This is a genomic window from Rhizobium sp. FG96 (assembly GCF_057808655.1).
Map to the genome: position 1 here is coordinate 504,860 of NZ_JBMDIL010000002.1, position 110,929 is coordinate 615,788.

93 protein-coding genes and 2 riboswitches (1 of these 95 only partly in view) are annotated in these 110,929 nt (G+C 62.3%); of the genes, 62 read left to right on the plus strand and 31 right to left on the minus strand.

Features of this window, described 5'->3' with window-relative positions; translation table 11 throughout:
* From ACODR6_RS05730 to ACODR6_RS05745, 4 genes are all read left to right on the plus strand, one after another.
* On the plus strand, positions 1-1,555 hold the 3' portion of the coding sequence (locus ACODR6_RS05730; protein ID WP_489021393.1) for a cisplatin damage response ATP-dependent DNA ligase. 74 nt of this gene lie to the left of the window's left edge; the window shows 1,555 of its 1,629 coding nt (coding positions 75-1,629); the start codon falls outside the window, past its left edge; the stop codon is at positions 1,553-1,555.
* A gap of 107 nt (positions 1,556-1,662) precedes the next feature.
* Positions 1,663-2,583, plus strand: coding sequence for an alpha/beta hydrolase family protein (locus ACODR6_RS05735; protein ID WP_130278808.1), 921 nt, complete (start codon positions 1,663-1,665; stop codon positions 2,581-2,583).
* 90 nt (positions 2,584-2,673) lie between these two features.
* Positions 2,674-3,555, plus strand: coding sequence for a L,D-transpeptidase (locus ACODR6_RS05740; protein ID WP_489021395.1), 882 nt, complete (start codon positions 2,674-2,676; stop codon positions 3,553-3,555).
* A 180-nt stretch (positions 3,556-3,735) separates the two neighbouring features.
* Positions 3,736-4,452, plus strand: a complete 717-nt coding sequence (locus ACODR6_RS05745; protein WP_112719234.1) for a L,D-transpeptidase — start codon at positions 3,736-3,738, stop codon at positions 4,450-4,452.
* 63 nt (positions 4,453-4,515) lie between these two features.
* Here the strand turns inward: ACODR6_RS05745 and uxuA are convergent, their stop codons facing one another.
* Together uxuA and ACODR6_RS05755 are read right to left on the minus strand one after the other, a co-directional pair.
* Positions 4,516-5,703 carry a mannonate dehydratase gene (uxuA, locus tag ACODR6_RS05750; protein WP_489021397.1) on the minus strand — a complete coding sequence of 396 codons (1,188 nt, stop codon included), beginning with the start codon at positions 5,701-5,703 and terminating at the stop codon, positions 4,516-4,518.
* A gap of 51 nt (positions 5,704-5,754) precedes the next feature.
* Positions 5,755-6,477 carry a GntR family transcriptional regulator gene (locus tag ACODR6_RS05755; protein WP_112715051.1) on the minus strand — a complete coding sequence of 241 codons (723 nt, stop codon included), beginning with the start codon at positions 6,475-6,477 and terminating at the stop codon, positions 5,755-5,757.
* Between the two features lie 211 nt (positions 6,478-6,688).
* Between ACODR6_RS05755 and ACODR6_RS05760 the strand changes: the two genes are divergently transcribed.
* From ACODR6_RS05760 to ACODR6_RS05775, 4 genes are read left to right on the plus strand one after another with little or no spacing between them, the layout of a single operon-like run.
* The gene (locus tag ACODR6_RS05760; RefSeq protein ID WP_112715053.1) at positions 6,689-7,864 is read left to right on the plus strand and encodes an extracellular solute-binding protein; all 1,176 of its coding nucleotides are present in this window, start codon (positions 6,689-6,691) and stop codon (positions 7,862-7,864) included.
* Positions 7,865-7,917: 53 nt separating this feature from the next.
* Positions 7,918-9,024: an ABC transporter ATP-binding protein gene (locus tag ACODR6_RS05765; protein WP_489021400.1), complete on the plus strand. Its 1,107-nt coding sequence runs from the start codon at positions 7,918-7,920 to the stop codon at positions 9,022-9,024.
* A complete protein-coding gene (locus ACODR6_RS05770) occupies positions 9,021-9,902 on the plus strand; it encodes an ABC transporter permease (protein ID WP_203430410.1) in 882 nt (293 codons plus the stop codon). Before ACODR6_RS05765 ends, ACODR6_RS05770 begins: the two co-directional genes overlap by 4 nt.
* Positions 9,903-9,905: 3 nt before the next feature.
* On the plus strand, positions 9,906-10,748 hold the full coding sequence (locus ACODR6_RS05775) for an ABC transporter permease (protein WP_489021403.1): 843 nt from the start codon (positions 9,906-9,908) through the stop codon (positions 10,746-10,748).
* Here the strand turns inward: ACODR6_RS05775 and ACODR6_RS05780 are convergent.
* Positions 10,745-12,106 carry an APC family permease gene (locus ACODR6_RS05780; RefSeq protein WP_489021405.1) on the minus strand — a complete coding sequence of 454 codons (1,362 nt, stop codon included), beginning with the start codon at positions 12,104-12,106 and terminating at the stop codon, positions 10,745-10,747. The two genes, ACODR6_RS05775 and ACODR6_RS05780, sit on opposite strands and share 4 nt — an antisense overlap.
* A 100-nt stretch (positions 12,107-12,206) precedes the next feature.
* Positions 12,207-12,920, minus strand: a complete 714-nt coding sequence (locus ACODR6_RS05785; RefSeq protein ID WP_489021407.1) for a GntR family transcriptional regulator — start codon at positions 12,918-12,920, stop codon at positions 12,207-12,209.
* A 268-nt stretch (positions 12,921-13,188) separates the two neighbouring features.
* Between ACODR6_RS05785 and ACODR6_RS05790 the strand changes: the two genes are divergently transcribed.
* The 7 genes from ACODR6_RS05790 to ACODR6_RS05820 all read left to right on the plus strand — a co-directional run bounded on the left by ACODR6_RS05790 (position 13,189) and on the right by ACODR6_RS05820 (position 21,511).
* Positions 13,189-14,271 carry an ABC transporter ATP-binding protein gene (locus ACODR6_RS05790; RefSeq protein ID WP_489021543.1) on the plus strand — a complete coding sequence of 361 codons (1,083 nt, stop codon included), beginning with the start codon at positions 13,189-13,191 and terminating at the stop codon, positions 14,269-14,271.
* A gap of 29 nt (positions 14,272-14,300) precedes the next feature.
* Positions 14,301-15,599 carry an ABC transporter substrate-binding protein gene (locus ACODR6_RS05795; protein WP_489021409.1) on the plus strand — a complete coding sequence of 433 codons (1,299 nt, stop codon included), beginning with the start codon at positions 14,301-14,303 and terminating at the stop codon, positions 15,597-15,599.
* A gap of 155 nt (positions 15,600-15,754) precedes the next feature.
* On the plus strand, positions 15,755-16,669 hold the full coding sequence (locus tag ACODR6_RS05800; protein ID WP_203430415.1) for an ABC transporter permease: 915 nt from the start codon (positions 15,755-15,757) through the stop codon (positions 16,667-16,669).
* Position 16,670: 1 nt separating this feature from the next.
* Entirely contained in the window at positions 16,671-17,492 is an 822-nt protein-coding gene (locus tag ACODR6_RS05805) for an ABC transporter permease (RefSeq protein ID WP_489021412.1), read from the plus strand.
* 1 nt (position 17,493) lies between these two features.
* The gene (locus ACODR6_RS05810) at positions 17,494-18,228 is read left to right on the plus strand and encodes an aspartate/glutamate racemase family protein (RefSeq protein WP_489021414.1); all 735 of its coding nucleotides are present in this window, start codon (positions 17,494-17,496) and stop codon (positions 18,226-18,228) included.
* 137 nt (positions 18,229-18,365) lie between these two features.
* Positions 18,366-20,762, plus strand: coding sequence for a glucan 1,4-alpha-glucosidase (locus tag ACODR6_RS05815; protein ID WP_489021416.1), 2,397 nt, complete (start codon positions 18,366-18,368; stop codon positions 20,760-20,762).
* Between the two features lie 50 nt (positions 20,763-20,812).
* Positions 20,813-21,511, plus strand: coding sequence for an ROK family protein (locus tag ACODR6_RS05820; RefSeq protein WP_130280802.1), 699 nt, complete (start codon positions 20,813-20,815; stop codon positions 21,509-21,511).
* A gap of 18 nt (positions 21,512-21,529) precedes the next feature.
* Here ACODR6_RS05820 and ACODR6_RS05825 read toward each other — a convergent pair whose 3' ends face one another.
* On the minus strand, positions 21,530-24,361 hold the full coding sequence (locus tag ACODR6_RS05825) for a M16 family metallopeptidase (RefSeq protein ID WP_489021418.1): 2,832 nt from the start codon (positions 24,359-24,361) through the stop codon (positions 21,530-21,532).
* 307 nt (positions 24,362-24,668) lie between these two features.
* Here ACODR6_RS05825 and arfA point away from each other — a divergent pair, with 307 nt between their 5' ends.
* From arfA to ACODR6_RS05880, 11 genes are all read left to right on the plus strand, one after another.
* Positions 24,669-26,189, plus strand: a complete 1,521-nt coding sequence (gene arfA / locus ACODR6_RS05830) for an arabinosylfuranosidase ArfA (RefSeq protein WP_489021420.1) — start codon at positions 24,669-24,671, stop codon at positions 26,187-26,189.
* Positions 26,190-26,251: 62 nt separating this feature from the next.
* Positions 26,252-27,337, plus strand: coding sequence for an ABC transporter ATP-binding protein (locus ACODR6_RS05835; protein ID WP_489021422.1), 1,086 nt, complete (start codon positions 26,252-26,254; stop codon positions 27,335-27,337).
* 137 nt (positions 27,338-27,474) lie between these two features.
* Complete coding sequence (locus ACODR6_RS05840) at positions 27,475-28,743, plus strand: ABC transporter substrate-binding protein (RefSeq protein WP_489021424.1); 1,269 nt, start codon at positions 27,475-27,477, stop codon at positions 28,741-28,743.
* Between the two features lie 100 nt (positions 28,744-28,843).
* A complete protein-coding gene (locus tag ACODR6_RS05845; RefSeq protein WP_112718656.1) occupies positions 28,844-29,677 on the plus strand; it encodes a carbohydrate ABC transporter permease in 834 nt (277 codons plus the stop codon).
* A 1-nt stretch (position 29,678) separates the two neighbouring features.
* Positions 29,679-30,503 (plus strand): carbohydrate ABC transporter permease, encoded by an 825-nt coding sequence (locus tag ACODR6_RS05850; protein WP_112718630.1) that lies wholly within the window; start codon positions 29,679-29,681, stop codon positions 30,501-30,503.
* A gap of 169 nt (positions 30,504-30,672) precedes the next feature.
* Entirely contained in the window at positions 30,673-31,596 is a 924-nt protein-coding gene (locus ACODR6_RS05855; protein WP_130280809.1) for an ArsR/SmtB family transcription factor, read from the plus strand.
* Positions 31,597-31,839: 243 nt separating this feature from the next.
* Positions 31,840-32,520, plus strand: coding sequence for a TetR/AcrR family transcriptional regulator (locus ACODR6_RS05860; RefSeq protein WP_162708730.1), 681 nt, complete (start codon positions 31,840-31,842; stop codon positions 32,518-32,520).
* A gap of 83 nt (positions 32,521-32,603) precedes the next feature.
* On the plus strand, positions 32,604-33,740 hold the full coding sequence (locus ACODR6_RS05865; protein ID WP_489021428.1) for a M14 family metallopeptidase: 1,137 nt from the start codon (positions 32,604-32,606) through the stop codon (positions 33,738-33,740).
* A gap of 145 nt (positions 33,741-33,885) precedes the next feature.
* The gene (locus tag ACODR6_RS05870; protein WP_489021430.1) at positions 33,886-35,481 is read left to right on the plus strand and encodes an ABC transporter substrate-binding protein; all 1,596 of its coding nucleotides are present in this window, start codon (positions 33,886-33,888) and stop codon (positions 35,479-35,481) included.
* Positions 35,482-35,643: 162 nt separating this feature from the next.
* The gene (locus ACODR6_RS05875; RefSeq protein ID WP_489021432.1) at positions 35,644-36,414 is read left to right on the plus strand and encodes a 2-keto-4-pentenoate hydratase; all 771 of its coding nucleotides are present in this window, start codon (positions 35,644-35,646) and stop codon (positions 36,412-36,414) included.
* A 37-nt stretch (positions 36,415-36,451) separates the two neighbouring features.
* The gene (locus tag ACODR6_RS05880) at positions 36,452-37,186 is read left to right on the plus strand and encodes an SDR family oxidoreductase (RefSeq protein ID WP_203430423.1); all 735 of its coding nucleotides are present in this window, start codon (positions 36,452-36,454) and stop codon (positions 37,184-37,186) included.
* A 37-nt stretch (positions 37,187-37,223) separates the two neighbouring features.
* Here ACODR6_RS05880 and ACODR6_RS05885 read toward each other — a convergent pair whose 3' ends face one another.
* On the minus strand, positions 37,224-38,099 hold the full coding sequence (locus tag ACODR6_RS05885) for an AraC family transcriptional regulator (protein ID WP_413712212.1): 876 nt from the start codon (positions 38,097-38,099) through the stop codon (positions 37,224-37,226).
* A gap of 213 nt (positions 38,100-38,312) precedes the next feature.
* Between ACODR6_RS05885 and ACODR6_RS05890 the strand changes: the two genes are divergently transcribed.
* From ACODR6_RS05890 to ACODR6_RS05935, 10 genes are all read left to right on the plus strand, one after another.
* Complete coding sequence (locus ACODR6_RS05890; RefSeq protein ID WP_489021435.1) at positions 38,313-39,779, plus strand: alpha-glucosidase/alpha-galactosidase; 1,467 nt, start codon at positions 38,313-38,315, stop codon at positions 39,777-39,779.
* A 124-nt stretch (positions 39,780-39,903) separates the two neighbouring features.
* The gene (locus ACODR6_RS05895; protein WP_199625829.1) at positions 39,904-41,991 is read left to right on the plus strand and encodes an ABC transporter substrate-binding protein; all 2,088 of its coding nucleotides are present in this window, start codon (positions 39,904-39,906) and stop codon (positions 41,989-41,991) included.
* Between the two features lie 116 nt (positions 41,992-42,107).
* A complete protein-coding gene (locus ACODR6_RS05900; RefSeq protein ID WP_112718612.1) occupies positions 42,108-43,115 on the plus strand; it encodes an ABC transporter permease in 1,008 nt (335 codons plus the stop codon).
* A gap of 1 nt (position 43,116) precedes the next feature.
* Positions 43,117-44,247: an ABC transporter permease gene (locus ACODR6_RS05905; protein WP_489021438.1), complete on the plus strand. Its 1,131-nt coding sequence runs from the start codon at positions 43,117-43,119 to the stop codon at positions 44,245-44,247.
* Between the two features lie 10 nt (positions 44,248-44,257).
* On the plus strand, positions 44,258-45,925 hold the full coding sequence (locus tag ACODR6_RS05910) for an ABC transporter ATP-binding protein (protein WP_489021440.1): 1,668 nt from the start codon (positions 44,258-44,260) through the stop codon (positions 45,923-45,925).
* 22 nt (positions 45,926-45,947) lie between these two features.
* Positions 45,948-47,315 carry an alpha-glucosidase/alpha-galactosidase gene (locus ACODR6_RS05915; protein WP_199625832.1) on the plus strand — a complete coding sequence of 456 codons (1,368 nt, stop codon included), beginning with the start codon at positions 45,948-45,950 and terminating at the stop codon, positions 47,313-47,315.
* 121 nt (positions 47,316-47,436) lie between these two features.
* Entirely contained in the window at positions 47,437-48,381 is a 945-nt protein-coding gene (locus tag ACODR6_RS05920) for a lytic transglycosylase domain-containing protein (RefSeq protein ID WP_489021442.1), read from the plus strand.
* Positions 48,382-48,572: 191 nt separating this feature from the next.
* Complete coding sequence (gene msrB, locus ACODR6_RS05925) at positions 48,573-49,022, plus strand: peptide-methionine (R)-S-oxide reductase MsrB (RefSeq protein ID WP_489021444.1); 450 nt, start codon at positions 48,573-48,575, stop codon at positions 49,020-49,022.
* Positions 49,019-49,525 carry a peptide-methionine (S)-S-oxide reductase MsrA gene (gene msrA / locus ACODR6_RS05930; protein ID WP_203430430.1) on the plus strand — a complete coding sequence of 169 codons (507 nt, stop codon included), beginning with the start codon at positions 49,019-49,021 and terminating at the stop codon, positions 49,523-49,525. Before msrB ends, msrA begins: the two co-directional genes overlap by 4 nt.
* Before the next feature lie 136 nt (positions 49,526-49,661).
* Entirely contained in the window at positions 49,662-49,958 is a 297-nt protein-coding gene (locus tag ACODR6_RS05935) for a hypothetical protein (RefSeq protein WP_203430431.1), read from the plus strand.
* A 10-nt stretch (positions 49,959-49,968) separates the two neighbouring features.
* Here the strand turns inward: ACODR6_RS05935 and ACODR6_RS05940 are convergent, their stop codons facing one another.
* Positions 49,969-51,210, minus strand: a complete 1,242-nt coding sequence (locus ACODR6_RS05940; protein ID WP_199625835.1) for a sensor domain-containing phosphodiesterase — start codon at positions 51,208-51,210, stop codon at positions 49,969-49,971.
* 129 nt (positions 51,211-51,339) lie between these two features.
* Between ACODR6_RS05940 and ACODR6_RS05945 the strand changes: the two genes are divergently transcribed.
* Positions 51,340-53,136 (plus strand): diguanylate cyclase, encoded by a 1,797-nt coding sequence (locus ACODR6_RS05945; protein ID WP_489021448.1) that lies wholly within the window; start codon positions 51,340-51,342, stop codon positions 53,134-53,136.
* A 2-nt stretch (positions 53,137-53,138) separates the two neighbouring features.
* Here the strand turns inward: ACODR6_RS05945 and ACODR6_RS05950 are convergent, their stop codons facing one another.
* A complete protein-coding gene (locus ACODR6_RS05950) occupies positions 53,139-54,545 on the minus strand; it encodes a vWA domain-containing protein (protein ID WP_489021450.1) in 1,407 nt (468 codons plus the stop codon).
* Here ACODR6_RS05950 and ACODR6_RS05955 point away from each other — a divergent pair.
* Positions 54,520-55,296: a DUF1194 domain-containing protein gene (locus ACODR6_RS05955; RefSeq protein WP_489021452.1), complete on the plus strand. Its 777-nt coding sequence runs from the start codon at positions 54,520-54,522 to the stop codon at positions 55,294-55,296. The genes ACODR6_RS05950 and ACODR6_RS05955 overlap by 26 nt on opposite strands.
* Here the strand turns inward: ACODR6_RS05955 and ACODR6_RS05960 are convergent.
* The 5 genes from ACODR6_RS05960 to ACODR6_RS05980 form a co-directional block, all read right to left on the minus strand.
* Positions 55,293-55,559: a hypothetical protein gene (locus tag ACODR6_RS05960; RefSeq protein WP_489021454.1), complete on the minus strand. Its 267-nt coding sequence runs from the start codon at positions 55,557-55,559 to the stop codon at positions 55,293-55,295. The genes ACODR6_RS05955 and ACODR6_RS05960 overlap by 4 nt on opposite strands.
* Before the next feature lie 157 nt (positions 55,560-55,716).
* Positions 55,717-57,003 carry an HlyD family type I secretion periplasmic adaptor subunit gene (locus ACODR6_RS05965; RefSeq protein ID WP_489021456.1) on the minus strand — a complete coding sequence of 429 codons (1,287 nt, stop codon included), beginning with the start codon at positions 57,001-57,003 and terminating at the stop codon, positions 55,717-55,719.
* Positions 57,004-57,033: 30 nt separating this feature from the next.
* The gene (locus ACODR6_RS05970; RefSeq protein WP_489021458.1) at positions 57,034-59,637 is read right to left on the minus strand and encodes a cadherin-like domain-containing protein; all 2,604 of its coding nucleotides are present in this window, start codon (positions 59,635-59,637) and stop codon (positions 57,034-57,036) included.
* 10 nt (positions 59,638-59,647) lie between these two features.
* The gene (locus ACODR6_RS05975) at positions 59,648-61,381 is read right to left on the minus strand and encodes a type I secretion system permease/ATPase (RefSeq protein WP_489021460.1); all 1,734 of its coding nucleotides are present in this window, start codon (positions 61,379-61,381) and stop codon (positions 59,648-59,650) included.
* Positions 61,382-61,450: 69 nt separating this feature from the next.
* Entirely contained in the window at positions 61,451-68,521 is a 7,071-nt protein-coding gene (locus ACODR6_RS05980) for a peroxidase family protein (protein WP_489021462.1), read from the minus strand.
* Positions 68,522-68,931: 410 nt separating this feature from the next.
* Between ACODR6_RS05980 and ACODR6_RS05985 the strand changes: the two genes are divergently transcribed.
* The 6 genes from ACODR6_RS05985 (at position 68,932) to nrdF (ending at position 75,810) form a co-directional block, all read left to right on the plus strand.
* The gene (locus ACODR6_RS05985) at positions 68,932-70,374 is read left to right on the plus strand and encodes a sensor histidine kinase (RefSeq protein ID WP_489021464.1); all 1,443 of its coding nucleotides are present in this window, start codon (positions 68,932-68,934) and stop codon (positions 70,372-70,374) included.
* A 154-nt stretch (positions 70,375-70,528) separates the two neighbouring features.
* A complete protein-coding gene (locus tag ACODR6_RS05990) occupies positions 70,529-71,197 on the plus strand; it encodes a response regulator (RefSeq protein WP_489021466.1) in 669 nt (222 codons plus the stop codon).
* A 182-nt stretch (positions 71,198-71,379) separates the two neighbouring features.
* Positions 71,380-71,603, plus strand: a riboswitch (cobalamin riboswitch).
* A 253-nt stretch (positions 71,604-71,856) separates the two neighbouring features.
* On the plus strand, positions 71,857-72,078 hold the full coding sequence (gene nrdH / locus ACODR6_RS05995; RefSeq protein WP_489021468.1) for a glutaredoxin-like protein NrdH: 222 nt from the start codon (positions 71,857-71,859) through the stop codon (positions 72,076-72,078).
* Positions 72,079-72,090: 12 nt separating this feature from the next.
* Complete coding sequence (gene nrdI, locus ACODR6_RS06000; protein ID WP_112718572.1) at positions 72,091-72,501, plus strand: class Ib ribonucleoside-diphosphate reductase assembly flavoprotein NrdI; 411 nt, start codon at positions 72,091-72,093, stop codon at positions 72,499-72,501.
* The gene (nrdE, locus tag ACODR6_RS06005; protein ID WP_489021471.1) at positions 72,471-74,630 is read left to right on the plus strand and encodes a class 1b ribonucleoside-diphosphate reductase subunit alpha; all 2,160 of its coding nucleotides are present in this window, start codon (positions 72,471-72,473) and stop codon (positions 74,628-74,630) included. The genes nrdI and nrdE overlap by 31 nt, the downstream gene beginning before the upstream one ends.
* A 205-nt stretch (positions 74,631-74,835) precedes the next feature.
* A complete protein-coding gene (gene nrdF / locus ACODR6_RS06010) occupies positions 74,836-75,810 on the plus strand; it encodes a class 1b ribonucleoside-diphosphate reductase subunit beta (protein ID WP_489021473.1) in 975 nt (324 codons plus the stop codon).
* A gap of 6 nt (positions 75,811-75,816) precedes the next feature.
* On the opposite strand, the gene ACODR6_RS06015 is transcribed toward nrdF, so the two are convergent.
* The 6 genes from ACODR6_RS06015 to ACODR6_RS06040 all read right to left on the minus strand — a co-directional run bounded on the left by ACODR6_RS06015 (position 75,817) and on the right by ACODR6_RS06040 (position 81,257).
* Positions 75,817-76,704, minus strand: coding sequence for an efflux RND transporter periplasmic adaptor subunit (locus ACODR6_RS06015; protein ID WP_489021475.1), 888 nt, complete (start codon positions 76,702-76,704; stop codon positions 75,817-75,819).
* Complete coding sequence (locus ACODR6_RS06020) at positions 76,701-76,910, minus strand: DUF1656 domain-containing protein (protein ID WP_112388635.1); 210 nt, start codon at positions 76,908-76,910, stop codon at positions 76,701-76,703. Before ACODR6_RS06020 ends, ACODR6_RS06015 begins: the two co-directional genes overlap by 4 nt.
* Before the next feature lie 6 nt (positions 76,911-76,916).
* The gene (locus tag ACODR6_RS06025) at positions 76,917-78,929 is read right to left on the minus strand and encodes an FUSC family protein (protein ID WP_489021545.1); all 2,013 of its coding nucleotides are present in this window, start codon (positions 78,927-78,929) and stop codon (positions 76,917-76,919) included.
* Between the two features lie 50 nt (positions 78,930-78,979).
* A complete protein-coding gene (locus ACODR6_RS06030) occupies positions 78,980-79,456 on the minus strand; it encodes a MarR family winged helix-turn-helix transcriptional regulator (protein WP_112718646.1) in 477 nt (158 codons plus the stop codon).
* Between the two features lie 96 nt (positions 79,457-79,552).
* Entirely contained in the window at positions 79,553-80,320 is a 768-nt protein-coding gene (locus ACODR6_RS06035; protein ID WP_489021478.1) for an SDR family NAD(P)-dependent oxidoreductase, read from the minus strand.
* 31 nt (positions 80,321-80,351) lie between these two features.
* Positions 80,352-81,257: a helix-turn-helix domain-containing protein gene (locus ACODR6_RS06040; protein WP_489021480.1), complete on the minus strand. Its 906-nt coding sequence runs from the start codon at positions 81,255-81,257 to the stop codon at positions 80,352-80,354.
* Between the two features lie 86 nt (positions 81,258-81,343).
* Between ACODR6_RS06040 and ACODR6_RS06045 the strand changes: the two genes are divergently transcribed.
* The 5 genes from ACODR6_RS06045 (at position 81,344) to ACODR6_RS06065 (ending at position 87,530) form a co-directional block, all read left to right on the plus strand.
* Positions 81,344-82,618: an ABC transporter substrate-binding protein gene (locus tag ACODR6_RS06045; protein WP_112718558.1), complete on the plus strand. Its 1,275-nt coding sequence runs from the start codon at positions 81,344-81,346 to the stop codon at positions 82,616-82,618.
* A gap of 76 nt (positions 82,619-82,694) precedes the next feature.
* Positions 82,695-83,555 (plus strand): carbohydrate ABC transporter permease, encoded by an 861-nt coding sequence (locus tag ACODR6_RS06050; protein ID WP_489021482.1) that lies wholly within the window; start codon positions 82,695-82,697, stop codon positions 83,553-83,555.
* Positions 83,552-84,388 carry a carbohydrate ABC transporter permease gene (locus tag ACODR6_RS06055; RefSeq protein ID WP_112718554.1) on the plus strand — a complete coding sequence of 279 codons (837 nt, stop codon included), beginning with the start codon at positions 83,552-83,554 and terminating at the stop codon, positions 84,386-84,388. The genes ACODR6_RS06050 and ACODR6_RS06055 overlap by 4 nt, the downstream gene beginning before the upstream one ends.
* A 12-nt stretch (positions 84,389-84,400) precedes the next feature.
* Positions 84,401-85,483 (plus strand): ABC transporter ATP-binding protein, encoded by a 1,083-nt coding sequence (locus ACODR6_RS06060; protein WP_489021485.1) that lies wholly within the window; start codon positions 84,401-84,403, stop codon positions 85,481-85,483.
* A 43-nt stretch (positions 85,484-85,526) separates the two neighbouring features.
* Positions 85,527-87,530 carry an aldo/keto reductase gene (locus ACODR6_RS06065; protein ID WP_489021487.1) on the plus strand — a complete coding sequence of 668 codons (2,004 nt, stop codon included), beginning with the start codon at positions 85,527-85,529 and terminating at the stop codon, positions 87,528-87,530.
* 48 nt (positions 87,531-87,578) lie between these two features.
* Here the strand turns inward: ACODR6_RS06065 and ACODR6_RS06070 are convergent, their stop codons facing one another.
* On the minus strand, positions 87,579-88,190 hold the full coding sequence (locus tag ACODR6_RS06070) for an exopolysaccharide biosynthesis protein (protein WP_489021489.1): 612 nt from the start codon (positions 88,188-88,190) through the stop codon (positions 87,579-87,581).
* Between the two features lie 3 nt (positions 88,191-88,193).
* The gene (locus ACODR6_RS06075; RefSeq protein WP_449099523.1) at positions 88,194-88,502 is read right to left on the minus strand and encodes a hypothetical protein; all 309 of its coding nucleotides are present in this window, start codon (positions 88,500-88,502) and stop codon (positions 88,194-88,196) included.
* 390 nt (positions 88,503-88,892) lie between these two features.
* Here ACODR6_RS06075 and ACODR6_RS06080 point away from each other — a divergent pair, with 390 nt between their 5' ends.
* The 3 genes from ACODR6_RS06080 (at position 88,893) to ACODR6_RS06090 (ending at position 93,086) form a co-directional block, all read left to right on the plus strand.
* Positions 88,893-90,998 carry a TonB-dependent siderophore receptor gene (locus tag ACODR6_RS06080; protein WP_489021547.1) on the plus strand — a complete coding sequence of 702 codons (2,106 nt, stop codon included), beginning with the start codon at positions 88,893-88,895 and terminating at the stop codon, positions 90,996-90,998.
* Entirely contained in the window at positions 90,998-92,221 is a 1,224-nt protein-coding gene (locus ACODR6_RS06085) for an MFS transporter (protein WP_489021491.1), read from the plus strand. Before ACODR6_RS06080 ends, ACODR6_RS06085 begins: the two co-directional genes overlap by 1 nt.
* A gap of 76 nt (positions 92,222-92,297) precedes the next feature.
* Positions 92,298-93,086 carry a PIG-L deacetylase family protein gene (locus ACODR6_RS06090; protein WP_489021493.1) on the plus strand — a complete coding sequence of 263 codons (789 nt, stop codon included), beginning with the start codon at positions 92,298-92,300 and terminating at the stop codon, positions 93,084-93,086.
* On the opposite strand, the gene ACODR6_RS06095 is transcribed toward ACODR6_RS06090, so the two are convergent.
* From ACODR6_RS06095 to ACODR6_RS06120, 6 genes are all read right to left on the minus strand, one after another.
* A complete protein-coding gene (locus tag ACODR6_RS06095) occupies positions 93,076-93,483 on the minus strand; it encodes a response regulator (RefSeq protein WP_112718538.1) in 408 nt (135 codons plus the stop codon). The two genes, ACODR6_RS06090 and ACODR6_RS06095, sit on opposite strands and share 11 nt — an antisense overlap.
* Positions 93,484-93,584: 101 nt before the next feature.
* Positions 93,585-94,355, minus strand: coding sequence for an SDR family NAD(P)-dependent oxidoreductase (locus tag ACODR6_RS06100; protein WP_489021495.1), 771 nt, complete (start codon positions 94,353-94,355; stop codon positions 93,585-93,587).
* Complete coding sequence (locus ACODR6_RS06105) at positions 94,352-95,347, minus strand: ABC transporter permease (RefSeq protein ID WP_112718644.1); 996 nt, start codon at positions 95,345-95,347, stop codon at positions 94,352-94,354. The genes ACODR6_RS06100 and ACODR6_RS06105 overlap by 4 nt, the downstream gene beginning before the upstream one ends.
* A gap of 62 nt (positions 95,348-95,409) precedes the next feature.
* The gene (locus ACODR6_RS06110; protein ID WP_489021498.1) at positions 95,410-96,450 is read right to left on the minus strand and encodes a sugar ABC transporter substrate-binding protein; all 1,041 of its coding nucleotides are present in this window, start codon (positions 96,448-96,450) and stop codon (positions 95,410-95,412) included.
* 34 nt (positions 96,451-96,484) lie between these two features.
* A complete protein-coding gene (locus tag ACODR6_RS06115) occupies positions 96,485-97,252 on the minus strand; it encodes an ATP-binding cassette domain-containing protein (RefSeq protein ID WP_413712242.1) in 768 nt (255 codons plus the stop codon).
* Positions 97,249-98,388: an ROK family transcriptional regulator gene (locus ACODR6_RS06120; RefSeq protein WP_489021500.1), complete on the minus strand. Its 1,140-nt coding sequence runs from the start codon at positions 98,386-98,388 to the stop codon at positions 97,249-97,251. The genes ACODR6_RS06115 and ACODR6_RS06120 overlap by 4 nt, the downstream gene beginning before the upstream one ends.
* Before the next feature lie 207 nt (positions 98,389-98,595).
* Between ACODR6_RS06120 and ACODR6_RS06125 the strand changes: the two genes are divergently transcribed.
* The 3 genes from ACODR6_RS06125 to ACODR6_RS06135 are packed head-to-tail and all read left to right on the plus strand — an operon-like array spanning position 98,596 to position 101,177.
* Positions 98,596-98,910, plus strand: a complete 315-nt coding sequence (locus tag ACODR6_RS06125) for a MocE family 2Fe-2S type ferredoxin (protein WP_130280899.1) — start codon at positions 98,596-98,598, stop codon at positions 98,908-98,910.
* Positions 98,911-98,915: 5 nt separating this feature from the next.
* On the plus strand, positions 98,916-100,139 hold the full coding sequence (locus tag ACODR6_RS06130; protein WP_489021503.1) for an NAD(P)/FAD-dependent oxidoreductase: 1,224 nt from the start codon (positions 98,916-98,918) through the stop codon (positions 100,137-100,139).
* Between the two features lie 33 nt (positions 100,140-100,172).
* Entirely contained in the window at positions 100,173-101,177 is a 1,005-nt protein-coding gene (locus tag ACODR6_RS06135) for a Gfo/Idh/MocA family oxidoreductase (RefSeq protein ID WP_489021505.1), read from the plus strand.
* Positions 101,178-101,189: 12 nt separating this feature from the next.
* On the opposite strand, the gene ACODR6_RS06140 is transcribed toward ACODR6_RS06135, so the two are convergent.
* Positions 101,190-102,017 carry a sugar phosphate isomerase/epimerase family protein gene (locus ACODR6_RS06140; protein ID WP_489021507.1) on the minus strand — a complete coding sequence of 276 codons (828 nt, stop codon included), beginning with the start codon at positions 102,015-102,017 and terminating at the stop codon, positions 101,190-101,192.
* Between the two features lie 23 nt (positions 102,018-102,040).
* On the minus strand, positions 102,041-103,051 hold the full coding sequence (locus tag ACODR6_RS06145; protein ID WP_489021509.1) for a LacI family DNA-binding transcriptional regulator: 1,011 nt from the start codon (positions 103,049-103,051) through the stop codon (positions 102,041-102,043).
* 146 nt (positions 103,052-103,197) lie between these two features.
* Between ACODR6_RS06145 and ACODR6_RS06150 the strand changes: the two genes are divergently transcribed.
* Both ACODR6_RS06150 and ACODR6_RS06155 read left to right on the plus strand, forming a co-directional pair.
* Positions 103,198-104,232, plus strand: coding sequence for a sterol desaturase family protein (locus tag ACODR6_RS06150; RefSeq protein WP_413712248.1), 1,035 nt, complete (start codon positions 103,198-103,200; stop codon positions 104,230-104,232).
* 175 nt (positions 104,233-104,407) lie between these two features.
* Positions 104,408-105,337 (plus strand): sugar ABC transporter substrate-binding protein, encoded by a 930-nt coding sequence (locus tag ACODR6_RS06155; RefSeq protein WP_489021512.1) that lies wholly within the window; start codon positions 104,408-104,410, stop codon positions 105,335-105,337.
* A gap of 70 nt (positions 105,338-105,407) precedes the next feature.
* Here ACODR6_RS06155 and ACODR6_RS06160 read toward each other — a convergent pair whose 3' ends face one another.
* Both ACODR6_RS06160 and ACODR6_RS06165 read right to left on the minus strand, forming a co-directional pair.
* Positions 105,408-105,653, minus strand: coding sequence for a hypothetical protein (locus ACODR6_RS06160; RefSeq protein ID WP_112718516.1), 246 nt, complete (start codon positions 105,651-105,653; stop codon positions 105,408-105,410).
* Positions 105,654-105,812: 159 nt separating this feature from the next.
* Positions 105,813-106,442 (minus strand): outer membrane protein, encoded by a 630-nt coding sequence (locus tag ACODR6_RS06165; protein ID WP_112718514.1) that lies wholly within the window; start codon positions 106,440-106,442, stop codon positions 105,813-105,815.
* A 149-nt stretch (positions 106,443-106,591) separates the two neighbouring features.
* Positions 106,592-106,694, plus strand: a riboswitch (TPP riboswitch).
* Between the two features lie 109 nt (positions 106,695-106,803).
* On the opposite strand from ACODR6_RS06165, the gene ACODR6_RS06170 reads away from it, so the two are divergent.
* From ACODR6_RS06170 to minE, 5 genes are all read left to right on the plus strand, one after another.
* Complete coding sequence (locus ACODR6_RS06170) at positions 106,804-107,544, plus strand: ABC transporter permease (protein ID WP_489021515.1); 741 nt, start codon at positions 106,804-106,806, stop codon at positions 107,542-107,544.
* 31 nt (positions 107,545-107,575) lie between these two features.
* Positions 107,576-108,514: an ABC transporter substrate-binding protein gene (locus ACODR6_RS06175; protein WP_489021517.1), complete on the plus strand. Its 939-nt coding sequence runs from the start codon at positions 107,576-107,578 to the stop codon at positions 108,512-108,514.
* Positions 108,515-108,644: 130 nt separating this feature from the next.
* The gene (minC, locus tag ACODR6_RS06180; RefSeq protein ID WP_489021549.1) at positions 108,645-109,397 is read left to right on the plus strand and encodes a septum site-determining protein MinC; all 753 of its coding nucleotides are present in this window, start codon (positions 108,645-108,647) and stop codon (positions 109,395-109,397) included.
* Positions 109,398-109,430: 33 nt separating this feature from the next.
* Positions 109,431-110,246 (plus strand): septum site-determining protein MinD, encoded by an 816-nt coding sequence (gene minD, locus ACODR6_RS06185; protein ID WP_112718510.1) that lies wholly within the window; start codon positions 109,431-109,433, stop codon positions 110,244-110,246.
* On the plus strand, positions 110,243-110,500 hold the full coding sequence (minE, locus tag ACODR6_RS06190) for a cell division topological specificity factor MinE (RefSeq protein ID WP_112718508.1): 258 nt from the start codon (positions 110,243-110,245) through the stop codon (positions 110,498-110,500). The genes minD and minE overlap by 4 nt, the downstream gene beginning before the upstream one ends.
* The last annotated feature ends 429 nt before the right edge of the window (positions 110,501-110,929 follow it).

The following is a 110,929-nucleotide window of genomic DNA, read 5'->3' on the forward strand; positions in this document are numbered from 1 at the left end:
CGACTATTTCCGCGACACGCCGGACCCGGATCGCGGTTATGGCCTTGCCGCCATCGCCGGCACGCTCGAGGTCCGCAACGTCAAGCCCGCCATGCTGCGCGAACTGGTGCTGGAGCGCATGGACGAGGTGCTGTTCCGCTATTCCTACGATTATGTCGGCGATCTCGCCGAGACCATTTCGCTGGTCTGGGACAACGAGAAGGACATCGAGCGCTCCGCCCTCGCGCAGCCGCGCCTCGGCGAAGTCGTCACCCGCATGAATGCCCTCGGGCGCACCGAAGTCCGCAGCTATGTCCGCGATCTCCTCGACCGGCTCGATGCCTCCGGCCGCTTCGCCTTCATCAAGCTCGCCACCGGGGCGCTGCGCATCGGCGTCTCGGCGCGCCTCGCCAAGCAGGCGCTCGCCGATCTCGGGGCGAAGGATGTCACCGAGATCGAGACCCTCTGGCACGGTCTCGAACCGCCCTACGAATCGCTGTTCGCATGGCTGGAAGGCAAGGGCGGCAAGCCGGTTCTGGCGACGCCGGCGATCTTCCACTCCGTCATGCTCGCCAATCCCGTCGAGGAGGGCGACCTCACCAATCTAGACCCAAAGGACTATGCCGCCGAGTGGAAATGGGATGGCATCCGCGTCCAGCTCTCGCGCTCCGGCGACACCCGAAAAATCTACTCCCGCTCCGGCGACGACATCTCCGGCGCCTTCCCCGATGTCCTCGATGCCATCAGCTTCAACGGCGTCGTCGACGGCGAGCTGCTGGTCGGCGGCACGGCGCGCTCCAACAGCCCGACCCGCACCTTCTCCGATCTGCAGCAGCGCCTGAACCGCAAGACGGTGACCGGCAAGATGCTCGAGGAATACCCCGCCTTCATCCGCGCCTACGACCTGCTCTTCGACGGTGAGGAGGATGTGCGTGGCACTGTCTACACCGAGCGCCGCGACCGCCTCTCGGAGATCATCGAACAGGCGCCGCACGACCGCTTCGACCTCTCGCCGCTCGTCGATTTCTCCACCTGGGAGGAGCTCGACGGGCTGCGCTCCACGCCCCCCGATCCGGTCATCGAAGGCGTGATGATCAAGCGGAAAGACAGCGTCTACCAGGCGGGCCGCATGAAGGGGCCGTGGTTCAAGTGGAAGCGTAACCCCTATAATGTCGATGCCGTGCTGATGTATGCGCAGCGCGGCCACGGCAAGCGCTCCAGCTATTATTCCGATTTCACCTTCGGCGTCTGGGCCGAGATGCCGGATGGAGAACAGCTGGTGCCCGTCGGCAAGGCCTATTTCGGCTTCACCGATGAGGAGCTCGAAGTGCTCGACAAGTTCGTGCGCAACAACACGACCGAGCGTTTCGGCCCGGTCCGCGCCGTGCGCGCCGACAAGGAGTTCGGCTTCGTCGTCGAGGTCGCCTTCGAGGGAATCAACCGCTCGACCCGGCACAAATCCGGGGTGGCGATGCGCTTCCCGCGCATCTCGCGTCTCAGGCCCGACAAGCCGAGCTACGAGGCCGACCGGCTGGAAACGCTGGTCGCCATGATCGACGCCAGGGCGGCGGAATGACGCGCCTGCGCAAAATGCCGCAGGGTCACATTTTCAACACAATGTGTATTGGTTGTCATTGCATTTGCAGGCACATTTTAGCGGCCGGGTACATAGAGTGCTGAACAATGACCGATGACCAGAATGCCTTCTTCCGTCAGCGCCGCTCGGTTCTTGCGGGCATTGCCGGAAGCCTGCTGCTGCCGGGCATGGCCCGCGCTTTCGACGTTCCCGCAAAGCCCAAGCTGATCTCCCACGATTACGCCAAGGTCCGCAGCCATTTCCGTACCAAGCTGCTGCAGAAAGGCCCGGCGCCGGACAAGTACGAAACCCTCGTGGCACCCGCCGATGGCGACCAGATCTTCTACCGCTCGGGGGCGGGGAGCGAGCTGGAACTGCGCGCCTGGGTCAGCAAATATACCCGCACCCGCCAACCCAAACCCGCCGTCCTCTTCCTGCATGGCGGCAATGCCATGGGCATGGGCCATTGGGTGCTGATGAAGCCCTATATGGATGCCGGTTTCGTGGTGATGATGCCGTCGCTGCGCGGCGAAAACGGCCAGATGGGCAATTTCTCCGGCTTCTACGACGAAGTCGACGACGTGCTCTCCGCCGCCGACCGCATGGCGCACCTGCCTGGTGTCGACCAGAATCGCCTGTTCATCGCCGGCCACAGCATCGGCGGCACGCTGACCATGCTGGCGGCGATGTCGACCCACAAGTTCCGCGCCGCAGCCCCGATCTCCGGCAATCCGGACGCATTCCGCTTCTTCAACCGCTACCCGCAGGATATCCGCTTCGACGACAGCAACGAGCGGGAATTCGAGGTCCGTACCGCGCTCTGCTACGCCGAAAGCTTCAAATGCCCGGTCCGAGTCGTCCACGGCACCGAAGAGGAGCATTTCAACGACCGCGCCGACCTGCTCGCGCGCCGCGCCCGCCGCGCCAACATTCGCATCGAAACCGATACGGTCGCCGGCAACCACACCTCGGCACTCCCCGCCGAGATCGCCCAGAGCATCCACTTCTTCCAGGGCGTGGCGGCGTAAAAACCGCCCCCGACACCAGCTTCACGCCAGCCGCAAATGCCATCCTTCCGGCAGATATGTTTCTCTGCCGATTTCGATAAGGGTGGATCTATGAATTTCTTGCGCCGGGTGCTGCCTCTTGCCGGGCTTGCTGTTGCTGCCTTGTCTCTTGCCGGCTGCAACGTGCTGATCCCCGATACCGGCGCCACCGATCCCGCCCGTTTCGTGCAGGAGACTGCGCCGGTCTTCTATCAGCCGGGCACCAATCCCAATCGCGTGCGCCCGATCGATGCGCCCGTACCGCAGAGACCCGGCGTTCCGGCGACGATCTACAATCAGAGCTACGGCATTCCCGGCCGGACCTTGGGCGCCACCGACCCGGGCGTCACCTACGGCATCCCGAGTGCAGCATCCAGCCGGACCTATGGCCTGCCGGTCAGCAATCCCGTCAGTGTCGCCATGTATGCCGAAAAGCAGGATGGCGATTTCCGGCTGCCGGCCATTCCCGTCAGCCGCGTCAGTTCCGAGTACCTGCGCCAGGAAGTCGATTATCCGAGCAACGAAAAGCCTGGCACGATCGTTGTGGATACCCGGACCAAACACCTCTATCTCATCGAGCCCAATGGCAAGGCGATGCGCTACGGCGTCGGTCTCGGCCGCGAGGGCTATGCCTGGTCGGGCCGTGGCGTGATCCAGTGGAAGCAGAAATGGCCGCGCTGGACGCCGCCCGACGAAATGGTCCAGCGCCAGCCCGACGTGCGCTCCTTCTCCGCCGAGAACGGCGGCATGAATCCTGGCCTCGGCAATCCGCTCGGCGCCCGCGCCATGTATATTTTCCATGACGGCAAGGACACGCTCTACCGCATCCACGGCACGCCCGAATGGCAGTCGATCGGCAAGGCGACCTCGTCCGGCTGTGTACGCATGCTGAACCAGGATGTCGTCGATCTCTACGACCGGGTTTCCGCCAAGGCTGAGATCGTGGTGATGTAGCAGCGCAACAGCGCCACCGATATCGTGCGCTCACTGCTGGACAAGACTTCGTGAAGCTATGGTTTATTTAGCTGGGGCCGATAGATTTCAAAGAGACGTTCATTGCGTCGAATGAATCAAACGGGGACCGGCCTGCCGTTACGGGCCGGTTCCGCGTCAGAAGGAAGTCCCTCCCAGGCCATGAGCTTCGAAAAACCTCTTTCCCGCCGCAGCTTTCTGTCTTTCTCGGCATTGACCGCGGCCTCCGCGCTCGCCGGCTGCGCTTCCACATCCAGTGCCCCGGGCGTCCAGCCCGTAGCCTTCCGCGTTCCGCGGCTCTTCCAGACGACGCCGGCCCCCACCGATGCCGAACTGGAAGTCATGTATGGCCCGATCGAAGACGGCGGCTTCCTGATCCCCGCCGTTCCCTACCAGCAGATCGATCCGCGCTTCTATCGCCAGCAGGTCATCGACCCCACCGGCCAGGCGCCGGGGACGATCGTCGTCGATACGCCTTCGCGCTTCCTTTATCTCGTCCAGCCGGGCGGCACGGCGATGCGCTACGGCGTCGGCATCGGCCGCGAAGGCTTTGCCTGGTCCGGCAATGGCGTGATCCAGTGGAAGCAGAAATGGCCGCGCTGGAAGCCACCGAATGAGATGGTCGCCCGCCAGCCGGAGCTCACCAAATACTCGATCGCCAATGGCGGCATGGAGCCGGGCCTGAAAAACCCCCTGGGCGCACGCGCGCTCTACATCTTCTCCAACGGCGAAGACACGCTCTACCGCCTGCACGGCAATCCGGAATGGCGCTCGATCGGCAAGGCCGTCTCGTCCGGCTGCGTCCGCCTGCTGAACCAGGACATCATCGACCTCTACGACCGCGTACCGCAGAAGACCCCGATCGTCGTCTGGCAGTAAGCCTGCCGCAAATAAGCAATAGCGAATAAGTGAAGGCGGCATCCGGAATGCCGCCTTTTCTGTTTAGGACGGGATTGAGCCGAGGGCGTAGAGAATGCCCCTGAGCTCTGCGAGACCGCGCATGCGGCCGATTGCCGGATAGCCCGGTGTCACCGTCTTGTTGAGGTCGTCAAGCATGCGGTGGCCGTGGTCGGAGCGGAAGACGATCTGGTCGTTGGCGCTGCGCTTGTTGTCCTCGGCGACGAGTTCCTTGAGCACGGCGACCATGTCGACATCGCCCTCGAGATGGGCGCTCTCGTGGAAGGAGCGGCCGTCGCCTTCGCGCTTGGTGGCGCGCAGATGTGCGAAATAGATGCGCGAGGCGAAGCGGCGGGCGATTTCCGGCATGTCGTTTTCGGCGCGCACGCCGAGGCTGCCGGTGCAGTAGCACATGCCGTTTGCGGGTGAGGGCACCGCGTCGAAGAGGGCGGCGTAGTCCTCGGCGCTTGAGGCGATGCGCGGCAGGCCGAAGAGCGAGCGCGGCGGATCATCGGGATGCAGCGTCAGCTTGACGCCGCGGGCTTCGGCGGCCGGCGTCACCGCCTGCAGGAACTCGATCAAGTGCTGGCGCAGCTTCGGGGCATCGATGCCGGCATATGCAGACAGGACCTCGCGGAAACCGGGGATCGTCAGCGGCTCGGTGGTCGAGCCCGGCAGGGCCGAGGTGATGATGCGGGTAATCTCGGCGACCTCCTCTTCGCTCATCTCGTCGAAGACTTCGCGGGCGCGCTTCTGGTCCTCTTCGGAATAATCGTTGCCGGCGCTCTGGCGCTGCAGCACGAAGAGATCGAAGGCGGCGAAGCGCTCGTGATCGAAGCGCATCGCGGTCGCGCCCGTCGGGGTGATGTAGTCGAGTTCCGTGCGCGTCCAGTCGACAACAGGCATGAAATTGTAGCAGATGATCGGGATATCGCAGGCTGCGACTGCTTCCATGCTGGCGATCCAGGCTTCGATTTCGGCCTTGGCCTTGCCGCCCTTGCGCTTGACCGCATCGGGGATCGGGATGCTCTCGACCACCGACCAGATGAGCGGCGAGCGCCCGGCTGGTGTGGTCTCGATCATCGACTTGCGCTCGGCGACTTCCTTTTCGGTCCAGGCCCGGCCGATCGGCACCTGATGCAGCGAGGAGACGATATTCGTCGCGCCGGTCTGGCGTACCTCGTCCAGTGTCACCGGGGCTTCAGGCCCAAACCATCTCCATCCTTGCCGCATCGGTTTCCTCCTCGTCTGTCTTCTGTTTCTTGTTTCGCTGTTCTGCCGGGATCAGCAGAAATAATCGGGATAGCGGGTGCGCAGCTCCGCCACGTCAGGGATGACGGCGCTGAGGTGATGCAGCATCGCCTCGCGGGCGGCCTCCACGTCATGACCGGCAATCGCGTCGCGGATCACGATATGCTCGCGCACCACATTGTCCATGCGCCCGAGCGCCGGCAACGTCAGGCGGCGGGCGCGGTCGATCTGCACCTTTACCGTCTTCAGGATCGTCCAGATGCCGGGGTAACCGGCAATCCGGGTGATCGCCTCATGGAAGGCCTCGTCTTCCTCGTGGAAACCCGAGGTGTCGCCGAGCGAGGCCAGCGATTTCTGCCGGCTGATGATCATGTCGAGCCGCTGGATATCGGCTGGTGTCGCGCCTCGGGTTGCAGCCTCGACGGTTGTCGTCTCCAGCGCCTTGCGCACCACAACCGCTTCAGGGATGGCGGAAACCGGCACGCGGGAAACGACGGTCGCCGATTGGGGGTAGATATCGACGAGGCCGCCTTCGGCGAGCCGCAGCAGGGCTTCTCGCACCGGGGTGCGGCTGACGCCGAATTCCTCGGCGATCTTCTTCTCCTGCAGCGGCATTCCCGGCGGCATGCGCAGCGAGACGATATCCGCATAGAGCTGGTTGAAAATGGCATCGGCAGTCGTCACGCGGCGCAGCTTCGCCGGTCTTTCCGTCATAGGCGGAAAGTCGATCGCTTCGGAACCGGATGCCTGCCGCATGCTATTTCCTGCACGTTGACTCTGTTGTGCATACTAGTATATCAATCCTCATCCATTGCCAAGGCTTGCCGAAGAGGAGCGGTCGCTTTGCAAGGCTTTCAACCGCTTTTCGGTGGTTGAGCCGGCGCTTTGATCTCGCCTGGCAGATCACGGGAGAGCTGGCTGTCCGGGTTCATTCGCCGACAGCTGCACAAGAGGAGGAGAGACCGTCATGAACATCACACGCAGAACATTCGTCAGCACCGCGGCGGGCGTTGCCGTCGCCGGCATGCTGCCGAACCGGCTTTTCGCGCAGGCAAAGAAGCCTGCCAGCCCGGTGACCATCACCATCGCCGACGTTGCCGGTAACCTGGCGCTGACCCAGGGCATGTTCGAAGCCTATGCTGCCGAGAAGGCCGATTGGGTATCGAGCTTTGCCTTCACCAAGGCGCCGGCACCGGAACTGCCGGGCAAGATCAAGGCGCAGCAGGCCGCAGGCAAGGTCGATATCGATCTGGTGCTGACCGGCACCGACGCGCTGTCTGCCGGTGTCGACCAGGGCCTCTGGATCGATCTCGGCGCCCACAAGTCTGAACTGCCGAACCTCGAAAGCATCCTGCAGCCGCAGGCCTTCAAGATGCAGGGCCTCGCCAAGGATCAGGGCGTCGTCGTCACCTATTATCCGTCCGGCCCGCTGATCGAATACATGCCGGACAAGGTCGCGACCCCGCCGAAGACGGCGCAGGAACTGCTCGACTGGACAAAGCAGAACAAGAACAAGTTCCTCTATGCCCGTCCGGCCAATTCCGGCCCCGGCCGCACGCTGCTCATGGGCCTTCCCTATCTGCTCGGCGACAGCGATCCGCGCGATCCGGCAAAGGGCTGGTCGAAGACCTGGGAATATCTGGCCGCTCTCGGCGAGAATATCGAATATTACCCGACCGGCACCGCCGTCGTCTTCAAGGAGCTCGGCGAAGGCACGCGCGACATCGTCGCGACGACCACCGGCTGGGATATCAACCCGCGTGCGCTCGGCATCGTTCCGGCCGAGGCCAAGGTGCAGAAGCTCGATGGCTTCCACTGGGTCACCGATGCCCATTACGCTGTCATTCCGAAGGGCGTTTCCGACGAGAAGGTCGCGGTGCTGATGGATGTCCTGAACTACATCCTGCAGCCGAAGCAGCAGGCGATCGCCTATGACGCCGGCTATTTCTATCCGGGTCCGGCCGTCAAGGACGTGACGATCGACATGGCGCCGCAGGAAAGTCAGGACGTGATCAAGGAATTCGGCCGTCCCGAATATGCCGACTGGATCGCCAACAACCCGCTGGAAACGCCGCTCGAGCCGAAGCAGCTCGTCGAAGCCTTCCGCATCTGGGACGAAAAGATCGGCGCCAAGAAGGGCTGATCTCAAAAACGGCGTCGGCCAGCTGAGCCGGCGCCCCTCATTGCTTTTGACATATGGAGCTTGGATTGAACGCGCCAGTCCAGAACGCTGCGCCGTCTTCGCGCAACAATGCCCGCCTCGAACTCGACGGCATCCGCCGCTCGTTCGGCGCCTATAACGCGCTCGACGGTATCGATCTCGCTATCGAGCCCGGTGAGTTCATCGCGCTGCTCGGCCCGTCCGGCTGCGGCAAGTCGACGGCACTGAACTGTATTGCCGGACTGCTCGGCCTCTCGGGCGGCGAAATCCGTCTCGGCGGCAACCGCATCGATCAGCTGGAGCCTGAAAAGCGCGGCTTCGGCATGGTGTTTCAGAGCTACGCCCTCTTCCCGCATATGAGCGTGCGCAAGAATGTCGGCTTCGGCCTTGCGATGCAGGGCATCAAGGGACCGGAGGCGGACAAGCGGATCAATGACGCGCTGGCGCTGGTGCGGCTGGAAAGCCAGGCGGAAAAACTGCCTGGTCAGCTCTCCGGCGGCCAGCAGCAGCGCGTGGCGATTGCGCGTGCCGTCGTCATCCGCCCGCCGATCGTCCTCATGGACGAGCCGCTGTCGAACCTCGATGCCAAGCTGCGTCTGGAGATGCGCGCCGAAATCCGCGGCATCCACGACCAGATCGGCTCGACCACGATTTACGTCACCCACGACCAGGACGAGGCGCTGTCGCTTGCCGACCGCATCGTCGTCATGAGCCAGGGCCATATCGAGCAGATCGGCACGCCGCAGGATCTCTATCAGCGCCCGGTCAATCTGAATGTCGCAGACTTCATGGGCTTCCGAACCCGCATTCCCGGCAAGGTCGTTTCGCTCTCCGGTGACGAAGCAACGATCGAGGCTGCCGGTGCGCGGTTGACGGGCACGATGCGCACGCCGCTGCAGGTCGGCGACAGTGCCGTCCTCTCTGTTCGCCCGGAAGATCTGGTCGCGACGGGCGCCGCAGATGGCATCCCGGCGACGGTTGCGAGCATGGAATATCGCGGCCGCGCCTTTTTCGGCATGGCCAAGGCCAAGGACGGATCCGACCTCTATTTCCGCGCCGATGACCCGCTGGCGCGCGGCGCCGAGACGCGGCTGCAGCCGGTCGCCGGACGGGCGCTGCTCTTCAAGGGAACTCCCGCATGAGCGGGCCGTCGCTCCGCACCCGGCTTGCCGCCCGCGGCCTCGACGGCACGACCTTGCTGGTCCTGCCGGGCCTGATCTTCATGATCGCGCTGTTCGTCTATCCCTTCCTCTACGGCGTCGTGGATTCGCTGACGCCGAAGGATGGCGGGGCGTGGTATGCGAATTACGTCAAGTTCTTCAGCGATCCGTTCCAGTACAACACCATCGGCGCGACCATGTGGCTGGCGCTGCCTGTCACCATCGTCAACCTGGCGCTCGCCGTGCCGATTGCGTTTCGTGTCCGCCTCATGCGGCGCCAGCGGTTGCTGACGACCATCCTTGTGCTGCCGATCACGCTCGGTACCGTCTTCGTCGCTGATGGTCTCCTGACGTTCCTCGGTCCGCGCGGCTGGTTCAATCACACGCTGCTGGCGCTCGGCATCTTCAGCGATCCCGTCAAGCTCACCAACAATTACTGGGGCGTCTTCGCCTCGCTGCTGATCACCGGCTTTCCCTTCGCCTTCCTGCTGACGCTCTCCTATATCACCGGCATCGATCCGGCGATCGAGCAGGCAGCGGCGACGCTCGGCGCCAGCCCGCGCCAGCGCTTCTTCCGGGTCTTCCTGCCGCTTCTGGTGCCGGGGCTGGCAGTGACCTTCTGCCTCGCCTTCGTACAGGCCTTCGCGGTCTTTCCATCCGCGGTGCTGCTCGGCGCGCCAGCGGGGCCGACGCGCGTTATCTCGATCGCGGCCTATCAGGCGGCCTTCGAGCAATATGATCATTCGCTGGGTTCGGCGATCGCGCTCATCATGGGAGCCGTCGAACTCGTCGTCGTGGTGGCGATCCTCGGCTGCCGTTCCTTCTTCTATCGCGGCCCTGCCGGCGGCACGAAAGGCTGAGCCATGATCCGTGATCAGGGACTGACATCGAAAATCTGGCGCTTTGCCGTCTGGGCCGTTGCCGCGCTCTTCATCCTCAACCTGCTTGCCGTCATCACCGTCGTCATCATCAATTCCTTCTCGACGCGCTGGCTCGGCACCTGGCTGCCGGCCGGCTGGACGATGCGCTGGTATTTCAGCGCCTGGAAGGAGTTCCAGCTGTCGAGCGTTGTGCTCGTCACCTTCGAGATCGTGTTCACCGTGACGCTGATCTCGGGGATCCTCGGCGTGATGACTGCTTACGCGCTGGCGCGGCGGGATTTTGCGGGCAAGAAGCTGATCGTGCTGCTTTTCCTGCTGCCGCTCCTCATTCCGCCACTGACTTACGGCATTCCGCTTGCCACCGTGCTCTATCAGCTTGGTCTCGGCGGTACGTTCTGGGGCGTGGTGCTGATCAATCTCGTGCCGTCCTTCCCCTTCGTCGTGCTGGTCATGATTCCGTTCATCGAGCAGATCGATCCGCGTATCGAGGCGGCGGCCCGCGTCTTCGGGGCGGGAACGACGAGCCTCTTTATCCGCATCCTGCTGCCGCTACTTCTGCCCGGCATGCTGGCCGCACTGCTGCTCGTGCTGGTGCGCACCATCGCCATGTTCGAGCTGACCTTCCTGATCGCCGGGCCGACGACGCAAACGCTTGTCGTCTCGCTCTATTACGCGGTCTTCGCCTCGGGTGTGCGCGCCGCGCAGTCGATCGATGCCATGGCGGTGATCTATATGATCACGACGCTCTTCTGGCTCATCATCGCGCTGCAGTTCGTCAACCCGACGCAGATCGTTGCCCGCGCCAAGCAGCAGTCTTCGCACTAGGCGCTTTGGTTCGCGCTTCGCATGAAGCCGATTGTCGCGAACCAGAGGACGACGCCGATGCCGATCAGGACAGCAGCGATGGCATACTGAACGGGGTCGCGCCCGGTCCACGGGCCGACGAGGAACAGGCAGGTCGCGGCCCCGAGGATCGGCACTATGGTCGGCGTGCGGAAATGCGGGTGATCGACCTTGTCCTTCCGCAGCACGAGGACGGCGATGTTGACGACGGCGAAAACGCCGAGCAGGAGCAGCGCCGTCGTGCCGCCGAGCGCGGGTACGCCACCGGCAAACAGGATCAGCCCGACGGCAAGCAGCGAGGTGAAGCCGATCGCTATGTAGGGCGTCTTGCGGCCGGCATGCACCTTGCCGAGCACTTCGGGCAGCACCTGCTCGCGGCTCATGCCGTAGATCAGCCGGCTCGCCATCATCATGTTGATCAGCGCCGAATTGGCGACCGCAAACATGGTGATGATGCCGAAGATGCCGATCGGGAAATTCGGTGCTCCCGCCTGCACGACCTTCAGGAGCGGCGTCTCGCCTTCGCCGAGTTCCGCGGCCGGCACCAGCGTGATCGCCGAAATGGCGACCAGCACATAGATGACGCCGGTGATGAAGAGGCCACCCAATAGCACCTTAGGAAAGATCCGGCTTGGCTGCTTGCACTCCTCGGCCATGTTGACCGAATCCTCGAAGCCGACCATCGCAAAGAAGGCGAGCGTCGTTGCCGCGATCACCGACCAGAACACGCCGTGCTCGCTGCTCGGCTGGAAGGTCCAGGCGCGCGACACATCGCCTTCGCCGCCCGCGATCGCCCAGAAGCCGATGCCGATGATGATCAGCAGTCCCGTCAGTTCGACGACGGTCAGGAGCACGTTAAGCTTCACGCTCTCGCCGACCCCGCGGAAATTGACGGCGGCGACCAGGGCGATGAAGGCAACGGCGATGAAGGTCACGCCGTAATCGCCGAAATCGAAACCGAAGGCTTCCGAGAAATTGGCGGCGAAAGCGCGCGATGCCGTCGAGGCCGAGGTGATGCCCGAGGACATGACGGCAAAGGCGATCAGGAAAGTCAGGAAGTGGATGCCGAAAGCCTTGTGGGTATAGAGCGCAGCTCCCGCCGCACGCGGATATTTGGTGACCAGCTCGAGATAGCTGAGCGCCGTCAGCAGCGCGACGACGAAGGCGATCAGGAAGGGCAGCCAGACGACGCCGCCGACTTCGGCCGCGACCTGTCCGGTCAGCGCGTAGATGCCGGTGCCGAGGATGTCGCCGACGATGAACAGGAGCAGCAGTCCCGGCCCCATCACCCGCTTCAGCTCCGGCTGCTCCGGCAAGGTTTCCAACGGCACACCGCTCATCAACGCCTCCTTGAATGTCAGCCGCTCAGGCTCCCTTTTTGGAACTAGAGCGGGAATTCTGGAAGAAAAGCAGAGATTTGCCCGTCAGGCGTGCCGCGTCTCAGATCGAGAAGGCTTCCTTGAGGCCGAAGCCTTTGCGCTCGCGAAGGTCGAGATCGGCCTCGATATGGGAGATGTGATGCACCATCAGGTGGCAGGCGCGGTCGAGATCGTTGGTCTCGATGGCGGTGACGATATCGCCATGTTCGGAATGGCCGCAGCTCGAAACGGCGGACTGGCCGTAGAGGGCAATGACCAGCGAGGAGCGGGCGACGAGCTCCTCCATGAAGCGCAGCATGATGGCATTGCCGGAGATCGTTGCCAGCGTCAGATGAAAGTCACCGGATGCCTTGATTTCGGCGCGCCGTGCTGTCTGCCCGCGTTCGCCGATCAGCCGGCCCTCCTCCTGCAATAGCTGCTTCAGATGCTGGATCTGCGACGGCGTGATCCTGGTGGCCGCCTCGCGCAGGATGCCGGGTTCTACGAGCCGCCTCGCGGCAAAGATCTGGCGTGCTTCATCCGGGGAGGGGTAGGCGACGAAGGCGCCGCGGTTCTTCTCGACATTGACCAGCCCTTCATAGGAGAGTGCCTGGAGGGCGGCGCGTGCCAGTGTGCGGCTGACGCTGAAGAGGTTGCCGACATCGGCTTCCGAAAGCTTCGTGCCCGGCGCAAGCCGCCGCTCGACGATTGCTTCGCGGATGGCGTCGCGGATCTGCTGCGTGCTGCTATCGGCTGAATCGTCCGCCTGCGAAAGCGCGGTGGCTGATGGGGTCATGGAAAAGGCACCTGATTGCAACCGTGATGATAGCCAGCTTCGGGTCAAAAGTTAAACAAATTTTGCGCGCAAAATGACGCTCAAATTGTATACGATCCTTTGCGTAAATTGCAGACGAAAGCCTATTTCCTGTGCAGAATTTTCGCCGCCTCTAAATTGGGCTTTTGCCGGTCTGGCACCGATTCCCATTGAATTCTAGGGCTTTGACGCAGTGCAATAGAAACTGGCACGGCAGATGCATTGTCTTACTCGAACAGGGGAAGACATGATGTCGAAAGCGGCAGAGATCGATATTGCATCCGTTTCCAAGGTCTATGGCTCCACGACAGCGGTGCATGCCATCAGCCTCAAGATCCCGGCAGGGTCATACTGCTGCTTCCTGGGCCCGTCGGGCTGCGGCAAGACCTCGACACTGCGGATGATCGCCGGTCACGAGACCATTTCTTCGGGCGACGTGCGTCTCGGCAACACTGTCGTTACCGACTTTCCGCCGGCCAAGCGCGGCACGGCGATGATGTTCCAGTCCTATGCGCTCTTCCCGCATCTCGACCTCGTCGACAATGTCGCCTTCTCCTTGAAGATGAAGGGCGTCGAGAAGGAAGAGCGCCGCGCCAAGGCGCTCGAGATGCTGAAGCTGATGCAAATGGACGTCTATGCATCCCGCCGTCCGGCGCAGCTTTCCGGCGGTCAGCAGCAACGCGTGGCGCTGGCGCGCGCGTTGATCACCGATCCGGAAGCACTGCTGCTCGACGAGCCGCTGTCGGCGCTTGATCCGTTCCTGAAGATCCGCATGCGCGCCGAGCTCAAGAAGCTGCAGAAGTCGCTCGGCATCACCTTCGTGCATGTGACGCACAGCCAGGAAGAGGCGATGGCGCTCGCCGATCTGATCGTCATCATGAACGATGGCAAGATCGAGCAGGCGGCTTCGCCGCGCCAGGTCTTCGAGCGCCCGGCGACCGCTTTCGTCGCCCGTTTCATGGGCGATCACAACGTGCTCTCCGGCCGCGTCGTTTCGGTCAAGGACGACATGCTCGTGCTGGAAGCGCCGGAGGGGCAGACCTTCTCGGTGCGTGGCGGCGGCAGGCTCGCGGGCGAAGCTGTCGATATCGGCATCCGCACCGATCGCGTCCGCCTCGAGGCGGCAAGCGACAAGACGCTCGGCTTCGGCGGCGTCGTTTCCAACATCGAATATCGCGGCGCGACGGTGAAGCTCACCGTCATCGGCGCGGGCAGCGACGACTTCACGGTCATCGCGAGCGACGGCGATTACTTCGCCAAACCCGTATCGGTCGGCGATGCGGTGTCTCTGAGTTGGGCCCTGGAGGACGCGGTCCTCCTCGGCCGTGCATGAACCTCACCACCATAAGAAGGGGAACTGACATGACGACTGAAAAGACGACCACCAAGCCGGCGACGGGGATTTCCCGCCGCTCGCTGCTCAAGACCGGCGCTGCCGCAATCGGTGCTGCTGCCGGCTCCGGCCTGATCACTGGCTTCCCGACGATCTGGGCGCAGTCCAACATCACGCTGCGCCAGTTCGGTACCGGCGTTTCGAACATCAATGCGATCGCCGAACAGTGCAAGAAGGATCTCGGCATCACGCTCGAAATGACGGCGACCGATTCCGACGCGGCTGCCCAGCGCGCCGTCACCCAGCCTGACAGCTACGACATCGCCGACATCGAATACTGGATCCTGAAGAAGGTCTATCCGACCGGCGTCATCCAGCCGATGGACGTCAAGAAGCTGAAATATTACGACAAGGTCGTTCCGCTCTTCAAGAACGGCAAGCTGAAGGCCGACAGCGTCATCGCCCAGGGCACCGCGCCGCACACCGTCGGCTATGTCGAGAGCGCCGATGCCAAGACCTTCGCCAAGGGCGAGACCGAACTCTTCACCATGATGCCGACCATCTACAATGCCGATACGCTCGGCATCCGTCCCGATCTCGTCGGCCGCGATATCACCAGCTGGGCCGATATCATGGATCCGAAGTTCAAGGGCAAGACCTCGATCCTCAACATCCCGTCGATCGGCATCATGGATGCCGCGATGATCATGGAATCGCTCGGCAACATTAAATATGCCGACAAGGGCAACATGACCAAGGAAGAGATCGACAAGACGATCGAATTCCTGATCAAGGCCAAGGGCGACGGCCAGTTCCGCGCCTTCTGGAAGAGCTTCGACGAGTCGGTCAACCTGATGGCCTCGGGCGAAGTCATCATCCAGTCCATGTGGTCGCCGGCCGTTGCCGCCGTCCGCTCCAAGGGCATCGCCTGCAAATATCAGCCGCTCAAGGAAGGCTACCGCTCGTGGGGCGGCGGCCTCGGCCTCGCCTCGCACCTCAAGGGCGCAGAGCTCGATGCGGCCTATGAATATATCAACTGGTACACGTCCGGCTGGGTCGGTGGCTATCTCAACCGCCAGGGCTACTACTCGGCCTGCATGGACACCGCCAAGAACTTCATGACGGCCGACGAGTGGGGCTACTGGATCGAAGGCAAGGCGGCGCAGGGCGATATCCTGTCTCCGGAAGGCAAGGTCATGGAAAAGGCCGGCGCAGTCCGCGACGGCGGCTCCTTCGAAGAGCGCATGGGCCATGTCGCCTGCTGGAACTCCGTCATGGACGAGGACCGCTACATGGTCCGCCGCTGGAACGAGTTCATCGCGGCTTGAGGTGATTGCGGCTTTCCCCTCCCTAACCCTCCCCACAAGGGGAGGGAGTTAGCAGAGGCCGCGACAGAACTTCTCCCTCCCCCTTGTGGGGAGGGCTGGGGAGGGGTCTTTGGATCCCTCTCGCTCTCCGTTTCAAAAGTCCGAGAGGATGGCAGATGGCAACGATCGCTTCCGCACAGCCGGCTGAAAAACTCGACCGCGTCCGACGCCGCCGCGCCCGTCTGCCGTCGGTGGCGATTTCCTATCTGCAGGCGCTGCCGCTCTTCGTCATTCTCGGCGCCTTCTTCCTGTTGCCGATCGCAATGATCGCCGTCGTCAGTTTCTGGGACTACGATTTCGCCGGTCTCTATCCGGCCTTCCTGACCATGAACTACACCGATACGCTCGGTTCGTGGGTCACCTGGAAGACCTATCTCAACACGCTGAAATTCACCGTCATCGTCTGGGGGCTGACGCTGGCCATCGGCTTCTGGGTCGCCTATTTCCTGGCCTTCCATATCCGCAAGACCTCGACGCAGATGATCCTGTTCCTCGTCTGCACCGTCCCCTTCATGACCTCGAACATCATCCGCATGATTTCCTGGATCCCGGTGCTCGGCCGCAACGGCCTCATCAATCAGGCGCTGGTCTCCGCAGGCATCGTGCCGCAGCCCATCGAGTGGCTGCTCTATTCCGATTTCGCCGTGGTGCTCGCCATGGTCCATCTCTACACGCTGTTCATGGTGACGCCGATCTTCAACACGCTGATGCGCATCGACCGCTCGCTGTTCGAGGCGGCGCGCGATGCTGGCGCCAGCGGCTGGCAGGTGCTGTGGAATGTCGTGCTGCCGCTCGCAAAGCCCGGCATGGCGATCGGTTCGATCTTCGTCGTTACACTCGTCATGGCCGACTTTTCGACCGTTCAGGTCATGTCCGGCGGGCAGAGCGCCTCTGTGGCGCTGATGATGAAGAACCAGATGTCGCTGCTGCAATATCCGGCCGCCGCCGCCAATGCCGTCGTCCTTCTCGCCGTTGTGCTCCTGATGGTCGCCGCCATCCTGCGCGTCGTCGATATCCGCAAGGAGCTTTGAGATGAACCGCGAAACGCGCAGCCTTGAATTCTATGTGCTCGCCCTGTTCTTCGTCGTCTTCGTGCTGTTCCTCTACGGCCCGCTCTCGGCGATCCTGATCCTCTCTTTCCAGGGGCCGGATGGCGGCCTGACCTTCCCGCTGAATGGCGTCTCGGTACACTGGTTCTTCAATCTCTTCGAGAAGCAGGCGGTCGGCGATTTCGGCGCCTCCTTCACTCGCTCTTTCACGCTCGGCCTGATGGTCATGGTGGTGACGGTCGTGGTCTCGCTGCTCGCCGGTCTCGCTTTCCGCCGGAAGTTCCGGGGATCCACCGCGCTCTTCTATGCAACGGTTGCGAGCCTCGTCGTGCCCTCGATCATCATCTCGCTCGGCATCGGCGTCGTCTTCCAGCAGAGCGGCCTGAAGCCCGCCTGGTATTCTTCGGCTTTCGGCGCCCATCTCACCTGGACGCTGCCCTTCGGCGTGCTGATCATGTTTGCCGTGTTCAACCGCTTTTCGCCGGCTTACGAAGAGGCAGCGCGCGATCTCGGCGCCAGCTCCTGGCAGACCTTCCGCCATGTGGTTCTGCCGATGATCCTGCCGAGCCTGATCGGCGTCGGCCTGTTCGGCTTCACGCTTTCCTATGATGAGTTTGCCCGGACGCTGATGACGTCAGGCAGCTACAACACGCTGCCGCTGGAAATCTACGGCATGACCACCAACGTCACGACGCCGGTGCTCTATGCGCTTGGCACGGTCACGACGGTCTTCTCCTTCACCATCATCCTCGGCACGCTCGGCATCATGACAATGCTCGGCCGCCGTCAGGCAAAGATCAAATAAGATGCACATATTGCTGGTTAATCCGAATACCACGGCCTCGATGACCGAAAAGGCTGCGGTTGCCGCCCGCGTGGTCGCCGCATCCGGAACAGAGATCATCGCGGCCACCTCCCGCATGGGGCCGGTGTCAATCGAAGGGCATTATGACGGCGCGCTGGCTATCCCCGGCCTGCTGGCAGAGTTGAAGGAGCGGCAGACGGACGGCTACGATGCGGCCATCATCGCCTGTTTCGACGATACCGGCCTCGAGGCAGCACGCAGCTTCTGCGATGTGCCCGTGCTCGGCCTCTGCGAATCCGCCGTGGCGACCGCCGGGTTTCTGGCGCAGCGCTTCACAGTGGTAACGACGCTGGAGCGCTCGCGCGTGCTGATCGACAATCTCGTGCGCCGCTACGGCATGGGCAACCGGGCCAAGGTTCGCGCCTCGGATATCCCGGTTCTCGAGCTGGAGAACGAAGCCTCTGGCGCGATCGGCAAGCTGCGCGCTGAAATCGAGCGCGCACTTGCCGAAGATGGCGCCGAGGCCATCGTCCTCGGCTGCGCCGGCATGACCGATCTCGCCCGGGAACTCCAGGCGCATTACGGTGTGCCCGTCGTCGATGGCGTCGCGGCCGCCGTAAAGCAGGCGGAAGCGCTGGTTTCACTCGGTCTTTCGACGAGCAAGCGCGGCTCCTACGCCTCGCCGCTGGCGAAGCCCTTCACCGGCGCGATGAGCCAGTTCGCTCCAGCCGGATGATGCCGGCCGCGTCACCTTGACGCCTTGGCCGCATCCCCGATCACTCTCTCCTCGACAGCTTCCGCGTCAGGTGCTTTCCTGATGCCTCGCGCGCACTATCTTCACTGCGCCGAAGCCCAAGACGGAGGATCAGGTCAGTGTCGCAGCCATCCACCCCTCCGGGCGCGCCGGGCATAGAGCCGCGCTGGACCTCAAGCGACAAGACCGCCGTCGGGCGCGCTGCCGGGGAGGCGGGCAATCTCTGGTTCACCGCCAGCCACGGCATCCTGAACGAGGTCTACGCGCCGCGTCTTGACCAGGCGAGCATCCGCGATTTCGGCTTCGTGGTGACAGCCAAGGACTATTTCTCCGAAGAGAAGCGCGATGCCGATCATCTGGTCGAGACGCTTGAAGACGGCGTTCCCGCCTTTCGCCTGACCAATACATCCAGAGACGGCCGTTACCGGATCACCAAGGTGATCCTCGCCGATCCCGATCGTGAAGTCCTGCTGCAGGACATCCATTTCGAAGCGCTGGTCGGTGATCTCCAGGATTATCAGCTGCACGCGATCGTCTCGCCGCATCTCGTCAATGGCGGCGCCAACAACACCGGCTGGTACGACGATTTCAAGGGGCATCCGATGCTCTTTGCTTACGGTACCGGCCGCTCGCTGGCGGTTGCCTCGTCGGTGCCGTGGCTTGCGCGCTCCGTCGGTTTCGTCGGATTTTCCGATGCGTGGCAGACTTTGTCGCGAGGCCAAGGTCTGCGCGAGGACTATCAGCGCGCCGAGGACGGCAATGTCGCGCTCGGGGGTACGATCGACCTGTCGGCGACGGGTGGGCGCGCCCTGCTTGCGCTCGGTTTCGGAACGCAGCCCGAGGAGGCTGCCTTCCGCGTGCTGCTCAGCCTGCAGCAGGGCATCGAACCGGCGCTGAAGACATTCAAGTCAGGCTGGCGCGAATGGCAGGGCAAGCTTCTGCCGCTCGACGAGCCGCATGATCCGCGTGAGCTCAACCGCTACCGTGTCAGCACCGCTGTCCTCGCCACCCATCGCGACGATGCCTCTGGCGCGATCATAGCCAGCCTGTCGATCCCCTGGGGTTCGGCGAAGGGTGACGATGATCTCGGTGGCTACCATCTGGTCTGGACGCGCGATCTCGTGGAGACGGCAGGCGGACTGCTGGCCGCCGGTGCCAAGAAGGATGCGCTTGCTGTCCTCGATTATCTTGTGGCGACGCAGGAGGCCGATGGCCACTGGGTCCAGAATTCCTGGCTGGACGGGCGTCCCTACTGGAAGGGCATCCAGATGGACGAGACCGCCTTCCCGATCCTGCTTTACGATATGCTGCTGCGGGCAAAGGTGATCGGCCCCGCCGATGCAGACCGCTATACTGCGATGATACGGGCGGCTGCCCGCTATATCGTCCGGAACGGTCCCTGCACCCAGCAGGACCGGTGGGAAGAGGACGGCGGCTATTCGCCTTTCACGCTTGCCGTCGAGGTCGCCGGGCTGCTTGCGGCCGCCGATGCCATGGATGCTTCCGGCAAGGCGGATGTGGGGCGCTACCTGCGTGAAGTCGCCGATAGCTGGAACGAGCAGATCGAAAGCTGGACCTACGCGACCGGGACGGAGCTGTCGAAAAGCCTCGGCATCCACGGCTACTACATGCGGATCGGCAGCTTCACCGGCGAAGGGCACAAGCGCTCCCCGGCGCTGGTGCCGATCAAGAACCGCACCAATGCGGACATGACGCTGGAATCCGGTCTGCTCGTCAGCCCGGATGCACTGGCGCTCGTCCGTTTCGGCCTGCGGGCGGCGGACGATCCGCGGATCGTCAATACGGTGAAGGCGATCGACGCGCTGCTGAAGCGCGATCTTCCGGCCGGTCCCTACTGGTATCGCTACAATGAGGATGGCTACGGCGAGAAGGAGGACGGCTCGCCCTTCGACGGCGCCGGCATCGGCCGTCTCTGGCCGCTGCTGACCGGCGAGCGGGCGCATTTCGAGATAGCTGCCGGGCGGACCGCAGAAGCCACCAGGCTGCTGGCGACGCTGGAAGCATCCGCGAGCCCCGGCGGGCTGCTGCCGGAGCAGATCTGGGACGAGGCCGACATTGCCGACAAGGAGCTGTTCCTCGGCCGCCCCTCGGGCAGTGCGATGCCGCTCGTCTGGGCGCATGCCGAGCATATCAAGCTGTTGCGCTCGCTGAAGGACGGCGCCGTCTTCGACATGCCGCCTCAGACATTGGCGCGCTACGTCAAGGGCAAGCCCGCGCCGGCGCCGTGGATCTGGCGCACCAACTCGACCTACGACACCATTTCGGTCGGGCGCCTGCTACGCTTCGAGCTGTTCGAGCCCGCTTATGTCCACTGGTCGGCGGATGGCTGGAAGACGGTACATGATGTGACGGCGCGAGACACATCGATGGGTACCTGGATCGCCGACCTCCCGACGGATGGTATCGCCGTTGGATCGGTCATCTCCTTCACGATCTTCTGGACCGGCCGAAACGACTGGGAGGGCAGGGATTTCCAGATCGCTGTCACCACCTAATTCCTCCCTCACCGGCCTATCAACGCGAAATTTCAAAGCAGGATTTTCCCATGGACGCCCCCGCCGATAGCTCCAACACACAGAAGACGGTCCTCGCCATCGATCTCGGTGGTTCGCATGTGAAAGTGCTCCTCAGCACCGGTGGCGAAAAGCGGGCGATGGTCTCGGGTCCGGACATGTCGCCGGACAAGATGGTCAAGGCCGTCAAGGAAATGGCGAAGGGGCTGGAATTCGACGTGATCGGCATGGGCTATCCCGGCCCGATCGAAAATAACCGGCCGTCGCTCGATCCGCATAACCTGGCGCCCGGCTGGAAGGACTATGATTTCGAAAAAGCCTTCGGCAAGCCGCTGAAGCTCGTCAATGACGCGCTGATGCAGGCGATCGGCAGCTATGAGGGCGGGCGCATGCTGTTTCTCGGCCTCGGCACCGGCCTGGGTGCCGCCATGGTCGTCGACAAGGTCTGCCTGCCGATGGAGCTAGCGCATCTGCCCTACAAGAAGAAGCAGACCTTCGAGGACTATGTCGGCCTGCGCGGCCTCGAAGCGCATGGCAAGACGAAATGGCGCAAGTCCGTTGGCGATGTCGCCGCCCGGCTGAAGGCGGCGCTGCAGCCCGACTACATCGTCATCGGCGGCGGCAATGTGGACAAGATCAAGGACCTGCCGGAAGACTGCCGCCGCGGCGACAACGAAAACGCCTTCAAGGGCGGCTTCCGCATCTGGCAGGATCCCGAGCTGAAGCTGTAACGCCGCCGGTCCGGCCGGCTATTGGCCGGCCGCTGGCAGCACCTCGAACTTCCAGAATTTCTCCGGCTTGAGATAGTCGTTGGCGAAGGCGCGGACGTCCTTGGCCGTGATCGTGTCGTAGCCGGTAAGATTGGCGCGCACGCGATCGAGACCACGCGGATCTGTCTGCGCGTTCTGCAGATACTCGATCCAGTATTCGTTGCTCTGCTGGCGATGCTTCAGGGTTTCGATGATCGGCGCCCGGGCCCGGGCGAGCTCGTCATCCGAAATGTCCTTTGCCTTCAGGTCGGCCGAGACCTGATCGACGAGCTCGAAGAAGCGGGGCAGCTTCGCCGGCGTGGTATCGACATAGATGTAGGCATAGCCGTAGCCCGGAATGTCCTTGGAGAGGTCGACATCCGCCTGGACGCTGTAGCTCGCGCCCTCGGCGATGCGGAACTGGTCGATCAGCCGGTTCTGGATGACCTGCGAGGTCAGATTGGCGGTGAAGGACCGCGGCAGATCGGAGAGCATGTCGCCGACAGGCGCAGCGACGATCGCCGCGGCATTATCCGGCCGTCCCGTATGTGTGCCGATCGCAGTTGCCGCCTGGGCCGCCGGGAAGCTCGCCGTCTCGTCATGCGGAGCGCTGTCGGCGCGGGCGGGTAGGGCACCGAATGTCCGCGCTGTCAGGGCGATTGCTTCATCGGCCGTGATGTCGCCGACGACGGTCAGGCTGATCGGCCCCGTCGTGACTGCCGGCTTGAAGAGTTTTTCGAATTCGCTCGGCTGCGAGGAGGCCAGCTCGGCTCGTTCCGGAAAGGTCCAGCGTGGATCGCCGCCGTGCACCAATCCTGCAAAGTCGCGGCTGATGACGCCGCCGGGCGTTGCGGCATATTGGTTGAGCCCGTTCAGATAGGCCTGCTTGACGCGGTCGAAGACCTCCGGGCGGTATGCCGGGTCAGACGTATAGGCGGTCATCAGCTGCAACTGGATCAGGAGATCCGTGGTCCGCGTCTGACCGTTGAACCGGAACGCACCGTCCTCCACCGAGAAGTCGATGTTGAACATGTTGGCAGCCAGTACCCGCTGAATATCGGGGTAATCCATGGCTTTCACGCCCGACAGGACGACGGCGGGCGACGCCCAGAGCACGGATGCCTGATCCTTCGGCAGGCTGTTGCGGCCATAGCCGATATCCTCGCGCACCAGAACCTCGTCGGCTCTCAGCTTGGTGGGCTTGACGGTCAGGCGCACGCCATTGGCAAAGCGCACCATCGTCAGGCCGAGATCGCTGACCTCACGGCGCTCGGCAACCGTGCCGGGCGTGCCGAAATCGGTATAGGGCCAGACGAGGTTTGCAGCGGTTTCGGGGGCGGCGACCGTCACCGCACGGGAGGCCTCGTAGGCTTTCTTGATCTCATCGGTACCGCCCTTCGGCGGCTCCGCCGTCATCAGCACGACCTGTGGGCCGTTGCCGGAAAAGGTGGTGGGCAGGGCGTCGTTGACTTCCTTGGCGCTGATATCCTTCGTCATCTTTTCGAAGAGCGCGAGATCGTCGGCCGGAGAAGTAAAGACCTGGTCGCTATCGACAGTGTAGGCGAGCGAAGAGGCGAGATCGGTGCTCGTACGCGTCGCCGCACCCGAGGCCGCTGATTGCAGGTAGGCGCGATATTCGGTGACCTCGCGGTCGAGCTCCTGCTGCGATACGCCGAATTGCAGGAGACGGCGCTGCTCCTGTTCGATGCTGCTTAGGGCAACCTGCCACTTTTCCGGATCGCTGTTTGCGGTGATCATCACCGCGTGGGCAGATTCCAGAATGTCCTGCGAGCCGGCATTGGCGCCGGTAAAGGGCGCGTTGGGCTTGCTGGCGATCGTCGAGAAGCGCCGCCGCAGCACCGAAAGACCAAGGTCTTCCACCATCTGCTGGCGCCGTTTGGCATAGGTGTCCGGGGCGGCATCAAAGGGACGCGTCCAGACGATCTGGGCGCTCGTCATGCCACTCGGGATGGTCAGGAGATCGACGCTTTCCGTCTTCGGCTTCAGGGCGCCGAGATCAGGTGCAGGTGCTGGCGCACCATGAGCCTGCCAGTCGCCGAACCGCTTGCGGATATCGGCCTCCAGCGCGGCCGGATCGACGTCGCCGACGACCATCAAGGCTGCCCGGTCCGGACGGTAATTGGCATTATAGTAGTCGCGGACGCGATCGACCGGTGCCGTCTTGATGATATCGACCTTGCCGATCGGCGAGCGCGAAGCGGCGCGCTGTCCTTCAAGCAGGATGTTGGTGATGCCGATCGCCGCCCGGTATTGCGGGGTGTCGCGTAACCTTTCTTCCGACAGGATCACGCCGCGCTCGCGATCGAAGGCGCCGGCATCGAGCGTCAGTTCGCTCGCGGTTTCTCGCATCAGCATCAGGCCGGTCGAGAGCGTGTCGCTGTCGACCTCCGGCAGATCGAGCGAATAGACCGTTTCGTCATAGGCGGTATTGGCGTTGGTATCGGGGCCGAAGGCTAGTCCCTTGCGCTGCAGGATGCGAATCATCTCGCCTTCGGGAACATGGGCCGAGCCCTTGAAAGCCATATGCTCGATAAAATGCGCCAGCCCCTGCTGGTCGTCGCTTTCGTCGAGCGAACCCGAACCGATGCGGAAGCGTATAGCCGCCTGCCCGGGCGGCGTGGCGTTGTGCATGATCGCATAGCGCATGCCGTTCGGCAGAACCCCGAAGCGCACATCCGGGTCTGCGGGAATGTCGCTCTGCGTCTGCGGCCACTGGTGGGAGGGCTGTTCCGCAAGAACCGGAGTGCTCGAGACCGCGATGGTGCCGAGGGCGACTGCTGCGATGAGGCGCAAACAGTTGAGGTGACGCATCTGGATCTGGTCCTGCCATTGATGGAACGGTGTCAGGCGGGAAACCTCGCATAGCCCTTGGCGCGCAGCAATATGCGCCATTCGAAATGGATAAAGCTTGGTAACGAAAGTCTCAATTTAAGCGATACCGAAGACGTTGCTTTGCAACCGATTTCGTGCGGCAGTTGACCGGCCGAAATGGAGCCGCAGATCGCTTTAGAACGTAAACTAAAACTGATTTTTTGATATAAAACAAAAAGCTTGATTTAAAAAATCTCCCAGAATAGCGTGGCAAAAAATCAAATTCAATAAACGAGGAACACCAAGCATGCGGGCTAAAGCCATCCTGAACCGGGAATTCACGATTTCGAACGTCGACAAGCGCGTCTATGGCTCATTTCTCGAGCACATGGGCCGTGCCGTCTACACCGGTATTTATGAGCCGGGTCACGAAAAGGCTGATAAGGACGGTTTCCGTACCGATGTTCTTGATATGGTGCGCGACCTCGATATGCCGATCGTGCGTTATCCGGGCGGCAATTTCGTTTCGGCCTATCACTGGGAAGACGGCATCGGCCCGCGCGACCAGCGCCCGACCCGCCTCGATCTGGCCTGGCGCACCCGCGAAACCAACCAGATGGGCGTCAACGAATTCGCCGACTGGTCGAAGCTTGCCAAGACCGAGATGATGCTGGCGATGAACCTCGGCTCGCGCGGCCTGAACGACGCCCGCAATTTCCTCGAATATTGCAATCATCCGGGCGGCACCTACTGGAGCGATCTGCGCGCCAAGCACGGCTACAAGGATCCGCACAATGTCCGCATCTGGTGCCTCGGCAACGAGATCGACGGTCCCTGGCAGGTCGGCCACAAGACGGCGGCCGAATATGGCCATCTCGCCAACGAAGTGTCCAAGGCCTTCAAATATTTCGACAAGACGCTCGAAACCGTGGTCTGCGGCTCGTCCAACGACAAGATGAAGTCCTATCCCGAATGGGAAGCGACCGTTCTCGAGGCGAGCTATGACAGCGTCGACTACATCTCGCTGCACAAATATTTCGGCAACGAGGAAAACGACACGCTGAACTACTACGCCAAGGCGATCGAGCTCGACCGCTACATCGTCACCATCGGCGGCGTCATCGATTACATCAAGGCGAAGAAGCGCTCGAAGCGCGACGTGAAGATCTGCTTCGACGAATGGAACGTCTGGTATCACGACCGCAAGGAAGACGACCAGCGCTACAAGAACTGGGATTGGCCGGAAGCCCCGCCACTGCTCGAAGAGCTCTACAATCTCGAGGACGCGATCTTCGTGGCATCGCTGATCAACGTCTTCATCCGCCGCTCCGACCGCGTCAAGATCGCCTGCATGGCTCAGCTCGTCAATGTCATCGCGCCGATCCTGACCAAGGCCGGCGGCCCGGCATGGCGCCAGTCGATCTACTACCCGCTGCAGTTCGCCTCGAAGTATGGCCGTGGCACCGCGCTCTCCGTCTCTGCGTCAGGTCCGACTTACGATTGCGACGTGGCGCAGGACGTTCCCTATCTCGATCTATCGGCGGTTCTGCATGAGGACGGCAAGTCGATCGCCGTCTTCGCGATCAACCGCAGCCTCGACGAGGCGATGGATATCGACCTCGATCTCCAGGGCTTCAAGGGCGCGAAGATCGTCCAGCATCACACGATGGTCGGCGATGATCTGAAGGCGCGCAACTCGGTCGAAGACCAGAACCGTATCGTTCCCAAGGCGGGGTCCGGGCTGCAGATCACCGATGAGGGCAAGCTTACCGGCTCGTTGCCGGCGAAGTCCTATCACTTCATCCTGCTCTCTGTCGCTTCGGCGTGAACTGATTGCCACCGGGGCAGCGGAGGAGGCTGCCCCGATGGGAGTTCCAACCGGGAGGACATATGTCTGGGATCAAACTGACCGAGGTCAGCAAGTCGTTCGGAGCCTTCAAGGTCATCCACGGCGTCGATATCGAGATCGAGCAGGGCGAGTTCGCCGTCTTCGTCGGCCCGTCCGGCTGCGGAAAGTCGACGCTTCTCAGGATGATCGCCGGGCTTGAGGAAACGAGCGGCGGCCAGATCAGCATCGAGAATGAGGACGTGACGCATCGCGAGGCGTCGAAGCGCGGCGTGGCGATGGTCTTTCAGTCCTACGCGCTCTATCCGCATCTCTCCGTATACGAGAACATGGCCTTCAGCCTGTCGATTGCCAAGCGGCCGAAAGCGGAAATCCAGCAGAAGGTAAATGCTGCCGCCGATATCCTGCGGCTCACCGATTATCTCCAGCACAAGCCGAGCCAGCTTTCCGGAGGCCAGCGCCAGCGCGTGGCGATCGGCCGTGCCATCGTGCGCGAGCCGCGCGTCTTCCTGTTCGACGAACCGCTCTCCAATCTCGATGCCGAATTGCGCGTCAAGATGCGCATGGAGATCGCCCGCCTGCACCGGCAGATCGGCGCCACCATGGTCTATGTCACCCATGACCAGGTCGAGGCGATGACGCTCGCCGACAAGATCGTCGTGCTGAAAGACGGTGTCGTCCAGCAGGTCGGCGCTCCGCTCGATCTCTACCGCGATCCGCAGAACATGTTCGTGGCCGGCTTCATCGGCTCGCCGGGCATGAATTTCCTGAAGGGCAAGGTTGTCGCGGCAGGGCAGGGCTCGGCCCGCATCGAACTCGACGATGTACCCGGCCAGGCCTTCGACCTGCCGACACGGGCGCCGGTCCAAAACGGCGCGCCCGTTCATGTCGGTGTCCGTCCTGAACATATCGGCCTTGACGCCGGAGAGGGCGGCGTGACGCTTGATGTGACCGCCGAATTTACCGAGGAGCTCGGCGGCACCGGCTACCTGCATGTGCTGACGGCAACCGGTGCGGAAATGACGGTCGAGTGCCGCGAAAGCAGGCCTCAGCCGAAGGAGAAGATCAGCCTCTCGCTGAGAGTGCCTGAAATGCTGGCTTTCGATGCCGAAGGCAGAAGGCTCAGCTGACGGATGGCCGCCGAGGGGATCGGCGACCGGAGCATGAACGCAGAGATGTGATCCGCAACCCTTGGAGGAGGCGCGCGGAAAGCGCCATCCGGCGACACGGGGTGACCCGCAACCCATGTTTAAGAGGAGGAACAAACGTGAGAAAGCTAGTAAAACTCGCCGTTTCGGCGGCCATTGCATTGCTGCCCTCGGCGGCCGCATTCGCGCAGACAGACGTGACCTGGTGGGACTTCCTGAGCGGCGGCGACGGCGTTCGCATGAAGGCTCTGATCAAGGAATTCAACGACACGCACCCCGATATCAAGATCAACGCCACGACGCTCGAATGGGGCGTGCCCTTCTATACCAAGGTGCAGACTGCTGCCGCTGTCGGCCAGCAGCCCGATATCATGACCTATCACATGTCGCGCTATCCGCTGGCGGTGCCGACCGGCATCCTGCGCCCCTTCAGCGATGAGGAACTGGCGTCTGCCGGCATCAAGAAGGAAAACTATGTCGATGCGGCCTGGAAGCAGGCGACCTTCGACAACAAGGTCTACGGCATCCCCTTCGACGTCCACTCGATCGTTCTCTACTACAACAAGACCATCCTGAAGGAAGCCGGTCTCCTCGGTGACGACGGCCTGCCGAAGGGGCTCGACGGCCTCGACAATTTCAATGCCGCGCTCGAGAAGATTAAGGCAACCGGCAAGGTCGAGTATCCGCTGTCACTGCATACCGACGAAGGCGGCTCGATGTGGCGCGTCTTCTACACGCTGATCGCCCAGCAGGGCGCCAAGTTCATGGACGGCGACCAGATCCTTCCGGGCGACGCCGGCGTCAAGGCGCTGCAGACCATGGCGAACTGGGTTTCAACAGGCTATTCGCCGAAGCTGATCTCCTATGAAGCTTCCATCGCGCTCTTCACCTCCGGCAAGGCTGCGATGCACGTCAACGGCGTCTGGGAAGTGCCGACCATGGCTGACCTCGCCAAGAAGGGCGAACTCGGTTTCGAATGGGGCGCGATCGAAATCCCGAACCTGATGGGCACGCAGGCCACCTGGGCCGACTCCCATTCCTTCGCCGTGCCGAACAGCGAGAGCAAGCCGATCTCCCCTGAAAAGCTGAAGGCCGTGCTGCAGATCATCGCCTGGATGAACGAGCACAGCATTTCCTGGGCCAGCGCCGGTCACATCCCTGCCTACAAGCCGGTGACCGACAGCCAGGAATTCAAGGGCATGCAGCCGAACGCCACCTATGCAAAGCTCGCTGATACCGCCGTCTTCGACCCGGTTTCCAAGCTCGCAGGCGTTGCCGGCCCGATCTACGAGGCAACCCAGAACTTCGTGGTTCCCGCCCTCAACGGCCAGCTCGATCCGGCAGACGCGATCGATCAGATGCGCGAAGAGCTGGAAAGCCAGAAGTAACGAGCGGCTGGCCGGGGTCTCCCCCGGCCAGCACTTCCGCCGTTGGAGATGATCTGTGGTCAATACCGAGAAGAGACGCAAGACGCTGACGGCGATCGCCATGATTGCGCCGTTCCTGATCGCCTATGCGACCGTCTTTGCCTATCCAGTCTACAAGATGTTTGAGCTTAGCTTCACCGATGCGCCGCTGGTCGGCGAGGGGCAGTGGGTGGGCTTCGACAATTACGTGAAGCTCTTCCACCAGAAGCTCTTCTACACATCCGCCTGGAATACCGGCTATTTCGTCGTGCTGACGGTCATCCCGAACACGCTGATCGGCCTCGGACTGGCATTGATGGTCGTGCGGCTCAAAGGCTGGGTGCAGAGCCTGGTGCTGGTGCTCTTCTTCATCCCCTATATTCTTCCGGTTTCCGTCGTCACACAGATCTGGAAATGGGTTCTCGACCAGCAGTTCGGCGTCGCGCAATTCGTCATCGAGGCCGCCACCGGCAAGCGCGTCAGCGTCTTTCGCGATCCGATCTGGGCCATGCCGATGGTGGCGCTGGTGACCGTCTGGTGGACCAACGGCTTCAACCTGCTGCTCTTCATCGCGGGGCTCCGCAACATTCCGAACGATTATTACGAGGCGGCGATGCTCGATGGGGCGACGCGCTGGCAGTGCTTCAAGCGCATCACCTGGCCGCTGATATGGCCGGTCACGGCACTCGTGCTGACGCTGCAGCTGATCCTGCAGCTGAAGATCTTCGACCAGGTCTATCTGCTGACCGAGGGCGGACCGTTCAATTCCACATACGTTCTGCTGCAGCTCGTCTATCGCGAAGCCTTCCGCTCGAACCATGGCGGCACGGGCTCGGCCGTCGCGGTGATCCTGTTCATGATCATCGTCGTCGTGTCGGTCCTGCAGTACCAGCTGCTGCGTGTAAGGGAGCGCTGAGATGCCCGGCAAGACAATCGGCAATGCGCTGCTTCTCGTCCTGACGCTCCTGATCGCCTGCATGTGGGCCTTCCCGATCTATTGGGCGGTCATCACCTCGATCAAGCCGGAACAGGAGGTCGTGGCAAAGACGACCTTCATCCCCGACGTTCTCAACTTCTCGGGCTATTACTATGCGTTGTTCGAGACCAAGCTCTCGACCTGGTACCTGAATTCGATTGTGACATCGGTGACGGTGACCATCGTCGTCATCCTGATCAGCGTCATGTGCGCCTATGCGCTGTCGCAGATCGTCTTTCCCGGCCGCAAGCTGCTCTACGGCATCATCCTGGCGAGCTTCATGGTGCCCTCGCAGGCGCTGGTGATTTCGCAGTTCGTGCTGATGCACAAGCTGAACCTGATCAACACCTGGGGCGGCATCATCCTGCCGCAGCTGATCGTCCCCGTCGTTGTCATCGTTTACAAGCAGTTCTTCGATTCCGTGCCGAAGGAGCTCAGAGAGGCTGCCAAGCTCGATGGCTGCGGCGAGTTTCAGATCCTCTTCAAGCTTTATCTGCCCCTGAACTGGGGGATCACCACGGCGCTGGCGATCATCACTTACATCATGGCGTGGAACGCCTTCCTCTGGCCGTTCCTTGTCACTAACTCCGACGACATGATGACGATCACGGTCGGCATCACGCAGACCCGCGATGCCTTCGGCGTCAAATATGCGCGCGACATGGCGGTCGCCATTCTGGCCGCGATGCCGGTGGCGGTTGCCTACCTGCTGTTCCAGAAGCGGGTGACGCAGGCGCTGATGCTGTCCTCGGGCATCAAGGGGTGACCTGCATGAGACTTTGGTTCCGGGCCGAGGTGAGAAGGCCCCTGCCGGTCCGCGAGAGTTCTCCCGAGGCGCGGACCGGCCCCTAGTAAAATTTGAGCAGCGACACAGTGCATGCGCCCATGATATCAGCTGAAACCAACAAGAAAGACTGGAGAACCAGTATTATAATATGGAGACGAAGCTTCTAACCGTCGATCCGATGAGGGACGCCGATGTCGTCCAGGCACTCGGTTCTCCGACGCGCATCGAAATCCTCAACCTGCTGCGCCAGAAGGGGCCGCTGAATGTCAACGACATCGCGGCACAGATGGGCTTGCCGCAGTCGACGACGGCGACGAATTTGAAGTCGCTCGAGCAGGCGGGCCTTATCCAGACCCAGACGATGAAGGCGACGAAGGGCAACCAGAAGGTCTGCTCCAGCATCTATGACGAGATCCTGATCCGCTTCGACAGCAGCGGCACCAAGGCGAGCGAAGACGTCGTCACCGTCAGCATGCCGATCGGCCTCTTTACCGAGTTCGAGGTGGGGGCGCCCTGCGGCCTCTGTTCCGTCAACAATGTCATCGGTATGCTCGATGTGCAGGAGGTCTTCCTCGACCCGCAGCGCATGCAGGCGGCCTTGCTGTGGTTCACCCGCGGCTATGTCGAATACAAGTTCCCGAACAATGCCAAGGTTTCCGGCAAGAAGATCCGCAAGGTCGAATTCTCCGCCGAACTCAGCTCGGAAACGCCGGCGACCAATGCCAACTGGCCGTCCGACATCTCGATCTGGATCAACGGCATCAAGGCCGGACACTGGACCTCGCCCGGCGATTTCGGCGACCGCCGCGGCATGTATTCGCCTGCCTGGTGGAAGCTCTCGGGTTCGCAATACGGCAAGCTGAAGACCTGGACGATCGACGAAACCGGCACATGGATCGACGGCGCCATGGTCTCGACCCAGACCATCGCCTCGCTCGGCATCGCCGACCACCACTCGATCCGCTTCCGCATCGGCATAGACGAGAAGGCCGACAATCCCGGCGGCATGAATATCTTCGGCAAGGGGTTCGGCGATTTCGACCAGGACCTGCTGATGTCGATCTATTTCTGAGCCTGGGCATTCGCACATGCCGGTCTGAAGGCCGCCGCCAGGCTCGGCCTGGCGGAGCTGTGGCTCTCTCCTCGCCCCATCCTCATTAATGCTCTTGATCGAACGGACGCGCGCCAGCGGGCGTGCGCCCGCTTCGGTCGGCTGACCCGGTGATTTCCGGTTGTCCCGGCGGCCTTGAAAGTTCAACTTACATTCCGACTAGTATGTATTTACATTCCGACTGATATGTATTTATATCGCTTCATGACCGATCAGCCCCGCCAAGTCAGACGTACCCAGGCAGACCGCAGCGCGGAGACGCGGGTCCAGCTGATCCGCGCGGCAACGACGCTGCTGCACAAGATCGGCTTCTCGGGATTGACGACCGCCAACGTCGCCAAGGAGGCGGGGCTGACGACCGGTGCGCTGCACCACCATTTCCCGACCAAGTTCGAACTGCTGTTCACCGTCTATGATCACCTGGCCGAACGGGTGCTCGACGACTTTACCAAGCAGAAGAACTTGGCAGCCCACGGGCGGCTGAATGTCGGCAAGCTGGTGCGCTATTTCTGGGGCGTCTACGGCGATCCGGAATATTGGGCGATCTGGGAAATCCTGATCGGCACGCGCGCCGAGGCCGAGGTGCGGCCAAGCACCGTTTCGGACCGCATGGAAGCGATCCGCGAAGTCCGCTACCGCTGGCTCGAAGAGCATGTCGACATGGGCAAGAACAAGAGGGAGATCTTCGAACTCCTGGAGTTCACGCTCATCGCCATCCGCGGCCTCAGCCTGGAGCGGCTGTTCCACAAGGAGGAGGCCTATTTCGAACGCCACCTCCAGACACTGACCTCCGTCATCTCGGCCCGCTACGAGGCCCTGACAAGCGAGGCCGGGATCACCTCGATCAGACCGGCGCCGCGCGAGAGGAACCGGTCGAAGACATGATGGGCTAACACCAGCATCCGGTCGCCCCCTTCGCAGAACAGGTCGGCCGGCAAGTCACGGCAACTGCGGAGTAGTGTTGAGCGATGAGTAAAATCAGCAGTAATTTCGATTCCGGGCGCATCAAGGTCATCGACGAAAGCGATTGGGCGGCGATGCGGCTGGCGATCCTTCCCGACCGCGAAGGATCCGACGAGTTCATGGGCTTCTATTTCGCCGCCACCGGCGCAAAGGGCAGGGACTGTCACTATACGCTGGAGGATGCCGGCAAGAGCCGCTGGTCGCGCGGCTTCAAGGACTACCGGATCGTCGCCTCCTATGACCGCAAGGACTGGTTCCGTATTCCCGCGACATTCGACGGCTCCTCATTGAAATGGAGCCATCGGCCGGAGCAGGACCGCGTCTCCTACGCCTATCATGCGCCCTATACCGAGACGGAACGCTTCTCGTTGATCGAGCGCTGCGCGGCGAGCCCGCTGGCAAAGGTCGAGAGCCTCGGCAAGACGCTCGAGGGGCGCAGCATCGATCTCGTCACCGTCGGCAAGCCCGGCCCGGGCAAGAAGTCCTGCTGGGTGCTGGCGCGCCAGCATCCCGGCGAGTCGATGACCGAGTTTGCCGCCGAGGCGCTTCTTGACCGGCTGATCGATGCCGCCGACCCCTTGTCGCAGTCGCTGCTTGAGCGCGCCGTCTTCTACGTGGTTCCGAACATGAACCCGGACGGCAGCATCAAGGGCTTCCATCGCTATAATGCGGGCTTCGTCGATCTCAACCGCTCCTGGAGTACCACGACCGTCGAGGAAAGCCCGGAAACCTGGTTCGTCCGCGAGCGGATGCGCCAGACCGGCGTGCATTTCTGCTACGACATCCATGGCGACGAGAGCAATCATCATCCCTGGCCGGTCCGGCCGGTCGGCGTGCCTTCCTGGTCGAACAAGCAGGCGACCCTCTTGAAGCGTTTCGAGGATGCCTTGCTCGTCGCCTCGCCGAACTACACGCCCGACCTGCCGAAGCCGAACTACGACCATGCGCCCGGCACTGATCCGCTCGCCATGGCGATCTCCTGGACGGCAGAAACCTTCGGCTGCGTCTCCTTCATCATCGAGCTGCCCTTCCTCGACGACATCTTCCATCCCGACGAGCGGAACGGCTGGTCGCCGCGCCGTTCGCGGCTGTTCGGGGCGGCTTCTCTGGAAGCGCTCGCGGCCGTCGTCGACGACCTCTGAGAGACTGCAGGCTCCGGGGGCGGAGCCTGTCCGGCAACAAGCATAAAGCGGGAAGCCGGCGTGACCAGGCAAAGCCGGGCCTGGATCACGCCGGAAGCAGGCAGTGGATAACAAAACCCAACTCACTGACGACTGGGAGACTTCGATGTTTCAGAAAATAGCCTTGGCCGCAGCGATTGTGCTCGCGCCGGCTTGGGCCACGAGTGCGAGCGCAAAAACCTTCGTCTACTGTTCGGAGGCCTCGCCTTCCGGCTTCGATCCGGCGCTGAGCACCAGCGGCACCACCTATGATGCCGTCGGGCAAACGATCTTTGACAGGCTCGTCGAGTTCAAGAAGGGAACGACCGAGGTCATTCCGGCTCTCGCCGAGAGCTATCAGGTGTCGGACGACGGGCTGCAATATACGTTCAAGCTGCGCCCGAACGTGAAATTCCAGACGACGGACTATTTCACGCCGACACGCGACATGAATGCCGACGACGTGATCTTCTCGTTCGTGCGCCAGTGGAAGGCCGACAATCCCTGGCATCAATATACCGGCGCCGCCACCTGGGAATATTTCGACGCGCTGGGGATGGGCGATCTCATCCAGTCGATCGACAAGATCGACGACATGACGGTGCGCTTTGTCCTGAAGCGCAAGGAAGCGCCGTTCATCGCCAATATCGCCACGCCTTTCGCCTCGATCCTGTCGAAGGAATATGCCGACAAGCTGCAGGCCGATGGCAAGATGGCGCAGATGAACCAGCTGCCCGTCGGCACCGGCCCCTTCGGCCTCGTCAGCTACCAGCAGGATGCCGTCATCCGCTACAAGGGCAATGCCGAATATTGGGCGGGCAAGCCGAAGATCGACGATCTGGTCTTTGCCATCACGCCCGATGCCACGCAGCGCTACCAGCGGTTGACCGCAGGCGAATGTAATCTGATGTCCTATCCGAACTCGGTCGATGTCGCGGCGATGAAGGCCAATCCCGATCTCAAGGTCTCCGAGCTCGCAGGGCTGAACGTCTCCTTCCTCGCCTACAACACCATGCAGGCGCCGTTCGACAAGCCGGAGGTCCGCCGGGCGCTCAACATGGCGATCAACAAGCAGGCGATCGTCGATGCGGTGTTCCAGGGGGCGGCGACGGTCGCCAAGAACCCGATCCCGCCGGGCATGTGGTCCTATAACAACGCCATCAAGGACGATCCCTATGATCCCAAGGCGGCAAAGGCGGCGCTCGAGGCTGCCGGTGTCAAGGATCTGTCGATGAAGATCTGGGCGATGCCGGTCTCGCGGCCCTACATGCTGAACGCGCGGCGCGCAGCCGAGCTGATGCAGTCGGACCTCGCTGCCATCGGCGTCAAGACGGAGATCGTCACCTACGAATGGGCTGAGTATCTTAAGCGGGTCAAGGCGAAGGATCGCGACGGCGCCGTCATCCTAGGCTGGACCGGCGACAATGGCGACCCGGACAATTTCCTTGGTGCGATGCTGAGTTGCGATGCCGTCGGTGGCAATAACTGGGCGCAGTGGTGCAACAAGGACTTCGATGCGCTGGTGATCAAGGCGAAGGAAACTACCGACACCGCCGCCCGCACCAAGCTCTATGAGGAGGCGCAAGCCCTCTTCAAGCGCGAAGCGCCCTGGGACACGCTGGACCATTCGCTCGCCGTCGTGCCGATGCGCAAGAATGTGGTCGGTTTCGTCCAGAGCCCGCTCGGCGCCTTCCAGTTCGATACGGTCGATCTCTCCGATTAAAGCCTATCGGCCCGGCAACCGGACACCGGGCCGGTCGTCTTCCAGGATGCTTCGCTCCGCCCGGGCATCCTGGAAGACATTTCACGGTGGCTGTTCGGATCAATGTGGCTGTTCAGCGCGCTGCGAAACATCTATGGGAGGAGAAAAACGGGAGGATGAGATTTGACCGACAAGAGCGCCGAACTCGCCGGCACGCTGGTTGCCGAGCATCGCAGCGGCACGAATTTTCACCGGCTTGAGGGCATCAACGACCTCGCCGACGCCTATAATGTGCAGGAAAAGTATATTGCCGCGATCCGCGACGGCGACGAGACCGCCGGCTACAAGATCGGCCTGACCTCGAAGCGCATGCAGGACATGTGCGGCATCGACCAGCCGATCCACGGCACGATCTTCAAGCGCCGCGTCGCCTTCACCGGCGCGCATCTGGCGCATGCCGACTATCACCGCCTCGGCCTCGAATTCGAGATCTGCGTCCGGCTCGGCCAGGACCTCTTGCCGTCAGACGTGCCGTTCACGCCGGAAACGGCGGGGGCAGCCGTCGATGCGATCGCGGCAGCGATCGAGATCGTCGACGACCGGCATGCCGATTACAGCGTTCTCCATTGCGGCACGCTGATCGCCGACAATTCCTGGAATGCCGGCGTCGTGCTCGGCGCCTTCACGCCGCCACCGGCGAAGATGGAGGATGCGACGGGCGTTGCCTATCTCGACGGCACCGAATTTGCCCGCGGGCTGGGCGCCGATGTTCTCGGTCATCCCTACGTGCCGCTTGCCTGGCTTGCGAACCATCTGGCGGCATCCGGGCGGATGCTGCGCAAGGGCGATATCGTCATGACCGGCAGCATCGTCACCACGCGCTTCCCGACAGGACCTTTCACCTATCGCTTCGATGTCTCCGGCATCGGCAGCGTCGAGGTCAGCGGTTCCTGATTTTTGAGACGAAGAACGATTTGAAGAAGAGGCTGCCATGGATCTTGGCTTGAACGGTAAAACGGCGCTCGTGATGGGCGCTTCGAAAGGGCTTGGCTTTGCGATCGCCAAGGAGCTTTCGGCGGAAGGCGTCAAGGTCGCGATCTGCGCCCGTGACGAAGAGCGGCTGAAGGATGCCGCCGGGCGGCTCGGAGCGACGCCGTTCGTGGCCGATCTGCGCCAGCCCTCGGCCGGACGTGCTGTCGTCGATCAGGCGGTGGCGGCACTCGGCAAGGTCGATATCCTCGTCGTCAACACCGGCGGTCCGCCGACCATGCCGTTCGAGAATATCGCCAGCGACGACTGGCGCAATGCCTTCGAGGGCCTGTTCGTCAGCGCCACCGACGCGATCGGCGCGGCACTGCCGGGCATGCGCGAGCGCAACTGGGGCCGCGTCCTGCTGGTCACCTCGATCGCCGCCAAGGAGCCGATCAACAATTTCACGATCTCCAACGCCTTGCGCGCCGGGCTTCACGGCCTGACCAAGACGCTGAGCCGCGAATTCGCCGCAAGCGGCATCACCGTCAATGCGCTGATGCCCGGCTACACGATGACCGAGCGGCTGGCCGAAGCCAAGCTCGACCTCGACAAGGTCAGCAAGATGATCCCGATGGGCCGCATCGGCCGTCCGGAGGAATTCGCCGCGCTCGCGACCTTCCTCGCCTCCGACAAGGCCGGCTATATCACCGGTCAGGCCGTTGCCTGCGACGGCGGCGCGCTCTGGTCGATCTGATGGTCGGGCGAGGGGCGGCCGCTAGCCGTCCCGACGCCTACCGGCTGCGCCCGATGCTGGCATACATGCCGGTGGTGCGGAATTCGGTCGGCGTGATGCCGTAGACGCGGCGGAAGACCTTGGCGAAGTAGTTGGCGTCTTCGAAGCCGCACATGATCGAGACTTCCTTGACCGGCAGGAAATCCGCCTTGGTCAGCAGCTTGGCGGCGCGTTGCAGGCGCTGCTGCAGCACGTATTCGGCGGGCGGTACGCCTTCGCTGTCGGCGAAGCTGCGGGAGAAGTGGGCGCGGCTCAAGCCGACGATGGCGGCGAGCTCGCTGACCGGGAGCGGTTTTTCCAGATTGGTGTTGATGTGGTCGATGACCGGCTGCATCAGGCTCTGCTCGGCCATGAAGGATGGAGAGCCGAAGACGTCGTCGTAAAGCGCCATCGCCGCCTCGTAGGCGATCGCCGAGGCTGAGCCCGGGGTCGTGGCGCCCTTGACGAGACGCAGGCTGCAATCGGCGAGATGGTCGATGGTCGATGGCTGCAGTTTGAGGACCGGGCCGGACAGCGCCATCACCATCTTGTGGATGCGCAGCGTCTCGTCGCCGTTCATCGAAATCCAGAAATACTCCCAGCGCTCGCCCTTTTCGAGCCAGTAGCGGTGATTGTGCGGCACCAGCACCATCATCGTGTCGCCGCCCTGGAGCTTGTAGTTGCGGTTCTGGTAGCGCAGGTGGCCGCTGCCGCTGATCGTGTGCTGCAGCACCGTAAACGGCGTCTGGCCGCGCTTGCGGCCGTCCCAATCGTAGGTCTCGTTCTCGCGCACCTCATAGCCGGCGCTGGTCGGCATGGCGTGCAGCCGCTGGCGTCCGCGGGGCAGCGAAACGGTCCTCATGGCCTGTCCGTTGGCGATCAAATCCTGCAGCACAAAATTACCCTCGAAAGCATAATCCTTCTCTGGCCGCCTCATCGAATATACGCATAATCCCCTCGCATAAGAGGAAGAGATCGCGGCTGGACGAACGGCCGGGAGGAATACAGGTTTCATTTCCAGTGATTTTCGATCGCCTGCGCCAGCGGGCGGCCTGGTACCCTTTTGTCTTCTTTCTACGTAACATTCGATCGGACCGAGGTGAAGGACATGAGTTTCAAAATCGCTATCATCGGGGCAGGCAGCGTCGGCTTCACCAAGAAGCTGTTCACGGACATCCTGTGCGTTCCGGAATTCAAGGACATCGAATTCGCGCTGACCGATCTCAGCGAGCATAACCTGCAGATGATCAAGGCGATCCTCGACAAGATCGTCGAATCCAACAAGCTGCCGACCAAGGTGACGGCGACGACCAACCGCCGCGAGGCGATCGCCGGTGCGCGCTACATCATCAGCTGCGTGCGCGTCGGCGGCCTCGAAGCCTATGCCGACGACATCAGGATCCCGCTGAAATACGGTATCGACCAGTGCGTCGGCGATACGATCTGCGCCGGCGGCATTCTTTACGGCCAGCGCAACATCCCGGTCATTCTCGACTTCTGCAAGGATATCCGCGAGCTCGCCGAGCCCGGCGCGAAATTCCTCAACTACGCAAACCCGATGGCGATGAACACCTGGGCGGCGATCGAATACGGCAAGGTCGATACGGTCGGCCTCTGCCACGGCGTCCAGCATGGGGCCGAACAGATTGCCGAAGTGCTCGGCGCCAAGTCGCAGAGCGAGCTCGACTACATCTGCTCGGGCATCAATCACCAGACCTGGTTCGTCGATCTGAAGCTCAACGGCCGCAAGATCGGCAAGGACGAGCTGGTCGCCGCCTTCGAGGCGCATCCCGTCTTCTCGCAGCAAGAGAAGCTTCGCATCGACGTCCTGAAGCGCTTCGGGGTCTATTCGACGGAGAGCAACGGTCACCTCTCGGAATACCTGCCTTGGTACCGCAAGCGTCCCGACGAGATCACCAAGTGGATCGATATGTCGGACTGGATCCACGGCGAGACCGGTGGCTACCTCCGCCACTCGACCGAAACCCGGAACTGGTTCGAAACCGAATTCCCGCAATTCCTCGCATCGGCCGAAAAGCCGATCGATCCGGTCAAGCGCTCCAACGAGCATGCGAGCCACATTCTGGAAGCGCTGGAGACCGGTCGGGTCTATCGCGGTCACTTCAACGTCAAGAACAACGGCGTGATCACCAACCTGCCGTCGGATGCGATCATCGAGTCGCCCGGCTTCGTCGACCGCTTCGGCATCAACATGGTCTCCGGCATCACCATTCCGGAAGCTTGTGCGGCAACCTGCATGGCGTCGATCAACGTCCAGCGCATGTCGGTTCACGCGGCAATCTCCGGCGATATCGATCTGCTGAAGCTCGCCGTGCTGCACGACCCGCTGGTCGGTGCGGTCTCGACGCCGGAAGAAGTCTGGCAGATGGTGGACGAAATGGTCGTCGCCCAGGCGCGCTGGCTGCCGCAATATGCCGACGCCGTTCCCGCCGCCAAGGAGCGCCTGGCGAATTCCAAGGTCAAGACGAAGGAATGGGCCGGTGCTGCCCGCCGCAACGTCCGCTCGATCGAAGAGCTTCGCGCCGAAAAGGCGGCGCTGAAGCAGGCGGTCTGATTTTCCGGCGAGGCAAGCCGCGGCGGTTCTTCGGGAGGAAGGCCGCCGCGCCAAGGCTTGCTTCATCATTCTTTGAGGAGAAGCGGAGACGCGTGCAAGCGCTCCGGAACAAGAGGGAGAGACGATGACGAATTTCCGCAAGATCGGCATCCTGGCAGGGCTGGCGCTCGGCGTTTCAGTTGCTGCCTTGAATGCCTACGCTTCCGAGCCGACAACGCCGCCTGCGCCACCGCAGTTTCCGGCGGAAGGCAAGATCAAGTATGTGTCCCGCGACTCCATTGAGGAGTTCAAGGCGCTTCCTTCGTATAACGAGCCCGATTGGGTGAAGAAGAATTTCGTCGACACCGGCAAGCTGCCGCCGGTCAAGGATCGCCTTCCCAAGGAGCCGCTGGTTTTCAAGACCGGCAACATGCCTGACGGTATCGGCGTCTATGGCGACACGATGCGCCATGTTATCGGCGGCCGTCCGGAAGGCTGGAACTATGGCGCCGGCCAGACGCAGGGCTGGGGCGGCATCGATATCGGCCTCTCCGAATGCCTGACGCGCACCGCGCCGCTCTTCCAGGTCGAAGCCAAGGACACCGAGCCGCTTCCGAACCTAGCCAAGGGTTGGGAATGGTCTGCCGACGGTCACAAGCTGACCATGCATCTGATCGAAGGTGCGAAATGGTCGGATGGCGCGCCGTTCAACGCCGACGACATCATGTTCTACTGGGAAGACGAGGTCATCGACCCGAACGTTTCGCCGCTTGGCGGCGGCGCTTCGCCTGAGGCCTTCGGTGAGGGAACGACGCTCAAGAAGATCGACGACTACACGGTCGAATGGACCTTCAAGGATGCCTTCCCGAAGCAGTATCTCTATACGATGGCCTACCCGAACTTCTGCCCCGGTCCGTCGCATATCCTGAAGCCGCAGCATCCGAAATATTCGAAGAATACCTACGACCAGTTCAAAAACGCCTTCCCGCCGGAGTTCATGAACATGCCGGTCATGGGCGCCTGGGTGCCGGTCGAATACCGTCCTGACGATATCATCGTCATGCGCCGTAACCCCTACTACTGGAAGGTCGACGAGAAGGGCAACCAGCTGCCTTACCTCAACGAGCTGCACTACAAGCTCTCGACCTGGGCAGACCGCGACGTTCAGGCTGTTGCCGGCTCCGGTGACTTCTCGAACCTCGAGCAGCCGGAAAACTTCGTGGCGTCGCTGAAGCGCGCTGCCGAAAAGACCGCTCCGGCGCGTCTCGCCTTCGGCCCACGCCTGATCGGCTACAACATGCGCATGAACCTCTCCGCCAACGGCTGGGGTGACCCGGACGAGCGCGGCGAGGCGATCCGCAATCTCAACCGCAACGAGGACTTCCGCAAGGCCGTCACCATGGCGGTCGACCGCAAGGCGATCGGCGACTCCCTCGTCAAGGGTCCGTTCACGGCGATCTATCCGGGTGGCCTGTCTTCGGGCACGAGCTTCTACGATCGCAACTCGACGGTCTACTATCCCTTTGATCTGGCAGGCGCCAAGGCGCTGCTCGCCAAGGTCGGCCTCAAGGATACCGACGGTGACGGCTTCGTGAACTTCCCGGCCGGGACTGCCGGCGGCAAGGATGTCGAGGTCGTGCTGCTCGTCAACAACGGCTACGCCACCGACAAAAGCCTTGCGGAAGGCGTCGTCGGCCAGATGGAAAAGCTCGGCATCAAGGTCATCATCAATGCGCTCGATGGTCCGAAGCGCGATAATGCCCACTATGCCGGCCAGTTCGACTGGCTGATCCAGCGCAACGCGACGGAACTCGCATCCGTGGTGCAGAATACCGAACAGCTCGCAGCCGTCGGTCCGCGCACCAGCTGGCATCACCGCGCCGGCAAGGATGATCAGCTCGATCTTCTGCCCTACGAAAAGGAGCTTGCCGACATCGTCAACAAGTTCCGCACGACGCAGGACAATGACGAGCGCGTCAACCTGATGAAGCAGTATCAGAAGACCGCGACCGAGCATGTCGATACCGTCGGCCTCACGGAATATCCGGGCGCGCTGATCGTCAACAAGCGCTTCTCGAACGTCCCGCAGGGTACGCCGATCTTCATGTTCAACTGGGCTGAAGACTCCGTTATCCGCGAGCGTCTGTGGGTCGCTGCCGACAAGCAGGGCAAGTACGAGCTGTTCCCCGAACAGCTGCCCGGCAAGCCCGGAGACAAGGGTCCGATCAACTAAGAGCTCCCTCCCAACCGAATGAGCTTCCGGCCGCGCGTGCTGCGCGCGGCCGGGCATAATCAACAAGCCGGCCGCGCTAGACGAGCGACTGGCGGCAAGGAGAAGCGAACCGTCCGATGCTACGATTCCTGCTCATGCGCATCGCCTCGGCGATCCCCGTCCTCTTCATTCTGAGCGTGGTGACTTTCGCGATCATCCAGGCGCCGCCCGGCGACTATGCCGATTACATCCGCTCGCAGCTGATCAACCAGAGTGGCGCGTCCTTCGCGCAGGCCGAGGAACAGGCACAGGCCTACCGTGTCGAGCATGGCCTCGATAAGCCGATGGTCGTCCAGTATTTCAACTGGATGAAGGGCATCATCACCGAAGGCGATTTCGGCTACAGTATGTTCTACAACAAGCCGGTTGCCGATGTCGTCGGCGAGCGCCTGCCGCGCACGCTGGCCCTGGCACTGGTCTGCCATATCTTTGCATCGATCCTCGGCATAACCTTCGGCATCTGGGCGGCAACGCGCCAGTACACCTGGATCGACAGCCTGCTTTCGGGCATCTCGTTTCTGGGCATGACGGTGCCGCGCTTCCTCATGGCGCTGATCATCGTCTATCTGCTGGTCTTCCAGTTCAATGTCAGCGAAATCGGCAGCTTCTTCTCGCCGCAATATGGCGGGGCGCCGTGGTCCTGGGCTAAATTCGTCGATCTCGTCAGCCATGTCTGGCCGGTGGTCGCGATCGCCACCTTCGGCGGGCTCGCCTACAACATGCGCGTCATGCGCGGCAATCTGCTAGATACGCTGAATGCGCAATATGTCGAGACGGCCCGCGCCAAGGGTCTCTCTGGCAGTGCCGTCGTCATGCGCCATGCGGTTCCCAATGCGCTGCATCCGCTGGTCATGTATCAGGGTGTCGTCCTGCCCTACATGCTGACCGGCGAAATCGAGACGGCGATCATCTTCGCCCTGCCGACCGTCGGCCCGGCCATCGTCGGCTCGATGGCGATCGGCGACGTCTATGTCACCGCCACCTTCATGCTGGTGCTCTCGGCCACGCTGATTGTCGGCAACATCATCGCCGACATGCTGCTTGCCATGCTCGACCCGCGCGTCCGCCAATATGGAGGTGCCTGAGATGCTGGCATTCGATTCCTCTCCGCCGCCTCCGCACGAAGAAAACGTCAAGGCGACCGCCCACGGCAATGAGAGCTATCTCGCTCTCGTCTGGCGCCGCCTGCGCCGCTCCTGGACCGGCATGATGGGGCTGATCCTCGTCGGGCTGCTGCTGATCATGGCGGTCTTCGCCGATTTCTTCGCGCCGCTTGATCCGAAGGCAACCGATGTCGGCTTTGCGCCGCCGCAGGTCATGAGCATCCATGACAAGGACGGCAATCTCGTCTGGCCGCGCGTCTATGCGCTCGCCGATTCCGAGGAGCTCGACCCCGTCACCTTCCAGCCGATCGTCGGACCTGATTATGACAATCCGCGGGTGCTCGGCTTCTTCGTCAAGGGTGCGGAATATAGGCTGCTCGGCCTGATCCCCGCCGACCGCCACTTCTTCGGCTCGGTCGATGGCCAGCCGGTGCATTTCCTCGGCACCGACAAGTTCGGCCGTGACGTTCTCTCCCGCGCCATCGTCGGCTCGCGCATCTCGCTGATGATCGCGCTCACCGTCGTCTTCATCGTCACCATCGTCGGCACGACCGTCGGCATGGTCTCCGGCTATTTCGGCGGTTCGTTCGACGTCTGGGTGCAGCGCTTCGTCGAATTGGTGCTTGCCTTCCCGCAGCTGCCGCTCTACCTGGCGCTGACCTCGCTGATCCCGATCACCGCGCCGACCAACATCTTTCTCGCCTTCGTGATCTTCGTCATGTCGGCGCTCGGCTGGGCGCAGATGTCACGCGAGGTGCGCGGCAAGACGCTGGCGCTCGCGCGCATCGACTATGTGCGCGCCGCAATGGCGGTTGGAGCGACCGACCGGCGCATCATCTTCCAGCACATCCTGCCGAATGTCATGAGCCATGTGATCGTGGCGGTGACGCTGCATATCCCGAGCGTCGTTCTGCTCGAATCCTTCCTTGGCTTCCTCGGCTTTGCCGTGAAGCCGCCGCTGATCTCCTGGGGGCTGATGCTGCAGGATACGGCGAACTATTCCGTCATCGGGACTTATCCGTGGATTCTCGCCCCCGTCGGCTTCGTGCTCGTCACCGTCTTCGCCTTCAATGCGCTGGGCGACGGTCTGCGCGATGCGGTCGATCCTTACTGAGGTGATGAAGATGGCTCTTGCTCTTGTCAGTTCCTTTGCTCCGCCCGTCCGTCACGACCATGACGGCCGCAAGGAAAGCCCGATCATCGACGCCCGCAATATCGGCGTGAATTTCAAGGTCGAGCACGGTCTTGTCGAAGCGGTGAAGGATATCTCCTTCCAGCTCTATCGCGGCGAGACGATCGCCATCGTCGGCGAGTCCGGCTCCGGCAAGTCGGTGACGGCGCGTACCGTCATGGGGCTCTTGTCGAAGCGTGCCGTGACCTCGCCGAAATCGACCGTCGAGTATGAAGGCAAGAATATCCTGAAATTCTCCGAGCCGGCGCGCCGCAAGCTGCGCGGCAACCGGATCTCGATGATTTTCCAGGAGCCGATGAGCTCGCTGAACCCGATCTATACAATCGGCAGCCAGATCGTCGAAGCGATCCGCGTCCACAACAAGGTCAGCCGCAAGCAGGCCGAGGCGAGGGCGCTGGATCTCCTGAAGCAGGTGCAGATTCCTGATCCGGAAGCGCGGCTGAAGCAGTATCCGCACCAGCTCTCCGGCGGCCAGCGCCAGCGCGTGATGATCGCCATGGCGCTTTCCAACAATCCGGATGTGCTGATCGCCGACGAGCCGACGACGGCGCTCGACGTCACCGTCCAGGCGCAGATCCTCAATCTCATTCGCAACCTGCAGAAGGAATTGCGGATGGCGGTGATCCTCATCACCCACGACCTGACGGTCGTTCGCCAGTTTTCCGACTACGTCTATGTGATGCAGCACGGGGAAATGCGCGAGCACAACACGACCGAGCAGCTCTTCGCCAATCCGCAGCATCCCTATACCAAGCATCTCTTGGCCTCGGAGCCGCGCGGTCAGGCCAATCCGCTGCCCGAGGGATCGGACATCATTCTCGATGCGCGCGGCGTGCGCGTCTCCTTCATGATGCGCCATGGCGGCTTCTTCAAACCGGAGCTGAAGGAACTGGTCGCCGTCGACAGCCTCAATCTGACGCTGCGCCGGCACGAGACGCTGGGCCTCGTCGGCGAGTCCGGTTCGGGAAAGACGACTTTCGGGCAGGCGCTGGTGCGCCTCAACGACCCCGATACCGGCGAGATCTATTTCGACCGGCAGCCGATCCACGGCAAGTCGCGCTCCGAAATGCGGCCGCTGCGCTCGCGCATGCAGATCGTTTTCCAGGATCCGTTCTCGTCGCTCAATCCGCGCATGACAATCGGCCAGATCATCGAGGAGGGGCTCGTCGTCAATCGGCTCGGCGCCACCAAGGCGGAGCGTCTCGACCGCGTGCGCGACGCGCTTTCGGCGGCCGGCATGCCGGGCAATATCCTGTCGCGCTTCCCGCACGAGTTCTCGGGCGGCCAGCGCCAGCGCATCGCAATTGCCCGCGCCATCGCCCTTGAGCCGGAGTTCATCCTGCTCGACGAGCCGACCTCGGCGCTCGATCTCTCCGTCCAGGCGCAGATCATCGAGCTGCTGCGCAAGCTGCAGGATGAGCGCGGCCTCAGCTACCTGTTCATTTCGCATGATCTCAAAGTCGTGCGCGCCCTCTGCCACCGCGTGATCGTCATGCAGCATGGCAAGATCATGGAAGAGGGTCCCGTCAACGAAGTTCTCACCAATCCCAAGACCGCCTACACCGAACGGCTCGTCAAAGCCGCTTTCGAGGTAGCCTGATTTGCATCTGCCGGAGGTTTATATGGCAAATCCCAGAATTACATTCATCGGAGCTGGCTCCACCGTTTTCATGAAGAACATCGTCGGCGACATCCTGCAGCGCCCGGCGCTGTCGGGCGCCACGATCGCGCTGATGGACATCAATCCGCAGCGTCTCGAAGAAAGCGCCATCGTCGTCAACAAGCTGATCTCGACGCTGGGCGTCAGCGCCAAGGCCGAAACCTATTCGGATCAGCGCAAGGCGCTGGCGGGTGCCAATTTCGTCGTCGTCGCCTTCCAGATCGGCGGCTATGAGCCCTGCACGGTGACCGATTTCGAGGTGCCGAAGAAATACGGCCTGCGCCAGACGATCGCCGATACGCTGGGCGTCGGCGGCATCATGCGCGGGTTGCGCACCGTGCCGCATCTCTGGAAGATCTGCGAGGACATGCTCGCCGTCTGCCCCGAGGCGATCATGCTGCAATACGTCAACCCGATGGCGATCAATACCTGGGCGATCTCGGAGAAGTATCCCACGATCAAGCAGGTCGGCCTCTGCCACTCGGTGCAGGGCACGGCGATGGAGCTCGCCCACGACCTCGACATTCCCTACGAGGAAATCCGCTACCGCTCGGCCGGCATCAACCACATGGCCTTCTACCTGAAGTTCGAGCATCGCCAGCCCGATGGTTCCTACCGGGATCTCTATCCGGATCTGGTGCGTGGCTACCGCGAAGGCCGGGCGCCGAAGCCCGGCTGGAACCCGCGCTGCCCGAACAAGGTGCGCTATGAAATGCTGACCCGCCTCGGCTATTTCGTCACCGAGAGCTCGGAGCATTTCGCCGAATACACGCCCTATTTCATCAAGGAAGGCCGCGAGGACCTGATCGAGAAATTCGGCATCCCGCTCGACGAATATCCGAAGCGCTGCATCGAGCAGATCGAGCGCTGGAAGGGCCAGGCGGAAACCTACCGCTCGGCCAATACGATCGAGGTCAAGCAGTCGAAGGAATACGCTTCCTCGATCATCAACTCGGTGTGGACGGGCGAACCCTCGGTCATCTACGGCAACGTCCGAAACAATGGCTGCATCACCTCGCTGCCGGAAAATTGCGCCGCCGAGGTGCCCTGCCTCGTCGATGCCTCAGGCATCCAGCCGACCTATATCGGCGCCCTGCCGCCGCAGCTGACGGCGCTCATGCGCACCAACATCAACGTCCAGGAACTGACCGTCCAGGCGCTGATGACGGAAAATCGCGAGCATATCTACCATGCCGCGATGATGGACCCGCATACGGCGGCCGAGCTCGATCTCGACCAGATCTGGTCGCTGGTCGACGATCTCCTCGTTGCCCATGGCGAATGGTTGCCCGAATGGGCACGCGGCGGCCGCAAGGTCCGCGCCGCCTGATCGAAGGACCGGCGCTGGCAGATGTCGGCGCCGGTCCTGCTCTTGACGGGAGGCGTCAAAGCATCTCGTATGGCTAGATTAGCCATATGATGGCGGCGCTGCTTGGCGGTGCCGGAACCAGATGAAGGCAGTAAGGCAGTCATCACCGCGTTGGTTGGCGCTCTTCGCAGCGGTTCTCGCTGCATGGTCGTCGGCCCCCTCCGCTTTCTCAGCGGGCGAGCCGGAAGGACCGGCGCCTGCCGGGTGCCTCTACACCCGCTCGGCGTCCGGAACGGGCGAGACGCTCTGTATCCGCAAGGACAGCTTCAACCGCGATCTCTGCAACGCCATCGAGCGGTCGGCTGCCGATTACCGGCTGCCGCCGGATTTCTTTGCGCGGCTGATCTGGCGCGAGAGCCGGTTTCGCGCCGACGCGCTGAGTTACAAAGGCGCCGAAGGCATTGCCCAGTTCATGCCGGGAACGGCGAAGCTGCGCGGGCTGCAGAATAGCTACGATGTGCTGGAAGCGCTGCAGAAGTCTGCGGAGTATCTGGATGAGCTGCGCGGCCGCTTCGGCAATCTCGGGCTGGCGGCCGCCGCCTACAATGCCGGTGAGAACGGCCTGTCGAACTATCTCTCCGGCGGTGGCCTGCCTTTCGAGACGCGCAGCTACGTCATGGCCATCACCGCCTACAGCGTCGATGTCTGGAAATCCGACGCGCCGGAGATCGCAGCACCTGCGCTCGACAAGGACAAGAGCTTCATCGACAGCTGCGTGGCGCTTGCCGAACGCCGCAAGCTGCGCGAAACGCCCTGGCAGAACGAGGGCACCTGGGCGCCATGGGGCGTGCAGCTGGCGGCTCACGCCAATCCGGACATGGCCAGGCGGCTGTTCCTGGCGGCAATCGAGCGCCTGCCGGAACCGCTGAATGCGGAGCAGCCGCTGATCCTGCGCCAGCGCGACCGCAGCTTCGGCTTCCGTCCCCGCTATGTGAGCCGCATCGCCAGGCAGACGCGCGCCGAGGCCGATCAGACCTGTGCGGAAATCCGCAAGAACAACGGCACTTGCCTTGTCTTCAGGAACTAGGGCTGGCAGCGTTTGTAACAAACGCCCGGCCGTTCACGTATAGTGTGAAGAGCGGAAGTTTCGCTCCGATGCGACCTGACAATTCGCCATTCGGATGCCTATATAACGCTCAACGATCCGCCCGCGCAGCTTCGGCGCAAAAGCCGTCAACGCTTCGCGCGGGAGGGCAATCGATCGCTAGGAGAACAAACATGCAGCACTACGAAAAGAGTGCCGACGCCATCGCCAAGCTGACGCCGGAGCAGTACCGCGTGACCCAGCAGTCCGGCACGGAACGGCCGGGAACCGGCGAATATCTGGATAACAAGGCGCCTGGAATCTACGTCGACATCGTGTCCGGCGAGCCGCTCTTTGCCTCGTCTGACAAGTATGAATCCGGTTGCGGCTGGCCGAGCTTCACGAAGCCGGTCGAGCCCGCCAATGTCGCCGAGCTGACCGACGTCTCGCACGGCATGGTTCGCACCGAAGTGCGCTCCAGCCACGGCGACAGCCATCTCGGGCACGTCTTCCCCGATGGCCCGCGCGATCGCGGCGGCCTGCGCTATTGCATCAACTCGGCATCGCTCCGCTTCGTCCATCGCGACAGCATGGAAGCAGAAGGTTATGGTGCCTATCTCGATCAGGTGGAGGAAGTTCAATGACGACGGAACGCGCAGTTCTCGCAGGCGGTTGCTTCTGGGGCATGCAGGACCTCATTCGCCGTTACAACGGCGTTATCTCGACCCGCGTCGGCTATAGCGGCGGCGAGGTGGCGAATGCGACCTATCGCAACCACGGCAACCATGCCGAAGCGATCGAAATCATCTTCGATCCGGCCAAGATCAGCTATCGCGAGCTTTTGGAATTTTTCTTCCAGATCCACGATCCATCGACGAAGGACCGCCAGGGCAACGACCGCGGCCCGAGCTACCGCTCGGCGATCTTCTACACGAGCGACGAGCAGAAGCGCATAGCCGAAGATACGATCGCCGATGTCGATGCCTCCGGTCTGTGGCCGGGCAAGGTGGTGACCGAGGTGACTGCTGTCAGCGACTTCTGGGAAGCCGAGCCGGAGCATCAGGATTATCTGGAGCGGATCCCGAATGGCTATACCTGCCATTTCATCCGCCCGGGCTGGAAGCTGCCGAAGCGCAGCGCCGCCTGATCCGGCAAGAGTTTAAGCATGCAAAGGGCGGCCGGTGGCCGCCCTTTTTGTGTGATCACAAATATTAGCGATCCGGTTTTTTCGTTGGCGCGAATATGCGGTTCGCGGTATTCGGATTCCAAACGGGATTCGACTCATGGCCAACAAAGACCAAGTTCTCGTGACGCTGCGCACCTACATGCAGGTCAAGCGCGCGCATGATCAGAACCAGGCCGAATATCTCGAAACCCTCCAGGAAAAGTCCCGCGAAGAACCGATCGACACTGCGGCGATCGCCGAGCTTACCAATGCCTATCACGAGCTCCAGCGTCCCCTCATCGATGAGATGAGCTATCGCTGGCAGGTACTGGAGGCATGGTTCGACGATATCGAGGTCGATCTCGTCAGCTGGGCGATCCGCAATCCGAAATTTGCAAGTGCTGTGCGCGGCTGACGATCGACCGTCAGTTCGCCATCAGATGCTGGCGCACCAGATCGGCGGCGACGGGACGGCCGAGATGATAGCCCTGGACGAGATCGACACCGAGATCGCCGAGCGTGCGCAACTCCGATGCCGTCTCGACACCCTCACCGACGACAAGGCTGCCGGTATGATGGGCGAAGGTCACCAGCGCATGGGCCAGCGCCCGCTTGACGCTGTCGGTCTCGATATCCTTGGTCAGGCTGATGTCGAACTTGATGATGTCAGGCCGGATGTTCAGGACGTGGCGCATGCTGGCATAGCCCGATCCGGCATCGTCGATGGCGATGCGGACCCCGCGTTCGCGCAGGGGATGGAGGGCGGCGGCGAGTTGCTGGTAATCGTAGATTTTCTCGTGTTCGGTGACTTCGAGAATGACCCGGTCCAGCGGCAGATGGCGCAGCACGATATCGAGCGAACTGTCGACGATGGTCGCCGCCGAGACGTTGAGCGACAGCGAGATCGTGTCATCGCCGATGGTCGTGAACTCGTCGATGGCGTTCTCGATCGCCTGGCGCTCGACGCGCGAGCGCATGCCGACATCGGCCGCTTCCGAGATCCAGATATCCGGCGAGCGTTTCGGTTCGCCGCCGAAGCGCGCCAGCGCCTCGAGCCCGACGATCTGGCGGTCGGCCATGGCGAAGATCGGCTGGAAGACGATCGCCGGCTCGCGCAGCGCCAGCGCCTCGGTGATGCGCAGCAGGCGCTCCGAGAAATCGAGATTGTGGCGGATCTCATCGCTGATCTGGCTGGCGATGAGCTCGGCGAAGGCATTCATGATCTCGAGGTCGCGCTCGTTCAGCGTCGGATCGGCATGTTTCGAAAAGCAGCAGAGCGTTCCGTAGATACGTCCGTCATGAAGCAGCAGCGGCACGCTGACATGGGCGCCGATCGGCATTTGATGCGTCGCTGGGATCTCCATCGCTTCCGGGCAGAGCGACGTATCGGGAATGAGCCGCGGCAGCTGGCCGGTCACCACCTTGTAGCAATAGCCGTCATGGAGCGGCAGAAGGTCGCCCGCCTGAAGCGGCGAAGGATAGGCGGCGCTATCGACGTTCCGGAAGAGACGGTGGTCGGGCATGAAGCGCGAGACGAAGGCGACATCCATCTTCAGGTGCCGGCGCAAGGTTTTCAGCGCCCTGTCGATCGTCGTCAGCGCCGCGCTCTGCTGCGCCAGCTCCACATTTTCGCGTTGTTGCGCTTGAAGCAGCTGTGGTATCGCCATGCCCGGTTCCCGTTTTGGTGGCTCAACCTTCACGCTTATTATTAAATACTCATTTAACGCTCGATCGTTAAGGTCCACATATCGACGTACGATTTAGGACACAGACTTTCGTGCAGGCGAGATTTCGACATGCGGATTAGCACGATCACCAACTGGGCTTACGGCGTGACGGTCGGTCTGACGCTGCTGTCAGGCGGTGCCTTCATCCTGTCGGCGCGCAGCGCCGATCACGAGCGGCAGGCGGTCGTCGAAAGCCAGGCGCTGGACGAGCTCTCCGAGCGGCTGACCATGGCGGCCGAGCAGACCAGCGAGGATGCCCGTCTCTTTGTGATGCGCGGCGAAGACCGCCATCTCCAGGCCTTCCGTGGCGACGAGAATGGCGAGCGCGATCGCGAGCAGGCGCTGAAATCCTTCAAGGCCGCCGCTTTGCTGCCGCAGGAAATGGCTCTGATCCAGGAGATCGAACAGGATGGCGAAGCGCTCGATGCGATCGAGGAGCGCGCGATAACCGCTTATACGAATGGCGATCAGGAAGGCGCGCGCCAGATGCTTTTCGGCGCCGAACACGAGCGGGTGCAGAGCGATCTGCTGACCAGCGTTCGCCAGCTGACTGACCTCATCGCCACCCGCACCAACGATGCTCTCACTGACGCCAAGCAATGGAGCGACTTCTGGGGTGCGGTGGCCAAAAGCCTCCTAGGCCTTACGGCGGCGGTTTTCCTCGGCGTGCTCTATTTCGTGCTGCGGCGGCGTGTGGCCATGCCGCTGATGCGGATGACCGGGATCGTCAACCGGCTGGCGCGGCAGGATTACGCCGTCGAGGTCTTGACCGATAACCGGCGCGACGAGATCGGCGAGATGAACGACGCCATCCAGATTTTTCGCGATAATGGGCTGGAGCGCGAGCGGCTGGATGCCGAGCGCCGGGCAGACCAGCGCACCAAGGATCTCATCCTGCAGATGATGCACCGCCTGCAGGCCTGCCAGCGGCAGGAGGAACTCGCCGAGGTCGTCTCGCTCTTCGCGCCGCAGATTTTCCCCGACTTCGCCGGCCACCTCTATGTCATGAACGACAGCCGCACGGCGCTGAGCTCGATCGGCAGCTGGCGCGAACCCCGCCGCGCCGGCCCCGTGCTGACATCGGCTGAATGCTGGGCGCTGCGGCGCGGCCGTCCGCATGTCAGCGATGCCGCTGCCGGCGATATTCCGTGCCAGCATCTGGAACATGCAGATGAGATGGGCATTTGCGTTCCGCTCTCGGCGCAGGGCGATACGGTCGGCTTGCTCTATTTCGAAGGCGCTTCGGACAGTCAGGCAATTGCCTCGGCGCGTCTCTATTTCGAGCTGATCGCCGAGAATATCGGCCTCGGCGTTGCCAATCTGCAGCTGCGCGACCGGCTGATGAGCCTCGCGATCCGCGACGGGCTCACAGGCCTTCTGAACCGCCGGTCGCTGGATGATGCGCTGAACCGGATCGCCAGAGACGAACAGGGCGATGTGATCGCCATGATGGTGGATATCGATCACTTCAAGCGCTTCAACGACGAGTTCGGCCATGACGCGGGCGACGAGGTGATGCGCCGCGTCTCCGCGATCCTGTCGGAGACGGTGGGCGAGGCTGGCACGGTCTATCGCTTCGGTGGCGAGGAGTTCGCGATCCTGCTCGAAGGTGGTGCCGAAGGCAGCGCGCTCGATCTCGCCGAGAAACTGCGCACGCTGATTGCGGCAACGCCGGTCACCTATCACGGCCGCCTGCTCGGCGCCGTGACGATTTCCCTCGGTGCAGCCTCGACGACGGCCGACATGCCTTCGGCGGATGTGCTCCTGCGTGCCGATGCCGCGCTGCTGAGCGCCAAGGCCAAGGGGCGCAACAGGGCGGTGGCCGATTGGGTCGAGCGGTCCTCGACAGACCGGCGGCGTGCGTAGGGCTAGTTGGTCAGGCGGCTGACGGATTTGGTCGCGGTCTCGGCGATCGAGGCGAAAGCGGCCACCAGCCCGTCCATCGTGTTCGGTTCGTAGTAGTTGGCCGATGACGAGGCACAGTATCTGAGCAGGCTCTTGCCGTTCTCGGGCGCCATGAAGGCTACAGTATAAATGACAATGCCTGCGCTCTTGGCGGCCGCGCATTCGTCTCGCACCGACTGGTCGAGGGTTTTGCTCCACTGGTCGGAATTGCCGGTCATTTCCCCATCTGTCATCAGGATGATGACCCGATCGGAATTGGCATTGTTTTTCTTCATTTGTTCGACACTCTCGGTGTCAGTCCCATAACCGTTCTTCTTGATCGCAGTAGTCGCAGTGTTGACGGCCGTTGTCGCATCAGTGCCACCTGTCGGCGTCAGCGTCATGTTCGTGACGTAGCGCCGGGAGTCGCTCGTTCCCCAGGCCATTGCCGATTTGCCCTTGATGCCATTCGTATAGGAGATCACCCCTGTCCGGACATATCGGGGGGTGGGGTCAGACTTGTCCAGTGCGTCGAAGAGTGCGGTGGCGGCCTGTTTGAGGGCTTCGATCTTGGTGACGTAAACGGGCGGGCCGTAAAGCAGGCAGCCGTTCAAGAGCGGGATGAGGCACGGTGTGTTTTTCACCGTTGTCGTATTCTGCGCCATCGATCCGGACTCATCGACAAGCACCTCCATCGAGAGCCCGTTCTTGGTGCTGCCCGATCCACTGGCACTATTGCTCGACGCGGTGATCGTCCGCGTATTGCCGGCCAGGAGCCCCATCAGCGGTGTCAAGGTGATGCTCGCCGATGAACTGACAGCGACCGTGAACGATTTGGCAGTGCCGCTCGTCGTTGTCGTGATTGTCGTGTTCGTCGCACTCTTGATGGCGGAGGCTGCCGCTGCGCTCACCGTGTTCGCCATCTGGCCGCTGACAAAGTCCTTGGCGAGCGCTTTTCCGCCGGTGTCGTCGACCTTGCCGTCGGCGAGGGCCGTGGCGACTGCAAGAGCCGCGGAATCGGTTGCCTCCTGAAGCTGCCGCTGGGACAGCATGATGTTGCCGAGATCGATCGCAAGTCCCGCGCCGCCGATGAGCACAGGCAACACGATCGCGGTCATCATCGCGAAGTTGCCGTTGCGGTCGCTGTTCAGCTGCCGCATATGGTGCAGAAAGCCTGACATGCAGCGAAAACGGCGTACATCAGAGATTGTGCCATTCGATCTCGATCTGTGCTTAACGCAAGGAAAACGTGCGTCGCGCGGGCGCATATCTTTGGCACAGGCGCAAACTTTTCCTGCCTCATTGGCAGATGAAAGCGGCGGACTATATCCTTTCCGGACTCCATAGCCGGTGATTGGATTGCCGATGTTTGAGACGCTCGCGATACTCATGAGTCTTTCGGGAAGCGCGCCTGTCCTGGCGCAAGCCGGGTCGAACGAGGTCGATGTCAAGCTGGTACTTGCCGTCGATACATCCCGGTCGATGGATTTCGAGGAGGTCCGCATTCAGCGCGAAGGCTATGTCGAGGCGCTCAAGCACAGGGAATTCATCGATGCGGTCAAGGGCGGGCTGACCGGCCGGATCGCCATCAGCTATTTCGAGTGGGCGGGCTATGTCGTGCCTGGCTCGGTGATCGACTGGCATGTCATCGAGAACGAGGACGATGCGCTCGCCTTTGCCAACAGGCTGGAGGAACGGCCGCTGAATACACAGCGCCGCACCTCGATTTCGACGGCGATCACGCAGGGGGCGACGATGATCGTCACCAGTCCTTATTCCGCCATGCGGCAGGTGATCGACGTCTCAGGCGACGGTACCAACAATGCCGGAAGCCCGGTTGCCCCGACGCGCGACAAGGCCGTGGAGGCGGGCTTGATCATCAACGGACTGGCCTTGATGCTGCGGCCCTCGGGCGCTCCCGGCGGTCTCGACAACTATTATGCCGATTGCGTCATCGGCGGTCCCGGCGCTTTCGTGCTGCCGGTCTACAAGATCGAGGATTTCGGCGTTGCTGTGCGCCGCAAGCTGGTCCTCGAAGTCAGCGGGCTGACGCCCTCGCCGGAAATCCAGAAGGCTGCCACGGCGCCGAAGAGCGATTGCATGGCCGGCGAAAAGCAGTGGCAGGAATTCTTCGACCGCTAGTGCAGGCGCCCGCCGTGATCGCTGGCCAAATCGGCGGAGGTAATCCAGACGCGGCCGTCGAAGGCGACCTCGCCGCGGTCGGTCTTGCCGCTGGCGATGCGCTCGATCAGCCCGAGATGCTGGCGCACCGCATCAACACGATTGGCAGCCTTCAGGGCTTCATCAAGCACGCAGACGGCCTGGCGCGCCGCGCCGTCGCCCATGATGATCAGCGTATGGTTTGCCTTGGCGAGTATCTTTCCGGGCAGTGTAACGAGCCGCATCTTACCACCTCAACTTAGCTTGGAAGCGCGCCTCCGGGGAGGCCTCGATAGCGGCAAGGCTGGTCCAATATAGTTAACGAAGGGTTAACGGCGCGCGGCCCGGAGCGATGGCGGTACGCTCCGGGCCGCGGCTGCCGATACGTTTCGCGGAAGCCAATCACTCCTCGCGAAACGCCCGCATCATCTGATCCGTAAAGGGTTTGGCGAGGTAGGAAAGCGCGCTGCGCTCCTCCGTCTGGACATAGACCTCGACAGGCATGCCGGGCATCAATTTGCGCGATCCGAGCGCCAGAAGATCGGCTGGCGTGATGGTCGCGAGATAGTAGGGCCTACCGGTTGCGCGGTCGGTTGCGGTCGCGGCGGCGACCACATCGACGGTGCCGTGGAATTCCGGCGTGGTGCGCTGGTTGAAGGCGGTGAAGCGCATACGCGCGGGCTGGCCGGGGGCGATGCGGTCGATATCCGTCGGCGGCACCTGGATCTCGACGCTCATCTCCTCGCTATCGGGAACGACGGACATCACGGTCGCGCCAGCGCCGACAATGCCGCCGATCGTGTGGATCTGCATGTCATAGATCAGGCCGTCGACCGGGGCGCGGACCTCCATGCGGGTCAGCCGGTCGCGGGCGGCGACTTCACGTTCCCTGAGCTCCGCCACCTTGGCTTCGAGCGCGACGATCTCCGTCTGTGCTTCCTTGCGGTGGTTCTGGTCGAGCGACAGCAGCTTGATGCGAACCTCGCTGATCTCGTTTTCGGTCTCGGCCATGCGCGCCATCAGCTCGCCCTTGGCGCCTTCGTTGCGGGCCTTCTGCCGGGCGAGATCGCGCTGCTGGGCCACCTGGATCAGGCCCTTGGCAAGAAGGTTGTTGGCCTTCTGCAACTCCTTGTCGATGATCTCCTGTTCCGCGTCGTTCGACTGCGCCTGTGCGCGATAGGCGGCCACCTGCTGCTCCAGCTGAATGATCTGCAGTCGCAGCTGCTCCTTCTGGTTGGTCAGCATGCCCAGATTTTCGCTGAACAGCTTGGTCTCGCTTTCGAGGAGCGGGGCGGGGATGACGAGGCCCTTGAAATCAAGGGACTTGGCGCCATCGCGCTCCGCCGTGAGGCGGGTCATCATCGCCAGCATCTGCTGCAGCTGGCCCTGGACGATGGTTAGCTCGACGCGCGTCTGCGTCTCGTCGAGGCGGAAGAGCACCGAGCCCTTGCGCACCGCATCGCCGTTGCGCACGAGGATCTCAGAGACGATGCCGCCATCGCGGTGCTGGATCACCTTGACCTGTTGCGAGACGGCGACCTGCCCCTGCGCGATGACGGCACCCGAGAGCTTGGCCTGCGCCGCCCAGCCACCGATGCCGAAGACCAGCGCGCCTGCCAGGAACGCGGACAGATAGATGCGCCCGGATATGCCGAACTGCTTCTGGGTTTCTTTCTTTGCCGGTTGCATGTGCTTTCCCCTCATTGTCCTTGTTTTTGATCAGCCCTGATGCGGCGTGACGCCGTCCTGGCCGGGCTCGCGTGCTGCGAGAATGAAATCCTGTTCGGTCAGTTCGTGGCGGCCGTAGAGAAGGATCTCGAAATCCTCGTCACGGTCGAAATCGATGATCGCCTTGACGATCGTCCGGTCGCCGCCCTCGAAATTCTCATGATAGAGGACGATGCGGTTTGGCGCCGCCTGCGGGCCGCCGCTATCATCGCCACCGAAGACCAGACCGCCGATACCGGCGGCGATTTCCGAGAAATCGATCCGGTCGCCGACAGCGAAATCGCGGATCTCGTCGCGGCCGTCACCATCGTTTTCGAGTGCCGCGAGACTGCGGAACACGAAGACATCGGCGCCATCGCCGCCCGCCAGGAAATTCAAGCCGTTGCCGGCGATCAGCATATCGGCGCCACTGCCGCCGATCGCGGCTTCGAACCCGTCGAGCGTGTCGGCGCCGATATCGACGCCGGTCGCGGTTCCTCGGTCGAGATCGATGATGACGGCATGGACGGCGCCTGCGGCGCTGTAGGTGTCGAAGCCGTCGCCGCCCTTGTAGCTGTCGTCGCCATCGCTGCGGCCATCGCGGTCTTCGTCGGCGGCATGAACGGCGGCCAGCACGATATCGTCGCCGTCGTCGCCGGAAACCATGTCGTTGCCATCGCCACCGGTCAGCACGTCGTCGCCGTCGCGTCCCGAGAGGCGGTCGTTGCCGTCACCGCCGACGAGGATGTTGTCGGCGGAGTTGCCGGAGAGGCGGTCGTGACCGGCGCCACCGATGACGGCTTCGAAGCCGACGATCGTATCGCGGCCGATCTCCTGGCCCTCGGCGAGCTGTGCTTCGAGATCGGCGATGACCTCCTGCACGAGCGCGGCGAGATCGAGCGTGTCGAAGCCGTCATCGCCGCAATAGTCGTCGTCGCCATCGTCGTCGTCTTCATCATCATCGCCGGTGCGGCCGCGCACGACGACGACATCGTCGCCCTTGCCGCCGGAAATGCTGTCGTCGCCATCGAGGCCGCAGAGGACGTCGTTGCCATCGCCGCCGGAAAGCAGATTGGCTTCGTCATTGCCGGTCAGCGTGTCGTTGCCCGAGCCCGCGAGCACGCCTTCGATCTCGGTGAGGCGGTCGCTGCCGATCTCCTCGCCTGTTGCCGTGCCCTGCGACAGATCGGCGGTGATCGCCTTGCGGGCGCTCCTGACATCATAGACGTCATGGCCTTCACCGCCGGAATAGGTGTCGTTGCCGTCGCTGGAGGGGGCGGTCGCCGCACGGGCTTCTTCGCCTGCAAGCCCGGCCCTGATGACATCGTCGCCCTTGCCGGCGATCACCACGTCATTGCCGCTGCCGCCGGTCAGCGTGTCCGCGCCGTCGCCGCCGTCGAGATAGTCGTCGCCGGCTTCGCCGAGCAGGTCGTCATTGCCTTCTTCGCCGAACATGCGGTCGGCACCGGTACCGCCGCTCAGCTGGTCGTCGCCGCGGCCGGCGATCAGGATATCGTTGCCAGCCTCGCCGAACAGGCGGTCGTTGCCGTCTTCGCCGAAGAGCACGTCGTTGCCATGGCCACCGAACAGCGTGTCGTGACCGGTGCCGCCATAGAGCGTGTCGTTGCCGTCGCCGCCGAGGATCAGGTCGTTGCCCGCGCCACCATTGATGACGTCGTCGCTCTCGCGGCCGTAGATCGTGTCATTGCCGCCGAGGCCGGCGATCAGGTCTTCGCCCGGCGTGCCGGTCAGTGTGTCGTCGCCTTCAGTGCCCTGCAATTCATGCGGCGGCGCCTTCTGCAGCCGGAAGATCGCGGCAGTGCGGATCTCGGCTGCGCCATCCGAAACGTCGTAAGTGAAGGTGACGTCGCCGACGAAGCCGCGCTGCGGCGTATAGAGCCAGACATCGGCACCATAGGAGCGGATCTGGCCGGAGGTGACCCTGATATCGTTGATGCTGAGCGTGTCGCCATCGGGATCGTAGATATGGGCGAGCAGATCGTCGAGCAGTACCAGCGCCGACAGATTGACGAAGCCGCTCGAGAAGATCGGCCGTCCGAAACTCATCGGCGCCCGGTTGGGATCGTCTTCTGAAGATTGGCCGCCGCCATGCCCGGGATTGCCGCGCGACGGGCGTGGCTGGAAATCGAGGCTGAGCGGCGAGCGTGGCGAGGGGAACTCGAACCCTTCGCCGGTATCGATGATGCTGCGGCGGTTGTCGTTGGCGGTGATGGTGACGACGCCGCGCTGGACGCGTTCCGGCAGTTCGGAAACGTAGAAGAGCGTGGTGCGGAAGCTCAAGCGCACGGCAGGCTGCTGCTCGGTCTCGACAGGGTATTCCTCGCTGGCGAGCTGCTGCAGGAAGGCGGTCACATCCTCGATGACTTCGTAGTCGTCGCGGGCTGCCGGACCTTCTTCCTTCTCGCGGCTTTCCGTCTGCTGGTTCTTCGCCTCCGGCTCGGCCTTGCCGAACATCATGGCGAGGGCGGAGAAGGCGGTCAGCGGTAAGAAGAATTTGCGCGCGCTGCGCTTCTCCTCTTCCTTTTCCCGATACTTGTTGATCGGGGCGATCGCTGCCTGCGCATCCGGCAGGCCAAGGGTGAGCTTCTCCTCCATGATGCCCTCCCTATTCCGCCGCAGTGGTGCGCGCCGGCCGTTCGGCGAACGACTTCTCGACGGCGATCGGCCGTGCCTTCGGTTGCAGCAGCGTCTCCTTCGGACCGAAGGAGACGAGCTTGCCGTTCTGCAGCAGGCCGACCATGTCGACCGCCTGCAGCGCGCTCGGGCGGTGGGCGATGATGACGACGATGCCGCCGCGGCGCCGGACCGAGAGAATGGCCGTCGTCAGCGCCTCTTCGCCTTCGGCGTCGAGATTGGAATTCGGCTCGTCGAGCACCACCAGGAAGGGCTCGCCGTAGAGCGCGCGGGCAAGCGCCACGCGCTGGCGCTGGCCGGCGGAAAGCGCGGTGCCATGCGGGCCGAGTTCGGTCTGGTAGCCGTCGCGCAGGTGGACGATCATGTCGTGGATGCCGGCGGCCTTGGCGGCAAGGATGATCTTGCGCGGATCGGGCTCTTCTGCAAAGCGGCAGATATTGTCCGAGATCGTGCCGTCCATCAGCGCCACGTCCTGCGGCAGGTAGCCGACGTGATCGCGGAAGAAATCGGTGTTCCACTGACCGAGATCGGCGCCGTCGACGCGTACCGAGCCGCGCAGCGCCGGCCAGATGCCGAGCAGGCTCTTGACCAGCGTCGTCTTGCCGCCGCCACTCGGTCCGATGAGGCCGAGCGCCTGGCCGGCCTTCAGCTCGAAGCTGACTTCGCTGAGCAGCACGGCGCCGGTGCTCGGAGCAACCGTCGTCAGGCCCTCGATCTTCAGGCTTTCCTTCGGTTCGGGAAGCGGGATGAACTCTTCCTTGCCGTTCAGGACAGCCAGCGTTTCCTGGATACGATTGTAACTGCGGCGTGCCGAGACGACGCTCTTCCACTGCGCGATCGCCAGATCGACAGGGGCGAGCGCGCGGCTGGTGACGATCGAGGCGGCGACGATGGCGCCTGCCGAGAGTTCGCCGCCGATTGCCAGATAGGCACCGAGACCGAGGATCGCCGACTGCAGCATCATGCGCAGCACCTTGGAGAGACCCGACAGCGTGCCGCCGATATCGGAGGTCTTGGTCTGGTGCTCGAGGTGATAGCGATTGGCTCGTTCGAAGCGATCGACTGCGCGCTGCGTCATGCCCATGGCGTGCAGGACTTCGCTGTTACGGGTGTTGGAATCGAGTACGGCGTTGCGGGTGACGGCGGCCTTGATCATCGTATGGGCGTGACGCCGCGTCAGCACTTCAGCGAGGATCGTCAGACAGGCGAGGACTGCGGCGCCGCCCAGCGTCAGCATGCCGAGCACAGGATGCAGCAACCAGACGAAGACGAGGTAGATCGGGATCCACGGCAGGTCGAAGAGAGCGATCGGCCCCTGGCCGCCGAGGAAGCTGCGCAGCGTATCGACATCGCGGCCGCGCTCGGCGGCTTCGGCGGTCGAATAGCCGTAGCGCGGCATTTCGACGACGACCTGGTGGGTCAGCGGCGCCAGCGTCGTATCCATCCGGGCGCCGAGGCGCACGAGGATCTGCGAGCGCAGGATGTCGAAGACGCCCTGGAAGAGATAGAGGCCGATCGCCAGGACCGAGAGGGCGATCAGGGTGGAGATGCTGCCGCTGGCGAGTGCCCGGTCGTAGATCTGCAGCATGTAGAAGGCGCCGGTGAGCGCCAGGATGTTGATGAGCCCGGACAGGCCGAACAGATAGGTCAGGATGCCGCGTGCCTTGTCGATCTTGTACTGCGGCTCTTTCTTCTTCGTTGCCATGATTCTCCCCTCCGGCAATTCATTCGGCGTGCCCCATGGCCATCAGCGGCCATGGGGCAGAGCCATCGATCAGGAGACCCCGTTGAAGTCCGATGCCTTCAGGTTATGGGTGCCCGCGATCATCAGTTCGAAGTCTTCTTCCGGATCGGCGTTGACGTTGCCGCGCAGCACCGTGAAGGCCTCGCCATCGATGGTCTCGTGACTGACGGCGATCTGACCCGCGGCGGTGATCGAGCCTGCCTTCAGGGTGAAGCCCTGAACACCGGCAACCGATGTGTTGGCGTCGATTGCCGAGAAGTCGATCTTGTCGCCCGGCTGGAAGCCGTAGATCTTGTCGCCGTTGGCCGCTGCCGCAGAGGTGAAGCGGAAGACGTCTTCGCCAGCCCCGCCATCGATGATGTTGACGGCGAGCGACGCGGTGATCGTGTCGTGGCCGGACCCGCCGATGAAGTTTTCGAAGCCGTAGATCGTATCCGTTCCGGTGCTTGATCCCGCGACGCTGCCTCGGCCCATGAAGCCGTTGCCGAGATCGACCGTCAGGTTGGTCGTGGCCGCTGCATAGTCGAGCGTGTCGTTGCCCTCTCCGCCCCAGTAGGTATCCGAGCCGTCGTTGAGCTTGGCGAGGATGAGGTCGTTGCCGGCGCCCGCCCAGACCTGGTCGTCGCCTGCGCCACCTTCGATGACGTCGTCGCCATCGTCGCCATAGAGCCGGTCGGCACCCGCGTCGCCGAAGATATGGTCGGCATCGGCGCCGCCATGGACTTCGTCGTCGCCATCACCGCCCGAGGCGACATCGGCACCGGCGCCGCCGGTGATCAGGTCGCTGCCGCCTTCACCGCGAAGGATGTCGCTGCCGGCCTCGCCGACGAGGATGTCGTTGCCATCGCCCGCCAGGATGATGTCGGCCGCCGCCGCACCAAGCAGGGCTTCCCCGGCTCCGGTGCCGATCAGCGTGCGGGGCGTGGCCGGAGCCGCGCCTTCGCCGCCGGACGGCTGTTCGCCGTTGTCGTCGTCATCATCATCGTCGCTGCCGTTGCCTTCCTGCTCTTCTTCCTCCTCCTCTTCGTGGTCGTCGTCACCGGGATCAACCGGCGGTACGGACCCTTCAGGACCGACGAAGGTGATCGAGCTGCCGTCACGGGTCATCACCGTGCGTCCTTCGTCATCGACAGTCGTTTCGAAGTCTGCGGCGGTGAGACCGTCCGGCAGTTCGATGACATCCTGCGGACGCAGCGTGCCGACGATCGTGTCGTTGCCGCCGTTCGATCGGAAGACGATACGGTGGGCGGACTGGAGCGCCGAGATATCGATGACGTCGTCGCCATCGGTGCCATCGATGGTGATGGTGTTCAGCGCCAGGCTGGTCTGCGAGAAGTCGCCGATGACGGTGATGGTGTCGCCGCCGGTCACACCGCCAGTCGGCGTGCCGTCGTCGAGCGTGATATTGCCGACGGTGATCTCCTCGATATTGTCGAGTTCGGCGATGACAGAGGCGTTGTCGGTACCGTTGCGGGTGATGACGATTTCAGTCGTCGCCATCAGCCCGGTGATGCCGGCAAGTTCGGCGGCCTGCCGCGTATAGATGCGGAAGGTCTCGTTGCCGCCCTGGCCGGTGCGGCCGTTGAGGTCGAACGTATCGGTACCGGCGCCGCCATCGACGATGTCGCGGCCGTCTGTTGCGCCGTTGTTATTGGCGTTCCAGACGATGGTGTCGTTGCCGCCACCGGCGAGGATAATGTCGTTGCCGGTGCCGCCGTCGAAGGTGTCGCCGTCATTGTCGCCGATAAGGATGTTGTCACCAGCGGTGCCGTTGACGCTGCCGGTATCACGGGTGACCGTGACGCTGGCCGTGTCCGTCGCCGCACCGTCGCTCACCGTGTAGGTGAAGTTGCGCTGCTGCGTCGTCGTGTGGGTGACGTTGATGTCGCCTGTCGGACCGACCGTGACGCCGAAGCTCGTCTGGTTTTCGGTGGCGCCGGTGATGTTGAGGACGCCGTCGATATCCGTATCGTTGGCGAGTAGTGCCCATTCCGGGATGACGAAGCTTCCGCTCTCGACATTGGTGATGACGGTGTCGTCACCGGCGACGGGTGCATCATTGACTGCGGTGACCGAGATCGTTGCTGTCGATGGATTGCTGTTCATCAGGCCGTCATTGACGACGACGGTGATGACGCGTGGCACGGTTCCCGGCTGATCGGAGTTGTTGCCGAAGGAGATCGTCTGGATCGCCGCCTGGTAGGCAGCAAGGGTGGCGGCCCCCGTCAGCGTGATCGCGATCTGGCCGGCGACCGACGTGTCGGTCTGGGCCGTGATGCCTGCCGGAAGCGTGCCTGCGGTCAGCAGGTCGCCGTTCTGGGCGTTGGTCAGGACGATCCGTGCGGAGACGATCTGGCCGTCTTCGTCCGTAATTGCCGGACCGGAGGCGATGGCGATCGGGTCGCCATTTTCGATGAAGGTCGCCGTGTAGTTCGTCGACGGTGCGGCTGCCGGGCGGGTGAACTCGATCGCGACATTGTCGATATTGACGATGTCGTTATTGCCGAGTGCGGTTGACGTGAAGCGGATGATCGCGCCTGCCGTAAAAGGGCCGTTGAGGTCGATGCTGCGCTGGTCGCTGTTGGTGCTGGAGTTGATGAGATCGACCTGGATGAAATTCACGCCATTGGCGGCAAACCAGACCGTGACGCTGTCGCCCTGATCGAGGCCGCTTTCGTCGACATCGTAGGTCAGGCGAGCCGATGTTGCTCCGGCAAGGTTGGCGACACGTTGGACCGTGGCACCGTTGCCATTTTCGTCGAAGACGAGCTCGCCACCAGTGACGAATACATCTCCACCTGTTGCGCCACCGCTATCGCTGCTCTCGGTCCAGGGTGTCGTCCAGGGCGTCGTGCCATCCGATCCTGTGTAGTTCGACGGCTCGAAGTTATCGAGGTATTGGCCGCGATCGAGCGTGTAGAGTTGGAGCTGCGGCGGGCTCAGCATATAGTCGCCGTCAGCAAAGCGCAGCTTCTCGATATTGAAGAGGCGGTCAGTGCCGTCGGAGACCAGATTTGGCAGGGTCTCTTCGTCGCCATCCGGGCCGCCGTCTGCATCGAAGCCTGTATGGGCAACGGTGATGCTGCCATCCGCATTTTGGGTGATTGTGTAGTTGGCGCGGACGTCGGTATAGACGGCGGTGTCGATGTCGCCTTCTTCCTCGCCGTCGATGATCTCGCGGACGATCTCCAGCTGGCTCGGGTTGAGCGTGCGGTCGAACATCAGGTCGCTCAGCGACCGTCCACCGAACATCGCGTCACCGTTGTCGTCGAAAACGCCCTTGGAGAGGCCGTCGGACGAGCCGATTTCGTTGCCGTTGAGGTCGCTGATGCGGATGCGGACGTTCAGCCAGCGGTCGCCGTCGATGATGTCGTCGCCGGCAAGGCCGGTGATGACGTCGTCACCGCCGCCGCCGAGCAGGATGTCGGAGGCATCGGCCGTATCCATGACAATGGTCTCGGTGACGCCGTTGACCGTCACACTGGTGCGGGCGCGGTGCGCCACGAGCTCGGAGAGACCGGCGATCAGGCTGAGGTTCTTCTCAAGCAGCGCGTTCGAGTAGCTTTCGAGCGGGCTGCCGGTGCCGGGGATCGCTGCGGTGTTCTGCAGTTCCGCCCGGGCATTGGTCGGGGCGACGCGGCCGGTGAGCACATCGTCGTGGATCCAGCCGGACAGGCCTTCGACGAGGTCGAAGCGGTCGCGCAGGATGAAGGCTTCCTGCGTGGCGAAGAGCGGGATGCCGAGATCGGAATTGGCCGCCGTGTCGTCGCCCTTGTGGATTGCCCAGTCGAAGCCGGCCATGCCGTTGCTGCGCTGGATGCCATCACCCTGGAACATGATGTCGTCGCCGGATTCGGCGTCGTAGTCGGTGTCGCTGCCGTCGCCGTTCAGAACGTCGTGGCCGATGATCGAGGAGTTGAAGAACAGTTCGGAGTTTTCACCCGAGAGCGTGTCGAAACGCCCACCGCCTTCGATCCAGTCGTTGCCTTCGTTACCCATCAGGAAGTCGCCGCCGTCACCGCCGCGGATGAAGTCGTCGCCGAGGCCGCCGAGCACGTGCTTGCCGTCAGGACCGGCAATGATGAAGTCCTTGCCGTCGTTGCCGAAGATCAGCGCCAGGCCGCTGCCGCCGTGGATGACGTCGTTGCCGCCTTCGCCATGTAGGAAGTCGGCCGCGCCGATATCGGTGCCGGCATTGGTGATGATGTCGTCGCCGTCGCCGCCGTGGACATGGTCGACGCCGTAGCCGGCTTCGAGCGTGTCGTTGCCGCCATAGCCCCAGATTGTGTCGTCGCCTTCGCCGGCAATGATCGTGTCGTCTTCATCCGTGCCGCCCATGACGACATGATCGCCGCCGTGATAGGCCATGTAATCGAGATCGCCGTCGCCATCGGTGTCGCGGCGCACGACCAGCGGGGTGAGTGCCTGCAGGATCGGATCGGTGAAGATCGGGTCATCGCCGACCTGTTTGCTCTCATCCATTTCAAGCGTGTAGTCGGGCGTCGAGAAGATGTCGCCCGGCAGAGAGGTCGTGCCTGCGCCGAGATCGGTGTTGCGCATGATGATCTTGCTCAGCGAGTTGTTTTCGAGCTCGTTGAGAAGGTTCAGGCCTTGAACGCGGGAGAGGTAGTAGAAGCGGTCGGCTTCCTGCAGGTTTTCCATCTGCAGTTCGAAGACGAAGGCGAAGGTGGAGCCCAGCATGCCGCCGAAGTCCATCTTCTTCTCGGCAAGGCCGCCGATCCAGAGGTCGATGTCGTTCAGGCCGGTCTCGGCATTTGCCCAGGCGCCGGTCGAATTCAGGAAGTCGAGGCGGTCGGCCGGTGCGCCTGCCGTGTTGAGCACGATGGATGCTGCTGCGGCGCGCTTGGCGTCGAGCGACGTTGCGCCGGTGATCGACGAATGCGTGCCGTAGGCGGCGATGAAATTGACGATCGACGCGGTGTTCTGCAGGTTCAGCGCAAAGTCCGTCCAGCTGAAATAGGGCTTCAGCTGCGTATCCTGGCCGGCGGCCTGATAGAACTGCGCACGCGCCTCGTTGAGCGTCGGCAGGCCGACGTCGCGGCCGCGGGCGATGTTGAGGGCTGCAAGGTCGAGCGGGATGCCGACCAGCTGGTTGCGCAGCACGTCGGTGACGAATTCATCGATCTCGTTGCCGCCCTGGCGGGTCATGCCGCGGATGATCGCGCCGGCTGCCTGGTCGTGATCGATCAGTACGTCGCCGTTGGCATCGACCTCGCCGAGTTCGAGCGGGTTCAGGAAGCCGTCGAAGAGCGTGATGTTGTCGAAGCTGAAGGTGCCGTCGGGATTTTCGACGAGACGGTCGATATCCTGGTTCAGCATCGAGTGACCGAAGCGGTAAACCGCGTGGGCGAATTCGGCAAAGATCGCCGGGTTGATATCGGTCGACGGTTCGAAGAGGAAGGCGTCGATATCCGGCTGCATCTTGCGGCCGAATTCTTCGAAGACCAGATGCTGATACTGCATTTCGGTCGTGAAGCGGCCGGCCTGGAAGAGGCGCTCGCCGTTCCAGACAAGGCCTTCGAGCTCGGCTTCGGTGGTCGGCAATGTGGTGATCGGCTCGAGGAGCCACTGGTTGATGAAGACCAGATCGGCGCTGTCGAGGACCACCTGCTTCGTCTGCTCGACGACGCTGTTGTGTTCCGAATGGAAGATATGATGGATCGAGGTGAGGCCGATATTCTCGTTACCGCGGCCGTCGCCGGTGATGTAGTGGGCGTCGAGCAGTTCGTTGTCGTATTCGAGATTCTGACCGCGGGAATTCACGGCCACCGGATTGCCGGCGACATCGTCGGCATCCGCAACCAGCACACCACCGGCGATGACCGGTACTGCGGCATGGGCGATATCGTCGAGGAAGGCGTGGCCGATGCGAATGGCGCCGGCTGTGCTGACCGGGGCGCCCGGCGTGCCGGAGACGACGATGTCGTCAGCCGTGTTCGGGATGCCGTCGGCGCCAATGCCGGTGATGATCTGCGCATAGCCGTTGGCATCGGGGATGAAGCGACCATAGGGATCGGTGCGCAGCAGCGGAATGTTGGTGACATCGGCATCCGTCAGCTCGATTCCGAGCATCTCGCGGGCCTGTGTCTTGATGTCGGCCCAGGTCGGCAAGCCGCGGGCGCCATCGAGCAGGTTGCCGGTCGCGACCGGCTTGCCTTCGTGCATGACATATTCGCGCAGGAAGACCTGATGCGAGGCATGCGAGGTATAGGTCTGGTTCTGGTCGACCCAGGGGGTCGTGGTGTTGGCGGCGACTTCGCCGTCGGCGTCGCGGCTGGCGCGGGTCAGAACCATGAAATTGGTATGCGGCGATGCAGGATTGTAGAGCGGGTCATCCGGCGACAGCGGAATATAGACCGTTCCGGCGCCGCCCTTGGCCACGAGGTCGAGGCCGTGGTCGAAGAACTGGCCGAACAGCGTGAACATCGAGTTGTAAGGTGCGGAATCGCCGATATCGGGCGAGACGTTTTCGAAGGTGTAGACGTAGACGGGCGTACCGGCCGCGGCGAGAACGGTGCCGTCGGGACCGATCACGTCATTCGCATGGACGACGGCGGCGCCGTTGGCGTCCTGCATCGGCGCGCGGGTCGCCGTCTTGCCCTCGGCGAGCATGGCGTCATAGACCATGATCGCGGCCGGGTTATTGCTGGTCTGATCGACGATCAGGTTGGAGATGATGCGCGGATCGGCATCGACGACGGTGCCGGGCGCCAGCATCGGGTTGCCGGTCGGCGTGCCCGGCGTATAGTTGCCGTTGGTCAGGTAAACCGGATTGGCCGGTGTCCCGAACATCTGTGTGTCGTCGTTCTCGTTGAGGTAGTTCGGCTGCACCAGCGGCGTGAACGGCTGGTCGGCTGCGCCCCAGGTTTCCTTGCCGTCGAGCAGATTATTGTAGCTGCCGTCGACGGTTCTGAGGCCATAGGGCAGGAGATGCGCCTGCGGCGCACCCGTTCCGGTGGCGCCGGCTGCCTCGCCGGCTTCGGCGACGAGAGCCGCGAGGTCGCCACCGGCCGCATGCTGTTCGGCGATGGCGATCTGCTTCAGGATGAATTCGAGATCGTGTCTTACCAGCGTTACCATTTTCCCCTCCGTCGGCGCGCTGTCCCGGCGCCTGGTTTTTCGCAAACTTGTCCTGTCCGCCGGATCGCGCTGCGAAGCCGGCGGGGTTGAATTGCCCCTGATGTTTCAAGAAGCCCGCCTTGCACGGCCGGCTTGGGATGATGCGATCTTGCGGAAAATTGCCGGGGTTTTGAACGGCGCATGGTCGGACGATGTTTTCGATGTTCGTCCACCGGCGGAGCAGGTCTTCGGTCCTTATTACTCCGGGAGCAAAGTCCTATGATGAATTGGCCTTTGGTCTGATAGCATCGGCCTGGGTCTATAGTATAAAAATGGTCCTTTCTTTCGCGCCGCAATACTGCGACGATAGAGGCCTGATCGGCATTGGGGGACGTTTTGCCGAATAAATACTTTAGGGTGGGGATATTAACGTGCATGAAGAGGTGAAGGAGCCAGCGCAGCAGCGCTCGCCGCTGTTCACGCATGTGATCGCCTGGGTGGCGCACCGGACGCTTTCGACGCAGTTTCTGATTGCGAGCGGCCTCGTCATTCTGATCGCCACGCTCTCGGCTGGCTATCTGACGACGCGGCTGGTGTCAGACAAGGCGCTGAACAGCAAGGCGGGGACGACAGCACTTCTGGTGCAGAGCCTGACGGAAGCTGAGGTCCAGGCGCTGGCGCTCTCCAAGGTTCTTCCGGCCGCCAGCATCGAGCTTCTGGATTCGCTGTTCGACGATCCGGATTTCAAGGTGCGGTTTCCGCATCTGGAAATCTGGGCGACCGATGGGACTGTCGCCTATTCGCGCGCAAAGCCAATGATCGGCCAGCGTTTCGAGTTTCCCGATGGGCTGCAGCGGGCGCTAAAAGGTGAGATCGTCGCCATCTACGCGGATCTCAAGGCCGCCGAACATACCTTCCGCAATATCAATACGGAATATCTGGAGATCTACAGCCCGCTCCACGACCAGGCTTCCGGGCGCATCATCGGCGTCGCCGAGATCCATGAGGAGCCGAATAGCTTCATGGGCGAGCTCGCCCGGCTGCGGATCGTCACCTGGGCGACCGTCGCGCTGTTTTCGTTCGTCGTCATGCTCGGCCTGTTCCTGATCGTCAGGCGCGGCAGCCGGACGATCGAGACCCAGCGCCATGCGCTGAGTCACCGTGCCGAGGAGGCGGAGCTGGCTTCCAAGGAGCTGATGGAGCTGCGCGATACGGCGCGGCGGGCCTCGATGGAGCTCGCCAACATGAACGAGACCTTCATCCGCCGCATCGGCGCCGATCTGCACGACGGCCCGGTGCAACTGATGACGCTCGCCATCCTGCAGCTCGACGAGCTGCGGGACCTGACCCGCAAGGACGAGCGCGACAGGGCTCTCGACGCAACGAACAAGGCGCTGGGCGAAGCGCTCATCGAAACGCGCACGGTGACGAAGTCGCTGCTCCTGCCGGAGATCCTGCATCTCTGGGCCAAGGACGTGGTGGCCGAAGCGATCAAGCAGCACGAGGCGCGCACGCGAACCAAGGTCGCCTTCACCTCAAGCGGCACGAATGCCGATCTGCCCCCGGCGCTGAAGACCTGCATCTACCGCTTCGTGCAGGAGGGGCTCAACAATGCCTACCGACATGCCGGCGCCAACGGTCAGCGTGTCCGATGTCGGATCGACATGCCGGTCGTCTCGATCTCGGTCGAGGATGACGGTCTGCCTCCCGGGACGCTGCCGCTTGCGGCGCGCGAAGGGGGAATGGGGCTTTACGGCCTTCGCCAGCGCATCGAAAGCTTCGGCGGGTCGCTGACCATCGGCAAGCGCCCGGATGGCGGCATGGTGCTGGCGATGACGCTGGAATTGCAGCAGGCGGATGCCGCCGCCCATTGAGCCGGAACTAGCCGAATTGATAGGTAGCTATAAGCATAGATGTGGAATAGACACAAATACGATGAAGTTAACCAAGCATTAAAATCCAGCTTTATGTTTTGCTCTGATTACATTAGATCTGTTGGATAGAAAGACGAGGGGGTTATTCGTCATCATGTCTATCTCGGTCGCGTTCGTAGATGATCATCCAATATTACTGGATGGACTGGTTAATCTTTACTCCGCTAAGGATGACCTCCGGGTCACGGCGCGCGGTGAGAATGCCATCGACGCCCTGAAGATCGTCGAGGAGCATCGTCCCGATGTCCTCGTCACCGATCTCAGCATGCCGGGCGACACGCTGGCGGCGCTTGAGCTGATCCAGAAGAACTACGAAAGCACCAAGGTCGTGGTCTTCACCGCGACTGCCAATATCGACACGGCGATCCAGGTTCTCAATCTCGGCGTCTGCGGCTATGTGCTCAAGGGCAGCACGGCACGCGATCTCTACGAGGCGATCAAGATCGTCCATGACGGCAGCACTTTCATCACGCCGGGCTTCGCCACCAAGGTCATCCTGTCGATGAAGACGGCGGAAATCCGCCGCAAGGCGCAGATGCAGAAGCGGCTCAGCGCCCGCGAGGAACAGATCGTCAACTATCTGCTGCAGGGCAAGACCAACCGCGAAATCGCCAGCATGCTCGACATCAGCGAGAAGACCGTCAAGCACTACATGACGCTGCTGATGCAGAAACTCGACGCCCGCAACCGCGTCGAAGTCGTGCTTGCGGCGCAGAAGCTGCAGGCGCCGGTTGAGGCCAGCGCTCCGCAGATGCTGTCCTAGGCTCATGGCCAAGGCGGCTCCTAAACTAGGGCAGGTTGGCCAATTTAGCAGAGTGTGAGAACGGATAAACGCGGCTGGCATTGGCCCCCGCGTTTACTCCCTATTCACCATGTTCACCAGATTTCCCCACCTTCCTCAGTGCTGTTGGCAAACAAATTATTGACGCTGATTTTGACTCGCGTACTATATCTAGTGTTCGAGGTTCTCACGATTCGTATGGGTCGTGGGCTAAGACGGGAATTCGGTGAGACCCGCTGCAAAGCGGGACAATGCCGGAGCTGCCCCCGCAACTGTGAGCGGCGAGCATCTGTCCCATTTCGGGTCACTGGGTCATGAAGACCTGGGAAGGCCGGGATGAATGTGATGATCCGCAAGCCAGGAGACCTGCCTTGAGCGAAAACGTCCACGGGCGGGGTGTCCGGCAGGCGAGCGATGAGGTGCGCGCATGATGCGGCTCTTCGCTTCCTCCGGTGTGTCCTGCATGAGCCACTTCGGGGTGAGGTCTAATGTCTTTGAGTTTCAGATCATACCGGCGCGAATGACGGGCTGCTGACGCCCGGCAATCGGCAACGGCTGCCTTCCATTTCGATCTTCCCAAGCGCGGACATCGGCGGATGTCCGAACGATATCCCATGCCTTCCAGTCACGAGGTTTTCCCAATGAGCATCACCGTCTACAGCAAGCCCGCCTGCGTCCAGTGCACCGCGACCACCCGCGCCCTCGACCGCCAGGGCATCGACTACACGATCATCGACGTTTCCACCGATAGCGCTGCCTACGAGCTGGTGCAGGGCCTCGGCTACCGCCAGGTTCCCGTCGTCATCGCCGGCGAGCAGCATTGGGCCGGCTTCCGCCCCGACATGATCAGCGCGCTCACCTGATCGGCTGCCGCGATGGGCGAGATCGTCTATTTTTCCAGCCGGTCGGAGAACACCCATCGTTTCGTCGAGAAGCTCGGCCTTCCCGCGCAGCGCATCCCCATCACCGGTGAGACCCTGCAGGCAGGGTCGCCCTACGTGCTTGTCGTCCCGACCTATAGCGGCGAGGGCGGCAAAGGGGCCGTGCCCAAACAGGTGATCCGTTTCCTCAATGATGCGGCAAACCGTTCGAACCTTCGCGGCGTGATCGCTGCGGGCAACAGCAACTTCGGCGAGACCTACGGGCTTGCCGGCGACATCATCTCGCGCAAATGCCAGGTGCCGTACCTCTACAGGTTCGAGCTTCTCGGCACGGCCGACGACGTCGCCAATGTCAAACACGGATTGGAACGATTTTGGACACGGCAGTTCTCGAGCGCCCCTTGAAGGCGCAGGCCGCTGATGCCGCGCTGGATTATCACGCGCTGAACGCGATGCTCAACCTTTATGACGGCGAGGGGAAGATCCAGCTGGACAAGGACCGGCAGGCGGCCAAGCAATATTTCCTGCAGCATGTCAACCAGAATACCGTCTTCTTCCATAACCTCCGGGAGAAGCTCGATTATCTGGTGACCGAGGGCTATTACGAGCAGGAGGTTCTGGACCAGTATTCGTTCAATTTCGTCCGCGATCTCTTCGACCACGCCTACGACAAGAAGTTCCGGTTTCCGACCTTCCTCGGCGCCTTCAAATATTACACCAGCTACACGCTGAAGACCTTCGACGGAAAGCGCTATCTGGAGCGCTACGAAGACCGTGTCTGCATGGTGGCGCTGGCGCTGGCGCGGGGCAGCGAGGCGCTCGCCCGCGACATGGTCGATGAGATCATTTCCGGCCGCTTCCAGCCGGCGACGCCGACCTTCCTCAATGCCGGCAAGAAGCAGCGCGGTGAGCTTGTCTCCTGCTTCCTGATGCGGGTCGAGGACAATATGGAATCGATCGGCCGCTCGATCAATTCGGCGCTGCAGCTTTCCAAGCGCGGCGGCGGCGTGGCGCTGTCGCTGACCAATATCCGCGAGGCCGGTGCGCCGATCAAGCATATCGAGAACCAGTCGTCGGGCATCATTCCGGTGATGAAACTGCTGGAAGATGCGTTTTCCTATGCGAACCAGCTCGGCGCGCGGCAGGGCGCGGGTGCGGTCTATCTGAATGCTCATCACCCCGACATCATGCGCTTCCTTGATACCAAGCGCGAAAATGCCGACGAGAAGATCCGTATCAAGACGCTGTCGCTCGGCGTCGTCATCCCCGACATCACCTTCGAGCTCGCCAAGAACAACGAGGATATGTACCTGTTCTCGCCCTATGACGTGGAACGCGTCTACGGCGTGCCCTTCACCGAGATCTCGGTCACCGAAAAGTATCGCGAGATGGTGGCCGACAGCCGCATCCGCAAGAAGAAGATCAAGGCGCGCGACTTCTTCCAGGTGATCGCCGAAATCCAGTTCGAGAGCGGCTATCCCTACATCATGTTCGAGGACACGGTGAACAAGGCGAACCCGATCGCCGGGCGCATCACCATGAGCAATCTCTGCTCGGAGATCCTGCAGGTCAGCGAGGCCAGCGAATATAACGACGACCTGTCCTACAAGCATATGGGCAAGGACATCTCCTGCAATCTCGGCTCGCTGAACATCGCGGCAGCAATGGATTCGGCCGATTTCGGCAAGACGATCGAGACCTCGATCCGGGCGCTGACGGCGGTTTCCGACATGAGCCATATCTCCTCGGTCCCGTCGATCGAGAAGGGCAATGACGAAAGCCACGCCATCGGTCTCGGACAGATGAACCTGCATGGCTATCTCGCCCGCGAACGCATCCATTACGGCTCCGAAGCAGGCGTCGATTTCACCAACATGTATTTCTATACAGTGACCTACCATGCCATCCGCGCGTCGAGCCGGCTGGCGGTCGAGCGTGGCCAGAGCTTCAAGGGTTTCGAGAATTCGAAATATGCGTCCGGCGAATATTTCGACAAATACACGGAGCAGGAATGGAAACCGGCTACACAGACGGTTGCCGATCTGTTCACAAATGCCGGTATCGAAATCCCCACGCAGCAAGACTGGCTGGCGCTGAAGGAAGCGGTGATGTCCGGTGGGCTCTATAACCAGAACCTGCAGGCCGTGCCGCCGACGGGGTCGATCTCTTACATCAACCACTCGACCTCCTCGATCCACCCGATCGTCTCGAAGATCGAGATCCGCAAGGAAGGCAAGATCGGCCGCGTCTATTACCCGGCCGCCTTCATGACCAACGACAATCTCGACTACTACCAGGATGCCTACGAGATCGGGCCGGAGAAGATCATCGACACCTATGCGGCGGCCACCCAGCACGTCGATCAGGGCCTGTCGCTGACGCTGTTCTTCCGGGATACCGCGACGACCCGCGACATCAACAAGGCGCAGATCTACGCCTGGAAGAAGGGCATCAAGACCATCTACTACATCCGTCTTCGCCAGATGGCGCTGGAGGGGACACAGGTGGAAGGGTGTGTTTCGTGCACGCTTTGATTTGAGGCCTTGCCGCTTTAGCAACGCTTGAGCCCGGAGCCCCTCATCCGCCTGCCGGCACCTTCTCCCCGCTGGGGAGAAGGGAAGGCGGCGCCGCATTCCGATCGTGGTTTGGTGTAGGGCACGTCCCCTCTCCCCCACAGGGAGAGGGTTAGGGTGAGGGGGCCGCGTCCTCCAACAGAACTGATTGAGGAAAGACACACCCATGAACATGCATGCCAAACCTGCATCCCGCATCCGCGCCATCAACTGGAACCGCATCGAGGACGACAAGGATCTCGAGGTCTGGAACCGCCTCACCGGCAACTTCTGGCTCCCTGAAAAGGTGCCGCTATCGAACGACATTCCCTCCTGGGCAACGCTGAAGCCCGAAGAGCAGCAGCTGACGATCCGCGTCTTCACCGGCCTGACGCTGCTCGACACCATCCAGAACGGCGTCGGTTCGGTGAAGTTGATGGCGGATGCCGCGACCCAGCATGAGGAGGCGGTGCTTTCCAACATCTCCTTCATGGAAGCGGTCCATGCGCGCTCCTATTCGTCGATCTTCTCGACGCTCTGCCTGACGCCGGATGTCGACGACGCCTATCGCTGGTCGGAGGAGAACGAGTTCCTGCAGCGGAAGTCGGCGCTGATCATGGAGCAATATGCCTCCGGCGATCCGTTGAAGAAGAAGGTCGCGAGCGTCTTCCTCGAAAGCTTCCTGTTCTATTCCGGCTTCTATCTGCCGATGTTCTGGTCGAGCCGCGCCAAACTGACGAACACCGCCGACATGATCCGCCTGATCATCCGCGACGAGGCTGTTCATGGCTATTATATCGGCTACAAGTTCCAGCGCGCCGTCGAGCGCCTGCCGGAGGCGAGCCGCCAGGAGATCAAGGACTTCGCCTTCGATCTGCTGCTGGAGCTCTACGACAACGAGGCAAAATATACCGAGGCGCTCTATGACGGCGTCGGGCTGACCGAAGACGTCAAGAAGTTCCTGCATTACAACGCCAACAAGGCGCTGATGAACCTCGGCTATGAAGCGCTGTTTCCGCCGGAGGCCTGCAAGGTCAATCCGGCGATCCTGTCGGCGCTCTCGCCGAATGCCGACGAGAACCACGACTTCTTCTCAGGTTCCGGTTCGTCCTACGTCATCGGTAAGGCGGTGGCTACCGAAGACGAAGACTGGGACTTCTGAGAAGCCTCAGTTCAGCGATGCGAGGTCGCCGCTATGGCCGCCGACCTCGACCGTTGCCGTCAGGCCGGCGATCAGCTTGATGTCATCGGGCACCTTGTCGAGATTGATGCGGACGGGAACGCGCTGCGCCAGGCGCACCCAGCTGAAGGTCGGGTTGATATTGGCGAGCAGACCGGTGCCTGACGTCCGCTCGCGATCCTCGATGCCGGTGGCGATGCTGTCGACATGGCCTTCCAGCGTCTGGCGATGGCCCATCAGATGGATGGTGACGCTGTCGCCGACATGGATGCGCGGCAGCTTGGTTTCCTCGAAATAGCCTTCGACGCGCAGCGAATCCGTATCGACGAGCGCGATCTTCGCCGTTCCCGCCGTGACGTAGTCGCCGGGACGCAGGCTGAGGTTGGAAACCGTGCCGTTGACGGTGGCCTTGACGGCCGAGCGGTCGAGATTGAGCTGGGCCAGGTCGCGGTTGGCGACGGCCTGGAGGTAAGTGGCTTCGGCCTGGTCAGCGGCGGTGCGCGCCTGTTCCTTCTGTTGCATGGAGGCAGCGTCGCCGAGCCGCTCCTGGCGTTCGGTCTCGCGGCGGGCCTGTTCGAGGGCCGCCTTGGCGCCTTCGAGGGCCGCTTCGGTCTGAGCGAGCGCAATCTTGAAGCGTTCGCCATCGACGCGGAAGAGGACGTCGCCCTTCTTGACCGACTGGTTGTCCTTGACCGCGACGTCGCTGACGAGGCCGGAGACATCGGGCGCGATGCCGACGACATCGGCGCGCAGGCGCGCGTCGCGCGTCCAGGGTTCATCCATGTAATGCACCCAGAGGCCATGGCCGGCATAGGCGGCAGCGGCAACGAAGGCGAGGGTGACGATCAGGCGGGAGATTGATTTCAGCGTGTTCATGCGAAGTACCAGCGTGTCAGAGAGGAGACCGCTCCAAGGAGCAGCACATAGAGGGAGAGATCGAAGAGGCCGCGGTGCCAGACGAGCGAATAGGCGCCGAGCCAGCTCAGTCCGCGGCGGACGATCATCACGAGAAGAAGAGAGAGCACCATGAGAACGAGAAGGCGCGGCACATAGACGCCATAAAGATCGAATTCGGCAGGCATGACGGTTTACTCGGCTGCAATCTGAAGAGGGGCGGGGATGGCTTCGGGGGCCGGCCAATGTTCCGGCGGCGGCGCCTCGGGGAAGAGTGCGCGGCGGAGGCCGACCAGCGCATCGATATTGTCGTGGGTCTCGGTCTGCTCATGGGCGATCGTTCCCAGGCTGTCGTCAATTGCCGCCCGTAGCGTATCGGGAGGATCGATCGCCTGGCCGGCATGGAGCCTCGAGCGGTAGAAATCGGAAACGCCTGTCAGCACGCGGCCGATGGAGACGGCGCTCGCGCCGCTCAGTTCCTTCCGCTTCGTCTGCAGCATCAAGACGTTGAAGCCGAGACGGACATCGGCAAAGCCGTCGACCTTCTTGAGTTCCCGGTCTTCGACTGCGGCCAGGCGTGGAACGAGCTGGCCGAGGCGGTCGAGAATACGTCCGGAAAGCCGCTCGTGATCGGTGCGGCGCTCGCCGGCTGCCGTTTCCGCCAGGTCCTTCCATCCAGCACGCACCAGCCGCCAGGCGGCAAGTTCGGCGCCGAAGGGCCTTGCGATCAGCGTCCAGACGAGGGCAAAGCCGATGCCGGCAAGGGCTGCGATCGCCTCGTTGGTGAAGGTCGTGAAGTCGGACGTATAGCGGTCCTGCAGGGCAATGAAGGAGGCGCTGTTCACCGAGAGCAGCATCGCCAGCATGTTAAACTGCGGGCGGGTGATCAGAAGGCCGAGCAGCAGGAATGGCGGGGCGAAGGCCACCACCAGGAGCTCATAGGAATTGACCGCTGGCAGGATGGCAAAGATGTAGGTGAAGGAGATGACAAGGCTCACCGCCGACCAGATGAACATCGAGCGGATGAAGGGTGCTGGGCGATCCATCGCCGCAAAGAACGAGCAGGCGACGGCCGCCATGGTCACGAAGCCCGCGCCGTTCTGCCAGCCGGTGAAGATCCAGAAGAAGCAGGCAACCGCAATGCCCGCCACGACCGAACCGGCGGCAAACGCAATCAGCGCGAAATCATAGTGCCGGACGCGACCAACCACCTGGCGATGGCGGAAAACGGGATGCCAGGGGCCTGCATGACGGCCGCTGGCGATCTCGTCGCGCAGCGTCAGGCAATCGTGCCAGAGATCAACGATCTCGCCGAGGCGGGCGAGGGCGCTGCGATAGAGGAGCGCATTCCAGCCGGTCTCGCTGCTTTCGGATGTCTGCACGTCATCGATGCGGCGGCGCAGCTTGGCGCCAGTTCCGTCGGGCTTTCCGGCGCCGCCCTGCTGCAGCCAAGATGCGGCGTCGTTGAGCAGAACGGAAAGTGCCGGCGGCAGCTCCTGTCCTGATGATTTCAGGGCGTGGAGGCGGTCGGCGAGGGAGGAAAACAGCGGTAGCAACATCAGCAATCTGCCGCGCAGTTCGCGCGAATGGCGCACGATATCGCGGCCGTTGGCATCATGGCCGAGCTGGCTGATGACCAGATCGAGGCCGGTGACGTCGGAGGCGAGCTTCTGCCGCTTCAGCGGCGTCGCGGGCGAGGCGCCTTCGCCGCGCAGGATCTCGTCGGCCCAGCTTCCGGCATCGTCGAGCCAGGTGGTGATGCGCTGTCCGAGCAGCGAGCTGACGCTGGCCGGAAAGACGACGGCACTGACGAGGCTGGCGCAGACGATCCCGATGATGATCTCTTCCGAACGGGCAAGCGCCGTGTCGAAGACCGTTTCCGGCGAGCCGACGGAGGGCAGGGCGATCATCGGCAGCGAATAGCCGGCCAGCATGAAGACATAGCTTCTGGCGCTGCGATCAAGCATCGAGATGAAAAGCAGCGTGCCCGTCCAGAGTGCGACGACGATCGACAGGAGTTCGGGGGCGTTGACGAAGAGGGGAACGAAGAACACGGCCGCCGATGCGCCGAGCAGCGTGCCGAGCGCGCGATAGAGCCCCTTGGAGCTCGTGGCGCCCGCCAGTGGATTTGCCACGACATAGACGGCCGCCATCGCCCAATAGGGTCGCGGCAGATCGAGCGAAAGCGCCACGAAAAGCGCCAGCATCGACGCAAGGAACGCCTTGCCCGAAAACAACCAGTCACGCCATCCAGGTGTCACGACGCTGCCTCGATTTCCTTTTCGATGGCGCCTGTCTGCGTCACGTCGATATTGTCGAAGGCCTGAAGCACACGCACGGCGGCTTCGAGGTCAGCCTTGCTGACGTCCTGCATGATGCGTCCGCGCAGCTCGTCGAGCACGGCTTCCATGCGCGCCGCAAGCGCGCTGCCTTCTTCGGTTAAGTAGAGACCCTTGGCCCGGCGGTCGGCCGGGTCGTCCTTGCGCACGACAAGACCGAGCGTCTCGAGCTGGTCGAGAAGGCGCACCAGCGAGGGGCCCTCGATGCCGACATGGCTTGCGAGCACCACTTGCCGGACACCGCCGCCGAGGCGGCCGATCCAGAGCAGGGGGGCAGCACAGGCCTCGGAAATTCCGTGGCTGCTGAGAGCGAGGTCGACCGCACGGCGCCACTGGCGGCCGGTCGAAAGCAGGTTGGCGGTAAAGACGCGCTGAAGGCTGTTGTAGGAGGTCATGTGGCGTATATAGCATCAAAATCGATAGGATTCAAATTATTCGCTATCTATTTTATCCGATGCGGCAATTTGGCCAGTCGTGGTTACCAGAACCTTTCAGATCGCCGTGAAGCCGTTGTCGACGAAGAGGTGTACACCGTTGACGAAATTCGAGTCGTCGCTGGCGAGGTAGAGCGCGGCACGTGCTACATCCTCGGGCTCGCCAATCCGGCCCTGCTGGGCGGCGATCGCCGCATCGGAGACATCGACGCCGAGCTTCTGCAGTTCGGCGACCTCGCGCAGGCCATGCGGCGTGCGGATGAAGCCGGGGCAGACGGCATTGCAGCGGATGTTGCGGTCGCGGAACTCGACGGCGATGGCGCGGGCAAACATGTGCACGGCGCCTTTGGTCGTGTCGTAGAGCACTTCCATCGGCGTCGCGGCGACGGCCGAGATCGACGAGGTGCAGACGATCGACCCGCCACCTGATGCAATCATCTTCGGCAGAACGGCCCTGGTCATCAGGAACATCGAGCGGACGTTGACGCCGTGCAGCCACTCCCACTCTTCGAGCGTCGTTTCGAGGAACGGCTTGATGACGATCGTGCCGGCGTGGTTGAAGAGTACCGTGACCGCGCCGAACTTCTCCTCGACGCCCCTCACCGCATGATTGACGGCCTTCTCGTCGGAGACATCGGCGACCCAATATTCGGCGGTACCACCGGCATCCCGGATCGCCTTCACGGTCTCGGCGGAGGCTGCCTCGTTGCGGTCGATGATCGCCACCTTTGCGCCCTCGGCTGCAAAGAGCTTCGATGCCGCCCCGCCCATGCCCGTCGCGCCGCCGGAAATGATCGCAATCTTGCCTGCCAGTCTTCCGGCCATGGGGAGGTCTCCGTGTTTGATGTGAATGGGTTCAGTTTGCCGTCGAAATTCCCGAAGAGCGCAGGTCGCGGCGGAAATCGGAGGGCGACATGCCGGCGATGTGCCGGAAGGATTTGTTGAAGGCGCTGATCGAACCGAAGCCGCTGTCCATGGCGACTTGCAGCACGTTGGCCTCCTCGCTCATCAGCATCGCCTGGGCGCGCGAGAGCCGCAGCAGGTTCACATATTTGCTGAGCGTCATGCCGGTCGATTTCTTGAACAGGTTCATCGCATATTTCGGATGAAGATCGGCAGCGCGGGCGATATCGATCGTGTCGATATCCTCCATGAAGTTGGCGGCGATGAAATCGCACATGCGAGCCACGTTGCGCGACGACTGCGCGTAGGGCGGGTCGTTCTCGGCAAGCTCGGCGCCGAGGCCGATCATCGAATAGGGTTCGAGCAGGATGCGCTCGATGCGCAGGAGCAGCTCATCGACCGCATGCTGGGATTTGGCCGCGTCGCCCGACGTTGCATAGCGATGCCAGCGAGCGAAATTCTCGTTGTCGGCGGCATCGGTCGCCGAAGTGAGCATGGTCGCGCCGCGCATCAGCTGGCCGGAGATGGCAACGGGCAGGCGCATGCGGAAGAAATAGACGAGCGGCAGATGGGCGCCAGCATAAATCGAATCGTCGGATGATTCGTCCATCTGATGCGGCTGGCCGCCCCAGAACAGGCACATCTCGCCAGCCTTCAGCGAAAACTGGTGGTCGCTCATGCGGTAATGCACGGTGCCGCGCATCACGAAGTTGACCTCGACCTGCGCGTGCCAGTGGGGCATCACCATGACGGGCGGATGGGCGTGGAACATCTGCAAAGCGGTGGGTAGGCCCTCGATGCTGCTCGCACCCGGTTGATAGATGGCTCTTCCCGCGACCTTACTTTCCGCCAAATCCATATTCCCTTTTTAGGAGACAGCCGGTGCCTGCAAGCTAGTGTAGGCACGTTCGCTAAGGGACGGCAATTGAAAAGGGAGGATTTTCAATGCGCTTCAATCTTATCGGTGCGACGGCTGCTGTCGCGCTTCTTGCTTCCGGCTCCGCTTATGCAGAGCAGGGCACGCTCACCATCTGGAGCTGGAACGTCGCCGCATCGGCGCTGAAATCCACAGTGGAAGGCTTCAACAAGAAATACCCCGACGTCAAAGTCGACGTTCAGGATCTCGGCAACCAGCAGGTCTTCGACAAGATGCTGGCCGCCTGCGCCGCCGGAGGAGACGGCCTGCCTGACATCGTCACCGTCGAAAACTTCGAAGCGGAAATCTTCTGGAACCGCTTCCCGGATTGCTTCACCAACCTGAAGGACCTCGGCTACAACGCCGATATCCAGGCGAAATTCCCCGACTTCAAGCGCACGGAGCTGGAAGTGGGCGATGTCGCCTACGCCATGCCGTGGGACTCCGGCCCGGTCGCCGTCTTCTACCGCCGCGATTTCTATGAAAAGGCCGGCGTCGATCCGGCAAGCATCAAGACCTGGGACGATTTCATCGCCGCCGGCAAGAAGATCTCCGAAGCCAATCCCGGTGTCGTCATGGCACAGGCCGATTTCAACGGTGACAGCGAATGGTTCCGCATGATCTCCAACGAGCAGGGCTGCGGCTACTTCTCCGAGGACGGCCAGTCGATCACCATCAACAAGCCCGCCTGCGTCGCGACCCTTGAAAAGGTCAAGCAGATGAAGGATGCCGGCACGCTGACCGCCGCCATCTGGGATGAAAAGATCCAGGCAAACACCGCAGGCAAGGTCGCCAGCCAGATGTATGGCGGCTGGTATGAAGGCACCATCCGTTCCGGCTCGCCGGATCTCTCCGGCAAGTGGGGCGTCTATATGATGCCGAGCCTTACGGCTGATGGCCCGCATGCCGCCAATCTCGGCGGTTCGTCGCTGGCGATCGCTGCCAATTCCGAAAACAAGGAAGCGGCCTGGAACTACATCAACTACGCGCTGGCCACCAATGAAGGCCAGGTAACGATGCTGAAGTCCTTCGGCCTCGTTCCCTCGCTCCTCTCTGCCGTCCAGGACCCGTTCGTCAACGAGCCGCAGCCCTATTGGGGTGGCCAGAAGGTCTGGGCCGACATTCTCTCGACCCTGCCGAAGATCGTGCCGAGCCGTGGCACGCAGTTCCAGACGGATGCGGACGCCATCTACAAGGCATCGCAGACCAAGTATTTCGCCGGTGGCTATCCGGATGCCAAGGCTGCGCTTGACGACGCTGCCAAGCAGATCGCCACCGCGACGGGTCTTCCGGTCGCAGAGTAAGTAACGAAGCTGGGCGCTTCGCGCGCCCGGCGCTCCATCCCCCGGGATGGCTCGTTGCGTCTGTGAGGAGGAAAATATGCCGATCCGCAACCGGAGCGCCTACGCGTTCCTCGCGCCCTATCTTATTGTTTTCGCCACCTTCTGGGTGTGGCCGATCATCAGCTCGTTTCTGATTTCGTTTCAGAATACGCGCGTCAATCCGTGGAAGTTCAGCCTCTCGGCCAATTGGGGGCGCCTGTTCGGCGACCCGGCTTTCTACAACGCGCTCTGCAACACGCTGATCATCCTGGTGATCCAGGTTCCGGTGATGATCGCGATCGCCACTGTCATGGCGGTGCTCCTGAATTCGCCGCTCCTGAAGCTGCGGCCGCTCTTCCGCTTTGCCTTTTTCGCGCCTGTCGTCGTCGGCGAGGTCGCCTATGCGGCCGTCTTCCGGCTGATGTTCAGCATCGATTTCGGCATCGTCAACAAGCTCATCACCTCTGTCGGTCTGCCCGCCGTTTCCTGGTTCGACAATGCCAACGCCGCCATGGCGCTCGTCATCATCGCGGTGACCTGGCGCTGGGCGGGCTATAACGCCATCATCATTCTGGCCGGCCTGCAGTCCATTCCTGACGATGTCTATGAAGCCGCGACGCTCGATCGCGTTAGCAAGACGCAGCAGTTCTTCCACATCACCCTGCCGCTGCTGAAGCCGATCATCCTCTTCTGCGTGGTGCTCTCGGTTATCGGCACGATGCAGCTCTTCACCGAACCGTTCCTGATCACCAATCGCGGCGGTCCGGGTGGTGGCACGGAGACGCTTGGCCTGCTGCTGTACCGCCAGGGGTTCCTGTCGCTGAACTTCGGTTATGCGTCAGCCGTCGCTTACACAATGGCAGCGCTCGCCGTTGCAATCTCGCTGCTCAATCTGTGGGTCGGGAGGGAGCCGAAATGAAATCCAAGTCGCAATCGCTTCTCCTCAGAAAGATCGCGCTGCATGCGGTGCTGACGCCGCTGGCGATCATCTGGCTCTTTCCGCTCTGGATGATGTTCATCTTCTCGACCATGCCCGATTACGGCATCTTCAGCCCGGAGATCGTGCTGTTGCCGTCGACGAATTTCGTCGCGAACTTTAGGGATCTGGAAGCGCAGACCGGCTTCACCCGGGCGATGTTCACGTCGATCTCGGTGGCCGTCATCTACACCGTGCTTTCGGTGCTCCTGACCTCGATGGCAGGCTGGGCGCTGGCGCGTTATCGCTTCGCCGGGCGCTCCGTCGTCGTCGCCATCATCCTCGGCACGATTACGCTGCCCTTTGCCGTGGTCGTCATCCCGCAGTTCATCATGGTGGCGCGCGAGTTCAAGCTGGCCAATACCTGGGTGGCGCTCATCGTTCCGCCGCTCTTCAATTCGCTCGGCGTTCTCTTCATGCGCCAGTCCTTCTCGATGATGCCGAACGAGCTCTTCGATGCGGCGCGCGTCGAGGGCGTCAAGGAATGGCAGATCTTCCTCAGGATCGCGCTGCCCTTGGCGCGGCCGACCATGGCGGCGCTCGCCATCATTCTCTTCCTGGTGTCGTGGAACAATTATCTCTGGCCGCTGCTCATCAATTCGCGCCCGGCGATGATGACGGCACCGGTGGCATTGGGAACGCTGATCGGCCTCACCAAGGTGTCCTGGGGCGGCATCATGGCGGGCGCCACGATGCTGACCGCGCCGATCCTCATCGTCTTCGTGCTCCTGCAGCGCCACTTCATCGCCGGCATCGCCGCCGGCGCAATCAAATAATCGGGGAGCCGCATGGCAGAGCTTTCACTTACGAACGTCATCAAGCGCTACGGCGCCCTTGAGATCATCCACGGCGCCAATCTGGAGGTGAAGGACGGCGAGTTCGTCGTCTTCGTCGGCCCTTCGGGCTGCGGCAAGTCCACGCTCCTGCGCATGATCGCCGGGCTCGAGGATATTTCCGGCGGCGAGATCAATATCGGCGGCAAGGTGGTCAATGATGTCGAGCCCGCCGACCGCGGTATCGCCATGGTCTTCCAGTCCTATGCGCTCTATCCGCATATGACGGTGGCCGAGAACCTTTCCTTCGGCCTGCGCATGAACGGCAATCCGAAGGAGGATACCGAGAAGCGCGTCCAGCACGCCGCCGGGATCCTGCAGATCAACGAGCTCATGCAGCGCCGCCCGAAACAGCTCTCCGGCGGCCAGCGCCAGCGCGTCGCGATCGGCCGCGCCATCGTGCGCGAGCCCGAGGTCTTTCTGTTCGACGAGCCGCTGTCGAACCTCGATGCCGAATTGCGCGTTCAGATGCGCGTCGAAATCTCCCGCCTGCACAAGCAGCTCGGCACGACGATGATCTACGTCACCCACGACCAGACGGAAGCGATGACGCTGGCCGACAAGATCGTCGTGCTGCGCGCCGGCAATATCGAGCAGGTCGGCGCGCCGCTCGATCTCTACGACGATCCGGCAAACCAGTTCGTGGCCGGCTTCGTCGGCTCGCCGAAGATGAATTTCATCAAGGCTGTTGTCACAGGCAAGGATGCTGCGGGACTGACGATCGCGCTCACCGCAGACAAGAATGTGCGGCTGACACTGCCGCTTTCGGCTGCGCTCGCCGAGGGCGCCGAGGTAACGCTCGGCGTCCGTCCGGAGCATTTCGGCGATGCCGGCAAGGGCGATGCCGACCTGACCGTCAGCGTCGATGTCGCCGAGCATCTCGGCAATACCAGCTACATCTACGCAACGCTCGGCGGCGAGCAGCTCATTATCGAGCGGCCGGAATCGCGCGCCACCGGCAATCGCGACAGCCTCACCGTCTCGCTCTCGTCCAAGCGTACCTTCCTGTTCGACAGCACCGGCCAACGTCTGCGCTGACCATCCGCAATCCCAAGACGCATTTTATGAAAGAGGAATAGATATGAGCTCAGAACAACCGATCCGCTGGGGCATCATCGGTCCCGGCACCATCGCCCGCACCTTTGCGGATGGCATCGCGCATTCGCGGACCGGCAAGCTTTCGGCCATCGCGACCCGCAATCCTGACAAGCCCGGCCTCGGCGACGGTTTCCCGGGCGCCCGTATCGTCAAGGGATATGACGCGCTGCTCACCGACCCCGAGATCGACGCGATCTATATCGCCACGCCGCATACCGGCCATGCCGAGTGGGCGATCAAGGCGATCCGCGCAGGCAAGCACGTGCTCGTCGAAAAGCCGATCGCGCTTTCTGCTTACGATGCGGACGCGATCTATCATGAGGCGAAGAAAGCCGGCGTCTTTGCCGGCGAAGCCTTCATGTACCGCGTCCATCCGCAGACGGTGAAGATCGTCGAGCTCGTGAAGAGCGGAGTCATCGGTACCGTCAGGATCATCCGCTCCAGCTTCGGTTTCAACATGGGCAGCTTCAAGCCTGAGCACCGGCTGTTTTCCAACGACACCGCAGGCGGCGGCATTCTCGATGTCGGCGGCTACCCGGTCTCGATGGCGCGGCTGATTGCCGGGGCTGCCGAAGGCAAGCCTTTCCTCGAACCCGAAAAGGTCTCGGGCGTTGCCCATCTCGGCCAGTCCGGTGTCGATGAATGGGCCTCGGCTGTCCTGAAATTCCCGAACTCGATCATCGCCGAAGTCTCATGCTCGATCATGGCCAACCAGGATAACACGCTGCGCATCATCGGCTCCGATGGCCGTATCGAGGTCAAGGATTTCTGGTTCGCATCCGGCCACAAGGGCGGCACCGGCAAGATCGAGATCATCAAGGGCAACGAGCAGGAAACGGTCGAGGTCAAGGAGGACCGCTGGCTCTATTCCTTCGAGGTCGATGCCGCAGGCGATGCGATCCGCGCTGGAAAGCATGAGTTTACGTCGCCGGGCATGAGCTGGGCAGATTCAGTCGGCAACCTTAAGGTTCTCGACCAGTGGCGCGCGTCTGTCGGCCTGGAATACGGGGTCGAGAAGGCAACGAAGCGGACGCTCAATCTCGCAGGAGCACCGATCAAGCTCGGCAACAGCATTCCGAAGCGTGAAATTCCGGGCATCCTGAAGCCCGCTTCGGTCGTCACACTCGGTTTCGAATTCTTCCCGAATTTTGCCGCCGCATCGTTGACACTCGATGCCTTCTACGAGGCAGGCGGCAATGCCTTCGACACGGCCTATGTCTATGGCGGCGGCAAGACGGAAGCGATCTTCGGCGACTGGCACACGAGCCGCAAGGTTCCGCGCGACGAGATCGTGCTGATCGGCAAGGGCGCCCACTCGCCGCTTTGCTATCCTGACATGATCGCCAAGCAGCTTGACCAGTCGCTCGACCGGCTGAAGACCGACTATGTCGACATCTATTTCATGCACCGCGACAACACGGCTGTACCGGTCGGCGAATTCGTCGATGCGATGGATGCAGAGGTCAAGCGCGGCCGCATCCGTGGCATCTTCGGCGGCTCGAACTGGACCCGGGCGCGCATGGAAGAGGCAATCGCCTATGCCGACAAAAACCGCAAAACGGCGCCGGCAGCCCTTTCCAACAACTTCTCGCTGGCCGAGATGCTGGATCCGATCTGGGCCGGTTGCGTCGCGGCTTCCGACGACGAATGGAAGGCGTGGCTGAACAAGAAGCAGATCCCGAACTTCGCATGGTCGAGCCAGGGCCGCGGCTTCTTCACCGACCGCGCCGGGCGCGACAAGCACGACGACGAGGAAATCGTCCGTTGCTGGTATTCGGATCGCAACTTCGAACGCCGCGACCGGGCCATCGAACTCGCCAACAAGCTCGGCCGCAGCCCGATCCATATCGCGCTCGCCTATGTCATCGCCCAGCCGTTCCCGGTCATCCCGCTGATCGGCCCGCGGACGATCGCCGAGCTGGAGGACAGCCTCTCGGCGCTCGACATCAAGCTGACGCCCGATCAGGTGAAGTGGCTGGAAGGCTGATAGAAAGCGATGGCCGGTCGCGGCCTTCCGCGATCGGCCATCATCTCTTTATGCAGCCGCAATCAACGTAGCCGCACCGCGAAACAGGAAGACGGTTGCGACAGCGGCGACCGCAGTCAGCGCGAGCCCGCCCAAAATGACCAGGCCATCGCGCTCGATGAGGCCGACGGCCATGACGCAGATGGCGACGGCGGGTGCGATATTGCCGAAGGGGATCGGCAGGGCGATGACGATCGCGAGTGCGAAGACCGGGACGCCGAGCAGGCATGGGAGGAAGCGGCCGGCGAGGGCCTTCATGCGCTGTGGCCGGATCAGCTTCTCGACCTGCCGCACCATCGGTCCGGCGTGACGCTCCATGCTCTCGAAGACCTTGCCAGAGAGACGGCGGTTGCGGAGCATGGCGGGCAGCCAGGGGCTGCGGGCGCCGAAGACGAATTGCAGCGAGATGATCGCCAGCGCCGTGCCGAACACCGCGCCGAATGGCCCGGGGATCGGGATCAGCGGCGGGATGGCGAGCAGCAGGATGACAAACCCGAAGCCCGACGGTCCCATTTCATCGATGACTTCGCCGATGCTGAGACCGTCCCGCTCGCGGGCGGTGGCGGCAAGGCTGGCGAGCGTGCGCGACGCCACGCCTTCTGATCGCTGCGCATCCGCCATGCATCAGGCCTCGGCGCCGCCGCGTTCACCCTGGAAGATCTGCGTCAGGGCCGCGCAATTCGGATCGCTTGTGTCGAAGAGTGTGGTCGGCGAGGTCCAGCCGGTGGCGATGCCGATTGCCGTGCCGGTTGCCCAGACCGGCTCTTCGCCGGCGCGCTGCAGCAGGCGCGGGCCATGGGTCGCAACGCATTGCTGCGATTGCTGCAGGGCCTGAACCGGAAGATTTGCAGCATCGACGCGCTCGCGGATTTCAGCGTGCAGCGGGTCGACGACGAACAGGGCAAAAAGCCAGGCGGCGATTTCGGAGATCAAGGTGGTGCTCCCTTGGCGTCGGCGCGAATGTCGGAAATGGTCCGACATCGCGAAAGTGCCGAAGCTCTCGCCAGAGGGGCCCGGACCAGCGGGTCACGCGCTCATTTGGGGATCGCGGCGCCGGTTTCAAGTGCTGGTAGCAGCCAAAATGATGCGTCGCTGGGGGCTGGAGTGGGCTCGGCGCATTGCTTCAGCCTCGTCCAGGCGAACTGATATCCTTTTAAATTCAGACCCATAGCACACCACAGTTGCAGTTTTTGCCCTTGAGACCTTGCGCCTCGCCTTTGGCTTTTGCTAGCTACGCATAAAGTTGATTCTAAGACTCATGTTTTTGAATCCTTTTCCGGCGATGAGCGTGGGGGCGTAGAGATGTCATTGAAACTTAAAAAACTGCAGCTGCTTTCGGCTGCTGCATTGCTTGCGGTCGCGGCTGCCGATACCGCCTGGGGACAATCTGCAGAGCAAGAGAAACCGGCCTCCGGTGATGGCGCGACGAACCTCGCGCCGATCGTTGTCGAAGGGCGCGATCAGGGCGTTGCAAAGATCGTCGAGACAGATGGCTACGTGCCGAAATCCGGACGCACGGCGATGAAGACCGATACGCCGGTTGCCGAGACTGCCCAGTCCGTCTCGGTCATCAGCCGCAAGCAGCTCGACGACCGCCTTCCGCAGAATGTTGGCGAGGCCGTAAGCTATACGCCCGGTGTCCGCGCCGGCCAGTATGGCGCCGAGCCGCGTTACGACGCCTTCAAGATCCGCGGCATCGACCTCACCTATACCGGCATCTTCCGCGATGGCCTGCGCCAGATCAGCAGCCCGAACGGGCTCTTCCGCATCGAGCCCTATGGCGTCGAGGCATTGACGGTCCTGCGTGGACCGGCTGCATCCATCTACGGCGCCAGCAGCTCGGGGGGCATCGTCGATATCATCTCGAAGCGCCCGACCGAGGAGCAGTTGCGGGAAATCGAGCTGCAATATGGTTCCTACGGCCGCGTTCAGGCTGCCTTCGATCTTTCCGGACCGGTGACCGATGACAGTGTCTTCCTCTACCGGCTGACGGGCGTCGCCCGCGATGCCCGCAACGAGATCGAGGCCATCAAGGACGACAGGCTGATGATCGCGCCGGCCTTCACCTGGCAGCCGGACGAAGGCACCAAGCTGACCATTCTCGGCGAATATATGGATTCCACCACCGGCGGCACCTGGGGCTACATCAACAACTACGACAGTTCAGGGTCGTCGATCGGGGCAACGCCTGTTTACGGCGGTGATGAGCGGTTCAACGATTTCACGCAAAAGCAGTGGCGCGTCGGCTACGAATTCGAGCACGAGCTGAGGGAAGGCCTGACGCTGCATCACAAGCTGCGCTATTCCGAGCTCTCTGCCCGTCAGGAATGGGTTTTCGCCGACTATCCCGGGATTGGGTACGAGGACAATCACGGTCTCGCGGCAGACACCTATCTCGAAGGCGACTTCAGCACCGGCGCTGCCCAGCACAAGCTGATCGCCGGTGTCGATTACAGCTTCATGGCATATGATGCCCGCCAGGGCTCCGGGCCCGATCTCTTCACCGACACCTACACCTATGTGCCGGCGCTGACTTATTTCGAAAAACAGAAGCAGAACTCGATCGGCATCTACCTGCAGGATCAGATCGAGATCGGCAGCTGGCGGATTGCGGCCGGACTTCGCCACGACTGGCACCGGAGCGAATACACGCCCGGCGGCGTCGACTACGTGCGCAACGACAGCGAGACGACAGGGCGCGCATCGATCGGCTATGTGACGCCCTGGAACGTCATGCCTTACATCAGCTACGGCACCTCGTATGTCGCAAATCCGGGCGTCGTGCTGACCAGCGGCGGTGTCGGCCACCAGGCAAATCCGACGCTCGGCGAGCAATATGAAATCGGACTGAAGTACCAGATACCGGATCAGAACGTGCTGATCTCTGCTGCCTATTTCAATATCGACCAGAAGAACGCCTCGGTCTACGAGACCTCGTCAGGCGTCAATCTCCTGCGCCAGCTCGACCTGCGCTCGCGCGGCTTCGAGCTAGAAGTCACGGCGTCGCTCGATAATGGCCTCAGCTTCACCGGCGGCTACTCCTATAACGACGTCGAGATCACCAAGCTGACGCCGGAGACGGTCGGCAATCAGCTCAATTCATCGCCCTATCACATGGTCTCGCTCTGGGCGGATTACGAGGTTCAGAGCGGTCCTCTCGAGGGGCTGGGTGTCGGCGCCGGCGTTCGCTATGTCGGCTCGAGCTTCGGCGACAACAAGCATACGCCGGTCTTGAACAATGGCGCCCGGACCTTTGTCGATGCAGCACTTCGCTATGATCTCGGCAAGCTCAACTCGTCGATGGAGGGCGTCAAGTTGCAGGTCAATGCGACGAACCTTCTCGATCAGGTGGATCAGGTCTGCACCACGGGCTTCTGCTACTACGACGAAGGCCGCAAGATTGTCGGTAGCGTGAGGTACCGGTTCTGATGTCCGCCAGCGAAGCCTCACCCGCAGAGTTCCCGTCGCCGGTCGCCATCTTCGTCGCCATCGGCGGCGTTTACGTGGCCCAGAGCGTTATCGGCGGGCTGACCATGCTCGGCCTTCCCGCCGTGCTGAGACAACAGGGATTGCCGCTCGATCAGATCGGCCTTCTCTATCTGACGGTACTTCCCTGGGCTGTGAAATTCCTGTGGTCGCCGCATATCGAGCGGTTCCGCCTGCCGGCCATTGGCCGCAACCGTTCGAACGTCATCGTCATGAGCGGCAATCTGCTTTGTGTTGCCGGTATCGTCGCGGTCGGCATCCTGCAGCCCGCGGTGCTGCTGCCGGTGATCCTGACGCTCGCCTTCGTCGCGCTGGTGGCCTCGACGGTCGATATCGCCTGTGATGGCTATGCTGTCGAAAACCTCGCCAAGCGGCATCACGGCTGGGGCAATGCGGCGCAGGTCGGCGGCTCCTATCTCGGCTCGGCGATCGGCGGCGGGCTGTTCCTGGTGCTGGTGGACAAGATCGGCTGGCAATATGCGTGCTTCATCATGGCCGGTGCGATCCTGGCACTCAGCTTGCCGTTTTCGCTTGGCCCTGCCGCAAACGAAGGCGAGCGGCAGCGCAGCCATACGCCCTCACTTGCCGCAACCATCAGGCGGCCCGAGATCCGCCGCGGAATGATTGCGACGGCGCTCTTCGTTGCTGCCCAGAAATGGGGGCTCTCGATGCTCGGGCCGTTCCTGATCGACCAAGGCTTCGATCTCGCCACTATCGGCCTGCTCAATGGCGCGGGAAGCATGTTTGTCGGCCTTGCTGGCGCGCTTGCGGGCGGAGCGCTGGTGCGCATGTTCGGGACACGGGCGGTGCTCGCGGGATCGCTCGCCGTCCAAGCGCTCCTGCTTGCCGGTCTGCTCTATGCCGGTCTCGGCGGCGGGATGCCGCGATCCGCGACGCTTGCCATCGCCATTGCCAGCTCCTCCGGCATCATGTCGATCGGCTTCGTTGCCCTCTATGCCCAGTTCATGGACTGGTCGGATCCGCGCCAGGCCGGCGTCGATTTCACGGTCTTCCAGTGCATGGATGGGATCGTCAGCATTGTAGGAGGCCTCGGTGCGGGATGGCTCGCGGAGCGTCTCGGCTATGAGAGCCTGTTTGGTGGGGCTGCCGTGCTATGCATTGCCGCCATCATCCCGATCTTCCGGTTGCTGCGGAAAATTGGCTAAAGCGGCGCTGGCATCTTTGGCAGGGTCGTATATCCATGTGAGCAGGCAATGAAACCTGCATCCACGGACGCCCGCAATGCTCACCAAAGACGATCGCATCCTGATCCTTTCGCCGCATCTCGATGATGCGGTGCTCAGCTGCGGTGGCCTCATGGATAGCGCGGTGAGGGATGGCATCACCGTCGTCGCAGCGACGATCTTCACCGCAGATACCGATATCGGCGGTGAGCCGTCGCCGCTGGTTCGTGAACTCCACGAGTGGTGGGGTCTGGGTGCCAATCCATACGAGGTGCGCCGCGGGGAGGATATCGCCTCGATCAGCTATCTCGGCGCGGATCATATCCATGGCGGCCTGTCGGATTCGATCTATCGCCGTGGCCCGGATGGGACGTCCCTCTATGCGACGCGCCACGCGGTCTTTTCGCCTCCCGTCGCCGATGATCCCGCATGGGACGAGGTGCGGGCGCTTCTCGGGCAATGGCTTGCGGGGATAAAGCCGACCATCGTTCTCTGCCCGATGGCAGTCGGGCGGCACCTCGATCACGTCGTGACGACGGAGACATTCCGCGGCATTCACGACGCGTCGGATGCGGAAGTCTATCTCTACGAGGATATTCCCTATTCGGCCGGTTTCTTCCCGCCGAATTATCCGGACAACGTGCCTGCCGCATTGGAGCGGACGAAGTGGACGATCGACGGGCCTGTCGATATTGCCGTCGATTTCGAGCGAAAGTTTGCAGCAATCCTGAAATATGAATCCCAGATCGCCGAAATCTTCCCCGGCCTTGATGCGAGGGAAGAACTCCGGAAATATATGGGCGACGGCTCCGACTACAGGGAGCGGTACTGGCGCGTCAGGCGCTGAGCACTGTCCGAGGCGGCGTCAGGCCGCCGTTGGAGCGCGCGTCCTGTTTTCGGGTTCGCGCTGCCAGCGCGTCCATCAGCGCTGCCTTCACCTTGTCGAGATGATGCGGCTTGGTCACCACGTTGACCGCGCCCTCGAAGTCGGCGACCAGTTCCGGATTGCCGGTCATGAAGACGACTTCGATGCCGTATTGATCGATCAGCGTGCGGGCGATCTGCGGGCCGGTCGGCCCATCGGCGAGCTGAACATCGACGAGGGCGATATCGGCCCGCCGTGCCAGTGCTATGGCTTCGATTTCCGTTCTTGCGAGCCCTGCGACTTCAAAGCCGTTGTCGAGCACCATGCTTTCGAGATCCCAAGCGATGATGCCCTCGTCCTCAACTATCAGTACTTTCATATCACTTCCAACTGCTGCCCCTGCGAGCGGAATTAGAGATGAGGGCTGGAAGGTCAATAGCGCTGGTTAGGAGTTTGGTAACGAGGGCGTGATGAGCCGCCTCACGACGGCTGCAGTTTGAAATCGCTTCCCTCGGGCAACAGCTGCCCGCCATCGACGACGATGGTCGTGCCGGTGATGTAGCTCGCATCTTCGGATGCCAGGAACAGGAAGGCATTGGCGACATCGCGCGGGCTGCCGAGCCGGCCGAGCGGGATCGCATCCTCCATGTTCTTGATGAAGGCGGGGCCGCGGTGAAGCTGCATGGCCTCGGTCATGATGTTGCCGGGCTCGACGCCATTGACGGTGATGCCATAGGAGGAGAACTCGAGCGCCGCCGCGCGGATGAAGCCGTTGATCCCGGCCTTGGTCGCCGAGTAATGCCCATGACCCGGGCTCGTCACATGCGGGCCGGTGATCGACGAGGTGAAGAGAATGCGGCCATAACCCTGCTTCTTCATCGGATCGAGCGCTGCGCGTGCCGCATTGAAGGAGCCGCGCAGGTTGACCGCGATCACATTGTCCCAATCTTCGGGGCTGGTGTCCTCGATCAGTTGCCAGGGATAGACGCCGGCATTCTGGACGATGATATCGAGCCTGCCATAGGTCTCGACCGCGAAGGCGACGACAGCCTTCGCATCTTCCATCTTGGAAATGTCGGTCTTGAAGAAGGCGACGCCGAGGTCTGCGGCGGCCGCGCGGCCGCCTTCCTCTTCGTAGTCGGCGAGAACGATCGTCGCGCCTTCTTCCTGAAAGCGCTTGGCGGTTGCTTTGCCGATGCCGCGGGCAGCGCCGATGACGATTGCGATTTTTCCGTCCAGTCTTCCGGTCATGCGAGCCTCTGACGCAGTTTTTGCTTGAAGGTATCGAGAAGGACCGCCGCCAGCACCAGGAAGCCGTGGATCACCTGGGTGAAATTGGCAGGCAGGCCCATGAGATTGATCGCCGTATTGATCGACGACAGGAGAAGCACACCGGCATAGACGCCTGGAAGCGCGCCGACGCCGCCCTTCAGGCTGACGCCGCCGATGACGACGGCCGCGAAAGCATTGAAGAGCAGGCCGACGCCAAGATTGGCGGTCGCGCCCGAGGTGCGGATGGCAAGCAGCCAGCCGGCGAGCCCGGCGATCGCACCGGCCATTACGAAGGCGATGATCAGGTTGCGCTGCACCGGAATACCGGCGCGGAAGGTTGCCGTCTCGTTGCCGCCGATCATCGTCAGGTGCCGGCCGAACGGGGTTTTCGCCATCATCACCGAAAACACGATGAAGCAGGCGATTGCGATCCAGGCCGTCAGCGGCAGGCCGATGAGACGCTGGATGCCGAACCAGCGGATGGCGGGCGCCAGATCCTGCGCCGAGCGGCCGCCGGAGACGGCGAGCACGATGCCGCGCACCCAGATGTAGGAGGCGAGCGTGATGATGAAGGCATTCATCTTCACCTTGACGATCAGGAAGCCGTTGAGCAGTCCGATCAGCCCGCCGACGGCAAGCGCGATCAAAAGCGAGACTGGCACCATCAGCCATTCCGGGCTGAGCGTGAAGCCCATGCCGATACCGGCCGAGCAGAACAGGATGCCGACGGCCATCGCCGAAAGGGCGGCCACCGATTCCACCGAGAGGTCCATGTGACCGGCGATGATGACCAGCGCCAGGCCGATCGACATGACGCCGAGAACGCTGGAGGCCTCGATGATATTGGCGAAGATGCCGAGCTGGAAATAGTTCGGGACGAGCGCCGAGAAGACGGCGAGCACGAAGATGAGCATGAACCAGACGAGATTGTCGAGGACGAGCTCAAAGAATTGACGCGTGCGAGGTGTCATGCGGCCGATCCGGTTGTCCTTGAGGGAGCCCGGGCCTTGAAGCCCGGGCGCTGGAATGTCGCTCATTCGACTGATTTCACCTGAGCGGTCGGCGCTTTCTGGTTACCCCAGAAGGCCGGGTCGTCGACATTCTCCTTGGTGATCGCGGCACCGGGGATCTTGACGTTCGGACCCCATGCCTCCTTGGTGACGACGCCCTTCAGACCGAGCACGTCATATTCGCCGGGCTTGATCTCTTCCTTCTTGGCGATCTTGTCCATGAACATGGCGACGGCTGCAGCCTGGGCATAAAGCGGCTGCTCGACTTCGACATTCAGCCAGCCCTTGCGGATCAGGTCGAGACCGACAGGAGCGCCGTTCGAGCTCATCAGCATGACATCGCCGGGCTTCTTGCCGGCCGCTTCAAGCGAAGCGACGGCGGCGACCGAGAGATGCGCGGCATGGCTGAAGATCAGGTCGATATCAGGATTGGCGAGCATCTGGTCGGAAACGATCGTTCCGGCATTGCTGGCTTCCCACTGCATGGCAGGCACCGAGATGATCTTCACATTGGGGAAGGCCTTCATCTTCTCTTCGAAGCCCTTCTGGATGTCGAGCGTATAGGGATCGCCGGGGTCGCCCAGAACCTGGAGAACCTTGCCCTTCACATCGCCGTTCTTGGCCCTCAGGAGCTTTTCCGCCTGTTCGGCGGCGACGTAACCGATCTCTATCGTTCCGGCGACGGAGGTGAAATCGGACGGCGTCGAGGTGATCTGGCGGTCGAATTCGACGACCGGGATACCGGCCGCACGGGCGGCCTCGATCGAGGGCTTCAGCGCGTTGAAATCGACGGCGGCAAGGATGATCGCCGCGGGTTTCAGCGCGATGACGTCGTTCATCTGCGATTGCTGCGCATCCGTCTTGTTGTCGGCGTTCAGCGTCTTCATTTCATAGCCGGTCTGCTTGAGAAACATCTCGAGCGCGCTGACCGAGCCGGTCTGGAATTCGTCGAGCAGCGTCGGGACGAGGTAATAGACCGTTCCCTTCGACTGCGCGAAGGCAGTCGTCATCAATGACAGGCCGAGCGCCAGAACGGTCAGCGCGGCTAAGACTATTCGCTTCATGTCGTTCTCTCCTTTTGCGCCGGACCCTCAGTTTTTATGACCCCACCGGTCCGGCACCGGCGAGGTTTTGTCCGGTGATCATGCCGATCACCGCGTCTGCATTTGTCTTCGATGTCTCGACATCGCCCGCGACGACGCCCTGGCGGATCACCACGATCCGGTCGGCCACTTGGAAGGCCTGCTGCATGATGTGGGTGATGATGACGACGCCGATGCCCTGGTTGGCGACATGGCGGATCATCTCCAGGCCGCGCCGCGTCTGCTCGACGCCGAGTGCGGCAAAGGGTTCGTCGAGGAGCACGAGCTTGCCGCCCCAATGGACGAAGCGGTTGAGTTCGATCGCCTGGCGCTGGCCGCCCGAGAGATGCTCGACCTTGGTGCGCAGCGAGGGGATGCGCGTGCCGGCATTGGCGAGCGCATCGCCGACGACCTTTTCCATGGCGCGTTCGTCGAGGAAGGGGATGCCGAGCACCTTGCGGGTAATCTCGCGGCCCATGAAGAAATTTGCGACGACATCGACATTGGTGGCGAGCGACAGGTCCTGATAGACGGTCTCGACACCGGCTGCCTTGGCCTCGGCAGGGGTCTTTGCCACATAGTCACGGCCTTCGAAGATCATCCGTCCCGAGCTCGGCTCCAGGCCGCCGGAGATGATCTTGACCAGTGTCGACTTGCCCGCACCGTTATCGCCGAGCAGCGCCACAACCTCGCCCTTGCCGATCGAGAAGCTGACGCCCTTCAGCGCTTCGATGGCGCCGAAATTCTTGCGGATATTGTCGAGCACCAGCAGCGGTTCGCTCATGCGGCGATCCCTTTCTCGTCGGGGGTGGAAAACATCTGGCCGAAACGCGGCGAGAGCACGCTGGAAACCGCAAGGGCGGCGGCGCCGCGCAGCACCGAGTTCTGGCAGTCGCTCGCCATGACCAGCCGCGGATGGCTGCGTCCCTCGCGCACGGCAACGGAGTTCGGCAGGCCTACAGAAGCGACCAGCTTTTCGATGAGTTCCGGCGGCGCGAGCCCGCCGAGCACGATCGTCTGCGGATCGAGCAGGTTTTCGATAGTGCGGATGGCATTGTGGAAAATCGGGCGGATTTCCTCGGCCCACATCTGCTGCGACAGGCCACGGCGATTGAAGGCATCGAGCGAGAGATAGCGCTCCAGGCAGCCCCGGTTACCGCAGGGGCAGGGCTCGCCATCGGGAACAGCGGGGATATGGCCGATTTCACCGGCATTGCCCCAGCCGCCGCGCATCACCGCGCCGTCATGAACCATGGCACCGCCAAGACCGACGCCGAAATAGAGATAGTAGTAATTCGAGAGCTCAGCGCCCAGGCCGTAGAGCTGTTCGCCAAGGGCGGCACAGGCCATGTCGGTATCGATGAAGGCGGGCAGGCCGGAAGCCTCGCCGAGCCGCTCCTTGAGCGGCACATCCTTCCAGCCCGTCATCGTCGTCGGGCCGATGAAGCTCATGGATTCGACGCCGAACGGACCGGGCAGCGCCATGCCGGCGCTCAGGATCCGTTTCGTCTCGCCGGTACCGCGCAGTTCGGCAACGAGTTCGCCGATCAACCGGAAGGCGAGGTCGGGGGCGACGTTCGGGGCGGTGCGATGGGCATTCTGGACGATGTTGCCGCTGAGATCGACAAGTGCCGCATCGATGCCGAGCGGCGTCAGATGGATGCCGGCGACATAGCCGCCTTCAGGATTGATTCTGAGCACCGACGGGGGAATGCCGCGGCCTTTCGGCTCTTCGCGGACGGAGAGGATGTAGCCCTGTTCTTCGAGTTCGCGGACGATGGTGGAGACGGTCTGCACCGTCAGGCTGACGCGCTTGGCAATTTCCGCGCGTGTCACCGGGCCGTTCAGCCGGATCGCTTCGAGAACGATACGCCGGTTGTACGGACGGCCTGATTCCTGATTGGTACCGCGTAACGTCATGTCACTGCCCCCAAGAACACGATCAGCTTCGCACCGAGTTTTTATTTAGTCAAACGGTTTTCAGAAATAATACTGACGGTTGCTCAAGGTTGGTCCTGCGCCGTCAGGCGCCGATGCGATTGATGGAATTTGATCAAGAATTATCCCGCCAAGTCAGGCGCTCTCGCTTAGTTTCCGATCAAACGCCATGAATTTCGGGAGGATGGGATGAGCAACTGGATCAAGGCCTGCGAGATCGATGATGTCGAGAATGAGGATGTGATCCGTTTTGATCACGCCGGCCGGACATTCGCGGTCTATCGCAGCCCCGATGACAAGTTCTTTGCGACTGACGGCATGTGCACGCATGAGAAGGTGCACTTGGCCGACGGGCTGGTCATGGACAACATCGTCGAATGTCCGAAACATAACGGCCGCTTCGACTATCGCACCGGCGAGGCCCGTGGCGCGCCCGTCTGCGTCAACCTCAGGACCTATCCCGTGAAGGTCGAGGATGGCGCGGTCTATCTCGGTCTGGAGTGATGCCGATGGCCGATTTCGTCATCATCGGGGCCGGGCAGTGTGGCGCGCGGGCGGCCATGGCGCTGCGCGAGCAGGGCTTTGATGGAAGCATCACGCTTGTCGGCGAAGAGCCGCATCTGCCCTACGAGCGCCCGCCGCTTTCCAAGCAGCATATGCTGGTGTCAGAGGGCGCATTGCCCCCCTTCATTGCCGATGGCGCTGCCTTTGCCGAACGGAGGATAACAGTTGTCACCGATGATGCGGCGGCTGAGATCGATCGCGACAGCGGGACGGTCCGTTTGGCGAGCGGCCACACGCTCGCCTATGACAAATTGCTGCTCGCAACCGGTGCCGCACCCCGGCGGCTGCCGGCTGCCGAAGGTCTGGAACATGTCTTCTATCTCCGCACCCATGACGAAGCGGCGCGTCTTTCCAGGCGACTGTCGCTAGGCAGCCATCTTGCCATTATCGGCGCCGGTTTCATCGGCCTCGAACTTGCGGCTTCGGCACGCAAGCGCGGCCTCGAGGTGACTGTCATCGAAGCGCTGCCGCGCATCCTGATGCGCGCCGTGCCGGAGGCAATTGCCGAAAAAGTCCAGGCGCTGCATGAGGCTAACGGTATCAGCATCCTTAGTGGATCCGGGATCGAGCGCCTTACAGGCAGTAGCGACGGCGTCAGCCTGACATTGACTAACGGGGCGGTGGTGAACGCCGATATGCTCGTCGTCGGTATCGGCGCCCAGCCGCGCGTCGAGCTCGCGGCGCAGGCAGGGCTCACGATCGAAAACGGCATTGCCGTCGATCAAAGTTTGCAGACCTCTGATCCTACGATCTTCGCTGCCGGCGACTGCTGCTCCTTTCCCTATGACGGGCGGCGCGTCCGGCTCGAAGCCTGGCGTAACGCGCAGGATCAGGGCGCCCATGCCGCGGCCAGCATGCTCGGCGACGCCGGGCCCTATGAAGCCGTGCCATGGTTCTGGTCGGATCAGTTCGACTGGACGCTGCAGATCGCGGGGCTTGCGGACAGGGCAGTGTCAGCAGTGCGCCGCGATATCGGCGACGACGCCTTCATCCTCTTCCATCTTGCCGAAAACGGCCGTCTCGTCTCGGCGAGCGGCTGGGGTCCGGGCAACAGGATCGCTAGGGACATCCGGCTCGCCGAGATGCTGATCGCCAAACATGCGGCACCAAATGCGAGCGAACTGACTTCGCCTGCAGTGAACTTGAAATCCCTGCTGCCACGCGGCTAGGGTTGGATCTGCGAAATTCTGGGAGGAAATTCAATGGCAGAGGTCAGGATCGGTATTATCGGCACAGGCGTGATGGGCAGCGACCATGCCGCAATCCTTGCCGAGGGTGTCGCCAATGCAAGGCTCGTCGCGGTGCAGGACTTCAGCCGCGAGCGGGCGATTTCCGTCGCCGGGCAGCTCGGCGTCCGCGTCATTGCCGAAGCCGATGCGCTGATTGGCGACCCCGAGATCGACGCCGTCATGGTCTGCTCGCCGGACGAGACGCATGCGGCGCTGGCGCTGAAGGCGATTGCTGCGGGCAAGCCGGTTCTCGTCGAAAAGCCGCTGGCTTCAAGCCTTCCGGAAGCCGAAGAGATCATCCGCGCCGAGGAGAAAGCCGGCCGCCGCCTGGTGCAGGTCGGCTTCATGCGCCGCTTCGACCCTGGTTATCGCGAGATGAAGCAGGCGCTGAACACGGGCGAGTTCGGCCGCGCCCTGTTTCTCCATTGCATCCATCGCAACGCGGTTGCGCCCGACTACCTGACCTCGGATCTCGTCATCGCAAATTCCGCCGGGCACGAATTCGACATCACCCGTTTCCTGCTCGACGAGGAAATCGTCTCGGCCTTCGTTGCCAGCCCTCCGGCGACGCGCAATGCGCCGAACCGCCAGCCGCAATTCATCTTGCTGCAGACCGCATCTGGCGTCGTCGTCGACATCGAGGTCTTCACGGATGCGCAATATGGCTACGATGTTCGCGCCGAGCTCGTCTGCGAGGACGGGACGGTGGCGCTCGATCCGTCGCCCCATACGTCTTTGCGCGTGAAAGGCAATGATGGCTTCCGCACGCCGGCTGACTGGCGCCCGCGCTTCCGCCAGGCCTATCGGGCGCAGCTTGAGGCGTGGACGGCTGGTATCCTGAGCGGAACGCCGACCGGGGCTAGCGCCTTTGATGGCTTCATGGCGATGCAGGTCACCAAGGCCTGCCTGCAGGCCTGGAAATCCGGCGAGCGGGTTGCCGTGGCTCAGCACGAAAAACCCGCGCTCTACCGCGTTTGATCTGCTGCTCCTTTAGAGCCGCGACCAGAGCGCCCTGATCTCGTCTTTCAGGAACAGGGCTTCCTGCCAGCGATCGGTGCTGTCTTCGCCATCGCGCCCGGTGATCGCATAGGGTTTCGGGCCGAGCTCGCAGGTGAAGGCCAGCACATCATCCGGCCCGGCACGTCCCTTCCAGCTGCGGAAGCCATAGTCCCACCAGGTCATGAAGAGATCGAGCCAGGGCTTGTGATGCGGGAAGGAGATCTCGATCTGCACCTGCTCGCGCGAGGCGACGCGGCCGTGGAAGGCCCAGGAACTGTCGAGAATGCGGTTGATCAGCGCGTGGTTCTCATCGGAAACAGGCCAGGCGAATTCGCGGCCGACTAGGAAATGCGAGAGATCGCCGAGCAGCTTCAGATCCGGCAGGCGGTCCATCAGGTCGAGGGTGAAGAAGAGATCGGTCGTCATCCGGTCGCGATGTGTCTCGATGAAGACGGGGATGCGCGCCTCTTCGGCCAGACGATGCCAGCCTTCGAGCAGCGGCAGGCAATCCTCGATCTGGCGCAACCGGACATCCGGCTGCAGGCAGAGATGGGCAACACCGAACTCCGCCGCATTCTCCAGCGCCGGCTTCAAGTCGTCGACGGTCTTCGGAAAACACTGTCCCTCCGCCTTCAGCCCATGCTCTTCCAACAGGTCGGCGAGGTTTTCCACATAGTCGCGATCGTACCAGTGGGCGCTGACGCCATCGAAGCCCGCCTCCGCGATCAGGCGGATATTTTCCTCCAGCGATCGCTCCGGTTTTCTCGCGCTTCGAAGCTCCATCGCCCAGAGCGACTGGAAGACATTGAGGGTCTGCATGGCTTACCTCCCGGGTCCTTTGGTTAGAGATTCTGCGCGCTGACGGTCATGAACCGCACGGGATCGGTGATGACCTCGGTGCGGATGATATCGAGCTTGCGCAGGATGAGATCGACGGAGCGGCGCGCCTGCACTTCGGGCGCCTGGTCGAGACAGATGTCGAGAAGACCGTTTTCGAGATAGCGCTTCTTCTTTTCGGTCAGTTCGTGGCCGACCCAGAAGATATCCCGCTGCTTGGCCCATTGTTGCAGGACGATCGCCACGCCCTCGTCACCGCCGCCGGCCGAATAGACGCCGATGATCTCGGGGTCGCGCCGGAGCGCCTCTCCCAACAACTCGGCGCATTGCAGGTCGTCGTCACGGCCCATCATCACCAGCGAGAGCGCGTGGCCTTCAGCCCCGCGCTCGGCCATATAGTCGGAAAACCCCTGGATGCGCTGGCGGTGGTTCGAATAGGCGCCGCTATGACAGATGGCAGCGAAATGACCGGGACGTGCCGCCAGCATGCCGGACATGTAGTAGGCGGCACTGCGGCCCGCCGCATAATTGTCGATGCCGAGATAGGGGACTTCCGCGTCGTCGCAGCGGGTGACGACCTGCGCGACCTCGACGCCTGAGGCGCGCACCTGACGCAGCGCCTCGATCACCTTCGGATGGTCCTGCGAACAGATGATTAGCCCGGAACGGCGAAAGCTAGGATTGGCGATGTGATGCGCCATGCCGATCGGATCGCTTTCCTTGATGAAGGTACGGTGCAGCATGACGGCGCGGTCGAGCGAGGCGGATATGCGCTCGAAAGCCTGGTTCAGCCGGGCAAAGAACGAGGTCTCCGGCCGCACAAGGATGACCTCGATGCGGATCGCGCCACGATGGGTCTCGGTCGAACGCTCGCCATAGCCGAGCTTCTTGGCGGCGCGGATGACCTTCTCGGCGGTCTTTTCGGTGACGCCGCCGCGGCCGTTGATGACCCGCTCGACGGTGGCGATCCCCAGTCGTGCCTCCCGGGCGACATCCTGCAGCGTCGTCTTTTTCATCAAAACCTCCCCCAAACTCGCCTGGACAGTCAAGCATTCCAGCCTCTCGGGCGAAATACCGCAATTGATCAAAACACATCAAAACAGCGATGGGAATTGGCCCTGCGGCTGCGGTAATTTTTGCCTCACGAGTTGGAGGATTTCAGATGGACGACACACTATACGGCAAACGCAACAAACGCGGCGACTGGGCGCCGTTCAAGCTCATCCAGTATCCGCCTGTGTTCATCTGGCCGGTCCAGCCGCTGCGTTTCCTGAAATGGCTGTTTGGCTATCCGGGCTATCTGATGCCCTGGAACGTCCTTTACGCGGTGATCGGCACCCTGCTCTGGCTCTACGCCACGCCGTCGCTGGAGACGGCAAAGACCTTCTCGATCGGCTGGATCGCCTATCTGCTCATCCGCAATGCGGCGATCGTGCTGGTCTTCTTCGGCGCCTTCCATCTGCGCCTCTACATGCAGAAGAAGCAGGGCACGAGCTTTAAGTTCAACGCCAAATGGCCCTCTGTCGGCAACGACGCCTTCCTTTTCGGCAACCAGACGGTCGACAATGTCATCTGGACCTTTGCCAGCGCGGTGCCGATCTGGACGGCATTCGAGGTGCTGACGCTCTGGGCTTTCGCCAACGGCATCATTCCCTATGTGTCCTTCGCCGAGCACCCGGTCTATTGCGCCGTCGTGATGTTCTTTATTCCGACCTTCCGCGACCTGCATTTCTATCTGGTGCATCGCCTCATCCACTGGCCGCCGCTGTATCATGCCGTCCACAAGCTGCATCATAACAACGTCAATCCCGGCCCCTGGTCCGGTCTTGCCATGCACCCGATCGAGCACCTCCTCTATTTCTCCGGTGTGCTGATCCACTGGATCGTGCCGTCCAATCCTGTCCATGCGATCTTCCACCTGGCGCATGCAGGCCTTGCCCCGGCACCGGGCCATGCCGGCTTCGACAAGATCGTCGTCGGCGAGGAGAGCGCCATTGATACGCACAGCTACGACCACTATCTCCATCACAAGTATTTCGAGTGCAATTACGCCGATGGCGTCATCCCGCTCGACAAGTGGTTCGGCACTTTCCACGACGGTTCGCCCGAGGCCCAGGAGCGCATGGACAAGCGCTTCATGGAGCAGGCAAGGCGCCGCGCCGAAAAGAAGGCGCGCGGCGAGCAGCAGGCAAGCTGACTGATTTCCCAAGCGAGCGACCGAGAAAGGCCCGGCTGCAGAGCCGGGCCCTTTGCTATGCGGATGCCCTGCAAATGAGGCGTTTTCATCAAATTATCGGCGGACCGCACGGCCTTCCCCGGCTAACGTTTTCCTGCGGCCGCCTGGCGCCGCCTTATCTCTGGGAGGAGAGAACATGCTGAAATTGCTGACCGCCAGCGCCGTTGCGCTGGTGCTTGCGTCGCAGGCGCACGCTGCCGACCGTATCGGTGTTTCGATGGGCACGCTGTCCAACAACTTTCAGACGCTCATCGTCAACGGCATGGAAGACTACGCCAAGTCGATCGGGGTAGAGTTGCAGATCGAAGACGCGACGACCGACGTCAACAAGCAGCTCGATCAGGTGAAGAATTTTGCGGCCGGCGGCGTCTCCGCCATCATCGTTGACCCCGTCGATTCCGATGGCACGCCCGCTCTCAGCAAGGTTGCCGAAGATGCCGGCATCCCGCTCATCTATGTCAATGTCCAGCCGACCGACCTCAACACGCTCGGCAAGCAGCAGGCCTTCGTCGGCTCCAACGAAACTGAATCCGGCACGTTGCAGACCAAGGAAGTCTGTCGCATGCTCGGCGGCAAGGGCAATGTCGTCATCATGATCGGCGACCTCACCAGCCAGGCGGCGCGCCAGCGCACGCAGGACGTTCACGATGTCGTCAAGACGCCTGAATGCAGCGGCATCAAGGTCGCCCAGGAGCAGGTCGGCAACTGGAGCCGCGTCAACGGCGCCGATCTGGTTTCCAACTGGCTGACATCGGGCGTCGAATTCGATGCCATCATCGCCAATAATGACGAAATGGCGCTCGGCGCGATTTCGGCGCTGAAGGCCGCCGGCGCCTCGACCGACAAGATCATCGTCTCAGGCATCGACGCGACGCCCGAGGCGCTGCAGGCGATGAAGACAGGCGATCTCAAGGTCACCGTGTTTCAGGATGCCAAGGGCCAGGGCAAGGGATCGATCGATGCCGCGATGAAGGCGATCAAGGGCGAGAAGCTCGACCGAGAGGTCTGGATCCCCTTCCAGCTCGTCACCCAGAAGAACATGGCGGATTTCGAACACCTGAACTAAGGCGCCGCCTGCCTCACGGGCGGCGTCAGGACGGCCACGATGCGCTCAGGCCATCGTGGCCATTCGCATGTCAGGCGGCGGGCAGGGGCTCGCTGATGACGACGAAATTGGCGCAGCTATGCTCGACATTGGCAATGCGGATGCGCAATTCGCGCCGCGAGGTCAGCAGAAACAGGAAGACCTTCTTGGCCCGCTGCGCTCTGCGCAGCACTTCCTCGCCGCCGAAAAGCAGGCCATCGCGCTCTCCGAGCTCGAAGGCGACATGCTCACTATAGTTCTCGTCCGTGATGGTGATTGTTCCGAGACCCGACAGCATGTGAGCATTCCTCATGATGGGAATGACTTTTGTCGAAGTCCTAAATTAGTGCAACACGGTGTTCCGGTTTTCCACGAGATGTTGGAAAGCGTACCGGCGATCATAGAAAAGGGCACGCTGAATGAAGGCGTGTCCTTACATTGGGGAGATGGGTGGCGCCTAGAACTTGACGCCGACGCCGATCATGATGGTGTTCTGGTTCAGGTCGAAATCGCCGCCAGCCGCGCCGAAATTGCCGCTGCCGTAATCGGTGTAGCGATATTCGCCGCGGGCAAAGATATTCTGGGTGAAGGCGTAATCGATGCCGGCGCCGATGGTCCAGCCGTTCAGCGTATCCGATTCGTCTGGCCCGACATCCGGATTGGCCTCGGCGCGGGCGATTGCCCAGCCGGCCGTGCCGTAGATCAGCGCATTGTCGAAGGCATAGCCGACGCGGGCGCGAACCGAGCCCTGCCAGGTCGTCTCGACCGAGCCAAAGGCTACATCCTCTTTGTTCCAGTTGTGCAGGACGTCACCTTCGACACCGACAACCCAGTTGTTGTCGAACTGATAGTTATAGCCGCCGAAGACGCCGAGAATGCCGCCATTGGCATCGACATCCGACGTACCGGAAGGATCGAAGGTGTTCCAGCTATAGCCACCCTCGGCGCCGATATAGGGGCCGGACCAGGTGAAGACAGGTGTTATCGCTTCGGGCTCGACAGGGGCGGGCGGCGGCGTCAGGTCCGCGGCCTGAGCGGAAATGCCGGCAAGTGAGGCAGCCAGCGCGGTGAGAATAACGAATTTCATATTCGGTCTCCCTAATGCTTAGGGGTCAAGTAGGGTGCCTGATCCAAAAGTCTCTAATTAATTTTGTAGCTGAGACCCCGGAATACAAGACCGGCGAAGGCCTGCGACAGATGCGCCATTGACTTCAGGCCGGGAAAACGACAGGTTCCGCCCATTCCGAGGGGAGCATCTGACGATGCTGAGATGGCGGTGAGCCGGACCCTTGAACCTGATCCGGGTCATGCCGGCGTAGGAACGGAACAAGATGCCGGCGGCATCTCCCCTTCTTCTTCGCTTTGCCTGGATCTCCAATTCTGTCTGGAGATCGCTTCGCCATGTCTGTCTTTCCGTTCCCGCATCCGGCCCGCGCGAAGGCCTAGCGATGCGTCCGCTCAACGCCCTCGGCGGCGTGGCCCTGCTGATCGCTCTCTGGCAGGCGGTCATCTGGATCTTCGCGCCCGCGCATTTCATTCTGCCGTCGCCTGCCGACGTCGTCGCCGTCTTCGGCAGGCAGCCGCTCTTCCTGCTTGAGCAGAGCCTGACGACGGCGCTCGAAATCGTCCTCGGCCTGCTCTGCGGCGCCATATCGGGCGCGGCCGTCGCCTTCGCGCTCGCCGCCTTTCCGGCGGCCGCCACGCTCGTCTGGCCGATGGTACTGATCCTGCAGGCTTTCCCGGTCTTCGTGCTGGCGCCGATCCTGGTTATCTGGCTGGGTTTCGGCATTGCCTCGAAGATCGCCATGGCGACGATCATCATCTTCTTTCCCGTGGCCTCCGCCTTTGCCGACGGGCTGCGCCGCACCGAGCGGGATATTCTCGATGCGGTATCGCTGACAGAGGCCAGCCATTGGCAGACGCTGATGCGGATCCGCCTGCCGCTCGCCCTGCCGTCCCTCGTCTCCGGCCTCAGGATCGCTGCACCCCTCGCGCCACTCGGCGCCGTGATCGGCGAATGGGTCGGCGCGTCCTCCGGCCTCGGCTTCGTCATGGTCCAGGCCAATGCCCGCATGCAGACGGACATGGTCTTTGCCGCCATGGCCGTGCTCGCCGCCATGACCGTCATCTGCCGCGTCGCCGTCGACAGGCTCACCTCCGGCTGGACCCCATGGGCCACCACGAACTGACTTCTTCTTCCCGCAAAATCATGGAGCAAACATGCTGCGTCTGATATCCGCCACTCTCCTTGCGATCGCGACCCTCGCGTCGCCCTCCTTCGCCAACGACAAGCTGACCGTCATGCTCGAATGGTTCGTCAATCCGGACCATGCGCCGATGGTGATCGCTCAAGAGAAGGGCCTGTTCGCCGCCGCCGGTCTCGACGTCACCCTCATTCCGCCCGCCGATCCCTCCGCGGTGCCGCGTCTCATCGCTGCCAAGCAGGCCGATATCGGCATCCACTACCAGCCCAATCTCTATCTCGATCATGAAGCCGGATTGCCGATCGTCCGCATCGGCACGCTGGTCGAAACGCCGCTGAATACGGTGACCGTGCTGGCCGACGGGCCGATCAAGAGCCTCGCCGATCTGAAGGGCAAGAAGGTCGGTTTCTCCGTCACCGGTTTCGAGGATGCGATGCTGAAGCGGATGCTCGCAAATGCCGGTCTCAAGAAGGACGATGTCGAGCTCGTCAACGTCAACTTCTCGCTCTCGCCGTCGCTGATCGCGGGCAAGGTCGATGCGACCGTCGGCGGCTTCCGCAATTTCGAGCTGACGCAGATGAAGCTCGAGGGTCACGAGGGCAAGGCCTTCTATCCGGAAGAAAACGGCGTGCCGCCCTATGACGAACTGATCTTCATTGCCCATCGTGATTCGGCCGCCGATTCGCGTCTGCCGCGCTTCCTCGGTGCGATCGAGCAGGCCTCCGTCTTCATCACCAACCACCCCGATGACGCCTGGCAGATGTTCATCAAGGCCTATCCCGATCTCAATGACGAGCTGAACCGCAAGGCTTTTTTCGACACGCTGCCGCGCTTCGCCAAGCGCCCCGCCGCTCTCGATACCAGCCGCTACGAGCGTTTCGGCGCCTTCATGCAACAGATGGGACTGGTCAAGACGGCACCCAAGGTCGAGGACCTCGCCGTCGAGATAAAGTAGCCTGTGGCGCGTCTGCCACGGCCCTTTGCAAAGCCCCCGGCCGTTAACCGAATGTACCGGCCGGGAGCCCCGCGTTAACTATTTGTTAACCACGAAGCAGCTACACCGAAGCAATCAAAAATTAACCAAGATTGCTAATGTGTTAACCGACGCACGCTCCATCCGTATCAAAGGCCGTTCGTTCCTGGCGGTCGTTTTGACGCCCGATCTGCCCTTCGAGGAGTGGCTGGTTCGGCTCGACGATCTGGCCTCGCGCTCGGCAGGATTCTTCCTGGGGCGTCCCGTGGTTCTCGACGTTTCGGATCTGCAGGCGGACCGGGCGCTGCTGAAATCGATGATTGCGGCTCTCGCCGAGCGCAATGTTCGGATCATGGGGATCGAAGGCGCGCGTCCCTCGCAGCTTGACGCGACGATGCCTCCGGGCATGACGGGTGGGCGCCCGGCGCCGGATGTCGAGGTGACGGAAACGGCGCCTGCGCCTGTGAAGGGCGCTACACCGAAGGCTGAAGAGCCGGTGCAGGTCGTGGCGCCGCAGGTGATCACCCGCGCACCGCTCTCCTCGATGGTCCTGCACGAGCCGGTGCGCTCCGGCCAGTCGATCATCTTCCCGGAAGGCGATGTGACGATCATCGGTTCGGTCGCCTCGGGCGCCGAAGTCATCGCCGGCGGTTCCATTCATATTTACGGCGCGCTGCGCGGCCGGGCGCTTGCGGGCTCCGTCGGCAATGCATCGGCGCGCATATTCTGCCGCAAGCTCGAAGCCGAGCTTCTGGCGATCGACGGCATTTACAAGACCGCGGACGATCTGCCCGCGGACCTGCGCGGCCACTCCGCGCAGCTTTGGCTCGAAAACGACGCGATCATGGCATCGCGGCTCATTTAACAGACGAATTGGTTCAGGAGCAGGAGAGGGGATATGGGTAAGGTCATAGTTGTTACCTCGGGTAAGGGTGGCGTTGGCAAGACGACCTCCACCGCGGCACTCGGCGCAGCACTCGCGCAGCGCAACGAGAAGGTCGTCGTCGTCGATTTCGACGTCGGTCTGCGCAATCTCGATCTGGTCATGGGCGCCGAGCGCCGGGTCGTCTACGATCTGGTCAACGTCATCCAGGGTGATGCCAAGCTGCCGCAGGCGCTGATCCGCGACAAGCGGCTCGAGACGCTGTTCCTGCTGCCGGCCTCCCAGACCCGCGACAAGGACTGCCTGACCGAAGAGGGCGTCGAGCAGGTCATCAACGACCTGAAGCGTCACTTCGACTGGATCATCTGCGACAGTCCCGCCGGTATCGAACGCGGCGCGACGCTCGCCATGCGCCATGCCGATATCGCCGTTGTCGTCACCAACCCGGAAGTTTCCTCGGTTCGCGACTCCGACCGCATCATCGGTCTGCTCGACGCCAAGACGGCCAAGGCCGAGAATGGTGAACGTATCGAGAAGCATCTGCTGCTGACGCGCTACGACATCACCCGCGCCGAGCGCGGCGACATGCTGAAGGTCGATGACGTGCTCGAGATCCTGTCGATCCCGCTGCTCGGCATCATTCCGGAAAGCATGGACGTGCTGCGCGCCTCCAATATCGGCGCTCCCGTTACGCTCGCCGACCAGAACACGGCACCTGCCAGGGCCTATTTCGAGGCCGCACGGCGCATTGCCGGCGAGGCGCTTCCGGTCACCATCCCCGGCGAGAAGCGCGGCTTCTTCGGCAAGATCTTCGGCCGGAGGGCAGCATGAACGTGTTCAACTTCTTCCAGAAGAAAAAGTCGGCTCCGGTCGCGCGTGAGCGCCTGCAGGTGCTGCTGGCCCATGAGCGCGTCACCCCCGGCGCCGATCTCGTCACCGTGCTGCGCGAGGAAATTCTCGCCGTCATCGCCAAGCATGTGGAGATCGATGGCGACCGGCTGCAGATCAAGATCGACCGTGGCGAGCATGTCTCGGTGCTCGAAATCGACGTAGAAATCCCGGCCAAGGCGGCGCGAGCCGCTTAAAGACGGATCGATCGAACGGAATGAAAGGCGGCCTTGGCCGCCTTTTGCGCTTCAGGCTGCCGGGCAGGGTGGTCTAGGCTCCTCCGTGGGACTGCAGGCTTGCTGCCGAAGCGCATATCTGGTTCGTACAGGTCGGCATCAGGGCAGTGAATTCAAAAAGCTCTGAAAAAACAGCCTGCTACGAGAAACTTCGGAATTTTCTCCATTGCGCTGTTGACTGTTTGGGAGGGATGGCCGTATAAGCCGCGTCACTGAACGAGGGCGGCGGCGCTGCTGGCGACGAAGAGCTTCGTTCTAGAGAAAATCAAGCGGATTGGCTGTTTTGCTGGTTTGAGCTTCGAGCGGAAGTTTGGAGCGATTGATTTTGTGACGGCTGGTGTCGTCAGTTATTTGACAATTGAAGATGAGAAGAAAGAGAAACGTGGGCGG

Coding starts and splice junctions, on each gene's coding strand:
- ACODR6_RS05910 (WP_489021440.1), top strand. CDS start 44,258: ATGGCTCTTGCTCTTGTCAGTTCCTTTGCTCCGCCCGTCCGTCACGAC.
- ACODR6_RS05980 (WP_489021462.1), bottom strand. CDS start 68,521: ATGGTAACGCTGGTAAGACACGATCTCGAATTCATCCTGAAGCAGATC.
- ACODR6_RS06110 (WP_489021498.1), bottom strand. CDS start 96,450: ATGAAGCGAATAGTCTTAGCCGCGCTGACCGTTCTGGCGCTCGGCCTG.
- ACODR6_RS06095 (WP_112718538.1), bottom strand. CDS start 93,483: ATGAAAGTACTGATAGTTGAGGACGAGGGCATCATCGCTTGGGATCTC.
- ACODR6_RS06145 (WP_489021509.1), bottom strand. CDS start 103,051: ATGAAAAAGACGACGCTGCAGGATGTCGCCCGGGAGGCACGACTGGGG.
- ACODR6_RS06070 (WP_489021489.1), bottom strand. CDS start 88,190: ATGGCGGATGCGCAGCGATCAGAAGGCGTGGCGTCGCGCACGCTCGCC.
- ACODR6_RS05835 (WP_489021422.1), top strand. CDS start 26,252: ATGTCTGGGATCAAACTGACCGAGGTCAGCAAGTCGTTCGGAGCCTTC.
- ACODR6_RS05845 (WP_112718656.1), top strand. CDS start 28,844: ATGATTGCGCCGTTCCTGATCGCCTATGCGACCGTCTTTGCCTATCCA.
- ACODR6_RS05825 (WP_489021418.1), bottom strand. CDS start 24,361: ATGCGTCACCTCAACTGTTTGCGCCTCATCGCAGCAGTCGCCCTCGGC.
- ACODR6_RS05890 (WP_489021435.1), top strand. CDS start 38,313: ATGAGTTTCAAAATCGCTATCATCGGGGCAGGCAGCGTCGGCTTCACC.
- ACODR6_RS06105 (WP_112718644.1), bottom strand. CDS start 95,347: ATGACACCTCGCACGCGTCAATTCTTTGAGCTCGTCCTCGACAATCTC.
- msrB (WP_489021444.1), top strand. CDS start 48,573: ATGCAGCACTACGAAAAGAGTGCCGACGCCATCGCCAAGCTGACGCCG.
- ACODR6_RS05805 (WP_489021412.1), top strand. CDS start 16,671: ATGAACCGCGAAACGCGCAGCCTTGAATTCTATGTGCTCGCCCTGTTC.
- ACODR6_RS05765 (WP_489021400.1), top strand. CDS start 7,918: ATGGAGCTTGGATTGAACGCGCCAGTCCAGAACGCTGCGCCGTCTTCG.
- ACODR6_RS05775 (WP_489021403.1), top strand. CDS start 9,906: ATGATCCGTGATCAGGGACTGACATCGAAAATCTGGCGCTTTGCCGTC.
- ACODR6_RS05800 (WP_203430415.1), top strand. CDS start 15,755: ATGGCAACGATCGCTTCCGCACAGCCGGCTGAAAAACTCGACCGCGTC.
- nrdF (WP_489021473.1), top strand. CDS start 74,836: ATGAACATGCATGCCAAACCTGCATCCCGCATCCGCGCCATCAACTGG.
- arfA (WP_489021420.1), top strand. CDS start 24,669: ATGCGGGCTAAAGCCATCCTGAACCGGGAATTCACGATTTCGAACGTC.
- ACODR6_RS06040 (WP_489021480.1), bottom strand. CDS start 81,257: ATGGATTTGGCGGAAAGTAAGGTCGCGGGAAGAGCCATCTATCAACCG.
- ACODR6_RS06140 (WP_489021507.1), bottom strand. CDS start 102,017: ATGCAGACCCTCAATGTCTTCCAGTCGCTCTGGGCGATGGAGCTTCGA.
- ACODR6_RS06020 (WP_112388635.1), bottom strand. CDS start 76,910: ATGCCTGCCGAATTCGATCTTTATGGCGTCTATGTGCCGCGCCTTCTC.
- ACODR6_RS05790 (WP_489021543.1), top strand. CDS start 13,189: ATGTCGAAAGCGGCAGAGATCGATATTGCATCCGTTTCCAAGGTCTAT.
- ACODR6_RS05860 (WP_162708730.1), top strand. CDS start 31,840: ATGACCGATCAGCCCCGCCAAGTCAGACGTACCCAGGCAGACCGCAGC.
- ACODR6_RS05895 (WP_199625829.1), top strand. CDS start 39,904: ATGACGAATTTCCGCAAGATCGGCATCCTGGCAGGGCTGGCGCTCGGC.
- ACODR6_RS06050 (WP_489021482.1), top strand. CDS start 82,695: ATGCCGATCCGCAACCGGAGCGCCTACGCGTTCCTCGCGCCCTATCTT.
- ACODR6_RS05810 (WP_489021414.1), top strand. CDS start 17,494: ATGCACATATTGCTGGTTAATCCGAATACCACGGCCTCGATGACCGAA.
- ACODR6_RS06125 (WP_130280899.1), top strand. CDS start 98,596: ATGAGCAACTGGATCAAGGCCTGCGAGATCGATGATGTCGAGAATGAG.
- ACODR6_RS06130 (WP_489021503.1), top strand. CDS start 98,916: ATGGCCGATTTCGTCATCATCGGGGCCGGGCAGTGTGGCGCGCGGGCG.
- ACODR6_RS05770 (WP_203430410.1), top strand. CDS start 9,021: ATGAGCGGGCCGTCGCTCCGCACCCGGCTTGCCGCCCGCGGCCTCGAC.
- ACODR6_RS06170 (WP_489021515.1), top strand. CDS start 106,804: ATGCGTCCGCTCAACGCCCTCGGCGGCGTGGCCCTGCTGATCGCTCTC.
- ACODR6_RS05850 (WP_112718630.1), top strand. CDS start 29,679: ATGCCCGGCAAGACAATCGGCAATGCGCTGCTTCTCGTCCTGACGCTC.
- ACODR6_RS05785 (WP_489021407.1), bottom strand. CDS start 12,920: ATGACCCCATCAGCCACCGCGCTTTCGCAGGCGGACGATTCAGCCGAT.
- ACODR6_RS05865 (WP_489021428.1), top strand. CDS start 32,604: ATGAGTAAAATCAGCAGTAATTTCGATTCCGGGCGCATCAAGGTCATC.
- ACODR6_RS05975 (WP_489021460.1), bottom strand. CDS start 61,381: ATGGCAACGAAGAAGAAAGAGCCGCAGTACAAGATCGACAAGGCACGC.
- ACODR6_RS06155 (WP_489021512.1), top strand. CDS start 104,408: ATGCTGAAATTGCTGACCGCCAGCGCCGTTGCGCTGGTGCTTGCGTCG.
- ACODR6_RS05955 (WP_489021452.1), top strand. CDS start 54,520: ATGTTTGAGACGCTCGCGATACTCATGAGTCTTTCGGGAAGCGCGCCT.
- ACODR6_RS05960 (WP_489021454.1), bottom strand. CDS start 55,559: ATGCGGCTCGTTACACTGCCCGGAAAGATACTCGCCAAGGCAAACCAT.
- nrdI (WP_112718572.1), top strand. CDS start 72,091: ATGGGCGAGATCGTCTATTTTTCCAGCCGGTCGGAGAACACCCATCGT.
- ACODR6_RS05905 (WP_489021438.1), top strand. CDS start 43,117: ATGCTGGCATTCGATTCCTCTCCGCCGCCTCCGCACGAAGAAAACGTC.
- ACODR6_RS05920 (WP_489021442.1), top strand. CDS start 47,437: ATGAAGGCAGTAAGGCAGTCATCACCGCGTTGGTTGGCGCTCTTCGCA.
- ACODR6_RS05965 (WP_489021456.1), bottom strand. CDS start 57,003: ATGCAACCGGCAAAGAAAGAAACCCAGAAGCAGTTCGGCATATCCGGG.
- ACODR6_RS05945 (WP_489021448.1), top strand. CDS start 51,340: ATGCGGATTAGCACGATCACCAACTGGGCTTACGGCGTGACGGTCGGT.
- ACODR6_RS05880 (WP_203430423.1), top strand. CDS start 36,452: ATGGATCTTGGCTTGAACGGTAAAACGGCGCTCGTGATGGGCGCTTCG.
- ACODR6_RS05915 (WP_199625832.1), top strand. CDS start 45,948: ATGGCAAATCCCAGAATTACATTCATCGGAGCTGGCTCCACCGTTTTC.
- uxuA (WP_489021397.1), bottom strand. CDS start 5,703: ATGCGGCAAGGATGGAGATGGTTTGGGCCTGAAGCCCCGGTGACACTG.
- minD (WP_112718510.1), top strand. CDS start 109,431: ATGGGTAAGGTCATAGTTGTTACCTCGGGTAAGGGTGGCGTTGGCAAG.
- ACODR6_RS06100 (WP_489021495.1), bottom strand. CDS start 94,355: ATGACCGGAAGACTGGACGGAAAAATCGCAATCGTCATCGGCGCTGCC.
- nrdH (WP_489021468.1), top strand. CDS start 71,857: ATGAGCATCACCGTCTACAGCAAGCCCGCCTGCGTCCAGTGCACCGCG.
- ACODR6_RS06160 (WP_112718516.1), bottom strand. CDS start 105,653: ATGCTGTCGGGTCTCGGAACAATCACCATCACGGACGAGAACTATAGT.
- ACODR6_RS05740 (WP_489021395.1), top strand. CDS start 2,674: ATGAATTTCTTGCGCCGGGTGCTGCCTCTTGCCGGGCTTGCTGTTGCT.
- ACODR6_RS06150 (WP_413712248.1), top strand. CDS start 103,198: ATGGACGACACACTATACGGCAAACGCAACAAACGCGGCGACTGGGCG.
- ACODR6_RS06045 (WP_112718558.1), top strand. CDS start 81,344: ATGCGCTTCAATCTTATCGGTGCGACGGCTGCTGTCGCGCTTCTTGCT.
- ACODR6_RS06030 (WP_112718646.1), bottom strand. CDS start 79,456: ATGACCTCCTACAACAGCCTTCAGCGCGTCTTTACCGCCAACCTGCTT.
- ACODR6_RS05820 (WP_130280802.1), top strand. CDS start 20,813: ATGGACGCCCCCGCCGATAGCTCCAACACACAGAAGACGGTCCTCGCC.
- ACODR6_RS06065 (WP_489021487.1), top strand. CDS start 85,527: ATGAGCTCAGAACAACCGATCCGCTGGGGCATCATCGGTCCCGGCACC.
- ACODR6_RS05935 (WP_203430431.1), top strand. CDS start 49,662: ATGGCCAACAAAGACCAAGTTCTCGTGACGCTGCGCACCTACATGCAG.
- ACODR6_RS05760 (WP_112715053.1), top strand. CDS start 6,689: ATGAACATCACACGCAGAACATTCGTCAGCACCGCGGCGGGCGTTGCC.
- ACODR6_RS06035 (WP_489021478.1), bottom strand. CDS start 80,320: ATGGCCGGAAGACTGGCAGGCAAGATTGCGATCATTTCCGGCGGCGCG.
- ACODR6_RS05900 (WP_112718612.1), top strand. CDS start 42,108: ATGCTACGATTCCTGCTCATGCGCATCGCCTCGGCGATCCCCGTCCTC.
- ACODR6_RS05855 (WP_130280809.1), top strand. CDS start 30,673: ATGGAGACGAAGCTTCTAACCGTCGATCCGATGAGGGACGCCGATGTC.
- ACODR6_RS05870 (WP_489021430.1), top strand. CDS start 33,886: ATGTTTCAGAAAATAGCCTTGGCCGCAGCGATTGTGCTCGCGCCGGCT.
- ACODR6_RS06055 (WP_112718554.1), top strand. CDS start 83,552: ATGAAATCCAAGTCGCAATCGCTTCTCCTCAGAAAGATCGCGCTGCAT.
- ACODR6_RS06085 (WP_489021491.1), top strand. CDS start 90,998: ATGTCCGCCAGCGAAGCCTCACCCGCAGAGTTCCCGTCGCCGGTCGCC.
- ACODR6_RS06165 (WP_112718514.1), bottom strand. CDS start 106,442: ATGAAATTCGTTATTCTCACCGCGCTGGCTGCCTCACTTGCCGGCATT.
- ACODR6_RS06015 (WP_489021475.1), bottom strand. CDS start 76,704: ATGAACACGCTGAAATCAATCTCCCGCCTGATCGTCACCCTCGCCTTC.
- ACODR6_RS06025 (WP_489021545.1), bottom strand. CDS start 78,929: ATGCTGGCGCTTTTCGTGGCGCTTTCGCTCGATCTGCCGCGACCCTAT.
- ACODR6_RS05745 (WP_112719234.1), top strand. CDS start 3,736: ATGAGCTTCGAAAAACCTCTTTCCCGCCGCAGCTTTCTGTCTTTCTCG.
- ACODR6_RS05795 (WP_489021409.1), top strand. CDS start 14,301: ATGACGACTGAAAAGACGACCACCAAGCCGGCGACGGGGATTTCCCGC.
- ACODR6_RS05940 (WP_199625835.1), bottom strand. CDS start 51,210: ATGGCGATACCACAGCTGCTTCAAGCGCAACAACGCGAAAATGTGGAG.
- ACODR6_RS05970 (WP_489021458.1), bottom strand. CDS start 59,637: ATGGAGGAGAAGCTCACCCTTGGCCTGCCGGATGCGCAGGCAGCGATC.
- ACODR6_RS05755 (WP_112715051.1), bottom strand. CDS start 6,477: ATGCGGCAGGCATCCGGTTCCGAAGCGATCGACTTTCCGCCTATGACG.
- ACODR6_RS05735 (WP_130278808.1), top strand. CDS start 1,663: ATGACCGATGACCAGAATGCCTTCTTCCGTCAGCGCCGCTCGGTTCTT.
- ACODR6_RS06175 (WP_489021517.1), top strand. CDS start 107,576: ATGCTGCGTCTGATATCCGCCACTCTCCTTGCGATCGCGACCCTCGCG.
- ACODR6_RS05950 (WP_489021450.1), bottom strand. CDS start 54,545: ATGAGTATCGCGAGCGTCTCAAACATCGGCAATCCAATCACCGGCTAT.
- ACODR6_RS06090 (WP_489021493.1), top strand. CDS start 92,298: ATGCTCACCAAAGACGATCGCATCCTGATCCTTTCGCCGCATCTCGAT.
- ACODR6_RS05990 (WP_489021466.1), top strand. CDS start 70,529: ATGTCTATCTCGGTCGCGTTCGTAGATGATCATCCAATATTACTGGAT.
- ACODR6_RS06115 (WP_413712242.1), bottom strand. CDS start 97,252: ATGAGCGAACCGCTGCTGGTGCTCGACAATATCCGCAAGAATTTCGGC.
- ACODR6_RS06135 (WP_489021505.1), top strand. CDS start 100,173: ATGGCAGAGGTCAGGATCGGTATTATCGGCACAGGCGTGATGGGCAGC.
- minE (WP_112718508.1), top strand. CDS start 110,243: ATGAACGTGTTCAACTTCTTCCAGAAGAAAAAGTCGGCTCCGGTCGCG.
- ACODR6_RS05780 (WP_489021405.1), bottom strand. CDS start 12,106: ATGAGCGGTGTGCCGTTGGAAACCTTGCCGGAGCAGCCGGAGCTGAAG.
- ACODR6_RS06120 (WP_489021500.1), bottom strand. CDS start 98,388: ATGACGTTACGCGGTACCAATCAGGAATCAGGCCGTCCGTACAACCGG.
- ACODR6_RS06060 (WP_489021485.1), top strand. CDS start 84,401: ATGGCAGAGCTTTCACTTACGAACGTCATCAAGCGCTACGGCGCCCTT.
- msrA (WP_203430430.1), top strand. CDS start 49,019: ATGACGACGGAACGCGCAGTTCTCGCAGGCGGTTGCTTCTGGGGCATG.